Origin of the sequence: Clostridium sp. (assembly GCF_050717635.1) — a bacterium.
Classification (GTDB): Bacteria; Bacillota; Clostridia; order Clostridiales; family Clostridiaceae; genus Clostridium_AD.
The window spans coordinates 173,015-288,357 of record NZ_JBOITO010000030.1 but is presented as its reverse complement, the minus strand read 5'-3'; the positions used below and the strand labels follow the sequence as shown (position 1 = coordinate 288,357).

At 30.7% G+C, this 115,343-nt stretch carries 106 protein-coding genes and 2 pseudogenes (2 of these 108 running past the window's edge); 98 read left to right on the top strand and 10 right to left on the bottom strand.

All coding sequences use genetic code 11. The features are described 5' to 3' along the window. The 41 genes and pseudogenes from infB to ACREWB_RS14455 form a co-directional block, all read left to right on the top strand. Positions 1 to 1,725, top strand: partial view of a translation initiation factor IF-2 gene (gene infB, locus ACREWB_RS14655; protein ID WP_431548193.1) — the 3' portion only. It extends 342 nt beyond the left edge of the window; 1,725 of the gene's 2,067 nt are visible here — the last part of the coding sequence; its start codon lies off the left edge, out of view; its stop codon occupies positions 1,723 to 1,725. Positions 1,726 to 1,746: 21 nt separating this feature from the next. Continuing rightward, positions 1,747 to 2,103: pseudogene (rbfA, locus tag ACREWB_RS14650) on the top strand (30S ribosome-binding factor RbfA); the annotation flags it as partial. A 55-nt stretch (positions 2,104 to 2,158) separates the two neighbouring features. After that, positions 2,159 to 3,121 (top strand): DHH family phosphoesterase, encoded by a 963-nt coding sequence (locus ACREWB_RS14645; RefSeq protein WP_431548192.1) that lies wholly within the window; start codon positions 2,159 to 2,161, stop codon positions 3,119 to 3,121. Continuing rightward, the gene (gene truB, locus ACREWB_RS14640) at positions 3,118 to 3,987 is read left to right on the top strand and encodes a tRNA pseudouridine(55) synthase TruB (protein WP_431548191.1); all 870 of its coding nucleotides are present in this window, start codon (positions 3,118 to 3,120) and stop codon (positions 3,985 to 3,987) included. Before ACREWB_RS14645 ends, truB begins: the two co-directional genes overlap by 4 nt. Positions 3,988 to 4,000: 13 nt before the next feature. Further along, positions 4,001 to 4,918 carry a bifunctional riboflavin kinase/FAD synthetase gene (locus ACREWB_RS14635; protein ID WP_431548190.1) on the top strand — a complete coding sequence of 306 codons (918 nt, stop codon included), beginning with the start codon at positions 4,001 to 4,003 and terminating at the stop codon, positions 4,916 to 4,918. A 136-nt stretch (positions 4,919 to 5,054) separates the two neighbouring features. Then, positions 5,055 to 5,318 carry a 30S ribosomal protein S15 gene (rpsO, locus tag ACREWB_RS14630; RefSeq protein ID WP_431548189.1) on the top strand — a complete coding sequence of 88 codons (264 nt, stop codon included), beginning with the start codon at positions 5,055 to 5,057 and terminating at the stop codon, positions 5,316 to 5,318. Between the two features lie 117 nt (positions 5,319 to 5,435). Then, complete coding sequence (locus tag ACREWB_RS14625) at positions 5,436 to 7,547, top strand: polyribonucleotide nucleotidyltransferase (RefSeq protein ID WP_431548188.1); 2,112 nt, start codon at positions 5,436 to 5,438, stop codon at positions 7,545 to 7,547. A 96-nt stretch (positions 7,548 to 7,643) separates the two neighbouring features. Beyond that, entirely contained in the window at positions 7,644 to 8,918 is a 1,275-nt protein-coding gene (locus tag ACREWB_RS14620) for a M16 family metallopeptidase (protein WP_431548187.1), read from the top strand. Positions 8,919 to 9,004: 86 nt separating this feature from the next. Then, positions 9,005 to 9,280 carry a YlmC/YmxH family sporulation protein gene (locus ACREWB_RS14615; RefSeq protein ID WP_431548186.1) on the top strand — a complete coding sequence of 92 codons (276 nt, stop codon included), beginning with the start codon at positions 9,005 to 9,007 and terminating at the stop codon, positions 9,278 to 9,280. 38 nt (positions 9,281 to 9,318) lie between these two features. Continuing rightward, positions 9,319 to 10,509, top strand: coding sequence for an aspartate kinase (gene dapG, locus ACREWB_RS14610; RefSeq protein WP_431548185.1), 1,191 nt, complete (start codon positions 9,319 to 9,321; stop codon positions 10,507 to 10,509). A 57-nt stretch (positions 10,510 to 10,566) separates the two neighbouring features. Next, positions 10,567 to 11,298: a ClpP family protease gene (locus ACREWB_RS14605; RefSeq protein WP_431548184.1), complete on the top strand. Its 732-nt coding sequence runs from the start codon at positions 10,567 to 10,569 to the stop codon at positions 11,296 to 11,298. Between the two features lie 182 nt (positions 11,299 to 11,480). Continuing rightward, the gene (locus ACREWB_RS14600) at positions 11,481 to 13,787 is read left to right on the top strand and encodes a DNA translocase FtsK (RefSeq protein ID WP_431548183.1); all 2,307 of its coding nucleotides are present in this window, start codon (positions 11,481 to 11,483) and stop codon (positions 13,785 to 13,787) included. Between the two features lie 97 nt (positions 13,788 to 13,884). Then, on the top strand, positions 13,885 to 15,222 hold the full coding sequence (gene rimO / locus ACREWB_RS14595) for a 30S ribosomal protein S12 methylthiotransferase RimO (protein ID WP_431548182.1): 1,338 nt from the start codon (positions 13,885 to 13,887) through the stop codon (positions 15,220 to 15,222). Then, positions 15,206 to 15,760 carry a CDP-diacylglycerol--glycerol-3-phosphate 3-phosphatidyltransferase gene (gene pgsA, locus ACREWB_RS14590; protein WP_431548181.1) on the top strand — a complete coding sequence of 185 codons (555 nt, stop codon included), beginning with the start codon at positions 15,206 to 15,208 and terminating at the stop codon, positions 15,758 to 15,760. The genes rimO and pgsA overlap by 17 nt, the downstream gene beginning before the upstream one ends. A gap of 142 nt (positions 15,761 to 15,902) precedes the next feature. Continuing rightward, positions 15,903 to 16,967: a recombinase RecA gene (recA, locus tag ACREWB_RS14585; protein WP_431548180.1), complete on the top strand. Its 1,065-nt coding sequence runs from the start codon at positions 15,903 to 15,905 to the stop codon at positions 16,965 to 16,967. Positions 16,968 to 17,252: 285 nt separating this feature from the next. Then, on the top strand, positions 17,253 to 18,794 hold the full coding sequence (rny, locus tag ACREWB_RS14580; RefSeq protein ID WP_431548369.1) for a ribonuclease Y: 1,542 nt from the start codon (positions 17,253 to 17,255) through the stop codon (positions 18,792 to 18,794). A gap of 123 nt (positions 18,795 to 18,917) precedes the next feature. Next, positions 18,918 to 19,178 carry a stage V sporulation protein S gene (locus ACREWB_RS14575; protein WP_431548179.1) on the top strand — a complete coding sequence of 87 codons (261 nt, stop codon included), beginning with the start codon at positions 18,918 to 18,920 and terminating at the stop codon, positions 19,176 to 19,178. Positions 19,179 to 19,329: 151 nt separating this feature from the next. Beyond that, positions 19,330 to 20,520: a pyridoxal phosphate-dependent aminotransferase gene (locus tag ACREWB_RS14570; RefSeq protein WP_431548178.1), complete on the top strand. Its 1,191-nt coding sequence runs from the start codon at positions 19,330 to 19,332 to the stop codon at positions 20,518 to 20,520. A gap of 100 nt (positions 20,521 to 20,620) precedes the next feature. Continuing rightward, the gene (locus tag ACREWB_RS14565; RefSeq protein ID WP_431548177.1) at positions 20,621 to 20,881 is read left to right on the top strand and encodes an HPr family phosphocarrier protein; all 261 of its coding nucleotides are present in this window, start codon (positions 20,621 to 20,623) and stop codon (positions 20,879 to 20,881) included. 91 nt (positions 20,882 to 20,972) lie between these two features. After that, positions 20,973 to 21,950 carry a tyrosine-type recombinase/integrase gene (locus ACREWB_RS14560; RefSeq protein ID WP_431548176.1) on the top strand — a complete coding sequence of 326 codons (978 nt, stop codon included), beginning with the start codon at positions 20,973 to 20,975 and terminating at the stop codon, positions 21,948 to 21,950. Positions 21,951 to 22,032: 82 nt separating this feature from the next. Continuing rightward, positions 22,033 to 23,277: a UV DNA damage repair endonuclease UvsE gene (gene uvsE, locus ACREWB_RS14555; RefSeq protein WP_431548175.1), complete on the top strand. Its 1,245-nt coding sequence runs from the start codon at positions 22,033 to 22,035 to the stop codon at positions 23,275 to 23,277. A gap of 22 nt (positions 23,278 to 23,299) precedes the next feature. Continuing rightward, positions 23,300 to 23,935: a HutD/Ves family protein gene (locus tag ACREWB_RS14550; protein WP_431548174.1), complete on the top strand. Its 636-nt coding sequence runs from the start codon at positions 23,300 to 23,302 to the stop codon at positions 23,933 to 23,935. An 87-nt stretch (positions 23,936 to 24,022) separates the two neighbouring features. Then, positions 24,023 to 24,352 carry a single-stranded DNA-binding protein gene (locus tag ACREWB_RS14545; protein WP_431548173.1) on the top strand — a complete coding sequence of 110 codons (330 nt, stop codon included), beginning with the start codon at positions 24,023 to 24,025 and terminating at the stop codon, positions 24,350 to 24,352. A 93-nt stretch (positions 24,353 to 24,445) separates the two neighbouring features. Then, positions 24,446 to 24,925, top strand: a complete 480-nt coding sequence (msrA, locus tag ACREWB_RS14540; RefSeq protein WP_431548172.1) for a peptide-methionine (S)-S-oxide reductase MsrA — start codon at positions 24,446 to 24,448, stop codon at positions 24,923 to 24,925. A gap of 156 nt (positions 24,926 to 25,081) precedes the next feature. Continuing rightward, the gene (locus tag ACREWB_RS14535; protein ID WP_431548171.1) at positions 25,082 to 27,076 is read left to right on the top strand and encodes a sigma-54-dependent Fis family transcriptional regulator; all 1,995 of its coding nucleotides are present in this window, start codon (positions 25,082 to 25,084) and stop codon (positions 27,074 to 27,076) included. A gap of 358 nt (positions 27,077 to 27,434) precedes the next feature. Continuing rightward, positions 27,435 to 27,911 (top strand): Na+/H+ antiporter subunit E, encoded by a 477-nt coding sequence (locus ACREWB_RS14530; RefSeq protein ID WP_431548170.1) that lies wholly within the window; start codon positions 27,435 to 27,437, stop codon positions 27,909 to 27,911. After that, positions 27,904 to 28,173 carry an MrpF/PhaF family protein gene (locus ACREWB_RS14525; RefSeq protein ID WP_431548169.1) on the top strand — a complete coding sequence of 90 codons (270 nt, stop codon included), beginning with the start codon at positions 27,904 to 27,906 and terminating at the stop codon, positions 28,171 to 28,173. The genes ACREWB_RS14530 and ACREWB_RS14525 overlap by 8 nt, the downstream gene beginning before the upstream one ends. Beyond that, the gene (gene mnhG / locus ACREWB_RS14520; RefSeq protein ID WP_431548168.1) at positions 28,170 to 28,490 is read left to right on the top strand and encodes a monovalent cation/H(+) antiporter subunit G; all 321 of its coding nucleotides are present in this window, start codon (positions 28,170 to 28,172) and stop codon (positions 28,488 to 28,490) included. The genes ACREWB_RS14525 and mnhG overlap by 4 nt, the downstream gene beginning before the upstream one ends. After that, positions 28,477 to 28,716 carry a hydrogenase subunit MbhD domain-containing protein gene (locus ACREWB_RS14515; protein WP_431548167.1) on the top strand — a complete coding sequence of 80 codons (240 nt, stop codon included), beginning with the start codon at positions 28,477 to 28,479 and terminating at the stop codon, positions 28,714 to 28,716. Before mnhG ends, ACREWB_RS14515 begins: the two co-directional genes overlap by 14 nt. Further along, on the top strand, positions 28,713 to 29,435 hold the full coding sequence (gene mbhE / locus ACREWB_RS14510; protein WP_431548166.1) for a hydrogen gas-evolving membrane-bound hydrogenase subunit E: 723 nt from the start codon (positions 28,713 to 28,715) through the stop codon (positions 29,433 to 29,435). The genes ACREWB_RS14515 and mbhE overlap by 4 nt, the downstream gene beginning before the upstream one ends. Position 29,436: 1 nt before the next feature. Then, positions 29,437 to 29,799: a sodium:proton antiporter gene (locus ACREWB_RS14505; RefSeq protein WP_431548165.1), complete on the top strand. Its 363-nt coding sequence runs from the start codon at positions 29,437 to 29,439 to the stop codon at positions 29,797 to 29,799. 1 nt (position 29,800) lies between these two features. Further along, positions 29,801 to 31,273 carry a complex I subunit 5 family protein gene (locus ACREWB_RS14500; protein WP_431548164.1) on the top strand — a complete coding sequence of 491 codons (1,473 nt, stop codon included), beginning with the start codon at positions 29,801 to 29,803 and terminating at the stop codon, positions 31,271 to 31,273. Between the two features lie 16 nt (positions 31,274 to 31,289). Next, the gene (locus tag ACREWB_RS14495; RefSeq protein WP_431548163.1) at positions 31,290 to 32,735 is read left to right on the top strand and encodes a proton-conducting transporter transmembrane domain-containing protein; all 1,446 of its coding nucleotides are present in this window, start codon (positions 31,290 to 31,292) and stop codon (positions 32,733 to 32,735) included. Between the two features lie 17 nt (positions 32,736 to 32,752). Then, positions 32,753 to 34,765 (top strand): complex I subunit 5 family protein, encoded by a 2,013-nt coding sequence (locus ACREWB_RS14490; RefSeq protein ID WP_431548162.1) that lies wholly within the window; start codon positions 32,753 to 32,755, stop codon positions 34,763 to 34,765. A gap of 100 nt (positions 34,766 to 34,865) precedes the next feature. Beyond that, positions 34,866 to 35,576: a pseudouridine synthase gene (locus tag ACREWB_RS14485; RefSeq protein WP_431548161.1), complete on the top strand. Its 711-nt coding sequence runs from the start codon at positions 34,866 to 34,868 to the stop codon at positions 35,574 to 35,576. A 192-nt stretch (positions 35,577 to 35,768) separates the two neighbouring features. Next, entirely contained in the window at positions 35,769 to 36,641 is an 873-nt protein-coding gene (locus ACREWB_RS14480) for a MurR/RpiR family transcriptional regulator (protein WP_431548160.1), read from the top strand. Positions 36,642 to 36,847: 206 nt separating this feature from the next. Continuing rightward, positions 36,848 to 38,200, top strand: coding sequence for an NADP-specific glutamate dehydrogenase (gene gdhA, locus ACREWB_RS14475; protein WP_431548159.1), 1,353 nt, complete (start codon positions 36,848 to 36,850; stop codon positions 38,198 to 38,200). 183 nt (positions 38,201 to 38,383) lie between these two features. Next, positions 38,384 to 39,610: a BaiN/RdsA family NAD(P)/FAD-dependent oxidoreductase gene (locus tag ACREWB_RS14470; protein ID WP_431548158.1), complete on the top strand. Its 1,227-nt coding sequence runs from the start codon at positions 38,384 to 38,386 to the stop codon at positions 39,608 to 39,610. Between the two features lie 50 nt (positions 39,611 to 39,660). Continuing rightward, positions 39,661 to 40,320: a (d)CMP kinase gene (gene cmk, locus ACREWB_RS14465; RefSeq protein WP_431548157.1), complete on the top strand. Its 660-nt coding sequence runs from the start codon at positions 39,661 to 39,663 to the stop codon at positions 40,318 to 40,320. Then, positions 40,317 to 41,165: pseudogene (locus ACREWB_RS14460) on the top strand (4-hydroxy-3-methylbut-2-enyl diphosphate reductase); the annotation flags it as partial. The gene cmk and the pseudogene ACREWB_RS14460, both read left to right, overlap by 4 nt. Positions 41,166 to 41,436: 271 nt before the next feature. Beyond that, positions 41,437 to 42,306, top strand: a complete 870-nt coding sequence (locus ACREWB_RS14455) for a GNAT family N-acetyltransferase (RefSeq protein ID WP_431548156.1) — start codon at positions 41,437 to 41,439, stop codon at positions 42,304 to 42,306. A 48-nt stretch (positions 42,307 to 42,354) separates the two neighbouring features. Here ACREWB_RS14455 and ACREWB_RS14450 read toward each other — a convergent pair whose 3' ends face one another. Next, a complete protein-coding gene (locus ACREWB_RS14450; RefSeq protein WP_431548155.1) occupies positions 42,355 to 43,551 on the bottom strand; it encodes a pyridoxal phosphate-dependent aminotransferase in 1,197 nt (398 codons plus the stop codon). Positions 43,552 to 43,745: 194 nt separating this feature from the next. Here ACREWB_RS14450 and miaB point away from each other — a divergent pair, with 194 nt between their 5' ends. The 13 genes from miaB to ACREWB_RS14385 all read left to right on the top strand — a co-directional run bounded on the left by miaB (position 43,746) and on the right by ACREWB_RS14385 (position 61,729). After that, positions 43,746 to 45,071: a tRNA (N6-isopentenyl adenosine(37)-C2)-methylthiotransferase MiaB gene (miaB, locus tag ACREWB_RS14445; RefSeq protein ID WP_431548154.1), complete on the top strand. Its 1,326-nt coding sequence runs from the start codon at positions 43,746 to 43,748 to the stop codon at positions 45,069 to 45,071. A gap of 39 nt (positions 45,072 to 45,110) precedes the next feature. Then, the gene (gene mutS / locus ACREWB_RS14440) at positions 45,111 to 47,756 is read left to right on the top strand and encodes a DNA mismatch repair protein MutS (protein ID WP_431548153.1); all 2,646 of its coding nucleotides are present in this window, start codon (positions 45,111 to 45,113) and stop codon (positions 47,754 to 47,756) included. 24 nt (positions 47,757 to 47,780) lie between these two features. Next, positions 47,781 to 49,658 carry a DNA mismatch repair endonuclease MutL gene (gene mutL / locus ACREWB_RS14435; protein WP_431548152.1) on the top strand — a complete coding sequence of 626 codons (1,878 nt, stop codon included), beginning with the start codon at positions 47,781 to 47,783 and terminating at the stop codon, positions 49,656 to 49,658. 14 nt (positions 49,659 to 49,672) lie between these two features. Further along, complete coding sequence (gene miaA / locus ACREWB_RS14430; RefSeq protein ID WP_431548150.1) at positions 49,673 to 50,611, top strand: tRNA (adenosine(37)-N6)-dimethylallyltransferase MiaA; 939 nt, start codon at positions 49,673 to 49,675, stop codon at positions 50,609 to 50,611. 80 nt (positions 50,612 to 50,691) lie between these two features. Next, the gene (gene hfq / locus ACREWB_RS14425; RefSeq protein WP_431548148.1) at positions 50,692 to 50,955 is read left to right on the top strand and encodes an RNA chaperone Hfq; all 264 of its coding nucleotides are present in this window, start codon (positions 50,692 to 50,694) and stop codon (positions 50,953 to 50,955) included. Between the two features lie 317 nt (positions 50,956 to 51,272). Then, positions 51,273 to 51,932, top strand: coding sequence for a TetR/AcrR family transcriptional regulator (locus ACREWB_RS14420; RefSeq protein ID WP_431548146.1), 660 nt, complete (start codon positions 51,273 to 51,275; stop codon positions 51,930 to 51,932). Positions 51,933 to 51,990: 58 nt separating this feature from the next. Then, a complete protein-coding gene (locus ACREWB_RS14415) occupies positions 51,991 to 53,376 on the top strand; it encodes an MFS transporter (protein ID WP_431548144.1) in 1,386 nt (461 codons plus the stop codon). 67 nt (positions 53,377 to 53,443) lie between these two features. Next, positions 53,444 to 55,240 (top strand): glycoside hydrolase family 36 protein, encoded by a 1,797-nt coding sequence (locus ACREWB_RS14410; RefSeq protein ID WP_431548143.1) that lies wholly within the window; start codon positions 53,444 to 53,446, stop codon positions 55,238 to 55,240. After that, positions 55,241 to 56,689, top strand: a complete 1,449-nt coding sequence (locus tag ACREWB_RS14405) for a DUF6937 domain-containing protein (protein WP_431548141.1) — start codon at positions 55,241 to 55,243, stop codon at positions 56,687 to 56,689. A 210-nt stretch (positions 56,690 to 56,899) separates the two neighbouring features. Continuing rightward, positions 56,900 to 58,330 carry a type I glutamate--ammonia ligase gene (gene glnA, locus ACREWB_RS14400; RefSeq protein WP_431548140.1) on the top strand — a complete coding sequence of 477 codons (1,431 nt, stop codon included), beginning with the start codon at positions 56,900 to 56,902 and terminating at the stop codon, positions 58,328 to 58,330. 51 nt (positions 58,331 to 58,381) lie between these two features. Beyond that, positions 58,382 to 59,278 (top strand): phosphate butyryltransferase, encoded by an 897-nt coding sequence (locus ACREWB_RS14395; protein ID WP_431548139.1) that lies wholly within the window; start codon positions 58,382 to 58,384, stop codon positions 59,276 to 59,278. A gap of 107 nt (positions 59,279 to 59,385) precedes the next feature. Beyond that, positions 59,386 to 61,167, top strand: coding sequence for an indolepyruvate ferredoxin oxidoreductase subunit alpha (gene iorA, locus ACREWB_RS14390; protein ID WP_431548137.1), 1,782 nt, complete (start codon positions 59,386 to 59,388; stop codon positions 61,165 to 61,167). Next, the gene (locus tag ACREWB_RS14385) at positions 61,154 to 61,729 is read left to right on the top strand and encodes an indolepyruvate oxidoreductase subunit beta (protein ID WP_431548136.1); all 576 of its coding nucleotides are present in this window, start codon (positions 61,154 to 61,156) and stop codon (positions 61,727 to 61,729) included. The genes iorA and ACREWB_RS14385 overlap by 14 nt, the downstream gene beginning before the upstream one ends. Positions 61,730 to 61,805: 76 nt before the next feature. Here the strand turns inward: ACREWB_RS14385 and ACREWB_RS14380 are convergent, their stop codons facing one another. Continuing rightward, positions 61,806 to 63,296 carry an aminotransferase class I/II-fold pyridoxal phosphate-dependent enzyme gene (locus ACREWB_RS14380; protein ID WP_431548135.1) on the bottom strand — a complete coding sequence of 497 codons (1,491 nt, stop codon included), beginning with the start codon at positions 63,294 to 63,296 and terminating at the stop codon, positions 61,806 to 61,808. Between the two features lie 315 nt (positions 63,297 to 63,611). Between ACREWB_RS14380 and ACREWB_RS14375 the strand changes: the two genes are divergently transcribed. The 7 genes from ACREWB_RS14375 to ACREWB_RS14345 all read left to right on the top strand — a co-directional run bounded on the left by ACREWB_RS14375 (position 63,612) and on the right by ACREWB_RS14345 (position 71,076). Next, positions 63,612 to 65,345, top strand: a complete 1,734-nt coding sequence (locus ACREWB_RS14375) for a phospho-sugar mutase (protein ID WP_431548134.1) — start codon at positions 63,612 to 63,614, stop codon at positions 65,343 to 65,345. Between the two features lie 131 nt (positions 65,346 to 65,476). Then, a complete protein-coding gene (locus ACREWB_RS14370) occupies positions 65,477 to 66,547 on the top strand; it encodes a tetratricopeptide repeat protein (RefSeq protein WP_431548133.1) in 1,071 nt (356 codons plus the stop codon). Then, the gene (locus tag ACREWB_RS14365) at positions 66,547 to 67,218 is read left to right on the top strand and encodes a YveK family protein (protein WP_431548132.1); all 672 of its coding nucleotides are present in this window, start codon (positions 66,547 to 66,549) and stop codon (positions 67,216 to 67,218) included. The genes ACREWB_RS14370 and ACREWB_RS14365 overlap by 1 nt, the downstream gene beginning before the upstream one ends. A gap of 12 nt (positions 67,219 to 67,230) precedes the next feature. Further along, entirely contained in the window at positions 67,231 to 67,914 is a 684-nt protein-coding gene (locus ACREWB_RS14360) for a CpsD/CapB family tyrosine-protein kinase (RefSeq protein WP_431548131.1), read from the top strand. 21 nt (positions 67,915 to 67,935) lie between these two features. Continuing rightward, positions 67,936 to 68,706 (top strand): tyrosine-protein phosphatase, encoded by a 771-nt coding sequence (locus ACREWB_RS14355; protein WP_431548130.1) that lies wholly within the window; start codon positions 67,936 to 67,938, stop codon positions 68,704 to 68,706. A gap of 50 nt (positions 68,707 to 68,756) precedes the next feature. Beyond that, the gene (gene galU / locus ACREWB_RS14350) at positions 68,757 to 69,668 is read left to right on the top strand and encodes a UTP--glucose-1-phosphate uridylyltransferase GalU (RefSeq protein WP_431548128.1); all 912 of its coding nucleotides are present in this window, start codon (positions 68,757 to 68,759) and stop codon (positions 69,666 to 69,668) included. Between the two features lie 271 nt (positions 69,669 to 69,939). After that, positions 69,940 to 71,076 carry an O-antigen ligase family protein gene (locus ACREWB_RS14345; RefSeq protein WP_431548127.1) on the top strand — a complete coding sequence of 379 codons (1,137 nt, stop codon included), beginning with the start codon at positions 69,940 to 69,942 and terminating at the stop codon, positions 71,074 to 71,076. A 112-nt stretch (positions 71,077 to 71,188) separates the two neighbouring features. Here ACREWB_RS14345 and ACREWB_RS14340 read toward each other — a convergent pair whose 3' ends face one another. After that, a complete protein-coding gene (locus tag ACREWB_RS14340) occupies positions 71,189 to 72,196 on the bottom strand; it encodes a cell wall-binding repeat-containing protein (protein ID WP_431548126.1) in 1,008 nt (335 codons plus the stop codon). A gap of 294 nt (positions 72,197 to 72,490) precedes the next feature. Between ACREWB_RS14340 and ACREWB_RS14335 the strand changes: the two genes are divergently transcribed. The 17 genes from ACREWB_RS14335 (at position 72,491) to spoVAE (ending at position 87,399) form a co-directional block, all read left to right on the top strand. Beyond that, positions 72,491 to 73,210, top strand: coding sequence for a WecB/TagA/CpsF family glycosyltransferase (locus ACREWB_RS14335; RefSeq protein WP_431548125.1), 720 nt, complete (start codon positions 72,491 to 72,493; stop codon positions 73,208 to 73,210). A 20-nt stretch (positions 73,211 to 73,230) separates the two neighbouring features. Next, on the top strand, positions 73,231 to 74,334 hold the full coding sequence (locus tag ACREWB_RS14330; protein ID WP_431548124.1) for a glycosyltransferase: 1,104 nt from the start codon (positions 73,231 to 73,233) through the stop codon (positions 74,332 to 74,334). 52 nt (positions 74,335 to 74,386) lie between these two features. Then, positions 74,387 to 74,935: a nitroreductase family protein gene (locus tag ACREWB_RS14325; RefSeq protein WP_431548123.1), complete on the top strand. Its 549-nt coding sequence runs from the start codon at positions 74,387 to 74,389 to the stop codon at positions 74,933 to 74,935. A gap of 174 nt (positions 74,936 to 75,109) precedes the next feature. Beyond that, positions 75,110 to 75,970, top strand: coding sequence for a DMT family transporter (locus tag ACREWB_RS14320; protein ID WP_431548122.1), 861 nt, complete (start codon positions 75,110 to 75,112; stop codon positions 75,968 to 75,970). 245 nt (positions 75,971 to 76,215) lie between these two features. Continuing rightward, the gene (locus ACREWB_RS14315) at positions 76,216 to 76,851 is read left to right on the top strand and encodes a cyclodeaminase/cyclohydrolase family protein (protein ID WP_431548121.1); all 636 of its coding nucleotides are present in this window, start codon (positions 76,216 to 76,218) and stop codon (positions 76,849 to 76,851) included. A gap of 174 nt (positions 76,852 to 77,025) precedes the next feature. After that, a complete protein-coding gene (locus tag ACREWB_RS14310; RefSeq protein WP_431548368.1) occupies positions 77,026 to 78,780 on the top strand; it encodes an Eco57I restriction-modification methylase domain-containing protein in 1,755 nt (584 codons plus the stop codon). An 89-nt stretch (positions 78,781 to 78,869) separates the two neighbouring features. After that, positions 78,870 to 79,112, top strand: coding sequence for an acyl carrier protein (locus tag ACREWB_RS14305; RefSeq protein ID WP_431548120.1), 243 nt, complete (start codon positions 78,870 to 78,872; stop codon positions 79,110 to 79,112). Next, entirely contained in the window at positions 79,109 to 80,587 is a 1,479-nt protein-coding gene (locus ACREWB_RS14300) for an AMP-binding protein (protein WP_431548119.1), read from the top strand. Before ACREWB_RS14305 ends, ACREWB_RS14300 begins: the two co-directional genes overlap by 4 nt. Positions 80,588 to 80,607: 20 nt before the next feature. After that, positions 80,608 to 81,720: a LuxE/PaaK family acyltransferase gene (locus tag ACREWB_RS14295; RefSeq protein ID WP_431548118.1), complete on the top strand. Its 1,113-nt coding sequence runs from the start codon at positions 80,608 to 80,610 to the stop codon at positions 81,718 to 81,720. Continuing rightward, positions 81,717 to 83,021, top strand: a complete 1,305-nt coding sequence (locus ACREWB_RS14290; protein ID WP_431548117.1) for an acyl-CoA reductase — start codon at positions 81,717 to 81,719, stop codon at positions 83,019 to 83,021. Before ACREWB_RS14295 ends, ACREWB_RS14290 begins: the two co-directional genes overlap by 4 nt. Positions 83,022 to 83,064: 43 nt before the next feature. Beyond that, entirely contained in the window at positions 83,065 to 83,475 is a 411-nt protein-coding gene (locus ACREWB_RS14285; RefSeq protein WP_431548116.1) for a MaoC family dehydratase, read from the top strand. Between the two features lie 402 nt (positions 83,476 to 83,877). After that, positions 83,878 to 84,213, top strand: coding sequence for an anti-sigma F factor antagonist (gene spoIIAA, locus ACREWB_RS14280; protein ID WP_431548115.1), 336 nt, complete (start codon positions 83,878 to 83,880; stop codon positions 84,211 to 84,213). 13 nt (positions 84,214 to 84,226) lie between these two features. Further along, positions 84,227 to 84,655, top strand: a complete 429-nt coding sequence (gene spoIIAB / locus ACREWB_RS14275) for an anti-sigma F factor (RefSeq protein ID WP_431548114.1) — start codon at positions 84,227 to 84,229, stop codon at positions 84,653 to 84,655. A gap of 10 nt (positions 84,656 to 84,665) precedes the next feature. Further along, a complete protein-coding gene (gene sigF / locus ACREWB_RS14270; protein ID WP_431548113.1) occupies positions 84,666 to 85,421 on the top strand; it encodes an RNA polymerase sporulation sigma factor SigF in 756 nt (251 codons plus the stop codon). Positions 85,422 to 85,563: 142 nt separating this feature from the next. Next, positions 85,564 to 86,016, top strand: coding sequence for a stage V sporulation protein AC (spoVAC, locus tag ACREWB_RS14265; RefSeq protein WP_431548112.1), 453 nt, complete (start codon positions 85,564 to 85,566; stop codon positions 86,014 to 86,016). A gap of 6 nt (positions 86,017 to 86,022) precedes the next feature. Then, positions 86,023 to 87,039 (top strand): stage V sporulation protein AD, encoded by a 1,017-nt coding sequence (gene spoVAD / locus ACREWB_RS14260; RefSeq protein WP_431548111.1) that lies wholly within the window; start codon positions 86,023 to 86,025, stop codon positions 87,037 to 87,039. Beyond that, the gene (spoVAE, locus tag ACREWB_RS14255) at positions 87,040 to 87,399 is read left to right on the top strand and encodes a stage V sporulation protein AE (RefSeq protein ID WP_431548110.1); all 360 of its coding nucleotides are present in this window, start codon (positions 87,040 to 87,042) and stop codon (positions 87,397 to 87,399) included. An 86-nt stretch (positions 87,400 to 87,485) separates the two neighbouring features. On the opposite strand, the gene ACREWB_RS14250 is transcribed toward spoVAE, so the two are convergent. Next, positions 87,486 to 89,954, bottom strand: coding sequence for a transglycosylase domain-containing protein (locus ACREWB_RS14250; protein WP_431548109.1), 2,469 nt, complete (start codon positions 89,952 to 89,954; stop codon positions 87,486 to 87,488). 191 nt (positions 89,955 to 90,145) lie between these two features. Between ACREWB_RS14250 and yunB the strand changes: the two genes are divergently transcribed. Further along, positions 90,146 to 90,811, top strand: coding sequence for a sporulation protein YunB (gene yunB, locus ACREWB_RS14245; RefSeq protein WP_431548367.1), 666 nt, complete (start codon positions 90,146 to 90,148; stop codon positions 90,809 to 90,811). A gap of 36 nt (positions 90,812 to 90,847) precedes the next feature. Here the strand turns inward: yunB and hpt are convergent, their stop codons facing one another. Next, positions 90,848 to 91,375 (bottom strand): hypoxanthine phosphoribosyltransferase, encoded by a 528-nt coding sequence (hpt, locus tag ACREWB_RS14240; RefSeq protein ID WP_431548108.1) that lies wholly within the window; start codon positions 91,373 to 91,375, stop codon positions 90,848 to 90,850. A 122-nt stretch (positions 91,376 to 91,497) separates the two neighbouring features. Here hpt and hflX point away from each other — a divergent pair, with 122 nt between their 5' ends. From hflX to ACREWB_RS14160, 16 genes are all read left to right on the top strand, one after another. Next, on the top strand, positions 91,498 to 93,285 hold the full coding sequence (gene hflX, locus ACREWB_RS14235) for a GTPase HflX (RefSeq protein ID WP_431548107.1): 1,788 nt from the start codon (positions 91,498 to 91,500) through the stop codon (positions 93,283 to 93,285). Positions 93,286 to 93,407: 122 nt separating this feature from the next. Further along, entirely contained in the window at positions 93,408 to 93,929 is a 522-nt protein-coding gene (locus tag ACREWB_RS14230; protein ID WP_431548106.1) for a hypothetical protein, read from the top strand. Positions 93,930 to 94,042: 113 nt separating this feature from the next. Next, positions 94,043 to 94,939, top strand: a complete 897-nt coding sequence (locus tag ACREWB_RS14225) for a nucleotidyltransferase domain-containing protein (protein ID WP_431548105.1) — start codon at positions 94,043 to 94,045, stop codon at positions 94,937 to 94,939. A 26-nt stretch (positions 94,940 to 94,965) separates the two neighbouring features. Next, positions 94,966 to 96,390: a MocR-like pyridoxine biosynthesis transcription factor PdxR gene (gene pdxR, locus ACREWB_RS14220; protein ID WP_431548104.1), complete on the top strand. Its 1,425-nt coding sequence runs from the start codon at positions 94,966 to 94,968 to the stop codon at positions 96,388 to 96,390. A gap of 12 nt (positions 96,391 to 96,402) precedes the next feature. Continuing rightward, on the top strand, positions 96,403 to 97,062 hold the full coding sequence (locus ACREWB_RS14215; protein WP_431548103.1) for a HEAT repeat domain-containing protein: 660 nt from the start codon (positions 96,403 to 96,405) through the stop codon (positions 97,060 to 97,062). A gap of 51 nt (positions 97,063 to 97,113) precedes the next feature. Continuing rightward, positions 97,114 to 97,755: a YigZ family protein gene (locus ACREWB_RS14210; protein WP_431548102.1), complete on the top strand. Its 642-nt coding sequence runs from the start codon at positions 97,114 to 97,116 to the stop codon at positions 97,753 to 97,755. Between the two features lie 181 nt (positions 97,756 to 97,936). Next, entirely contained in the window at positions 97,937 to 98,674 is a 738-nt protein-coding gene (locus ACREWB_RS14205) for a YebC/PmpR family DNA-binding transcriptional regulator (RefSeq protein ID WP_431548101.1), read from the top strand. Positions 98,675 to 98,938: 264 nt separating this feature from the next. Continuing rightward, positions 98,939 to 100,456, top strand: coding sequence for a type I restriction-modification system subunit M (locus tag ACREWB_RS14200; protein ID WP_431548100.1), 1,518 nt, complete (start codon positions 98,939 to 98,941; stop codon positions 100,454 to 100,456). Between the two features lie 13 nt (positions 100,457 to 100,469). Then, complete coding sequence (locus ACREWB_RS14195) at positions 100,470 to 101,723, top strand: restriction endonuclease subunit S (protein WP_431548099.1); 1,254 nt, start codon at positions 100,470 to 100,472, stop codon at positions 101,721 to 101,723. Between the two features lie 287 nt (positions 101,724 to 102,010). Further along, positions 102,011 to 105,217 carry a type I restriction endonuclease subunit R gene (locus ACREWB_RS14190; RefSeq protein WP_431548098.1) on the top strand — a complete coding sequence of 1,069 codons (3,207 nt, stop codon included), beginning with the start codon at positions 102,011 to 102,013 and terminating at the stop codon, positions 105,215 to 105,217. Between the two features lie 14 nt (positions 105,218 to 105,231). Then, positions 105,232 to 105,945 (top strand): M48 family metallopeptidase, encoded by a 714-nt coding sequence (locus ACREWB_RS14185; RefSeq protein WP_431548097.1) that lies wholly within the window; start codon positions 105,232 to 105,234, stop codon positions 105,943 to 105,945. A gap of 67 nt (positions 105,946 to 106,012) precedes the next feature. Beyond that, entirely contained in the window at positions 106,013 to 106,192 is a 180-nt protein-coding gene (locus ACREWB_RS14180; RefSeq protein ID WP_431548096.1) for a hypothetical protein, read from the top strand. Between the two features lie 28 nt (positions 106,193 to 106,220). Next, positions 106,221 to 106,370, top strand: a complete 150-nt coding sequence (locus ACREWB_RS14175; RefSeq protein WP_431548095.1) for a nucleotidyltransferase family protein — start codon at positions 106,221 to 106,223, stop codon at positions 106,368 to 106,370. Between the two features lie 60 nt (positions 106,371 to 106,430). Beyond that, complete coding sequence (locus ACREWB_RS14170; protein ID WP_431548094.1) at positions 106,431 to 106,838, top strand: hypothetical protein; 408 nt, start codon at positions 106,431 to 106,433, stop codon at positions 106,836 to 106,838. A gap of 184 nt (positions 106,839 to 107,022) precedes the next feature. Then, a complete protein-coding gene (locus ACREWB_RS14165; protein ID WP_431548093.1) occupies positions 107,023 to 107,442 on the top strand; it encodes a hypothetical protein in 420 nt (139 codons plus the stop codon). After that, complete coding sequence (locus ACREWB_RS14160; RefSeq protein WP_431548092.1) at positions 107,443 to 107,646, top strand: helix-turn-helix transcriptional regulator; 204 nt, start codon at positions 107,443 to 107,445, stop codon at positions 107,644 to 107,646. A gap of 90 nt (positions 107,647 to 107,736) precedes the next feature. On the opposite strand, the gene ACREWB_RS14155 is transcribed toward ACREWB_RS14160, so the two are convergent. The 4 genes from ACREWB_RS14155 to ACREWB_RS14140 form a co-directional block, all read right to left on the bottom strand. After that, a complete protein-coding gene (locus ACREWB_RS14155; RefSeq protein WP_431548091.1) occupies positions 107,737 to 108,036 on the bottom strand; it encodes a hypothetical protein in 300 nt (99 codons plus the stop codon). Positions 108,037 to 108,094: 58 nt separating this feature from the next. Beyond that, complete coding sequence (locus tag ACREWB_RS14150; RefSeq protein WP_431548090.1) at positions 108,095 to 109,201, bottom strand: amidase domain-containing protein; 1,107 nt, start codon at positions 109,199 to 109,201, stop codon at positions 108,095 to 108,097. A gap of 15 nt (positions 109,202 to 109,216) precedes the next feature. Beyond that, on the bottom strand, positions 109,217 to 110,152 hold the full coding sequence (locus ACREWB_RS14145) for a M15 family metallopeptidase (protein WP_431548089.1): 936 nt from the start codon (positions 110,150 to 110,152) through the stop codon (positions 109,217 to 109,219). A gap of 158 nt (positions 110,153 to 110,310) precedes the next feature. Next, positions 110,311 to 111,180, bottom strand: coding sequence for an SDR family oxidoreductase (locus tag ACREWB_RS14140; protein ID WP_431548088.1), 870 nt, complete (start codon positions 111,178 to 111,180; stop codon positions 110,311 to 110,313). A gap of 397 nt (positions 111,181 to 111,577) precedes the next feature. On the opposite strand from ACREWB_RS14140, the gene ACREWB_RS14135 reads away from it, so the two are divergent. Together ACREWB_RS14135 and ACREWB_RS14130 are read left to right on the top strand one after the other, a co-directional pair. Further along, positions 111,578 to 112,849 (top strand): DEAD/DEAH box helicase, encoded by a 1,272-nt coding sequence (locus ACREWB_RS14135; RefSeq protein WP_431548087.1) that lies wholly within the window; start codon positions 111,578 to 111,580, stop codon positions 112,847 to 112,849. A 450-nt stretch (positions 112,850 to 113,299) separates the two neighbouring features. Further along, positions 113,300 to 114,010: a hypothetical protein gene (locus ACREWB_RS14130; RefSeq protein WP_431548086.1), complete on the top strand. Its 711-nt coding sequence runs from the start codon at positions 113,300 to 113,302 to the stop codon at positions 114,008 to 114,010. 101 nt (positions 114,011 to 114,111) lie between these two features. Here the strand turns inward: ACREWB_RS14130 and ACREWB_RS14125 are convergent, their stop codons facing one another. Beyond that, positions 114,112 to 114,372, bottom strand: coding sequence for a glutaredoxin domain-containing protein (locus ACREWB_RS14125; RefSeq protein WP_431548085.1), 261 nt, complete (start codon positions 114,370 to 114,372; stop codon positions 114,112 to 114,114). Positions 114,373 to 114,630: 258 nt separating this feature from the next. Here ACREWB_RS14125 and ACREWB_RS14120 point away from each other — a divergent pair, with 258 nt between their 5' ends. Further along, on the top strand, positions 114,631 to 115,343 hold the 5' portion of the coding sequence (locus tag ACREWB_RS14120; RefSeq protein WP_431548084.1) for a putative RNA methyltransferase. Its footprint extends 157 nt past the window's final position; only the first 713 of its 870 coding nucleotides appear in the window; it begins with the start codon at positions 114,631 to 114,633; its stop codon lies beyond the right edge, outside the window.

Sequence of the window (115,343 nt, the reverse complement as noted above, 5' to 3'; positions counted from 1 at the left end):
ACAGTTAAGGATTTAGCTGATAAGCTAAAGAGGCCATATGTAGAAGTTATAAAACAACTTATTTTCATAGGCGTTATGGCTGGAATGAACCAAGAAATTGATTTTGCTACAGCTGAAAAAGTAATAGAAAAATATGGTGCACTTGCAGTACTCAAAGATGAAGAACTAGGAAAAATCGCTGATGATGAAGATGCTGATTCTGATTTAGGAACGCATAAGAAACCAGCTGTTGTTACAGTTATGGGTCACGTTGACCACGGTAAGACATCATTACTTGATTGCATTAGAAAATCTAAGGTTACTGAAACAGAAGCAGGCGGAATTACACAACATATTGGTGCTTATACTGTGACTATTAATGGAGAAAAAATAACATTTTTAGATACACCTGGTCATGAAGCTTTCACTGCAATGAGAGCAAGAGGTGCTCAAATAACAGATATAGTTATACTTGTTGTAGCTGCAGATGATGGTATTATGCCACAAACTAAAGAAGCTATAAATCACTGTAAGGCTGCTAAAGTACCAATGATAGTAGCTATAAACAAAATAGATAGACCAGGAGCTAACATTGACAAGGTTAAACAAGAATTAGCAGACAATGGTCTTGTATCAGAAGATTGGGGTGGCGAGACAATTTGTGTTCCAGTATCAGCTCATACTAAAGAAGGTTTAGATACACTACTTGAAATGGTATTAATTACAGCGGAAATGCTAGAGCTTAAAGCAAGTCCTGATAGACGTGCAAAAGGAACTGTAATAGAAGGAAAACTTGACAAAGGTAGAGGTCCTCTTGCTACACTACTTATACAGAATGGTACATTAAGCACTGGGGATTCTATAATAGTTGGATCAACTTATGGTAGAATTAGAGCAATGTTTGATGATAAGGGTGAAAAAATAAACAATGCCGGACCTTCTATACCAGTAGAAATACTTGGGTTATCTGAAGTACCAGCAGCTGGAGACAGATTCAATGTAGTTAAAGATGAGAAAACTGCAAGAAACATGGCTGAAGCTAGAAAAGCAAAATCAAGAGAAGAACATTTTAAGGCAAGTAATAGAGTGTCAATGGAAAATCTATATAGTCAAATACAAGAGGGATCTGTTAAAGAACTTGGTGTAATTGTTAAAGCCGATGTTCAAGGGTCTGTAGAGGCTGTAAGACAATCTCTAGAAAAATTATCTACTGAAAATGTTAAAGTAAGAGTTATACATTCTGGAGTTGGAGCTATTACAGAAACAGATGTTACGCTTGCAGCTGCATCAAATGCTATAATCATAGGATTTAATGTAAGACCAGACAATAATGCTGCTTCAATTGGAGAAAAAGAGGGAGTAGAAATTAAAACCTATAGAATAATTTATGATGCTCTTGATGATATAAAAGCTGCAATGCTTGGACTTCTTGATCCTGTATATAAAGAAGTTGTTTTAGGTAGAGTTGAAATAAGACAAATATACAAAGTATCAAGTGTAGGAACAATAGCAGGATCTTATGTACTCAGTGGTAAGATTACTAGAAATAGTAGTGTAAGAGTTCTTAGAAATGGTATAGTAATAACTGAATCAACATTAGCTTCACTAAAGAGATTTAAAGATGATGCAAAAGAAGTTGCAGCTGGATATGAATGTGGGTTAAGTATAGAAAAATTCAATGATATTAAAGAAGGAGACGTTGTTGAAGCATTCATAATGGAAGAAGTAAAACCAAAATTAATATAAGGTTAAGGAGTAGTGGGTTGTATGGTTAATTATAGAAATGGAAGAATAAATGAAGAAATCAAAAAAGAAGTAAGCAATACAATTCAAAACAAAATAAAAGATCCAAGAAAAAGTGCTATGGTAAGTGTAACAAAAGTGGATACAACAAAAGATTTAAGCTATACAAAGATTTACGTTAGTATATTTGGTAGCGAAATTTCTAAAAAAGAAACAATTGAGGCACTTAAAAGTTCAACTGGACTTATGAGAAAAGAAATAGGTGCTCATGTTAAATTAAGACATGTTCCTCAAGTCATAATAGAGGTAGATGAAACCATAGAACGTGCAATACATTTAGAAGGCATTTTTCATCAAATAAAAGAAAAAGAAAAAATTGATGAAGAAAATAGTGAAGCACATATAAGCGGAGAAGATAGCATTGAAGAGGATAGCAATGAAAATTAGTGGTATTCTTAGCAAAATAAAGATGTTTAAAAAAATTGCTATAACTTTTCATACTTCTGCAGATGGCGATTCATTAGGTAGTGCATTAGCACTACTTATTGGACTTAGAAAATTAAACAAGGAAGTATATATAATTTCTAAAGAAATTATCCCACAAAGCTTTATGTTTTTGCCTTGCTCCGATGAAATTACTGGTGAAATAAGTGAACCGGTAAAGGATACAGACTGCGTTATAGTCTTAGATTGTGGTGATTTTAAAAGAATTAATGCGAATTTATCTATGCAAAATAGAAAATTTGAATTAATTAATATAGATCACCATGTATCTAATGATTTGTACGGAGATTTGAACTATATTGATACAGGCGCTTCAGCAGTTGCAGAGATTGTGTATGAAGCGCTTATACTTCTTAAGATTAAAATAGACAGTGAAATCAGTACATGCTTGTATACCTCTTTACTTACAGATACGGGTTCTTTTAGACATTCAAGTACAACAGCAGTAACTCATAGTATCGCAGGAGAACTTATTAATACAGGTATAGATTTTAGTAATATTCATAGAATAGTTTTTGAAAATAGAAAATTTGAACAAATAAAATTCTGTGGAGAAATTATTAGTAATATGACATCAGAACTTAATGGCACAGTGTGTGTTATGTATATACCTAAAAATTTGATAAAAAAATATAATTTAGAATCTTCTGATACAGCGGATGTTGTAACTTTAGGTTCTTCTATAAATACAGTTGAAGTTACTATTGTTATAAGAGAAGCTGAAAATGGTGTTAAAGTCAGTTTAAGATCTAAATCAACAGTTGATGTTAGGAAAATTGCAGAAGGCTTCCACGGTGGTGGTCATATTAGAGCAGCAGGTTTTTTCACTGAAACTGACTTTCACGACACTAAAATTAAGCTTTTAGAAATTTTAGAAAAAGAGTTGATAGAATGAATGGTATAATAAATGTACATAAACCTACAGGAATTACATCTTTTGATGTAGTACGTAAAATCAAAAAAGTAAGCAATATAAAGAAAGTAGGCCACGCTGGTACTTTAGATCCTGAAGCTAGCGGGGTTTTACTTGTTTGTATAGGCAAGGCTACAAAGGCTATAGACTATATAATGGGAGACTTTAAAATTTATGAAGCTGAATTAAAACTCGGCGTTATTACAGACACTTATGATAGAGAAGGAAAGGTCCTTTGTGAAAGTGAAGTTAAAGCCAGTACGGATGAAATTATAAATGTAATTAATTCGTTTGTTGGAAAAATAAAACAAATTCCCCCAATGTACTCAGCACTAAAAGTTAATGGGAAAAAGCTTTATGAATTGGCAAGGGCTGGTATAGAAATAGAGAGGGAAGCAAGAAATATAGAGATTTATAGTATAGATATTATGGATATTAAGTTGCCATATGTAAAGTTTAGGGTGAAATGTTCTAAGGGTACGTATATTAGAAGCCTTTGCTATGATATAGGACAGATGCTAGAATGTGGTGGTATGATGTGGAACTTACAAAGAACTGCTATTGGTGGATTTCCTATTGAAAATTCTATAAATATAGATGATTTAAATGCAGAAAATATAAATGAGCATATTATGCCTGTGGAAAATATTTTTGAAAGCAATATCAAAATTACTATAGAGGATAGATTTATTGTGTTCTTGCTAAATGGTGTTGTAGTAAAGGATAAGGCACTAACTTGTAAGTTTAAAGCGGAAAGTATATATAATATTTATAATAATAAAAATGATTTTATTGGGATTGCAGAAAAAAGTATTGATGGTATTAGGCTAATAAAATCGTTTATATAGGAGAAATTTTAAAATGATGGTTATAGAAGATAATTTTAAAACAAAACTTAAATATCCAACATATATTGCACTAGGAAATTTTGATGGGCTTCATTTAGGGCATATGCATCTTATAAATAAAACTGTAGAACTTGCAAATGAGAATAATACAAAAAGTATGATTTGCACCTTTAAAAATCACCCTTTGTCTGTTATTAACAAAGATATTCGTCCAAAACTACTAATGAATAATGATACTAAAATAAATATATTGGAAAACACAGGCATTGATATTGTTGATTTGTTTAATTTTAATAAGGAGTTTATGAAGATGACACCAGAACAGTTTATAAAAAATATGGTGAATTTTTATAATGCAAAGGGTATAGTTGTTGGTTTTAATTATAGATTTGGATATAAAAATTTAGGTGATGTAGAGATGCTTAAAACATATAGTAATATACTTGGATATGAGCTATGTGTTTGTGAAGCAATTAGTATTAATGATGAAATTGTAAGTAGTTCAAAAATACGTCATCTTATAGCTGAAGGGAATATCACTAGAGCAAATAAGCTTTTAGGAAGAGCGCACGCTATTATTGGCGATGTAATTAAAGGGAAACAACTTGGGAGAACAATTGGATTCCCAACTGTAAACTTAGATTATAATAAGAAATATATTATTCCTAAGGGTGGGGTATACTATACTGTAGTTGATTATAATAATGATCTTCATAAAGCTATTACAAATATAGGGTATAATCCTACTGTAGAAGGTGGCAAACTTTCAGTAGAAACGCATATATTGAACTTTGACGAACAAATCTATGGTGAAGTAGTTAAAATTAATTTTATAAGTAGAATAAGAGATGAGGTTAAATTTAATACCATTGATAAACTAAAGCAGCAGCTTTCAAAGGATAAAGAGTTTGCTTTGGAGCAAAATATATAAATATAAGCTTTAAATTTAAAAATTAATTTACAATTTAATCTTAGTTTGTTATAATTGATTTGAACCTTATGCTAAGTTAATCGAATCGCCAACGGTATACTTGGAATAGGGGAAGAATATTCGGAGGTGTTGTAAAATGGAAAAGGCTAAAAAACAAGAAATAATGGTAAAACACGCAAGACATGAAGGAGATACAGGTTCTCCAGAAGTGCAAATTGCATTACTTACTGCAAGAATCTTAGAATTAAATGAACACTTAAAAGTTCATAAAAAAGATCACCATTCAAGAAGAGGCCTATTAATGATGGTTGGACAAAGAAAAGGAATGTTAGGTTACTTAAAGAATCAAGATATTGAAAGATATCGTGCAATTCTTGTAGAACTTGGACTAAGAAAATAATTTAGAGCGGCCTTGCCGCTCTATTATTTTAAATGTTATTAAAAAAATATACATTTGAGAACAATAAATTTGTATATTAGTTAATTATATTACTTTAAATTTATGGGAGGTAAATATATGAATCATATTATTGAAACTACCGTAGCAGGTAGAGTTCTTAAAGCTGAGTATGGTAAGATTGGAATGTTATCAGACTGTGCAATACTAGTGAGCTACGGTGAAACTGTAGTTCTAGTTAATGCAAATGCATCAGAGAAACCAAGGGATGGTATTGATTTTTTTCCACTAAGTGTAGAATATGAAGAAAAACTCTATGCTGTTGGAAAAATTCCAGGAGGTTTTATAAAGAGAGAAGCAAGACCATCAGAAAGAGCCATACTAACAGCAAGAGGAATTGATAGACCACTAAGACCGTTATTTCCTAAAGGATATAAAAATGATGTGCAAATCGTTTGTACAGTACTTTCAGTTGAACAAGATAATTCACCTGAGATACTTGCTATGAATGCAGCATCAATGGCATTATGTATTTCAAGTATACCTTTTACAGATGTTGTTGCAACTGTTTCTGTTGGTTTAGTTGAGGGTAACTTTATATTAAGTCCTACTGTAGAAGAGAGAAACGCAAGTTCTATGAATCTTACAGTTTGTGCAACAAAAGACAATGTAACAATGATAGAAGCAAATGGACAGGAAATACCTGAAGATGTAATGATAAATGCTATTGATTTTGCTTTTGAGTCATGTAAAAAAATTGTAGCTTTCCAAGAAGAAGCCGTTGCTAAATTTGGAAAGAAAAAAAAGGCTTTTGAATTTCAAGCAATAGATGAAACTCTCCAAAGTGAAGTTAGAGAATTCTCATTTGATTTGACTAGAACTGCAATGTACACAATGGATAAAGATGTGAGAAATGCAATGGTTGATGAAATAAAAGAGAAAATAAAAAATGAATTCAGTGAAAAATATCCTGATAGTAAATCAGATATCGGTGAAATTTTCTATAATATCCAAAAGGAAATAGTTAGAAATATGATGTTAAATGAAGATAGAAGACCAGATGGAAGAGCTTTTGATCAGGTTAGACCAATAAGTTGCGAAGTAGGAATACTTCCAAGAACTCACGGAACAGGTCTTTTTACAAGAGGACTTACTCAAGTAATGGGAGTTGCTACACTTGGAGCGTTAAAAGAAGCTCAAATGTTAGATGGAATAGGTGATGAAGATACTAAAAGGTATATGCATCATTATAATTTCCCTGCTTATAGTGTAGGAGAAACTAAGCCAATGCGTGGACCTGGAAGACGCGAAATTGGTCATGGTGCACTTGCAGAGAAAGCAGTGGAACCACTTTTACCATCTGTAGACGAATTTCCTTATGCTATTCGAGTAGTATCAGAAGTATTAAGTTCTAATGGCTCAACATCTCAAGCTAGTGTAAGTGCAAGCATTTTAGCTCTACTAGATGCAGGTGTTCCAATTAAGAGACCAGCAGCGGGTATAGCAATGGGATTAATTACAAATGCTGACTTATCTAAAGAAAAAATAATAACAGATATTCAAGGTATTGAAGATTTTTTTGGTGATATGGATTTTAAAGTTGCCGGAACGGAGCAAGGTATTACAGCTATACAAGTTGATACAAAGCTTCATGGGTTATCTAAATACTGCATTAAAACCGCAATTATAGATGCAAAAAAAGCCAGACTTCATATATTAGGTAAAATGAATGCATGTATAGACGCACCAAGAAGTGAACTATCAAAATATGCTCCTAGAATGTACATACTAAATGTAGCACCTGACAAGATTAGAGACGTAATAGGAAAAGGCGGAGCAACTATAAAGAAAATTATAGCAGAAACCGGTGTTAAAATAGATACTAATGACGATGGTAAAATTGTAATTATGTCGAGTGACGGTGATAGTGCAAATAAAGCAGTAAAAATTATTGAAGAGCTAACTAAATCAGTTAAAGTAGGCGAAATATATTTAGGGAAAGTAACAAAAATTGCTGCTTTTGGATGTTTTGTTGAAATACTTCCTAATAAAGAAGGTTTAGTGCATATTTCTAAACTTGATTTTGCTAGAGTGAACAAAGTAGAAGATATTGTTTCCGTTGGTGATGAAATATTAGTAAAAGTAATGGAAATAGATAATCAAGGAAGAGTAAATCTTTCAAGAAGAGACGCTATGAAAGATAGTGAAAACGAAAATAAAGATAGTGAATAATGATAGAAGGGCTTAGAGGCCTTTTTATTTTTTTTAAAATAATATTAGCTTAATATGCACATATTAAATACAGATTTTCATTAAGGAGAGGAACATATGTACAATTTATTCAAATTAAATAATGGGTTAAGAGTTGTAGTTGAAAATATTGAATATGTGAATTCTGTAAGCGTAGGCTTATGGGTAGAAAATGGTTCAAGAAATGAAAATGTAATAAACAGTGGAATATCACATTTTATTGAGCATATGTTTTTTAAGGGCACTTCTAGTAGAACCGCAAAGCAGATTTCGGAAGCGGTAGAAGACGTAGGTGGTCAATTAAATGCCTTTACTGGTAAGGAAGCTACATGTTTTTATATAAAGGCATTAGATACACATCTAGAATTATCCTTGGATATTTTGTCAGATATGCTTTTCAATAGCAACTTTTCAGAAGATGAAATCGAAAAAGAAAAGGGTGTTATCGTTGAAGAAATAAAGATGAGCGAAGATTCACCAGAAGATGTTTTGATAGATTTGCATACAAAAGCAATTTGGGATACGGATTCCATTTCATTACCTATTTTAGGGACTAGTGATACAGTGGGATCGTTTAGCAGGAAAACTATTCTAGATTATATAGACGCGCATTATGAACCGGAAAATTTAGTTATATCAATTGCTGGTAAATTCGATATGAAAAACATAGAAAAACTCCTTGAAAAATATTTTGGTGATTGGAATTGTAAAAGTAAAAATATTACTAAATATAGTAGCCCTAAATTATTTAATCAACATTTCTTTAGGAAAAAAGATATTGAGCAGCTTCATATAAGTCTAGGGATGCCGGGTGTAGAAACAGGAAATGACGATACCTATGCACTAATATTACTAAGTAATATATTAGGTGGAGGAGCATCTTCAAAATTATTTCAGAAAGTTCGTGAAGAGTTAGGTGTGTGTTACTCAATTTATTCCTATATTTCAGCCTTTAAAAACACAGGAGTTGTAAGTATTTATGCGGGAGTAAATCCAAATCAAGCAAAAGTTGCAATTGATGCAATACAAGACGAGGTAACTAAATTCTCAAAAATTGGAATTGATAATGAAAGACTTTGCAAAACTAAGGAACAGTTAAAGGGTGGCTATATTCTAGGACTTGAAAGCACAAGTAGCAGGATGTTTAGCAACGGAAAATCTGTTATGTTTTTGAATAAAATAAATACTCCTAAAGATGTACTTAGAAAAATAGACGAAATAGATATGTCAAGAGTTAACAATGTTATGGAGAGTACTTTTAAAAAGGGTATTATAAATTCAGCCTTTGTTGGAAAAGAAAAAGAAGTGCTACAAAATGTTTTCTATGGTAATATTATTTCTATTGAAAAGTAAATTTATTTATAATTATATGGAAATGATGCATAACTCCTTAACATATTCCATAGTATTCTATGAGAATTGTTAAGGAGGATGTGTATATGGAAGACAATGTAAAGTTATATAGTGAAATGGAAAGATATGAAATTATTAATATTAATGATGGTGATAAATATAATAATTTAGGAAATAATGATGTAGTCATTGATGAAAACGGAGTTTTACAATTTTTAATAATCAATGAAGGCAGTTCTAAATTTAGTTTTTTTCATAATACCGATATAATTGAAATACCTTGGGAATATGTTAAAAAGATAGGATCTAGAACCATAATAATTGATGTTGATAACGAATTTTTGAAAAAATCTCGTATTTAACGAAATTTCAGATGATGATTTAACTTTGGAGGACAAAAATGAAGATATTAGTGCAGAAATTTGGAGGGACATCAGTCTCAACCAAAGAAAAGAGAAAGCTTGTAGTATGTAAAGTTCAAAACGCAAAGGCTGAAGGATATTCCCCTGTGGTAGTAGTATCTGCCATGGGGAGAAAAGATGAGCCTTATGCAACAGACACGTTATTATCATTAGTAGACGATAATTTTAAAATAGCAAATCCATTAGCCATAGATTTACTAATGAGTTGTGGTGAAATTATAAGTACTGTAATAATGTGTAATGAATTTAATGATAATAATATTGATGCTGTGCCATTAACCGGGGGACAAGCAGGTTTAATAACGGATTGTAATTATAACAATGCAGCAATAATTAATGTAGATACAAAAAAAATAATGGATATTTTACAAAGTGGAAAAATCCCTGTGGTAGCAGGCTTTCAAGGTGAAGATGAGAAAGGCTATATTACTACTATTGGGAGAGGAGGCAGTGATGTTACAGCTGCAAGACTAGGCGCAGCACTTAATGCAGTAGAGACTCAAATATACACGGATGTGGATGGTATGATGACAGCTGATCCAAGAATAGTTTCCGAGGCTAGCACAATAAAAAAAATAAGTTACGATGAGACTTTTCAATTTGCTGATCAAGGAGCTAAGGTGATACATCCAAGAGCTGTTGAGATTTCTAAAAAATATAATATACCACTAGTAATAAAGAATACTATGAATGATTGTGATGGGACTATAATTAGTAATTTGGGGAGTGAAGATTACCAAAATATAATTACAGGGATAACACATATGAACAATAGGGTTCAAATAAAGATGTGTAAAAATATAGATGTTAGCTACGATGATCTTTTTGATATTTTAGCTGAAAATTTAATTAGCATAGATCTTATAAATGTGTTTCCTAAAGAAAAAATATTTACTATTGATGAAAAAGATTATGTTAAATTTGAGAATTTAATAAAAGGTCTTAATATGGCTTATTCTTTTGTAAAGGATTGTAGTAAACTTTCAATTATAGGATCTAAAATGAGAGGAATACCTGGTGTTATGGCGAGAATACTTAAGGCATTAACTAGAGAAAATATTGAAGTACTACAAACAGCCGACTCTCATATGACTATATGGTGTCTTATAGAAACACCTTATGTTGAAAGAGCAATTAATGCATTGCATAAAGAATTTAAATTAGGATAAAAAATGTATATAGTTTCTCTTAATGCACAAAATATAAATGGATTAGGAGGAATGTATATGCCAAAAACTGAAAAAATCAAAGAACAGAAGAAAAAAGGAAATAGTAAAAATCAAAGTATTGAAAAAGAAGAAGATTCTAAAAAAAATGAAAAGCTTGAAAATATTAAAGAGTTGGGAACAACTAATATTTCAAATCAGGACGAAAAAATTCAGATTTTACCTATAATAGGTCAAATAGAAGGACACATGATGTTGTCTCCTCAAACAAAAGCAACTAAGTATGAACATGTTATTCCCCAATTAATTGCTATGGAAAGGGATGAAAAAGTAAAAGGTATTCTAATAGTTTTAAATACCGTAGGAGGGGACGTGGAAGCAGGCCTTGCAATAGCAGAGATGATTCGTAGTGTAAGTAAGCCAACGGTGTCACTAGTTGTAGGAGGTGGTCATTCAATAGGTATACCTCTAGCAACAGCTGCTAAGTATTCATTTATTTCACCTTCTGCAACTATGATAATTCACCCTATAAGAATGAATGGTTTGATAATAGGAGTTCAACAAACTTTTGAGTATTTTAATAAAATGCAAGAAAGGATAACTGAATTTATTATTAGAACATCTCACATTGATAAGGAAAATGTAAATAGATTAATGACTCAAACGGATGAGCTTTTAAATGACATGGGTACTATACTTATAGGAAAGCAAGCTGTTGACAATGGACTTATAGATGAAGTTGGAGGAATTAGCGAAGCATTAACAAAATTAAATAAAATGATAGATGAATAATATAAATAGATATAAATAGGTTGTTTCAACCTATTTATATCTATTTTTATTTTTGAATGCTATGATTAGTATGAATTTAAAAATCTATCTTATAGAATTAGTTTGAGTTTTAATTGTAAATCTATAGAAAGTTAAAGGAGATTTATAAATTTTGTAGAAATATTAAGAGTGGAGGTGATACTTTGGCTAGAAAAAAAATTAAATCAAAAGCTTTAAAGAGTGTAGACACGGATAATGAAATTTTTGGAATCATTTTAATTACAATGGGAATATTGATTCTATTTAGTATATTTTCTACTATATTTTCAAGTTCTAATTCTATATCAGGTACCATTGGTGGGGGTATTAATCATTTACTTTTTGGATTACTAGGTGTAGGGGCATATCTTTTGCCGTTTTTCATAATATTTACTGGGATTTGTTACATTGTTAAGAAAGGTAAGATTAATTTCAGTAAAAAATTTTATGGAATAATACTTTGTATAATTAATACTTTATTATTTATACAAATGTTAACTTTAAATAAGTATTATGTTAAAGATGAATTTTTGCTAGGGATAAATAAAATATACAATGCTGAAGGAGCAATTCATGGTGGAATTATTAGCTATTCAATAGACGTACCAATGCATACATTATTTGGTGATGTTTCCAGTTATATAATTTTTACTTCTGTTTACTTTATATGTTTAATTCTAATATTAAATATATCGCTCCTTGATACTTTTTATAGTATAAAGAAAAGATTTGTGGTTATAAGAAATGCAAGGAAGAGTGATAGGGATGAGCTATGTGTCGATAATAACGATAAGAAAAAAGAGTCTATAATTTCAGATAAAGGTAAAAATGAATTTATTAAAGATATTAGTAATAAAATTAAAATTTTCGACTTTGTAAAATCAAATGAAATCGATGGCGAATTCAGTGAGACTACTAGTGAGGAAACTGTCAATAATATTAAGGATGATTATGTGAGCATCTCTAAAGAAAAAGGCGTTGATAAATCTATTAATCAAGAATTAGAACAAGAAATTAAGTTAAACAGTGTAAATGTAAAACCAAACTATAAATATGAATATCCAACTGCGGATTTATTAAATGAAAATGTTACATTGAAAATGAATAAAAATGATAAAAAAGAATTGCTTAACAATGCCAATAAATTACAGGAAACACTCAGCAGTTTCGGTGTTGAAGCAAAAGTTATTCAAGTTACAAAAGGCCCCTCAGTAACAAGGTTTGAGCTTCAACCAAATCCTGGTGTTAAGGTTAGCAAAATTGTTAACTTAGCAGATGATATTGCACTTAATTTAGCATCTTCTGGTGTGAGAATTGAGGCTCCGATACCTGGTAAAGCAGCAGTTGGAATTGAGGTTCCTAACAAAGAGTTAAGTGCAGTATACTTAAGAGAGGTAATAGAATCTAATGAATTTTTATCTTCAAATAAAAACTTGTCTTTTAGTTTAGGCAAAGATATAGGTGGTAATTGCGTTGTCTCAGATTTAACAAAAATGCCCCATTTATTAGTGGCAGGTGCCACAGGTTCTGGAAAGAGTGTTTGCATAAATTCATTAATAATAAGTTTGCTATATAAATATTCACCAGAGGAAGTTAAGCTATTATTAATTGACCCTAAGGTAGTTGAATTAAATATGTATAATGGCATACCTCATTTATTGATACCAGTAGTAACAGACCCGAAAAAATCTGCAGGTGCACTAAATTGGGCTGTAAATGAAATGTCAAGACGGTACAAAACCTTTGCCGACAATAATGTAAGAAGTATAGAAGGATATAATGAATTAGTTAATAAAGGTACTGCTGAAAATAAATTGCCATGCATTGTAATTATAATTGATGAGCTTGCAGACCTTATGATGGTTTGTGCTAATGATGTAGAAGAGTACATTGGGAGACTGGCACAAATGGCAAGAGCAGCGGGTATGCATTTAGTAATTGCAACGCAAAGACCATCTGTTGATGTTATTACAGGCGTTATAAAGGCAAATATACCTTCGAGAATATCTTTTGCAGTTTCAAGTCAAATAGATTCAAGAACAATACTAGATTCTGCTGGTGCGGAAAAACTATTAGGTAAAGGAGATATGCTTTTTTACCCAGTTGGAGAGGCTAAACCAATTAGAATACAAGGAGCTTTTGTATCGCAAGAAGAAGTTGAACGAGTGGTTGCATTTATAAAAGATCAGAAGACAGAGGTAAACTATGAAAAGGAAATAATTGATGAGATAGAAGGTAATTTAAATAATAAAGATGAGGACTTGGATATCGATGAATTATTAAACGAAGCAATCAGAATAGTAGTTGAAAATGGTCAAGCCTCCACTTCGTTGTTGCAACGTAAGCTGAAAATAGGGTATAATAGGGCAGCAAGAATTATAGAACAAATGGAAGACCGCAGTATTATTTCAGGTAGAAATGGAAGCAAACCTAGAGAAGTATTACTAAGTGATAGTGAATTAAAGGATTAATGCAATAAGTTTCTGTAAGAAATATTGTAAATACACTTGTTTAATTTGTAAATCACATTTACAATAATTTATATGTAGAAATGTAGGAGGATGACCCGTGGAAAAATTGAAAGTTGGAGTTATAAATTTAGGTTGCGATAAAAACAGAATTGATAGTGAGATTATACTAGGTAGTTTAAGTGAAAAATACGATATTACAAATGATCCTAAACAAGCAGATATAATTTTGGTGAATACTTGTGGATTCATAGAATCATCTAAACAAGAATCAATAGATACTATTTTAGAAATGTCAGAATACAAAGAAAAATATAAATGCTCGGTGTTAATTGCAACAGGTTGTCTTACTCAGCGTTATGGGAAAGAACTGCTAGAACTTATGCCAGAGCTTGATATAATGCTGGGTGTTAATGATTATGATAAGTTATTAAGTAGTATAGAAGAGGTACGAGGCAAAAATACTAAAGTCCAATATTGCAGTTATAGTGATGAAAATATTAATGAAGGACAAAGAGTATTAACTACGGAAAATTATTCTGCTTATGTGAGAATATCAGAAGGGTGCGATAATGCTTGTGCGTATTGTGCAATACCAAAGATTAGAGGTAAATATAGAAGCAGAAAAATAGAGAATATTATACAAGAAGCTAAGGGCTTAATTGAACATGGTTGTAAAGAAATTATTTTAGTTGCTCAAGATACCACTAGATATGGAATTGACTTATATGGTGAGAAAAACTTACATAAACTAATAAAGGAAATTTCTAAAATAGATGGAGTCAAGTGGATTAGAGTGCTTTACTGTTATGCAGAAGAAATGACGGATGAAATTATTAAAGAAATATCTTCCAACGATAAAGTTTGTAAATATGTAGATATACCAATGCAACATATAAGTGATGAGATTCTTAAATCTATGAGAAGAAAAGGAAGAAAGAATATCATAATAGAAAACATAAAGAAGATAAGAATGAGTATTTCTGGTGTAATTCTTAGAACTACATTAATTGTTGGTTTTCCAGGAGAAACAGAAAAAAACTTTGAAGAATTAAAACAGTATGTGAGGGAAACTAAATTTGATAAATTAGGGGTGTTTAAATACTCCATGGAAGATGGAACTGTAGCTGCAGAAATGGAAAATCAAATTCCAGAAGAAATAAAAGTGAAACGTGAGCAAGAACTAATGATACTACAGCAAACTATATCAAAAGGACTAAATAGTGAAAAAGTAGGTAAAGTTTATGAAGTTTTAGTAGAAGGGTTTGATGGTGAAGTTTACTTTGGTAGAAATTATGAAATGGCACCAGAAGTTGATGGGACTATTTTCTTTGAGTCTGATAGTGTTTATAATAAGGGTGAGTTTGTTTACGTTAAAGTTATAAAAGCTTTAGAATATGATCTAATAGGAGTGGTGTACCATGAATCTCGCAAATAAACTTACAATGCTTAGGATTTTTCTAGTGCCTATATTTTTAATATTTATGGTAGTGAAAATACCTTATGGGAAAGAATTAGCTACGCTTATTTTTATAATAGCTTCTCTTACCGACAAATTGGACGGTTATATAGCAAGAAGCAGAAATGAAATAACTAATTTTGGTAAATTCATGGATCCTTTAGCGGATAAACTTTTAGTAACGGCTGCACTTGTTTCATTGGTAGAGCTTAAGATTGTACCTAGTTGGGTAGCTATGATTATAATTGCAAGAGAATTTGCAGTTTCAGGCCTTAGAACAATAGCTGCTTCGGAAGGAAAAGTAATTGCTGCTAGCTGGTGGGGAAAAATAAAAACAGTTATGCAAATAGTAGCTATAATTACAGCATTATTAAATTTATCTTATGTAAATCCAGTAATAAACCCAATTCTAAATATTTTAACTGATATTTTTATGGCTGCTGCAGTGATTATTACAATAATATCAGGCGTAGATTATTTTGTTAAAAATAAAGATACTATTAGAATTGATAAGTGATTAGAATATTATAATTTGTTAATAATACAAATAAAAGTGAAAACTCTTTGTTTTGTATGTTGACCATACAAAACAAATGATGTATACTTAAATTAGAACAAACGTTCGATAAAAAAGGATGGTGAACCCTAAGGGGAAATTTATGAATAATGATAAGTTAAAAGCCCTAGAAGCGGCTATGAGTCAAATAGAAAAGCAATTTGGAAAAGGTTCTATAATGAAACTTGGAGATAATAGTACTTTAAATTTAGATGCTATATCTACTGGTTGTTTAGGACTCGACATAGGCCTTGGCATAGGTGGTGTGCCAAGAGGAAGAATGATTGAAATCTTTGGACCAGAATCTTCAGGTAAAACTACGGTTGCACTACATATAGTTGCAGAGGCACAGAAAGAAGGCGGCACAGCTGCGTTTATAGATGTAGAACATGCTTTAGATCCGATATATGCTAAATCTCTAGGAATTGATATAGATGATTTAATAGTATCTCAACCAGATACTGGTGAGCAGGCTTTAGAGATTACAGAGGCATTAGTTCGTTCAGGGGCTATTGATGTTATTGTTGTGGACTCAGTTGCTGCCTTGGTACCTAAAGCTGAAATTGAAGGCGAAATGGGAGACTCTCATGTAGGACTTCAAGCAAGACTTATGTCTCAAGCTTTACGAAAACTTGCCGGTTCTATAAATAAATCAAAATGTGTTCTTGTGTTTATAAATCAATTAAGAGAAAAAGTTGGTATAATGTTTGGAAATCCAGAAGTAACTCCTGGTGGTAGAGCGTTAAAATTTTACGCATCCGTTAGATTGGATATTAGAAGAATAGATACCATCAAACAAGGTGATCAATTTATGGGTAATAGAACAAGAATAAAAATAGTTAAAAATAAAGTAGCGCCTCCTTTTAAACAAGCTGAATTTGATATTATGTATGGTTTTGGAATATCTCGAGAGGGAGATATTTTAGATATAGGAGTTAAAGAAGAAATTGTACAAAAAAGTGGTGCATGGTTCGCTTATGGAGATGCACGTCTTGGACAGGGAAGAGAAAATGCAAAACAATATTTTAAAGATAATCCACTGGTTATGTTAGAGATAGAAAATAAAATTAGAGATAAATATTCGTTACCATTAGCTAAAGGCCCAGTAATTGATAAAAAAGAGCTGAAAGAAGCGAAAGAAATAAAAGATACAAAATCAGTAAAATAAAGAAAAAAGCAAGTTTATACTTGCTTTTTTCTTTATTTATGTAAGTTTTTGCTATGCAATAGGCTAATGTTTAAATGGTTATTAAATAATATTATTATAAAATTAACATTTTAGATGTTATAATCTTGACATTAGTATAAAAGTAATATAAAATAAATACAAATACTGGTTTAGTATATTAAAATTATTACAAATTGAATAAATATAACACCTTTTCTAGCTTTCGTATTTACTCTTAAATAGATTCGAAAATAAGTTAAGGAGGTGTTGATAATTATGGACAATATGGGAATGATCTTAGTAGTTTGTGCTATTGTGATTGTTATTCTTGTAAGTATTTTTGTTGCGATTTATTCTAGAAAAAATATATCTGAGGCAAATATATCTGAGGCTAAAAAAGAAGCTAAAAAAATTATTGACGAAAGTGAAAAAGAAGCTGAAACTAAAAACAAAGAAGCTGTTTTAGAAGCCAAAGATGAAGTTCACAGACTTAGAACTGATTTAGAGAAAGAATTAAGAGAAAGACGTAATGAAGTTCAAAGGTTAGAAAGAAGAAATATCCAAAGAGAAGAATCTTTAGATAAAAAAAGTGATGTGTTAGAGAGAAAAGAAGATAATCTTAACAAAAAACAACAAGATGTTGAAATGTTAGAAGCTAGTATTAAAGATTTACACACAAAGCAAAGAGAAGAATTAGAAAGATTATCAGGTTTAACATCTGATGAAGCAAAACAAGTTTTATTAGATGAAATTAAAAAAGAAATTAAACATGATGCTGCAGTTATGATTAAAGAAATTGAAACTAAAGCAAAAGAAGAAGCAGATAAGAAAGCAAGGGAAATTATTACTTATGCTATTCAAAGATGTGCTGCTGACCATGTTGCAGAAACAACAGTTCATGTGGTTTCGCTTCCTAATGATGAGATGAAAGGAAGAATAATAGGTAGAGAGGGTAGAAATATTCGGACTCTAGAAACACTTACAGGAGTGGATCTTATAATAGATGATACACCTGAAGCAGTAATTCTTTCAGCATTTGATCCTATAAGGCGTGAAGTTGCGAGAATTGCACTTGAGAAGTTAATAGTGGATGGGAGAATTCATCCAGCAAGAATTGAGGAAATGGTAGAAAAAGCTAAAAAAGAAGTTGATAGTGATATTAAAGAAGAAGGAGAACAAGCAACTTTTGAAACAGGAGTGCATGGTCTTCATTCAGAAATTGTTAGGCTACTTGGAAGACTTAAATACAGAACTAGTTATGGTCAAAATGTATTAAAGCATTCTATAGAAGTTTCATATTTAGCAGGACTTATGGCCTCTGAACTTGGAATTGATCCAACACTTGCTAAAAGATGTGGATTACTGCACGATATAGGTAAAGCTGTGGATCATGAAGTTGAAGGACCACATGCACTTATAGGTGCTGAAATAGCCAAAAAACATCATGAATCAGCTAGTGTTGTGAATGCTATTGCTGCACATCATGGTGATGTTGAACTACAATCTCTTGAAGCAATACTAGTTCAAGCAGCAGATGCTATATCAGCTGCAAGACCAGGTGCAAGAAGAGAGACTTTAGAAGCTTACATTAAAAGGTTAGAAAAATTAGAAGAAATTGCAAACTCATATGAAGGTGTTGAAAAATCATATGCTATTCAAGCTGGAAGAGAAGTTAGAATTATGATTAAACCAGATATAATTGATGATGCAGGAGCGGTTGAAATGGCTAGAAATCTAGTTAAGAGAATTGAAAATGAATTAGAATATCCAGGCCAAATTAAAGTTAATGTAATTAGAGAAACAAGGGCTATTGATTATGCAAAATAAACTAACATAATATAAAATCCTCTTAAATTTTAGGAAACTTCCAAAATTTAAGAGGATTTTTTCTATATTTGTAGAATAGTATAAATATAGCATTTAATGTACTAATAGGAGGAATATTATATTATGGAAGTATTAAAAGTATCAGCAAAGTCAAGTCCAAATTCAGTAGCAGGAGCTCTAGCAGGTGTTATTAGAGAAAAGGGAACAGCAGAGTTACAAGCAATAGGTGCTGGAGCAATTAACCAAGCGGTAAAGGCAATTGCTATAGCAAGAGGGTTTGTTGCACCAAGTGGTGTTGATCTAGTTTGTATCCCAGCTTTTACAGATGTTATAATAGAAGGGGAAGAAAGAACGGCAATTAAGTTAATAATTCAATCTAGATAATAAGTATAAAGGGGACTTGTGGGACAGGTCCTCTATATTTTTTTTATTAAATTAGAGACTGGAATAAATCCATTCTATTTACATTATAAAAAAAAGATGATATATTGATAATATATCAAATAAAAAATATGCATGCATCGGGGGTAAAAAAATGGTATTATCTAGAAAAGCTAAAGGCATATCGCCATCTTTAACATTAGATATAACTGCAAAAGCGAAAAAAATGAAGGCTGATGGTATAGATGTCATAGGATTTGGTGCTGGTGAACCTGATTTTAATACGCCCCAAAATATAGGAGAAGCAGCTATAAAGGCAATTCATGGGGGGATGACAAAGTATACAGCTACATCAGGTATTATAGAACTTAAGAATGCAATAATTCATAAATTTAAAATAGAAAACAACTTAACTTACGAAACAGCTCAAATTATAGTTTCAACTGGTGCAAAGCAATGCTTAGCTAATGTTTTTGGAGCTATTTTAAATCCGGGGGATGAGGTTTTAATAGGAGTTCCATATTGGGTTAGTTACCCGGAATTAGTTAAATTAGCAGATGGAGTACCTGTTTATGTAGAAACGGAGGAAACTAATAATTTTAAATTAACAATCGAAAATCTTAGTAAAGTAATAACATCTAAATCTAAAGTATTATTATTAAATAGTCCAAATAATCCTACTGGAACAGTCTATTCAAAGGCAGAACTTATGGAAATTGCTAATTTTGCAAAGATAAATGATTTAATTATAATATCAGATGAAATTTATGAAAAATTAATTTATGGAACAAATGAACATATTAGTGTAGCTAGTCTTTCTGAAGATGCTTATGATAGAACAATTGTAATTAATGGTGTATCTAAGGCTTATGCTATGACGGGATGGAGAATAGGTTATGCTGCAGGTAGCGCAGAAATAATAGCATTAATGACTAATATTCAAAGCCATACTACTTCTAATCCCAATTCAATTGCTCAATGTGCGTCAGTTGAAGCACTAAACGGTAAGCAGGAAGATATAATAAAAATGGTTGAACAATTTAGAGTAAGAAGAGATTATATGGTAGAAAAAATTAATAGTATGGATAATTTATCTTGCGTAAAACCAGAAGGTGCTTTCTATGTTATGGTCAATATATCAAATGTTTTAAATAAATTAGCCTACGGAAAAGTTATAAGCAATTCAATCCAGTTTTCAGATCTTTTGCTGGAGAAAGAGAAAGTTGCTGTTATACCAGGGATAGCATTTGGTGTTGATAATTTTGTTAGGATATCTTACGCGACTTCAATGGAAAATATAGAAAATGGACTCCGCAGAATAGCAAGGTTTGTTCATAATATTTAAAATTGATTTACATAATTTTTAATGATATTATTATAGTATGAATTAATACAAGCTGTTATATATTAGTTCATGCTATTATAAAAGATTGAGGTGATTAGAATTGGTGACAAAAGAAGTTATGGTTAGTAATCCTAAGGGACTGCATGCAAGACCAGCTACATTATTAGTAAGAAAAGCTTCTTCTTTTAAATCAGATGTAAGTATAGAATATATGGGTAAAAGAGCTAATATTAAGAGCTTAATAGGTATTCTATCTTTAGGAGTTGGTCCTAATAATATTGTAAACGTTATAACTAATGGTGTTGACGAACAATTAGCACTAGAAGAAATAATAAACCTGATTAGAGGATTAGAGGAATAATTATGGCCTGTACATTTTAAAAAGCTGCTAACTTATTGTTTGCAGCTTTTTAAAATGTATATGTAGTAGCAGTAACTAAAGGAGAAGATATATGTTAAATAAACTAATAGAACTTAATCGTAATTCAGATGTAATTTTAGATAATAAAAATTTTATACGGTATTTTCTTGAGATTAAAGCCAGAAAAAGTATTTACACTTCCAAGAGTTATGAGCGTGATATAAAAGATTTCTTCTGCGCTGAGTCTATTTGTGATATAACAATGGAAGATATTAAGAAAGTGTCATTAATACATACACAGAATTTTATAATAGAATTAATAGACAAAAATATGTCATCGGCTACTATAAATAGAAAAATATCATCACTTAGTGCGTTGTATAAGTGGATATTAAAATATCAAGACAATTCTACAGGTGTTTTTATAATTAAATATAATCCCTTTGGAAACCTGAAGGAAGAAAGACCGGTTATAAATAATGTGGAAACAGAGTTTTTAACAAAAGAGGAGTGTAAAATTTTATTAAATAGTATAGATACATCCACAATATTAGGACATAGGAATAAAACTATATTAGTACTGGCTTTAACCACTGCACTAAGAAAATCTGAGATTATAAATATTAAAATAAAACATATTACATCGCATACGGGTTATGATGTAGTAAAAGTAATTAGAAAAGGCGGCAAAGAGGATATAGTCAAACTTCAAAAAAATATTCTTGCTATGATTAATGAATATATTCTAATTACTAAAAGGAATAAGATATCTAACGCTGAGGAGTATTTATTCATAGGTCACTCAACTAATGGAAAAAATAAAGAAAAATTAGATGCAAGTACGTTAAATTACATGATAAAAAAAGTATGTAGGAATGCGGGTATACAAAAAAAATTACGAGTTCATTCTACTAGACATACAGCAATTACACTAGCAATTTTAGCAGGGGCTACGGTAGAGAAAGTTAGAGATTTTGCTGCACATAAGAATTTAGCTACAACGAATAGATATATTCACTCCATAGATAAGTTGAAAAATAATGCTGGAGACTTGATTGAGTTATTTTAAATAGGAATAAATTATGGTTTAATGTTGAATAGTATTGGTTTTAGAAGTAGACTTAACCTAAAGAAAAACATAGGAGGAAAAGATGAAAATAGGATATGCGTGTATACCACTTACTACTAATGCGAGAACAAATAGAAGATTAATGTTAAAAAACTTTTCTGAAATGATGTTTTTAGAGGTGTTAGAGCAGAATTTAATAGACCTTAGAGAAATATTAGAAAATAATGAGAAGTTCAATATAAAGTTATTTAGAATAAGTTCGGATATAGTACCGCTCGGAAGCCATAGTATTAATGAAATTCCATGGCATACGGTTTTTAAAAATGAATTGTGTGAAATAGGAGAATACATAAAAAAATGTGGCATGAGGGTGTCTATGCATCCAGGCCAGTATACAGTACTTAATGCAGAAAAAGAAGATATTGTAGCAAAAGCAATTAGAGATTTGGAATATCATGCTAGATTTCTAGACTCCCTAGGTGTGGATGGGAGCAATAAGATAATACTCCATATTGGTGGCGGTTATGGGGATAAGGATGCTGCTATGGACAGATTTATTAAGAATTTTAAAAGATTATCTGCATCGGTAAAAAATAGACTTGTAATTGAAAATGATGATAGGATATTCAATATTGACGATCTGCTATTTGTAAGTAGTAAAATCAATATTCCGGTGATATTTGATAATCTTCACCATGAGTGTAATCATAAAACAGATATGCCTATAAAAGAAATAATGAAGATGGTAGCTGAAACATGGAGTGAAAATGATGGTGATATAAAAGTCCATTATAGTCAACAAGATTTACATAAACATTTAGGGGCTCACTCAAGTACTATAACATGTAAAAAATTTCTCGAATACTATGAGGAAGTTAAAGAATTTAATCTTGATATTATGCTAGAAGTAAAGGATAAAGATATATCGGCAATAAAATGTAACATTTTAATTAGTGACATGAAAAGCAAATTAAAACATGTAATTATAGAAAAGCAGTGGGCAAAATATAAATACCTATTAATGGAAAGAAATTATAAATATTATAAAGAATGTAGCCGCATTGTAAAAGAAAATTGTAGCATTCAAGAATTTTATGAGTATACAGATGAAATAATGAATCTTGATGTAGAGGATGGAAGTTTTATTAATACCTCAGAACATGTTTGGGGATATGTAAAAAATAATGCATCAGAAAAAGAACAAATGCATTTTAAGAAAATAATTTCTGATATGGACCATAAAGAAAAGGTTAAGATTTATTTGAAAAAATTATGTGACAAGTATAATGCTGTATACATGATTGACTCTTATTACTTTTACTATTAATACTAGGAAGGGGGATTTACAAATGCCTTACAATATAGAAATAATTAAAAAAGCTCAATATAAAACTAGTAAATGGTCCGGTGGAACAACAACTGAACTATATATTTATCCGAAAGGTTCAATATATAGTGCTCGTGATTTTAAATGGAGACTTAGTTCCGCAGTGGTTGAAGTAGAACACTCTATATTTACGCCTCTGAAAGGAATATCTAGGCTTATTATGATTATCAAAGGGGAACTGCGTCTTTGCCATGAAGGTCATCATAAGGCTGATCTAAAAGCATATGAGCAGGATAGTTTTAATGGAGATTGGACAACAACGAGTTTTGGTAAAGTTACAGATTTCAATTTAATGCTTGCTAGTGGTTGTAGTGGAAGATTAGAATACATTTTTTTAAATAAAGACGAATTCAAAAATATAATATTACACAATAATGAGAAGTTTGATGAAAAAAGATTAAAAATTACAGAAGCATTTTATCTAGTCAAAGGTGATGTAGAAATTGCTGTAGGAGCAAAGAGGAAAATAAAGTTTAATCAAGGTGATTTAGCATTAGTAACTAAAACAGACAGTGATAAAACTTCTGAAATTATGATTTCTAATAACAGTGAAGAAGAATCTAAAATTATAAGAGCTACAATATTTTATAAAGAATAATAAGCAAAAGACTCCATATTTATTTGTATAAATTCTACTTTTGTTGTCAATAATTTAAAAAGTTATTAAACAAAAAGGAGAGATATTATGAATAATGTATCATTAATAGGAAGAATAACAAAAGATTTAGAACTTAAAGAGTATAACGAAGGTAAAGGGTTTTATACTAGATTCACATTGGCAATTGATAGAACACCACGTAAGGATTCGAAGCCAGAAGCAGATTTTATAAGTATTATGGTGTGGAATGCATTAGCTGAAACAATGTGCAAATATTTAGGTAAAGGAAGGCAAATTGCTATTACTGGTAGACTTTGCAGCAGCAGCTATATAGATAAAGATGGAAATAAAAAATATAGTATGGAAGTTGTAGCTGAAGATTTTAAATTTTTAGATAAAAAGAAAGAAGTAGTATAATACACGTAAATTATTTTTTAGGATTAGATAAAAGTGAATGCATTTGTAGTAATATATATATATGAACTAATTTATATAATATGGAGGTGCATTATGAAGAATATTGTTGTAGCTGGAGGATGTTTTTGGGGTGTGGAAGCTTACATGACAAGAATAAATGGTATTATTAAAACAGTGGTTGGATATGCTAATGGTAAAGTCGAGGATCCCACATATAGTGAAGTTTGTGATGGAAACACAGGTCATGCAGAAGCTTGTTTAATAAGTTATGATGAAGGAATAGTATCATTAGAAAAAATATTGAATAAATTTTGGGGAATTATAGATCCTACCGTTTCTAATAGACAAGGTCCGGATATAGGTAGTCAATATAGAAGTGGTATTTATTATATTGATAATTTGGATTTAGACATTATATTAAAAACTAAAGATGAAGTCCAAAGCAGGTATAATAAGACAATAGTTACAGAAATAGAGCCTCTATTATGTTTTTATAATGCTGAAGATTATCATCAAAAGTATCTACAAAAAAATCCTGGAGGCTATTGTCACATTAATTTAAATGATGATTAAGAGTTAAATTAAAATAAAAATTTAACAAATTGACTTAAAAAACTCCTTGGTTATCCAAGGAGTTTTTTAAGTCAATTTAAACTATTAGACAAAGTAAAAAGTAGTAGGTATAATTAAATACAATTACATTATAATTCTGTGAAGGGGAGGATTTATTTGCCGACTAAAAGATTGCTTAATAATGATGAAGAAATTATAAAAAAATGGAAATTGTTTGTTTCTGAAGGCATATTAAACAAAAGTGGACTTCGAGACATTATTTTAAAATCTTGGGAGAGAAGTAAATTATATGGTATAGATCCCTATGAAAAAAAAATTTCTATTGACATTACTGAAGATGATTTAAAAAAGAAGTATAAGGAATTCTTACCCCTACTAGAGACGGCAAAACCATTAATGCAAACACTGTATAACTTGATTCAAAATTCGGATTTTATGATTAGATTAACAGATAGAGATGGATATGTATTAGAACATATAGGAGAGGATAGCTTAATACGTCACCATAATATTTTGGTACTACAAGATGGATACAATATAAGAGAAGAAGTAATAGGAACTAATGCTATTGGACTTTCGTTAATAACGGGTGAGCCAATTCAAGTGCTTGGTGGCGAGCATTATTTACATAAGTATCATAATTGGACTTCGTCTGCATGTCCTATAAAGGACGAAGAGAACAGAATTTTAGGCGTGTTAAGTATTACAGGTAACTTTGAATTTGTACATCCACATACTTTAGGTATGGTAGTAGCTGCAGCAAAAGCCATAGAGAAAGAAATGAAGCTTGAGAATTCCAATAAAAAATTAAAAATAGTAAATGAACAATTTTATCAAATTACGGAATCAATATCAGAGGGTATTATTAGAATAGATAATCAAGGCGAAATAACCAGTATGAATAGATTTGCAAGAAAACTATTGGGATATAGTGCAAAAAATATACACAATATACACATAAGTGATGTTTTATCTGCTAATTGTAAAAAAGATATTCTAGGCGCTGTAAATAAGGGGAAAGGATATCAAGAGGAAGAAATTGATTTCACTACAAAATCAGGTGCAAATAAAACGTGTATAGTTAATGTCACGCCCATAAGGCTTTTTAGTTCTTCAGACTTAGGTGGGGGGGTAATTGCTTTTAAAGAAAATAAAGCCGTTCTAAGTATGATTAATAAAATTGTTGGAGCGAATGCAAGATTTACATTTGATGATATATTTGGAAAAAGTGAAAATATAGCTCATTCAATTAAAATTGCAACAATAGCGTCTAAGACTGACGCTACTATACTACTTCAAGGTGAGAGCGGAACAGGAAAAGAAATGTTTGCACAAGCTATTCATAATGCTAGTAGAAGAAAAGATAGACCTTTTGTATTTTTAAATTGTGGCGCTATTCCTCGCGATTTAGTTTCTAGCGAACTGTTTGGTTATGTGGAAGGTGCGTTTACGGGAGCTAAAAGAGGTGGTCATCCAGGGAAATTTGAGCTTGCAGATGGAGGAACAATATTTCTTGATGAAATAGGAGATATGCCACTAGATGTTCAGGTAAGTTTACTTAGAGTCTTAGAAGAACGTAATGTAGTAAGAGTTGGAGGACATGATGTTATACCGATAAATGTTAGAGTTATAGCAGCCTCAAATAAAGATTTAAAAAAAGAAGTTGCCCTAGGAAAATTTCGAAGTGATTTCTTTTATAGAATAAATGTTATGCCTATCTATATAAATTCTCTTAGGGAAAGAAAAGAGGATATTAAGATATTTATTGATTATTTTTATGAAAAATTCTGTGAGTCAAACGATAAAAATATAAAAAAAATTCATGAAAGCTTTTATGAAGGTATGATTAATTATAATTGGCCAGGTAATGTTCGGGAATTACAAAATGTTATGCAACTTGTTTTAAATATAGCTGAAAATAACAATGCACTTACAGGCACCAACTTACCAAGTTATATAAGGGAAAAAGAAAATGTTGGAGAAACAAGTGGCATAAAACAACTACTTACATTAGAACAAATCGAAAAAAATACTATTATGCAGACATTAATGGATGTAAATGATAATATGGCAGCAGCTTCTAGAATATTAGGTATAGGTAGAAGCACGCTATACAGGAAAATGGAAAAATACAAATTAGTTAATAGATAAATAATTTTTGATTTAAGTAACAGTTAACGTAAAACAAAGTATGTAATACTGCTTTATGCAATTACGATATCTGTGTCGACATGATACATATGTATCAAGATGGAACATAAATTCATTGGTGATGCTGGCTTAGTGTGCCATTTTGATACGAATCCGTATAAGTAGTTATATTCTATTACAATTCATTATTTATAAAAACAATAAAAAAGGTTACAAATCGTTGAAAATCAATGATTTGTAACCTTTTTTTATAGAGACAAGGAATTATGGCATGGTTATTGCTATTTAAGTATTCAAGAATATAATTATAAAAAAAACGAAGAAAAGTAAGTTGAAAATATATAGGAGGATTTCTAACATGTATTATGGGATTGTATATTTATATCTATTATTTTGGATAGTTATATCAGAAAATACAAAAATAGAAACTATTTGTATTGGGATAATAATAAGTTTGTTAGTTGCAACTTTAAATAAGGATTTAATGTGTATTAATAGAAAATTAAATTTTAGGAAAAATAGTATGTTGTGGATTTCTTACACATTCTTGATGTTAAAAGAAATATTAGTTTCCAATATTAATGTAGCAAAGATAGTTCTGAGTCCTAAAATGATTATATCCCCACAGATGGTAACAATTAGAACAAAAATAAAATCTGATTTTCATAAAGCCATGTTTGCAAACACAATAACTCTAACTCCAGGAACATTAACTATTTCCATTGATGGGGATAAAACATTAGTGCATTGCTTAAAATATGAATATTCAAAGGAATTAAATAATTCAGCTTTTGAAAAATTAATTTTGAAAGTCGAGGCAAATAGTTATGAGTAAATTATTAGTTTTTTCTATATTATTCTTATCAGTTACAATTTTTATATGTATGTTTAGAGCAATCAAAGGACCAACTGCGGCAGATAGACTTATTGCTATTAATGTAATAGGGACAAAAACAATTGTACTTATTCTCATAGTTTCATTTTTGCTTCATGAAACTTATTTTGTGGATGTAGCTATAGTATATGCACTAATCAGTTTTTTATCGTCTATTGTAATAGCGAAAGTTATTGAAAATTCAGGAGGAAAAAATATATGAAAGATATTATTGTTACAATATTTCTCTTTGGGGGCTTGTTCTTTTTCATGGTTGGAACCTTAGGAATCATAAGATTTCCAGATGTGTTTACAAGAGCTCATAGTGCTTCAAAATGTGATACTTTAGGGGCTGTATTATGCCTGTCGTCATTAGTAGTACTTGAAGGGTTAAATATGGTTAGCTTTAAATTTATATTAATTCTTGTATTTGTGTGGATCGCCAACCCCACAGCTACACACTTAATTGCTAAGGCTGAATACACAAGGCAGGAGAACCTTGCAAAAAAAAATGAGGTGAAAAAGAATGAAAATATTTAGTGTTATAATGCTGGCGTTTTTAATTGGATCTGCTGTAGCCGTTTCAACTATAAAAAGCTTACTTGGTGCAATAATAGTATTTATGGTTTATAGCCTTATAATGACGATTCTATGGCAACAGTTAAATGCTCCAGATTTAGCAATAACTGAAGCGGCAGTAGGGGCGGGTATTACTACAATTTTATTTGTGCTTACACTAAAGCGAATTAAAGGAGTAACAAAATGAAAAAAAATTTATCTATAATAATTACTATAAGTTTAATTATGATTTTACTTTTGGGGGTTAATGAGCTTCCCGAATTTGGTCAATATGAAAATCCGGCAAATAATGAAGTTGCACATTATTACATTGAGAACACAACAAGAGAAACTGGTGCAATGAATATTGTTACAGGAATTATTTTAGATTATCGTGCCTTTGACACTTTTGTTGAGTCCAGTGTGCTATTTACTGCTTCGATAATAGTGCTATTAGTTTTAAAAAGGGAAAGAATATCGGAAGATACAGAAAGTAATGTGACGATAATAGAAAGTACTATTTTAAAAGGGGTCAGTAAAGTGCTAATACCTTGTATTCAGATTTTTGGAATCTATATAATTTTTTATGGTCATCTAAGTCCAGGTGGAGGGTTTGCAGGTGGAACAATTATAGGTACAAGTTTGATCTTATATAGAATTATCTATGGTAAAGAATTTACTGATAAAAAAATTCCGTTTTCAAAATTAATAACCTATATTTGCGGAGCGATTACGCTTTATGGATTACTAAAAGGGTATAGTTTTATAACTGGTGGAAATCATATGAACCTTCCACAACCAGGGATTGGAACTCCTGGTAATATACTTAGTGGTGGTTTTTTATTGCCATTAAATATATTGGTAGGACTTATTGTGGCAATCACTATATACTTTTTTTTCACTTTATTTGACGGAGGAGAAATTTAATATGGAAGGCTTAATAAGCAATTATTATGAAACTGGCGCGATTATCTTGTTTGGAATTGGATTTTCCATACTATTATTACACAATAATTTAATAAAAAAAATTATTGGCATGAATATAATGGATACAGCAATTTTCTTGTTTTTTATAGCGAAAGGATATGTTTTAGGCCTAGATGCCCCTATTATTATAGGGGCACATAAAGGAGTTCAAGGTTATATCAATCCTGTTCCTTCTGCACTAATGCTTACTGGTATAGTTGTAGCAGTTAGTACAACAGCCTTTGCCCTTGCGCTAACAATAAAACTCTATGAAGGATACGGTAGTATTGAATTAGATGAAATTATGAAGATGAGGAGTGAATAAAATGAGCTTAATTGAAAGTTTTCCGCTTACTATTATATTGATTTTGTTTATTACGGCGTTTATAATGCCACTTATTAAAAAGAAAAAGATTGTCAATATGCTTAGCTTAGTATCAATGACAATAGTTATGATTTTAGCAATGTTAAATTTGAGATTTGTTATTAAAAACGGAGAGTATTTGTATAGAATTGGACATTTTAATGCTCCCTATGGAATTGAATTTCGAATTGGAATCATTGAGGCAATGATGGGGCTGCTTTTTACCTTTGTTGCACTTATGATAATTTGGTATTCAACCTATAGTATAGAAAAAGAAATTAAACAGTCAAAGATAGGTTTATATTATTTGCTTATAAACATTTTAATAGGTTCCCTCCTTGGAGTAGTATATTCTAATGATTTGTTTAACTGTTTTGTATTTATAGAAGTAGGAACACTTGCATCTTGTGGAACTATTATTGTTAAAGACAAAAAAGAGAATATAAAAGCAACATTAAAATACTTAATTATGAGCTGTCTCGGATCTGGACTTGTACTTATGGGAATTGCTTATTTGTATTCAATGACTGGACATTTAAATATTAACTACATTCATGAAGAATTAATAAAATCCTATTTAAATTATCCAAATGCAGTATTAATATCTATAGTTTTATTTATTATTGGTCTTGGGGTTAAGAGTGCCATGTTCCCGCTGCACAATTGGCTTCCAGATGCACATTCAAACGCACCATCATCCTCGAGTGCAATTCTATCTTCACTAGTTTTAAAGGCTTTTGTCTTACTTTTGATTAAGATATTATATAGACTTTATGGAATGGAGATACTACACCATTATTCAGTTCTAAATATTATTTTAATACTAGGTAGTTTAGGAATGATAATGGGTTCGGTCTTTGCTATCTTTCAAAAGAATATAAAAAGAGTTATAGCATATTCTACCGTAGCACAAATGGGGTATATATTTTTAGGTATTGGGCTAGGAACAGATATAGGGGTTTCCATTGCTATATTTCATATTATTGGTCATGCCTTAACTAAATCAGCACTGTTTTTATTAGTTGGAGCAATGATAGAAAAAACAGGGCATAAGAGCTTGGAACATCTAAAGGGAATAGGTAAAGAAATGCCATTAACATTGGGGTTATTTTCCTTAGCTTCACTATCTATGATAGGAATTCCAGTACTTCCTGGGTTTATAACAAAGTGGCATTTATCACTAGCCGCTATTGCGGATGGAGAAACAATTTTAATTGTAGTTATCTTGATTAGTAGTTTACTTAATGCAGTTTATTATTCTCCAATTGTTATAAATGGATTTTTCGGAGAAGAAAATATGAAAGGTAAAGTATATAAATCCAAAAGTAAACCACTAAAAGAAATGATGCCTGTAATTTTATTAATGGGTTCAATGGTTTACGTGGGAATAGCATCTAGAGGAATTATAAATTTAATTACTCTAGGACTTAAATAGAGGAGGTAATTATAAATTGAATAGTATCATAATAATACTTCCCATTATATTTCCATTTATATTAGCAATAATTATTGCAACTTTAAAATTTAATGAGAAGAAAAGGAATATTTTTGTAAGTACAGGTGTAATATTAAATTTAATTTTTCTAATTACTATATTTTATAATTTTGGGGAAAGCAGTGTTCATCTATTCAAATTGAATGAACTTCTAGATGTTTATTTTAGAATAGATAAGTTAAGCATACTTTTTTCACTATTAGTTTCGATTTTATGGGTTTTTACTGCTTTTTATGCAATGCAATATATGAAGCATGAAGGAAAAGAAAGAAAGTTTTTTGTTTTTTTTCTTGCAACCCTTGGGGTAACCATTGGAATTGCTTTTTCAGGAAATCTTATAACTCTTTATGCTTTTTATGAGTTTCTAACCCTGTCAACTTTTCCTCTTGTAATACATACAGATTCAAAACAGGCTCTAAAAAGTGGAAAGAAATATTTGATATATTCTTTTTCGGGAGCAACACTAGTTTTACTTGGAATGATTTTATTATTTAGTATTACGAGTGATATAACATTTACTTCCCATGGTATTTTGTCACCATTAACAAATGATAATAGAAACCTATATATAGTAAGCTATGTAGCTATGTTTTTAGGTTTTGGAGTTAAAGCAGCCCTTGTACCATTCCATTCATGGCTACCTGCTGCAATGGTTGCGCCAACACCAGTTAGTGCACTTCTTCATGCGGTTGCAGTTGTGAAATCGGGGATTTTTGCTATTATTCGAATGACATATTTTATCTTTGGAGCAGAAATTGTTAAGGCACTTCATGTAAATATATTTTTGAGCATTCTTATAGTACTTTCAATTTTGATGGGCTCATTCTTAGCGCTTCATCAGGAAAATTTAAAGAAGAGATTAGCATATTCAACTATTAGTCAACTGGGATATGTTTTACTGGGAATAGTTCTTCTAAATGAAGATGCCTTTGTTGGAAGCCTCCTTCATTTAATTAATCATGCAGTAATTAAGATTGTTCTTTTTTTCTGTGTTGGATCGATAATGTACATTACTGGAAAAACGGATATTAGTCAGATTAGAGGTATTGGAAAACAAATGCCAATAACTATGGGCTGTTTTGCTATAGCGTCTATATCATTAATAGGAATTCCTCCAACAAATGGATTTGTTAGTAAATGGTATCTGGCCCAAGGCGGACTTGCAGCTGGAAAAATGATTTTTCCAGCGATACTCCTTATTAGTGCACTATTAACTGCACTATACCTTCTTCCAGTTATAACTGAAGCCTTTTTTAAAAAAGGGGATGACGCTTTGGTTAAAGAGGCACCAATGAAAATGTTAATCCCTATTGTTATGATAACTATAATAGTTGTTTTACTTGGATTATTTCCTAATATGATTATTACATTTATACAAAAAATTGCCAGTGAGGTACTTTAAGAAAGGAGAATATTATATTGAAATCTACTATGTATTTACTATTTATTTTGTTGTTTCCATTTGTTTCTTCTTTTATAGGTTACGCGATAGGCAGAAAGAATGAAAAATATAGGGACATTTTTAATATTATAATGACAGCCATTGTACTTTTGGTTACCACTATGCTATATAAATATGTTGTAATACATCCTATAGAATTATCTGTTCCACATATTATGGGTACAGGTCTTCATTTAAAATTAGATATGTTTAGATATGTTTTTGTTTGGCTTACAGCTATGATATGGTTTTTAACTACGCTGTATTCATCGCATTATTTAATGAACCATAGAAATAGAAATAGATATTATTTGTTTTTTATGCTAACCCTAGCAAGCACTATTGGAATTTTCATTTCAGAAAACTTTTTAAATTTGTTTACTTTTTTTGAAATTATGTCATTTACATCTTATGCATTAATAATTAATGATGAGGATGATTATGCTCACGAAGCGGGAAATACCTATATTATAATGGCAGTTACTGGTGGCCTTATTCTGCTTATGGGATTATTTTTACTATATAATTATACCCAGACATTAGATATAAGTGAGCTTAGTACTGCTGTAAGTGGTCTTGGAAATGTAAAGTATCTTATTGTAGCATTAATCATTATAGGTTTTGGCGTAAAAGCGGGAATGGTGCCATTACACATATGGCTTCCTAAGGTATATCCTGCAGCACCAACACCTGCAACTATTGTTTTATCGGCAGTTTTAGCTAAAACTGGTATATTTGGAATTATTTTAACTATTGAAGTAATAATGAGTGGAGATTTTGTTATTTCTATTATCATTCTAGTGATAGGCTTTCTAAATATGTTCATTGGAGGGTTCCTAGCCATAATGCAGAGAAACATTAAAAGAATTCTGGCATATAGTAGCATGAGTCAAATTGGCTATATTCTTGTTGGAATAGGGCTCATAGGAATTTTGAAAGAGCATAGGACTATAGCTATTTACGGTACATTGTATCATGTTATAAATCATGGGATTTTTAAAGCTTTACTATTTATGGGGACTGGAACTATATATATGTTTTTGAATAAGGTTAGCATAAATAAAATTGGAGGTTTTGGAATCAAAAAATATTTGTTGAAAATAATATTTTTCATAGGTGTCTTATCAGTTATAGGAATGCCTGGCTTTAATGGTTTTACTAGCAAAACTATGTTGCATGAGGCGCTTATCTCCGCTCAGCATATGTATGGGGGAGTATTCTTTAACATATGTGAAATTGTATTTGTAATAAGTAGTAGTTTTACTGTAGCCTATTTATTAAAAATATTTGTGGCTGTATTTATAGAAAAAAGTAATCATGAAATTGAAAAAGTGAAGGCAAAACTAAGTAAAAGAGTACTTCTACCCATGATTACATTGTGTTTAATGAGTATTTATATTGGGCTTAATCCAAATGCAATTCTACACGTTTTGGATAAAGCACTGAAACCCTTTGGAAATGCAGAGCCGCTAGCAGTGAGTTTATACACTTTTACTAATATTAAAAGTTCTATTATAATAATAGTAATTGGTATCATAGTCTATATGGGATTTGTAAGAAAAGTGTTAAAAAAAGGTGAAGGTGCTAATTGGTATTATGTGAACCCGACTTTAAGTTGGATAAGCTTAGAGAAACATATATATAAGCCACTAGCAAAATGTATTATTCTTGTTAGTATGTTTATTTTTAACATCATTGACCGAGCGGTAGTTAATAGTGTTACTTTTATAGGTGCTAGTATTGACTCAATTACTAAAATTGAAATTGATAATGTGAAATTAATTATAAGAGGAGTTGGGAGTAAATTTAACAATTTGTTTGTTTCTAAAGATATTAATAAATATAAAATTGATACTGAAAGAGAAAAATCAGAAATAGTAAATATTAAAGGGAAAATACAGGAAATAGGATATAATATGAATAGTTTAACTTACTCATTATTTATTTTTGGAATTGTGCTTATAATGTGTTTATTATTTTTAATGTCCTAAAAAAGTGAAAAAAATTGATTTTTTAGCTATATACTTATATAATTTAGCATGAAGGTTATATATAAGTGTTAGAAATAAAATTTTAATTAGGAGTGGTATAGTGGAAGAACGGTTGCAAAAATTCATGGCAAGATGTGGAGTTGCTTCACGAAGGAAATGTGAGGAAATTATTGTTAGTGGAAGAGTAAAAGTCAATGATAATTTAATTGTAGAACTTGGTCAGAAGGTTAATCCTGACATAGATGTGGTGCACGTAGATAATGTAATTATCAAATTAGAAGAAAATAAGGTATATATTGCGTTAAATAAACCCGAAGGTGTAGTATCCACAGTGAATGATGAAAAAGGTAGAAAAACTATTATAGATTTAATAGAAGTAAAAGAAAGGATATATCCCATAGGACGTTTAGATTATGATACATCAGGACTTATTATACTAACAAATGATGGGGATATATATAATAAGGTAATACATCCAAGACAAGCAATTAATAAAGTTTATATGGCTTTATTAGAGTGTTACCCAACGGAGGAAGAAATTTATAAGTTTTGTAATGGGGTAGATATTGATGGATACATAACAGCAAAGGCAGATTTTGAGGTGTTAAATAAGTTCGGAGTAAACTGTAATGTTAAAATTACTATACATGAGGGGAAAAACCGTCAAATAAGAAAAATGTGTGAGGCTATAGATCATCCGGTTATTAACCTAAAAAGAGTTTCTGTTGGTAAAATATCTTTAGGAGAACTTAAAAAAGGGGAATGGAGAAATCTATCTAGCAGTGAAGTAGAATATTTGAAGAATTTATAACAAGGATTATTCACATTCTATTTTATTAATAGGAGGAATAACACACCTATGTTGTTAATAATTAAAAAAATGAATAAATCATTGAAAATTTCTTCAATAAATGGTAAAATGAAATATATATTTCACTTTACCATTTATTGAATTTTTTTAATTCATTTATCTTAAATTAACATAGGAAGGATTGAGTTTATTATGGAGAATAACAAACAAGATTTAATGAGGTCTATTCAGGTTAAGTTCCCACGTTTAAGTAAAGGTCAAAAACTAATAGCAGAATTTATTTTAAAACATTATGACAAGGCTGCGTTTATGACAGCAGCAAAATTAGGAGTTAGTGTAGGAGTGAGCGAATCTACAGTTGTAAGATTTGCTAATGAGTTAGGCTTTACTGGATATCCCAAACTCCAGAAAGCTCTTCAAGAATTAATTAAAAATAAATTGACTACTGTACAAAGGATTGAGTTATCTAATGATTTCATTACTCAAGAAAATGCACTGAAAGGTGTACTAAAAGCTGATATGGAAAATATTAGGGCTACTCTTGAAAAAATTAACCATAAGACTTTTGAGGATGTAGTAAATTCACTATTTAGAGCTAAAAAAATATATATAATAGGTCTTCGAAGTTCATCTGCATTAGCAGAATTTGCAGGATTCTATTTAAATCTTATTTTAGATAATGTTAAAGTTGTTGCCTATGGTGTTAGTGATATATTTGAGCAAATGATTAATCTTTCTGAAGATGATGTGGTAATTGGAATAGGATTTCCACGATATGCTAAAAGAACAATTGAAGCACTAGCTTTTGCTAAAAGCAGGAATGCCGATGTTATAGCTATTACAGATAGTTTATTATCTCCACTTGCAGCTAGAGCCGACTACACACTAATAGCTCAGAGCAATATGGCATCTTTTGTTGATTCTTTAGTAGCACCACTTAGTGTAATAAATGCATTAATAATTGCTGTAGGACTTCGGGAAAAAGAAAAAATTTCCAACACCTTTGCAACCTTAGAGAATATATGGGAAGAATATCAAGTCTATTCTTATAAAGATAAAGATTAAAGAGTATTAGTTTATAACAAGGGTATGTAAATGTTTACTTTTTATTATGAAAACAATAAATTCTTTTGAAATAAAGAAGGAATATTGTAAAGTATATAGAATATACTATGTATAGTGCATATAGAATAATCTATATGTAAAGAAATTTAATATGCATGTGCATTTTAAATTGAAATAAAACATTCATTTTTAGGAGGGATTAAGTTATGGATACAAAAGCTTATATTCAACAAGTACTGGAAAATGTCAACAAGAGAAATTCTAACGAACCTGAATTTTTACAAACAGTAGAAGAGGTGTTAGGATCTTTAGGGCCAGTTCTAGATAAGCACCCAGAATATATTGAAGCAAACCTTTTAGAAAAATTCTGTGAACCAGAAAGACAAATTATGTTCAGAGTGCCATGGATTGATGATGCAGGCGTTACACATGTTAATCGTGGTATAAAAGTACAATTTAATGGATCTATAGGACCTTATAAAGGCGGTTTAAGGTTTCATCCAACAGTTAATACCTCTATAATTAAATTTTTAGCATTTGAACAAACACTTAAGAACTCATTAACTGGACTTCCAATGGGTGGAGGTAAAGGTGGTTCTGATTTTGATCCAAGAGGAAAATCAGATAATGAAATAATGAGATTTTGCCAAAGCTTTATGACTGAACTTTACAGATACATAGGACCAGATGTTGGAGTTCCAGCTGGAGATCTTGGTGTTAGTGGCAGAGAAATTGGTTATTTATTTGGACAATATAGAAGAATTAAAGGTACTTTCCAAAACGGAGTTATTACAGGAAAAGGTTTATCCTATGGTGGAAGTTTAGGAAGGCCAAGTGCTACAGGTTTCGGAATAGCGTATTTCTGTGAAGAAATGCTTAAACATGAAGGAACAGATTTCAAGGGTAAAACAGTAGCTGCTTCAGGATTTGGTAATGTTTGTTGGGGTCTTTGTACAAAAGTTGCTGAGCTTGGTGGTAAAGTAGTAACACTTTCTGGACCAGATGGATATATATATGATCCCGAAGGAGTAACAGGAGAAAAAATAGATTATATGGTTGAAATGTTAAAAGTAAACAAAGGCTCAAGAGTTAAAGATTATGCTGACAAGTTTGGTTGTGAATTCTATGCAGGAGAAAAACCATGGAATGTAAAAGTTGATATAGTAATACCATCTGCAACACAAAATGATATTCATATTGAGCATGCTAAACAAATAGTAGCAAATGGAATAAAATTTGTTTGTGAAGGTGCTAATATGCCTTGTACTAACGAAGCAGTGGATTATTTCTTAGAGAAGGGACTTTTTGTAGGACCATCTAAGGCTGCAAACGCAGGCGGAGTTGCTACATCAGGACTTGAAATGAGTCAAAATAGTATGAGATTATCATGGACAGCAGAGGAAGTTGATGTAAAATTACATGCGATTATGTTGAATATTTACAAAAATTGTAGAGATTCTGCAGAGGAATATGGATTTGGTTATAATCTAGTTAAAGGTGCTAACATTGCAGGATTTGTTAAAGTTGCAGATGCTATGTTCTCACAAGGAAGTTATTAATACACAAAGAAAAATGAAAGAGAATCCTTTTATTAGGATTCTCTTTCATTTTTTGTGCTTTTTAATGAATAATAAGGTTATAATTATATTAATATTTAATAAATAAGGTTGAATAAATCAATCTATTATATTAAATTATAATAGTATGTATTATAATAGTATGTATTATAAGGGAGTGATTTGGTGTCAAAAATAATTATTATTGGAGGCGGACCAGCAGGTATGATGGCAGCTATTACAGCTTCATCAAAACATGATGTGGTCGTCATTGAAAAAAATGAAAAATTAGGGAGAAAACTTTATATAACGGGAAAAGGTAGATGTAATATTACAAATGCCAAGGATATTGGTGATTTTTTTGAGCATATACCATGTAATCCTCATTTTTTATATAGTTCACTATATTCCTTTACCAATGAAGATACAATGAATTTCTTCAGTGAACTAGGAGTAAACCTAAAGGTAGAAAGGGGAGATAGAGTATTTCCTGAATCAGATAAGTCGTCAGATATTATAAAAGCTTTTAACATTGCGTTAAAAGACAAAAAGGTTAAAGTGATGTTAAACTCAAAAGTGAAAAGTCTAACTAGAGATAATCAGAAGATTACTTCAGTTGAACTTTCAGATGGGACCAATATATATGGAGATTATTTTATATTATGTACAGGTGGATTATCATATCCGCAAACAGGTTCATCTGGTGAAGGGTTAACTTTTAGTCGCTTTTTAGGACATAATATAATAAAACCTAAAGCCTCACTCGTACCAATTGAGGTTGATGAAACATGGGTTTCAGATTTACAGGGTCTTTCATTAAAAAATGTGGAACTAAAAATTACTGATATTAAGAATAAGAGTTTATATAAGGAATTTGGGGAAATGCTTTTTACCCATTATGGTATTTCTGGGCCCATTGTTTTAAGTGCCAGCAGTTTTATTAAACAAGGGAAAAAATTTAAGGCTATAATTAATTTAAAACCAGCACTAAGTGAAATAGAGCTTGACAAACGAGTTCAAAATGATTTTTTGAAATATGCAAACAAAGATTTTAAAAATTCATTAGATGATTTGCTCCCTAGAAAATTAATTAATACAATAATTAAGTTATCTAATATTGATGAAAATAAAAAGGTGAATTCTGTTACTAAAGAAGAGAGAAAAACTGTAGTTAACTTACTTCAAAATTTGACGTTTAGTATTAAGGGGCTTCGTCCAATAGAAGAGGCAATAATAACTAGTGGAGGAGTAGACACTTTAGAAATAGATGCATCTACTATGAAATCAAAAATAGTTGATAATCTTTATTTTGCAGGTGAAATGATAGATGTAGATGCATATACAGGTGGTTATAATCTTCAAATAGCATTATCCACAGGATATTTAGCTGGAAGTAATGTGGGAGTAGATTAATACTATATATATGATATAAATAGTAGTTATACAAAGGAAGGATGAAGATAATGGGATTTTCCGTTGCCATAGATGGGCCAGCAGGTGCAGGCAAGAGTACAATAGCTAAAATAATAGGTGAAAAATTAGGCCTTATGTATATTAACACAGGAGCAATGTATAGAGCAGTTACGCTTAGGGCTATGGATGCAAATATCTCAGAAGATAATGTGGATGACCTGGTTAAAATGGTAGAATCACTTGAAATGCATTTTGAAAAGGAACGTTTATTTGTGGGTAATGAAGATTTAACAGATATGATAAATATGCCTGTTATAAGCAACAATGTTTCTAGGTATGCAGCTGTTCTTGAAATTAGAGAAATTCTTGTTAGGTTACAACAAAATATAGCTAAAAAATTTGATGTAATTATGGATGGAAGAGATATTGGTACAGTAGTACTTACCGATGCTACTTTCAAATTTTACTTAACTGCTAGCAGCGAAGAAAGAGCAAAAAGAAGATATGATGAGTTAATGTCTAAGGATATAGAAGTCCATTATAACGTTATTTTAGAGGAGATTATAAAGAGGGATTATAGTGATACCCATAGAGAGTTTAGCCCGCTTACAAAAGCAAAGGATGCTATTGAAATTGATTCTTCTGCGTTAAACATTAATGGGGTAGTTGAAACAATAGTAGAATATATTAATGGAAATATTAAATCATGAAAACTATAACGCTTGCAGATTCAGCTGGTTTTTGTTTTGGGGTTAAAAGAGCTGTAGATAAGGCCTTAAATATTGTGGAAAAGTACAATTGCAAAATCTATACATTAGGGCCACTTATTCACAATAATGATGTTGTAGATTACTTGAAAGAAAATTTAATTTTTCCAATCGAACTTCATAGTATATCTAGCTTAAAAGAAAATGATACGATAATTATTAGATCGCATGGAATATCTGAAGAAACATTAAATACATTAAAGAAAAACAAACTTAATATAATAGATGCAACATGTCCTTACGTAGAAAGCATTCACAAGAAGGTGAAAAATAACTACGATTTAGGATATAGTATCATTATCGTAGGAGATAAAAATCATCCTGAAGTCATTGGCATTAATGGATGGTGTAATAATTCAGCCATGATAGTTAAAAGCGGGCGAGAACTTCAAAAAATACCTAATAAAGTATGCGTTGTAGCTCAGACGACTGAAATGCAAGCTACTTGGGAAGATGTGTTAACTTTGATTGTAAAGCACTGCAAGGAAATAGTTGCATTTAATACTATTTGTAGTGCAACAGAAGTGCGTCAAAAATCTGCAGAAGAACTTTCAAGAAAAGTTGATGCTATGATTGTTATAGGTGGATTTAATAGTTCAAATACTACAAAACTTTATGAAATATGCAAAAAAAATTGTAAAAACACAATACACATAGAAAATATTTTAGGTGTTACAGATGATTTTTTAGAAGATAAAAACATTAAAAGAATAGGGGTTACAGCTGGAGCTTCGACACCAGACTTTATTATTAGTGAAGCAATTTCAAATATTAAGGATAATTTTTCTTAGTGTGGCTGTTACTATTATATATAAAACGTGTTGCATAAAATTAATTTATGCATATACGTTTTTTTATATATTTAGAGTTACGAGTTTTTTTTGTGAATTATTGAATACTTAATAAAAGTAGTTAATATAATTTAGAAGAATATATTTAAATTATAATAAACTTGTTGTAAATCTATTGTAATAATATATTTAAAATTTTATAATTGTTAATAGCTTTAATTTTTTAAAAAAAATTTGTTAAAAATAAAAATTAATGGAGCAAAGATGAATGGATAAGTTAATAAATCTAACTTTAAAAAACATTAATAATTTCAGGGAAATGAATAAACACAATACTAAATTTAGTTTATCAAACAAAGATTTCTTTGTGGAGTATGATAGTAGTAATATTTTCAGAAAAATATTTTTAAGGAAAAATGTGAGTTTATTAGTAGAAGAAAATACGTATATAGGGTATATATGGTTTGAAAGACATAATAAAAACTATAGTTCAATTAATTCAATAAATGTAGTAAGGGAGAATAATTTAAAACACTACAAAGCCTTAATTAACCCACTTATGGATAATAGTTTAATAACTTATGAATCTGAAGACAATGAAACGAATATGGAAATATTAAGTAGACTAGGATTCAAAAGGGATAAGGGGTTTGTAGAACTAGAAAAAAAGTGTACAGAGCAATATAATATCACTGAGCCAAATAATATTAGCTTTGCTATAGTAGAAAAGGATAAAGATGAAAAGGCACGTTGTTTATTACAAAATGAAATATTCAAAAATAATGATAGGATTCCAATAAATATAGAAGATATATATTATGATGAAGCGCAGGATTATTACTTCCAAAATGGAGCAATATTTATTGAACTTGACAATATCCCTATTGGATATGGTCAAATTATAGTTGAAGACAATATGGCAATATTGGTGAATTTCGGAATTTTAGAAAAATTTAGAAAAGGGGGATATGGGAAGTTGTTTTTAAACTATTTGATTAATATAGTTATTGATAATAATTTTTCTAGTGTCTCGCTGAAAGTAGATTCTAATAATGAGAGTGCTCTTAAATTATATCACGCTGAAGGATTTAACACTAAAAGAACATTATATACTTGGCAAAGAACTAAATTATTGTAAAATAAAAGGAGAAGAGGCATCCTTCTCCTTTTATTTGTATTTATTTATTTATTTAACTAATTTAATATATTGGGTAAGAGCTATTTCTAAAATTTCCATAGCATCTATTAATGCAGTTGTATTTAAACAATAGGATAATCTTATTTCGTTTTTACCTAGACCCGGAGTTCCATAGAAACCTTCAGCAGGAGCGATCATTACTGTCTTATTGTTATAATTAAAATCAGTTAATAACCATTTAGCAAAAGCTTCACTATTTTCCAATGGAAGCTTGGCTATTACATAAAACGCACCTGTTGGTTTTTCACAAACCACGCCTGGTATTTTTGATAAGTACTTAAATAAAATATTTCTTCTGTTTTCATATTCTTCCCTAACTTCTGAAAAATATGATTTGGGAGTGTTAATTAAATTGGCTGCACCTAATTGTTCTATAGTAGATACACAAAGTCTTGCTTGTGCTAATTTGAGGATTTCATTCATAAGCTCCTTATTTTTTGATGCTACTAAACCAATTCTAGCACCACAGGCACTATAACGTTTAGATATACTATCAATTAATATTACTTTATCTAAAATATCCTTCATATACAAAGCAGAAGTGTATTTTAAATCATCATAAACGAATTCCCTATATACTTCATCAGCAATTAAGAATAAATCATTTTCGGATACTATATCTGAAAGCAATCTTATTTCAGCTTCGGTATATACAACACCTGTTGGATTTCCAGGGTTTGATATCATTATAGCTCTAGTTTTATTTGTGATTTTGCTTGTGATATCTTCTTTAGAAGGTAAATGAAAGCCATCTTCAGCCTTTGTAATAAATGGAACAACTTTAACGGAGGAAACATCAGCAAATCCATTGTAGTTTGTATAAAATGGTTCAGGAACTATAATTTCGTCACCTGGGTCACAAATAGCCATAAGAGCGAACATTATAGCCTCTGAACCGCCATTAGTTATTATGATTTCATCTTTTTCAAAATCTATGTCCCATTCTTTGTAATACTTTATAAAACTTTCAATTAATGAATCTATTCCTTGAGAATTAGTGTATTTAAGTACTTTTTCACTATAATTTTCAATGCCTTCAATGAATTTATCAGGGGTGTAGACATCTGGTTGACCTATATTTAGATGATATACACTAACACCTCTTTTTTTAGCTGCATCAGAGAATGGAACTAGTTTGCGAATTGGTGAAAATTGCATTGCTTTAATTCTGTTAGATAATTTCATAATATTATTCCCCCATCCTTAAGTTGAAAATTCTAAATATTTATAACTCTTATAATCTACTATAAACATATTTACCATTAAAATCAATTTTTTTTTAAGAAATAAATTCAATTAGTAAAAATGACTTTAAAAAACTACTAAAATTATATATAATAGAAGGTAGTAATACTTTTTTATGAAGGAGAAATGCTCAAATGAATGAAATATACAAATATTATATAAAAACATGGGGATGTCAGATGAATGAAGAAGATTCTGAAAAACTATCTGGCATTTTAAAACCTATGGGATATAAAAAAACTGATGATAAGGAAAATGCTGACATAATTATATTCAATACTTGTTGTGTTAGAGAGAACGCAGAACAAAAGGTTGATGGGAATATAGGAGCTTTAAAGACTATGAAAAAGCAAAACCCAAACCTAATAATAGCGGTGACGGGTTGTATGATGCAACAAGCGGGTATGGCTAAACATATAATCACCAAATTTCCATTTGTAGATATTATTATTGGAACATATAATGCATATAAATTTCCAGAATACCTAAAAAGAATACAAGGTGGAGAATCTGCTATTGTTGAGATTTGGGACAAAGAAGAAAATATCATAGAAGGAATTCCAATAGATAGGCAAAGTAAGATAAAAGGCTTTGTTACTATTATGTATGGTTGTAATAATTTTTGCACTTATTGTATAGTACCGTATGTAAGAGGAAGAGAGAGAAGTAGAAAACCAGAAGATATTATAAATGAAATAAAAGATATGGTTGTGCAAGGTTACAAAGAAATAACTGTGCTTGGTCAAAATGTTAATTCTTATGGCATGGGGCTTGAACCTGAAATAAATTTTGCAGAGCTTCTTAGAAGAATTAACAAAATTGAGAATTTAGAGAGAGTAAGATTTATGACATCTCATCCAAAGGATTTATCTCAAGAGGTAATAGAAGTGATTTCTAAAGCGGACAAGCTCTGTGAACAAGTACATTTGCCAGCACAATCTGGTTCTAGTGTTCTTCTGAAAAAAATGAATAGACATTATGATAGGCAGCAATACATGGGTTTAGTTAAGAGTATTAGAGAGGCAATGCCAAATGTAGGATTAAGTACAGATATTATAGTTGGTTTTCCAGGAGAAACAGATGAGGATTTCGAAGAGACCTTAAGTTTAATGGAAGAAGTAAAATATGATTCAGCGTATATGTATCTTTATTCTAAAAGAAAAGGAACTCCAGCAGATGAAATGATTGACCAAATACCAGATAAAGTTAAGCATGAAAGATTTAATAGGTTAATGGAAGTTGTAAATAGAACTTCTAAAGAAAAAAATAGTGAATATGAAGGAAAAATTGTAGAAGTGTTAGTTGAAGGTTATAGCAAAAATGATGAGAGTAAATTAATGGGAAGAACTAGAACTGGAAAATTAGTGAACTTTGAAGGTGATTACAGATCCATTGGAGAATTGGTATCAGTTCAAATAACGCAGGCGCATTCTTTTTCACTGATAGGTGAAGAAATATAGGAGATGTCCATTTTCGACGGAGGTAAGGGGGTAATACAATTGGCGTTAACTCCAATGATGATACAATATTTTGAAATAAAAGATACATGCAAGGACTGCATTTTGTTTTTTAGACTAGGTGATTTTTATGAAATGTTTTTTACAGATGCAGAGCTTGCAGCAAAAGAATTAGAGCTAGTACTTACAGGCCGTGATTGTGGACTAGAGAAAAGAGCACCTATGTGTGGAATTCCATACCATGCTGCAAATACATATATAGGAAGATTAATTGATAAAGGCTTTAAGGTGGCTATATGTGAGCAAGTGGAAGATCCGGCACTAGCAAAGGGAATAGTTAAAAGAGCTATTATTAAAATAGTTACACCAGGAACTTACACTGATTCTAATTTTTTAGAAGAAAGTAAAAATAATTATATTATGAGCATTTATGTTGATAAAGAGACTGATTTTTGTGGTCTTTGTTTTTGTGATGTATCAACTGGTGAGTTCGGTTGTACTGATACTAAACTTAGTATTGTTACCATATTAGATGAAATTTCAAAATTTAATCCAAAAGAAATTATAGTATCAGAAGATGTAACAGAGGAGATGCTTTTATTATTAAAAGAAAAATTTAGTGTATCTTATTCATCTTTCCCAAATAATTACTTTATTACAGAGGACTATACACTAATAAATAATCAGTTTCATAATTTTTGTGAGGATACACTATCTGGAACGTTACTTAATAGTATTTCAGGACTCTTAACGTATATTATAGATACACAAAAGAATTCGCTGTCTCATATAGACACTATTGAATATTATGATATTTTAGATTATGTGTGTTTAGATGAAAATTCTAGGAGAAACTTAGAGCTAACGGAAACTTTAAGAGATAAAACAAAGAAAGGCTCACTGCTTTGGGTCCTAGATAGAACAAATACTGCCATGGGAGCAAGAAGGCTTCGCAAATGGTTAGATCAACCACTAATAAATAAAAAGTCCATAGAAGAAAGATTAGAGGCTGTAGAGGAACTTAAAGATAATGTTTCCTTCCATGAAGATTTAAAAGATGTACTAGTGGATATTTATGATGTAGAAAGACTTGTAGGAAAAATTTCATCTAAAAATGTTAATGCCAAGGAAATGATTTCTCTTAAAAATTCCATAGAGAAAATACCAAAAGTAAAATCTATTTTAGCAATATTAAATAGCAAACTAATGAAAAAAATATATAGTGGTTTAGATGACTTACAAGATATATATAATATCTTAGATAAGTCAATTATTGAAAGCCCAGCTATTTCTATTAAAGACGGAAATATTATCAAAGACGGCTATAATAGTGAAATAGATGAATTAAGGCTTGCTAAGACTCACGGCAAAGAGTGGATTGCTACCTTAGAAAACGATGAGAGAAAAGTAACTGGAATTAAATCCTTAAAAGTAGGCTATAACAGAGTATTTGGTTATTATATTGAAATTACAAAATCAAATATTGCAGCCATTCCTGAAGGTAGGTATATTAGAAAACAAACACTGTCTAATGCGGAGAGGTACATTACTCCTGAACTAAAGGACATGGAAGAAAAGATTTTAGGTGCACAAGAAAAATTAGTGCAAATTGAGTACGATATATTTACTGGCATAAGAGAAGATATTGAAAAGCATATAGAAAGAATGAAAGCTACTGCAAAGCAAATATCAGAAATAGATTGTTTAAGCTCTTTAAGCACAGTTGCTCTTGAAAATAATTATAATAGGCCTAAAATAAATACTAAAGGCACATTTAATATTAAAGGGGGAAGGCACCCTGTAGTTGAGAAAATGATGCCTACAAATACTTTTATTGAAAATGATACATATATGGATACTGTGGATAATCAATTATTGTTAATAACAGGTCCTAATATGGCGGGTAAATCCACCTATATGCGGCAAGTTGCCCTAATAACTATTATGGCTCAAATAGGAAGTTTTGTTCCAAGTGCCTCTGCAGATATATCTATATGTGATAAGATTTTTACCAGAATAGGTGCGTCAGATGATCTTGCAGCAGGCAAAAGTACCTTTATGGTAGAGATGTGGGAAGTGTCTAATATATTAGCCAATGCAACAAATAAAAGTCTAGTTTTACTTGATGAGGTAGGTAGAGGTACTAGCACTTACGATGGACTCAGTATTGCTTGGTCTGTAATTGAGTATATTTGTAAGAAATCGAGTTTAAGGAGCAAAACCTTATTTGCTACTCATTATCATGAGTTAACAAAACTTGGGGGTATAATTAAAGGTATTAAAAATTATTCTGTAGATGTTAAGAAAATCGATAATGAAATAGTATTCTTAAGAAAAATTGTACCTGGTGGAGCTGATAAATCCTATGGAATAGAGGTTGCAAAGCTGGCAGGACTACCAAAGGATGTAATAAATAGGGCAAATGAAATATTAGAGGAGCTAGAGACTTTTAATAATACTACTGAACTTGACTTAATGAGTGAGAAGTCGGCTAATTATACAAAGTCTGAAGTGGCTATAACAAATGAGTATAGAGTAGCGGAAGATGAAGTAACTCAAATTAGTTTTACAGACATTGAAGTGAATAATATGTTAAAGGAAATTAAAAACATAGATGTGCTTAATCTAACTCCTATGGATGGTTTTAATAAGTTATATGAGCTAGTTAAAAGAGCCAAGCTTCTATAAAAATGGCAGAGGATGTGACTTGTCGTGAGAATTAATATATTAGAAGTTGAAACTTCCAATAAAATTGCTGCAGGCGAGGTAGTAGAAAGGCCTTCTTCAGTTGTAAAGGAGTTAGTAGAAAATAGCATAGATGCTGGTTCTAAAAATATTATAATAGAGATTTCTGAAGGTGGTCAAAAGAGCATTAAGGTAATAGACGATGGAGATGGAATACATTTAGATGATATAGAAAAAGCTTTTATGCCCCATGCTACCAGTAAAATAAAAAATGTTGAAGACATTTATAAAATACACACATTAGGATTTAGAGGAGAGGCGCTTCCAAGTATTGCTTCAGTTTCTAAAACTACACTAAGCAGTAGAACAAGTGAAGCTTCATTTGGTAAAGAAATATCACAATCACCAGGGGAAATACTGTATGTTAAAGAAATAGGATGTAATGTTGGTACAACAATAGAAGTTGTGGATCTTTTTTTTAATGTGCCTGCAAGGCTGAAGTTTTTAAAAACTCCTCAAAGAGAGGCTGCACTAATATCAGATATTATAAGTAGACTAGCACTGGCAAATAATGAAATTTCTTTTAAGCTACTCAATAATGATAAAAAGGTTTTGGCAACGTATAGCTCTACAAATAAATGTGATACTATCAGATATGTTTATGGTAAAGAAGTTGTAAATAACATTACAAGTTTTGAAAATTACAACGATATAATGTCTGTGCATGGGTTTATTGGTAATGCAGAAATAAGTAGAGGAAGTAGAAACAGGCAAAGTATTTTTGTTAATAAAAGATATATTAAAAGTGCTCTAATTACGGCAGCAGTTGAAAATGCATTTAAATCATTTTTAACTGTTCACAAATTTCCTTTCTTTGTTATATTTTTAGATATTTTTCCTGAGTATATAGATATAAATGTTCACCCACAAAAAACTGAAATTAAATTTCAGCAGGATAAACTAGTGTTCAAGCTTGTTTTTGATGCAGTTCATACTGCAATTGCTGATAGCTTAAGAGGTGATTTTGATATACCACAAGATCACACTGAAAAAGGTAGCGGAGAAGAAATTAGAACAAACACGATAAGAAGTGACATTTATGATTTCAACAGAATAGTTATAGATGAAAAAGATAAAGAAGAACTAGAAAAGAGAGTTCAAATTCCCATAGATTTTAATTATAAAGAGATGAGAAGTGAAAGAGATGGTTACAGTGAAACTACTAATATATTACCAAATGATAATGTAACGGAAAATGTCAAAGAAAACTATGAGAACAATTATAATAAAGTTATATTATCAGATGAAATATCTAAAATTTCAAAGTTCCCAGAGCTTAGGCTTATAGGGCAATTTAATAAAACTTATATCATAGGGGAAGCCTATAATGAACTTTATTTAATTGACCAACATGCAGCACATGAAAAGGTACTATTTGAAAAATATAAAAGGGATATTATAAATGCACAGGTGTTATCACAAATATTACTTATACCACTAGTAATAGAGCTTAAACATGAGGACTATGCATACTATATTGAAAATGAGGCAGTTTTCAAAAATACGGGGTTTGATATTATAGAATTTGGAGAAAATACAATAAGTATAAGAGAAGTTCCTATAATACTTGGTAAACCAGACATTAAATATCTTTTTAATGACATATTGGATAATTTAAAGAATATGGGTACAGGTGGAACTGCAGAAATTAAATACAATAAGATAGCATCCCTTGCATGCAAAGCTGCTGTAAAAGCAAATAATCAATTATCTGAATTAGAAATGACTAAATTGATTAATGATTTAAGATATATTGAGGAGCCTTTTACTTGTCCTCATGGCAGACCTACAATAATTAAGATGACACTTAATGACTTAGAAAAAAGATTTAAAAGAATACAATAGAAAAAGGTGAAAATATGAAAGATCTATTTATTTTAGCAGGTCCCACAGCTGTAGGCAAAACGGGAATTTCTATTAAACTTGCAGGCATCCTAAATGGAGAAATTATATCAGCTGATTCAATGCAAATATACAAGGGCATGAATGTTGGCTCAGCTAAAATTACAAAAGGTGAGATGCAAGGAGTTCCTCATCATCTAGTAGATATAATAGATCCAAGTGTAGACTTTAGTGTGGCAGAATTTAAAGAGAGAGCTGAAAGTGCTATTAAAGAGATAGCGTGTAAAAACAAGCTCCCAATGTTAGTTGGTGGAACTGGATTCTACATAAACTCACTAATATATAATTATAGCTTTGCGGACACTAATAAAGATGAAGGGTATAGAGAATATCTTACAAAAATTGCAGAAGCTGAAGGTAATGAATATGTACATAGTTTACTTAAAGATATTGATTCGCATTCTTACAATAAACTATATCCTAATGATTTAAAAAGAGTTATTAGAGCTTTAGAAGTATATAAAGTAAGTGGTAAACCCATGAGTGAATTTGCAAAGGAACAAGACACCTTAGATATTCCTTATAACGTACATTATTTTGTGTTAAATATGGAACGACAAAAATTATATAATAGAATAAACCGCCGCGTAGATATAATGATGAAAAATAATTTGATACATGAAGTTATAAAACTAAAAGAAATGGGCTATAATTCTAGTATGCAATCAATGAAGGGCATAGGATATAAAGAGATATTATACTATTTGAACAATGAAATATCATTAGTTGAAGCTATAGAAATGATTAAAAAAGGTAGTAGGAATTATGCTAAAAGGCAACTTACTTGGTTTAGAAAAGACCCAAGAGTAAATTGGATTAATAGTGATGATTTTAAAGATGATGATGAAATTGTAGAATATATTGTAGGCCTTCTATCCTCTACCCAAAAATTATAAATTACAGTATTTTCATATATTAAAAGGTTTTTGTGAATATTTATAGAATATTCTAATAACAGGTCTTATGGAGGTGTATTATGAATAAATCTACTAACAATTTACAAGATATAATTTTGAATGGTGCAAGAAAAAATAAAATACCAATTATTTTATATTTGACAAATGGGTTTCAGTTAAAGGGTAATGTAACAGGATTTGATAGTTTTACAGTAGTATTAAACTGCGACGGAAAACAAATGATGATATACAAGCATGCTATAGCTACCATAACTCCGTTAAAAACAATATTTACTAATGAAATTACAGAAGAAGGTCCTTCACTTTTACAATCAGGAGTTTAGGTGCCACCCACGTGGCAAGTGGCATGTGGAGTATTGTTGGATATTAAAAGGAAAAATAGAGGTGCGATAATTAAAAAAAACAGCTAAAACCTTGGTAATGAGGTTTTAGCTGTTTTTTTTGTTAGGGGTGATTTAAAAATTGAAATGTTATGCAGAAAAAAATAAATATTTTAAACGTTTTCATTGCATATTCTATAATATATGATAGAATATATATTATAGTGATAGTTAAACTATCACTATAATATAATAGCTTATTTAACCACATAGCTTGATAATTAATTTTCATATGTATACTAAAAAGGAGGGATTATACAATGAATTTAAAACTCAAAAGAAAATTAGAAATGGATAACCAAAAGGAAAAAAGAAAAGAAGAAGTTGTTATAGCCGCAATCCAAGTTTTTAAAGAGAAGGGAATAGACAACTCTAAAATGACAGATATAGCTAAAAGGGCTGAAATAGGAGTTGCAACAGTATATAGGTACTTTAATACAAAAACTGAGATAGTAATAGCTGCAGCTGCTATTTTGTGGGAAGAAAAAATTAGTATATTGTATGATAAATTTTCGGAAGTCGACTTCATGGGAATTAATGGCGCAGATAGAGTTAAAGTAATATTAAATTTATTTATAGATGTATACCAAAAGTATCCTGAGTTTTTAAGTTTTTTAGAGCACTTTGACAATTTTATAGTAAAAGAATCTATTCCATTAGAAACTTTGGGGAGTTATGAGGAAATAATAATTGATACAAAAACGGCTATTTTTGATGCAATAGATCAGGGGAAAAAAGATGGGTCTATTAAAAGTAGTATTGATAACGATTCCTTTTATATCACAATTACCCATTCATTAATGAGTTTGTGTCAAAAATTGATTTTAAGAGGCACCATACTAAAAAGTGACAAAGATATTCAAGGAGAAACACAGTTAAAAATACTTATAGATATGGCTATGTTATATATAGTAAGTTAAGAAGAAGCCTTTGGTTTCTGAATATATTATTAAATATTTAATATTAAGGGGGAAAAGCATGAAAGAAAAATTACCATTATCAAAACAAATCGCTTATGCATTAGGTCAATTTGGTTGGTCCTTATTATCGGGAATCGTAGGATCGTATTTAATTTTCTATTATATACCAACTAAAGAATCAGGTATTATGACAGTAATTCCACAGGTAGCATTCCTGGGGTTTTTAACAATAATCGGACTAATAACAATGCTTGGAAGATTTTTTGATGCTGTAACGGATCCATGGATTGCAACATTAAGTGACAGAAGTAAATCTAAAAAAGGTAGAAGGATTTCCTTTATGAAAAAGGCTTCTATTCCCTTTGCTGTAAGTACAGTTTTGGTATTTTGGTCTCCAATAAAAGGAGAGAGTCCAGTTAATGCAGTTTTTCTTACGGTTGTACTACTTTTATTTTATTTATTCTTAACTATGTACGTAACGCCTTTTTTCGCTCTTTTATCAGAACTTGGACATACTCCTGAGGAAAGGTTAAATCTTTCTACTTTTATATCCGTTACTTGGTTTTTAGGAGCAGCTGTTGCATCTCAAGCACCACAATTATGGAACATATTTTTAAAAATGGGTTATAGCATGGAAACTTCAATGAGAATTTCACTTTCCATACTTGCTTTCATAGGACTTATTTTTCTTTTAGTGCCTGTATTTGCAATTGATGAAAAAAGATATTGTGAATCAGTTCCTTCAGAGCTGAAAATGATAGATTCAATTAAAGCTACTTTTAGAAATAGAGAATTTACAGTATTTGTTCTTTCGGATTTAGTATATTGGATTGCTATTACCACATTTCAAGCTTCACTATTATATTATGTAACTGTATTACTAAAACTTCCTGATACTATGTTTGGAACCTTATTTATACTTCTTGGTGTAGGTTCATTCCTATTCTATGTTCCAATTAATATAATAGCTAAAAAATTCGGAAAGAAAAAATTATTAATTGTTGCCTTTTGTATGTTTATTGTTGTGTATATATATGGAGCCTTCCTTGGAAAACTTCCTGTATCAAATCAAATACAAGCTTATTTATTAGTAGTTTTAGCAGCAATACCAATGGCTATTTTTGGTATACTTCCAAATGTAGTTATTGCAGATATAGCAGAATATGATGCGAGAAAAACAGGGATAAGACGAGAAGGGATGTTCTTTGGCACTCGTACATTTATGTCAAAAGTAGGACAGACGCTTTCAATGCTTATATTAAGTGCATTGCTTCTTTTAAAGAGAAATGGTAGCAATGAAATAGGAATACGTTTAACTGGAGTTTTTGCTGCTGGATTCTGTATTGTGGGACTTGTACTTCTTCTTATGTACAACGAAGAAAAGATATTAAGTGGAATTTCATCAGAGGTTAAAGTCCAAAAATTAAAGAATAAGAATATGTAATTTCATAAAAAAATTATAAATTCCCCTGCCTTGTTTGGTGGGGGAATTTAATGAAAGAGGTGATATCATGTTTGAAAATAAAGAAATTAGTTTTAGTTATTATATAGATAAGAAGAAGAATAGTGTAACTTTCAATGAAAAATTCTCAAATGATGACTTTAAAGCTACTGTTGATTTTGAAAAATATAACAACTATAAAAAAATAAAAGTTTCAATATTTCCTAGTAGAGAACTAGAAATTGAAAAACTTTGTATAAGTACAAATTATTCTTTCAAAGCGAGTGATAGGATATTTGTTAATGGTTATCAATCCTGGACGGATAGTAGAGAGTTTTTTATAGATGAAAAAATGAAGACAATATCAAAGCTTGCAGCACCAATTATAAAAAAATATCAGTTTGACAAGTATGGCGATTACACTTTTAAAAAATATTCAAAAAAGTCTGGAGAATTTCATGGTTATACCTATTCATATATAAGAAATGGGGAAAATTTTAATTTCATTGGTTCATTAACTGAAAAAAATGGATATACAATAATCCAGCAATTTGTAAAAGATAATAAAATAATTATAGATAAAGAGTGCAAAGGACATAGGATTAATTCTGAATATGTACCCTTTGAACTTGTATCTATAGAAGGTAGTGAAAATAATGTTTTTGATTTATATTTTGATTTAATGAATATAAAGAGAGCAAAAGCTAAATCTATGACAGGTTGGACAAGCTGGTACAATTATTATCAAAATATAAATGAAGATATAATTCTTGAAAATCTCAATCATTTTAAAGACTTTGATAAAAATATAGAAATATTTCAGATAGATGATGGTTATCAGACTTATGTGGGAGATTGGCTGGACACAGATTTCAGTAAATTTCCAAAGGGTATGCGCTATATTGCAGATGCTATAAAAACAAAGGGATATAAGGCGGGTATATGGCTTGCTCCCTTTGTTTGTGAAACAAATTCTAAAATTTTCAAAGAAAAAAAACACTGGATTTTAAAAGATAGCCATGGTGAACTTGTCCTCGGTGGAAGCAATTGGAGCAGATTTTACGCACTTGATATATATAACCCAGAGGTAAGAGAGTATATTAAGAGTGTATTTTCAGTTGTACTTGATGAATGGGGATATGATATGGTAAAACTTGATTTCTTGTATGCGGTTTGTCTTGTTCCAAATAAAACTAAAACAAGGGGTCAAATTATGACGGAGGCCATGGAGTTTCTTCGTGAATGTGTAGGGGATAAACTTATACTTGGTTGTGGTGTACCGCTTGGACCTTCCTTTGGATTAGTAGATTATTGTAGAATTGGTTGCGATGTAGGTCTTGATTGGGATGACAAAGTTTTTATGAGATTACTTCACAGAGAACGAGTATCTACAATAAATGCTATAGGGAATGCCATAGGCAGAAGACAACTTAATGGAAGAGCCTTTTTGAATGATCCTGATGTATTTTTACTTAGAGAGGATAATATTATTCTTACGGAAACACAAAGACAGACACTTTCTACTGTAAACCATATTTTTGGTAGTTTGCTTTTTACATCAGATAATATAATAAAATATGATAATAAGAAGCATTTGATGTTTGATAATATAATGGACTTAAAAGAGAAGGAAATACATAGCGTAGAGTCATTTAGAAATGGAATTGTTGAAGTTATGTATTCACAAGAAAAAAGCAGATATTTAGCAATTATAAATTTAAAAAACAAAAATATTAGTTATAATAATAAATTTAGTGAAATTAAAGAGCACTATTTTGACAAGGAAGATCAAGATATACGAACAGAAAAGACATTAGTGTTAAAACCTTATGAGAGTAGAGTATTTGTTATAAAGGAGGATTTATAAATGGAAAGATCAAAGAGTATTTTCGGAAATGAAATTTCTGATAAAGTTTACAATAAAGCGTTAAAAGCAAAAATGAAACACATTAAAAAATTTGGAGATGATTCAAACAGTGTATACCATTTGAGTGTTAAAGATAATGCAACCTTATCACCTTTTATTGGCATAAAAAATATTGTAACTACAGATGGTACTGAAAGTATTAATACTGATAAAGGGATAATTATTGGTAATATCAGAATGGGTTTTGGACATTATAGAATATCCATGGCAATAGCTTCTGCTGCCTATTCGATGGGGTATACACCTTATTGGTTTGATTTGAATTCATACAGCGAAACTACAGGAGGAAAGGTAATTGCACACCTTAACTCCCTGTATTCTATGGGATCTAGATGGTCACAAAAATATCCTCTTTTTAATAAATTTTATTGGGAACCGCTTAACTCAGAGGGCTTTAGGAAATTATCTTACAATGCTATGGATCAAAAGGTTTCCGAACTAATGACCCCGATTTTCAAAGAACTTCCAAAGAATATGCCTTTTATAGCAACTCATGTCTGGCCTGCACAAGCGGCTATACATGCTGGCATGAAAAAGGTTGTAAATGTAATTCCGGACAATTGGCCTATGGCACTTCATCTTGCGGAAGGTTCAATTCATACAGTTCAGACTCCCTCAGCTTTTTTAGGATATAAAACACTTAAGGGAATGGATGGTAAAAAGATACTTAAATCAATACCGGATAATAAGCTTTATGAAGTAGGTCATTATATTGATCATGAATTAGTAGTGAATTTAGATGGTGATTGCGAAAAGAGACTTGACCGAATTAAAAATAACGAAACTAAGAGAGTTCTTCTTACGGTTGGTGGTGCAGGAGCACAAAAGGAGATTTTTGCAAAAATAATACAAAATTTAATGCCACGTATAAAAGAGAATAAAGTGGCTCTTTATATTAATGTAGGAGACCACAAAGACGTGTTAGAGGGACTATGTGAAGAAATCCCAGAGCTTGCATCAATGTGTCAGAACTATTTTAACGATTGGAATAAAACCTGTGATTTTGCCAAAATAGCTCTTGATAATGAGATAAGCGGGATACATGCTTTTTATAATGAAGACATATTTGCAGCAGTGTATAGTTCGAATCTTCTTATGAGATCTTGTGATATTCTTGTAACAAAACCAAGTGAACTTGCTTTCTACCCAGTACCTAAGCTACTTATAAAAAGAGTGGGGGGGCATGAAGCGTGGGGTGCTGTAAGATCGGCAGAAGTAGGAGATGGTACAGTAGAATGTGAAACAGCTTCTAGAACATTACAAATGCTTGATTTAATGTTAAATAGTGATGAAATACTTACAATGCTTTGCAATAATATAATAAAAGCAAACAAAATAGGTCTTTACAGCGGAGCATATAAGGCTGTAGAACTGGTTACTAAAAAATAGAGAAGATTTGCAATCCAATATAGTTTGTTCCCTCAGATATTAATTTGAGGGAATTTTGTACGTCTGGTATTTTTTTGACCCTATAGGGTGATGGAAGCTGGAGTATTCACCCCAGTCGCTTTAGCAGGTTGAATTGACAAAAAAAATTCATGTATTATACTGAAATCAGAAGATTAAAAAAATGTCATAAAGAAGCGGAGGCTTTTAAAAATGTTTAATACTATTGATGAGGTTCAAGAATTTATAGTGAAAAATAATATTAAATTTGTAGACTTTAAAATTATAACGTTACAAGGTAAATGGAATCATTTAACCATACCAACTGAAAGGTTGTCAGAGAAGACATTTTCTGAAGGAATAGGATTTGATGGATCAAGCTATGGATATTCATCCATAGAGGACTCAGATATGAGGTTTGTTCCTGATATGACTACAGCTTTTGTTGATCCGTATTGCAAAATACCAACTTTAAGTATGATTGCCAATATGTATACCCTTGGCAAAAATGAGGGAAGATTTTCAGGGGACCCAAGATTTATAGCTGAAAAAGCAGAAAAATACATGAGACAATTGGGAATAGCAGATGAATATGAAATAGGCCCTGAATTTGAGTTTTATATATTTGACCATATAAATTATGAGGTTACAAATAATCATCAAGAGGTTTTCATAGATTCAAATCAAGCACCATGGAATACCAATAATAAAGAGCAGAACTTTGGGTACAAAGCACCATTTCAAAATAGTTATCATTTAGGACTGCCTTATGATCTTAATAATGATTTAAGAAGTGAGATGTGTATAAAACTTGAGGAAATGGGTATACCTGTGAAATATCATCATCATGAAGTTGGATCCGCTGGTCAACTTGAAATAGAAGTTGAATTAGGTAAGATGACAAAAATGGCTGATGCAACAATGATGGCAAAGTACCTAATTAAAAATGAAGCAGTGGCAAACGGAAAAACAGCTACTTTTATGCCTAAACCACTATTTGGGGAAGCAGGAAGTGGAATGCATGTTCATATGCTACTTAAAAAACATGGGAAAAATCTTTTCTTTGATGAAAATGGATACTCACAGATGAGTAAAACTGCACTATATTTTATTGGTGGAATATTAAAGCATTCTAAAGCATTACTTGCATTTACTAACCCATCAACTAATTCTTATAAGCGATTAGTGCCAGGGTTTGAAGCACCTGTGTCAATTTGCTTTGCTACAGGAAATAGAAGCGCAGTAATAAGAATTCCAGGCTATATTAGAGATCCAGAAACTAGAAGATTTGAATTTAGACCTTCAGATGCGTCGGCAAATCCATATCTTGCATACTCTGCACTACTTATGGCAGGTATTGATGGTATAGAAAACAGAATTGATCCCATGGTAGAAGGTTATGGACCATACGATGTAAACGTTTTTGATTTGCCAGAGGAAGAAAGAGATAAAATTGAAGCCTTACCAAGATCTTTAGATGAGGCCCTTGAAGAACTAAAAAAAGATTGTGGATTCTTATTAAAAGGTAACGTATTTGATGAACATTTTATTAATGCTTGGATTAAATTTAAAATTGAAAAAGAAATTAAAGAAGTAATACCTGTTCCATCACCAATAGAATTTCAATTATACTATGACATATAATTTTAAATAATTAACTATTATTATGAATGTTATGAGAAAGGGAGTTAGACAATGGTTAAAAGACTTGATGAGTTAATAGAACTTGCCACTAAAAAAGATAAAAAAACATTAGCAGTAGCAGTAGCACAAGATAATGTTGTTTTAAAGGCAGTAGTAGAAGCAGTAAGACTACAAATTGTTGATGCAATATTAGTTGGTGATGAGAAAAAAATAGTAGAAATTGCACTTAGTGAAAAATTATCTCTCCAAAACATTAGGATTATAAATGAAGAAAACATATTAGCGGCAGCGGCAAAGGCAGTAGAACTTGTATCTAATGGCGATGCTCATTTTATTATGAAAGGGATGCTCGGTACTTCTGATTTGTTAAAAGCAGTCCTATGTAAAGAAGCTGGATTAAGAGGCATAGGACTTTTATCACACGTAATGATTTATGATGTACCTACTTACCATAAATTATTATTTTTAACTGATGGAGGAATGGTTACGTGCCCTGAGCTTAAAGAAAAAATTGAGATAATTAATAATGCAGTGGTAGTAGCACATGCTCTGCAAATAGATATTCCAAAGGTTGCCCCAATTTGTGCAGTGGAAGTTGTAAGTCTTTCAATGCAAGCGACGATAGATGCTGCAGCACTAACACAAATGAATAAAAGAGGACAAATAAAAGGGTGCATAATAGATGGACCACTTGGACTGGATAATGCAATTTCAAAGGAGGCTGCTGAGCATAAGGGGATTGTAAGTGATGTAGCTGGTGATAGTGATATATTGCTTGTACCAAATATAGAGGCTGGAAACTTTTTAGGTAAGTCACTTACATACTTTTCTAAAGCAGAAAGTGCAGGTATTATAGTAGGAGCAAAATGCCCTGTAGTATTGGTTTCTAGGGCTGATAGTGCAAAATCTAAATTATATTCTATAGCTCTTGGAGCGGTGGTAGTTTAAAAAACATTAAATACAATAATTATTTAGTGTTTATGCGAAATAGATACGAGGAGGCATAACAATTAATAATTGTTATGTACCCATAAGGAATACAGGAGGGTTAATATATGAAAAGTGTAATAATGTCAGGTAATGAGGCTATTGCAAGAGGTGCTTACGAGGCTGGATGTCATATAGCATCAGCTTATCCAGGAACACCAAGTACAGAAATACTTGAAAATTTCGCCAAATATGAGGGCGTTTATGCAGAATGGGCACCTAATGAAAAAGTAGGGTTTGAAGTTGCAGCTGGTGCAGCCATTGGTGGAGCAAGGGCGCTTACTACCATGAAGCATGTAGGATTAAATGTAGCTGCTGATCCATTATTTACAATTGCTTATGAAGGGATTAATGGAGGGCTTGTTGTTGTAAGCGCAGATGACCCTGGAATGCATTCGTCGCAGAATGAGCAAGATAATAGATACTATGCACCACATGCTAAAGTAGCTATGCTAGAACCATCTGATTCACAGGAATGCGTTGACTATATGAAAGCTGCGTATGAGATTAGTGAAAAATTTGATACTCTTGTTTTGTTTAGAGTTACTACAAGAATATGTCATTCGAAATCTATAATAGAGCTTGGAGAGAGAGAAATAGTCGCAGTAAGGCCATATGAAAAGAATGTTAAAAAGTATATTATGACACCAGCAAATTCAAAAACTAAACATTATGAAGTAGAAGAAAGATTAGAATCACTAAGAAAGTTTTCTAACATTACTCCACTAAATAGAATAGAAATGGGCAATAATGAAATAGGAATAATAACAAGTGGTGTTTCTTATGAGTATGCAAAAGAAGTTTTAGGGGATGATGCTTCTTATTTAAAAATAGGTATGAGTTACCCTCTCCCAGACGAAATGATTAAAGAGTTTGCGTCTAAGGTGAAAAAACTTTATATAATAGAAGAAAATGACCCTTATTTGGAAACAGCAATTAAGGCAATGGGAATAGAATGCATAGGAAAAGAAATAATTCCTATTTGTGATGAATTAAACCCAGATATCGTTCGTAAGGCTATTTTAGGTGAAGTTAATCAGGTTAATTATACAACAGAGGTACAATCGCCTTCAAGACCACCAGTACTGTGCCCAGGTTGCCCACATAGAGGTATTTTCTATGAAGTATCTAAGTATAAAGATGTAATAGCTTCTGGTGATATAGGTTGCTATACACTGGGCATGGTAGATCCTCTTAATGTAACGGATACAGTTATATGTATGGGAGCTTCAATTTCAGCAGGAACAGGTATTGAACGAGCAAATATGGTTGCAAATAGAGATGATAAAAAAGTTTTTGCTTTCATTGGAGATTCAACTTTCTTTCATTCAGGAATAACAGGGCTTATAAATACAGTTTATAATAATACTCCAATAGTTACTTGTATTTTGGATAATAGAATTACTGGTATGACAGGACATCAAGAAAATCCTGGTACAGGAAAAACCCTTCAGGGTACTCCGGCACCAATGATTGATATAGAAAAGTTAGTTCTTGCCTGTGGTATTAAAGAAGAAAATATAAGAGTTGTAGATCCATACAAACTAGGTGAAACTAAGATTGCTGTGAAAGAAGCACATGATAGTATAGAGCCATTTGTAATAATTACAAAACAACCTTGCGCATTAATTAAGGATGTATTTAAAGCTAGAGCAAAAATTAAATGTGTTATTGATCAAGACAAATGTAGGAAATGTAAAGCTTGTCTAAAAACGGGATGTCCAGCATTGAAATTTGAAAATGGGATTGTAAGTATAGATGTTAATATGTGTAATGGATGTGGAGTATGTAAGCAGGTATGCCCATTTGAGGCAATAGAAAAGGTTGGTGAATTACATGAGACAAACTAAAAGTGTATTGTTTGTAGGTGTAGGAGGACAAGGAACTATTTTAGCATCTAAAATTTTGACAGAAGGACTTATAAAAAGTGGATATGATGTAAAAATGTCAGAAGTTCATGGTATGGCTCAAAGGGGTGGAAGTGTTACAACTCAAGTAAGATTTGGTGATAAGGTGTATTCACCACTAATAGAAAAGGGTAAAGTAGATGTAATAGTATCCTTCGAAAAAAGTGAAGCAGCTAGATATTTAACTTTTTTAAAAAAAGATGGTCATATTGTAGTTAATGATTATGAAATACGTTCATTACCAGTATTAATGGGGAAAGAAATGTATCCTGAAAATGTAAATGAAAGATTGACTGACGCTGTTTATAACACAATAATTATAAATGCAGCAGAAATTGCGCAAAATCTAGGAAATATTAGAGCTCAAAATGTAGTCTTACTGGGAGCTTTAATCAAAGTACTTAAACTAGAAAATATAAATTGGGATGAAGTTATAAGCACAATAGTACCTTCAAAGGCTATAGATATCAATAAAAAGGCTTTTAAAGCAGGTATGGATATTTAGTTTTTAATAATGATTTTAGAGTAAAATTAAATAGAAGTAAAAAGAACTCCTAATAAATTGGGAGTTCTTTTTACTTCTATTCAACAGTTATATAAACTGCATCTTCTTCGCGAACAACTTTTATATATTCAACTTCAGGGTCTTCAGTTCCTTGAACGTATAGTCCAGTGCTTTTTAATTTTTCAACATAATCTATAATCTCTTGGGTTATTCGCTCACCAGGGCAAAGTATTGGAATACCAGGTGGATAAGCCATTAAAAATTCTCCACTTATCATGCCAGCACTCTTTTTAATTTCTACAGCAGTATTTACACTGTTGAAAGCCTCACGAGGAATTTGAACTTGCTCTGGAATGCTAGGTATATCAATAAAATCAGCTTTTTTTATGCCTTTACCATAGTAATCATTACTTACTTCTCTTAAAGCCGTAAGCAGCTTCTCCATGCCGTCTTCTGTATCTCCAAAAGAACCAACTGCTAATATGTTATAAAGATCAGATAACTCCATTTGTATATGATATTTATTAGAAAGAATCATATCTAAGTCATAACCTGTTATACCTAAATCTCTACAAGTTATTGTGATTTTAGTTGGATCAAAAGCGTAAGCACCAAAACCATCTAAAACCTCTTCGCCAAAACAATAAAGCCCTGGGATTTTATTTACTTCATTTCTTACATAATTACATAAATCAATAGTTTTTTCTAGAAGCTCTGTGCCCTCTAATGCAATTTGTCGCCTTGCGCAATCCAGGGATGCCATTAGTATGTAGGAAGGTGACGTTGTGTGCATTAGGTTTATTAGTTGCTTAACTCTAGCAGGATTAATACGCCTTGAATTAACATGTAGCATAGACCCTTGAGTTAATGCGCCTATAATTTTATGAGTGCTTTGACAACAGATATCTGCACCTGCTTCCATTGCAGACATTGGGAGTCTATTATTAAAATTAAGATGAGGTCCATGAGCTTCATCAACTATAAAAGGAATGTCATATTCATGGACAATATCTGAAATTCTCTTAATGTCAGTAGAGACCCCATAATAAGTAGGGTTAATTATAAGTACAGCTTTTGCATCGGGATTTTCCTTTAAAGTTGCCTCAACTACTTCTGGTGACACTCCATGAGCAACACCTATTTTTTTATCTAATTCAGGCTGCATATAAACTGGGATAGCACCTGATAATATAATACCACCGGTTATTGATTTATGAACATTTCTTGGTACAATAATTTTATCACCAGCACCAACTACAGACATAATCATAGCTTGAATAGCACCAGAAGTTCCATGAACTGAGAAAAATGATGCATCAGCACCGTAAGCATCTGCTGCTAATTCTTGTGCTTTTTTGATAGCTCCAGTTGGGTGATGAAAACTATCAACAAGTTTGAAAACTGTAACATCAATTTTGAAAGGGTTTTCCCCCATAAAATTTCTAAATTGTTCATCAGCACCTATTCCTTTTTTATGTCCTGGTACGTGAAAAGGTAGTGTTTCTCTGTCTACATATTCCATTAAAACATCAAATAACGGAGTTTCATTTTGATTTAATCTATACAATTTATACACCCCTTTCAAAAGAATTTATATTGTGGTATTTTGAAATAATAATTATGCAATACGCTAGTATATTCTTTTTTAGATGTCCAATTATTAAATAAGTTACTTAGAGTATATTCGTTCAACCAATTAATAATTATAGAGTATAAGATATACAATTGCAATAATAATTTGAGATTTTCAATTATATCTTGGTAAGTTTGGAAACCATAATGGAGAATAAACAAAAATGTCTTTTATTTGCATTGGTTTGAGAGTATAATATGGTAGACTAAAGGTAGCTTTAAGATCATCGCAAGGGGGATATGTATATTTATGACATATAAAGTTAAATATAAAAGTTGGATTACGTCTAATTCAATAAATTTGGAATTAAAGCGCGAACTTATGCAGTTAACAGATGAAAGTGAAATTGAAGATAGATTCTATAAGGATTTGGAGTTTGGTACAGGTGGGCTAAGAGGTGTAATTGGTGCTGGAACAAACAGAATGAATATACATACTATAGGTAAGGCTACTCAAGGGTTAGCAGACTATTTAAATTCTAAGTATAATGAAGATATATCAGTTAGTATAGCATACGATTCAAGAAACATGTCGAAGGAATTTGCAGAGGCTACTGCAGAAACTCTTTGCGGTAATGGGATTACTGTTAATTTATTTGAAGAATTAGCACCAACCCCAGTTTTATCTTATGCTGTCCGTGAGCTAAATAGTAAAGCGGGTATTGTTATTACTGCATCACACAATCCAAAGCAGTATAATGGATATAAGGTTTATGGTGAAGATGGTGGACAGGTTACTGACGAAGCTGCAAAAGAAATTATTACCTGTGCAGGGAGCATAGTGGATTTTTCTAAAGTGAAAACTATGGAGCTTTCTAAAGCAAAAAAAAATGGGATGTTAAAAATTATTGGAGAAAACATTTATTTATCATATATGGATAAGACTAAAAGGCTAACTTTGAGAAAAGAGTTAGTTAAAGAAAATGCCAAGGATTTAAAAATAATTTATACCCCCATTCATGGCTCCGGGAATATACCTGTGAGAAGAGTATTACGTGAACTCGGATATGACAATGTATTTGTTGTAAAAGAACAAGAAAAGCCCAATGGAAACTTTCCAACAGCTCCGTACCCTAATCCAGAAGACCCAAAGGTCTTTGCATTGGCCCTTGAAATGGCAAAAGATATTAACCCAGACATTATTTTTGGTACAGACCCAGACTGTGATAGGATTGGTGTAGTAGTAAAAGACAAAGAAGGAGAGTATAAGGTTCTTACAGGGAACCAGACAGGCGTTTTGCTCTGTAATTATATCTTGAAATCATTGTTTGAAACGAAGAGACTTTCTAAAAATGCTGTAGTAATAAAAACAATTGTTACTACGGATATGGTAGAAGGTATTGCAAAGAAATATAATGTTTGCGTGTTAGATGTACTTACTGGGTTTAAATATATTGGAGAAAAAATCAAGGAATTTGAACAGGGTGGTAAAAGAGAATTTGTATTTGGTTTTGAAGAAAGTTTTGGATATTTAGCAGGAAATTTTGTAAGGGATAAAGATGCAGTTATAGCAGCAATGTTAATCTGTGAAATGACACTTTATTATAAAAATAAAGGAATGAGTCTTTATGATGCATTAATGGATGTTTATAAAGAACATGGATATTATAAAGAATCACTAGTTTCCATAGAACTTAATGGGAAAGATGGTGCTGAAAAAATAGCTAATATAATAGAAGGTTTAAGGTGCTCACTAAAAGGATTAGTAGGAAATAAAAAAATTATTAAAAAAATGGATTATAGGGCGGGAACAGAAGAGGATTTAATAAAAAACAAGAAAAGAACAATGGAACTTCCAAAATCAAATGTATTAAAGTTTATTTTAGATGATGGTTGTTGGTTTGTCGTTAGGCCTTCTGGCACAGAACCAAAAATGAAGATTTATTTATCAGTAAAAGGGATTTCACTTAAAGAAGCATCTAAGAAGTTAATTGATCTAGAAGAAAGTGTTATGTCAATATTGGATAAAGCAGGCATAAAGTGAAAATTATATGTTGATAATAAATTATATTCTTAGAAAGAAAATTTTGTGTGGTTTACAAAATATCTTTAATATACTATTATTAATAGTATATTAAAGATATATACATTTAACACTAGTAGGAAGGGGCATGCATGGATATTAAAACATATTTTTCAGAGAAATTATCAGAACTTCTTTTTTTAGAAATAAAAAAGAATAGCAAAATTAATGATTATGTAATCTTGGAGGACATATACTTCCCAGTGAGAACTAATGAGGTAATTCAAAAAGTAAAACAAAAGGAAGATTTTGATAATATACCAGTTAATTTATTTATTGAAGGGATGTTCTATGTTTTAGGAGCAGATGAACAGTTTAGATACAACCCACAGTATAAAAAAATTATAAATGCTACTTCAAATTCAATAGGATTTATAAAGGGTGTTATCTTTAAAGAAATTCAAAATGAAAATTATGAAGAAGCGTATATTATATTAAAAGGACTATTAGTTATAGAACATAGCAAGGAAAATTATGATAAGATATTCCTATTAGTGGATAAATTAAGATCCACTATTATTATGTTCAAGGATGAACAGCTATTACTTGTAGAAGAGGCTAAAAAAATAAATCATTATAGTACCCCTTATTTATATGAATCACTAGTCCTTAATGATGAAAGTAAATTTGAAGAAGCGTTAATAGCTTTAAACGATTATTTCACAAATGGTGGGGAGAAGTCAGCAGAAGTTATGGAACTTAAAAACACTTTGGAAAACATAACAAATTATCAAAAGGCTAAGGAGTTGGTTCCTAATAATCCTACAGCAGCACTTCGGATTTTAATCCCTTTGATGGAACAATTAGGAGACAAACCAGAAATATATTATCATAGTGCTGTAGCATACAGGTTACTCCAAAATTATGAAAAGGCTATATACTATTTAAATGAAGCATCAGCAATTGATGTGGATTTAATTGAGGTAGTAAATGAGTTTGGCATTAACTATGCTCATCTTGAAAACTACGAGATGGCTATTATGTATTTTAGAAAAGCGTTCCAGGTTACAAAGTCCATAGAGATATGTACTAACCTTGTTATGTGTTATATTAACCTTAAAAATTTTGATGAAGCAAGGATGCATTTAGACATTGCTAAAAAAATAGATCCAAAGGATGAGATTGTAATTAAGTTAGAAAATATATTGACGGAGGGTAATTAATGGAACTTATGGAGTACTTTACTATTATAAAAAAAAGGATGCTATTAGTGATTTTAATCACAGTAGGATTAACGGTGTTTAGTGGAATTTTAAGTTATTTTGTTATTACACCTACATATAAAAGTGATATATCGGTAATAATTGGTAAAATAGAAAGTAAATCTGAACCATCACAAGATAATTACAATGATGTAATTATGTACCAAAAATTAGTTAAAACTTACAGTGAGTTTACTAAATCAAGAAGGGTTTCAGAACATGTTATTGAAGCGCTTAAGTTAAAAATAGAACCAGGTCAGCTTCAACAGATGGTAACAGTAGCACCTAAAGGAGATACTGAATTTTTAACTATAACAGTTAAATCTAAGGACCCTAAAGAAGCTATGGACATTGCAAATCAGTTAGCTAAGTCATTAAAAGTTATAAGTACTGATGTAAAAAAAGTAGATAATGTACAGCTCTTAGATGATGCAATACTGCCTACTTCACCTGATAATCCCAATCCAAAATTAAATATGGCTATTGCATTTTTTATTGGACTTATGATTTCAATGGGCATTGCATTTTTACTAGAATATTTAGATAATACAGTAAAAAATCAAGAAGAAATAGAAAAGTTAACTGGAGTACCAGTTATAGGAATTATTCCGTTAAATTCAGATAAACAATAGGAGGGTGAGAATATGTTAAGAAATTTAGTAACATCAAAAAATCCAAAATCTAGATCGGCAGAAGCTTTTAGGACACTAAGAACTAATATTCAATTCTCTTCCTTAGATAAAGAGATTAGATCTATCGTAGTTACTTCCTCAGGTCCTGGTGAAGGTAAATCTACAGTTATGGCAAACTTAGCTCTAACTATGGCTGAAAGTGGTAAAAAAGTTATTCTTTTAGATTGCGATTTAAGAAAACCTACAATACATAAGAAAATAGGAATTACGAATACTACAGGACTTACAAATATATTGGTTCAAAATGTAAAAAAACAAGAATGTATATTTAAAACAACTATAGATAATCTTTATGTGTTAACCAGTGGTCCTATACCACCCAATCCAGCGGAGTTACTAGGAACTAAAAAAATGAGAGATTTTATCGAAGAACTAAAAGGTGAATTTGATTTAGTTTTAATTGATGCACCTCCAGTTCTTGCCGTAACTGATGCACAAATTTTATCTACAATAGCAGATGGGGTAATTTTTGTAGCTTCTTATGGTGAAGCCCAAAAAAATGCTGTTATAGATGCAAAATTATCGATTGACAAGGTTGGTGGAAAGGTACTGGGAATAGTATTTAACAAGGTACCTGAAGCAGCAAGTGGTTATTATGCAAAATATTATAAGGGCTATTATGGAAATGAAAAATAAAAGTTTAGAAGGTGTAAGTTTATGATAGATTTTCACAGTCATATAATTTATGGAGTTGACGATGGTGCAAAAACCTTGGACATGTCTCTTCAAATGTTGAAAAATGCAGAGAGTGAAGGTGTAGAATATATATGTGCAACACCTCATTTTATAACGGAAGAATTTGAAATTAGTTGTGAAAAATATATTAAAAAACTAGAAGAACTTGTTTTAGAAACTAGAGAAGAAAATTTAAGTATAAAAATTTTATCTGGGCTGGAAATTTACATGCATCCCAGTTTACCGAAGCTGTATAAGGAAAAAAAAATTTGGGGAATTAATGATACAGAGTATTTATTAATTGAACTTCCTATGGGACAATTTCCTATGTATACTGAAGATATATTTTATGAATTAATGTTACTTGGAGCTAAACCTATTTTAGCTCATCCAGAGAGAAATTATAAGATTATGCAAAATCATGATTTGGCTACTAATTTGATAAAACAAGGTGTACTTATGCAAACAAATGTTGGAAGTTTATTAGGAGATTATGGTAAAGAAGTGAAAAAGACTGCGCAAGACTTTGTAAAAGGGAATATGATACATATTTTGGGCAGTGATGGACATAATATTACAAGCAGAAAGACAAGACTAAAGGATGGTTACGAACTAATAAAGAAAAGTAATGAAGAGTTATATAACTGGATTTTACAAAATGAAACTAATATTATTAACAATGTTTCAATTATGGACTTTTTAGAGCTAAACCTTAAAAAACGAAAATTTTCGCTTTTTAATATGTTCAAATAAGTTGAAATGAGATTTAATCTAGAATTATGCTATTTGAGGGGAGAATAACTATGAGAGTAAAAAAAGCTATAATACCAGCAGCAGGACTTGGTACAAGATTTTTACCAGCTACAAAGTCTCAACCTAAAGAGATGTTACCAATTGTTGATAAACCAACAATACAGTATATTATTGAAGAAGCAGTTGCATCTGGAATTGAGGAAATATTAATTATTACAGGAAGAAATAAAAGGGCAATAGAAGACCATTTTGATAAGTCCATTGAACTTGAATTACAATTAGAGCAAACTGGTAAGGACGAAGTCTTAAAAATGGTTAGAGATATATCTAATATGGCAAATATTTATTACATAAGGCAGAAAGAACCTAAAGGGCTAGGCCATGCTATAAACTGTGCTAAAACTTTTGTTGGTAATGAACCTTTTGCTGTAATGTTAGGTGATGATGTAGTAGATAGTGAAGTGCCTTGCCTAAAACAACTTATGGATTGTTACGAAGAACATCAAACTTCAATTTTAGGAGTTCAAAAAGTTCCATTAGACCAAGTTTCTAAATACGGTATAGTAGATGGAACACATATAGCAGATAGAGTTTATAAAGTTAATAATGTTATAGAAAAGCCTAAGCAGAGCGAATCACCATCCAATGTTGCTATTTTGGGTAGATATATAATAACACCTAGAATATTTGATATTTTAGAAAATACTAAGCCTGGTAAGGGTGGAGAAATACAACTTACGGATGCTTTAAAGACCCTTATATCAGAGGAAGATATGTACGCTTATAATTTTGAGGGTAGAAGATATGATGTAGGAGATAAAGAAGGTTTTTTAGAAGCAACTGTGGAATATGCACTTAAAAGGGATGATCTAAAAGAAGCTTTTATGAAATACCTTTTAACTATTAAGGATAATGATATGTTTAAAGAGATTTATAATAAGTGCGATAAAGATAAAGGTTAGAATTGCTATGATAGATAAAAAGGCTTAACAATTATTAATTGTTGAGCCTTTTTTAATTATACAAATATTAAGATTTAGGATATAATAATATGGTTACATATGGTAGCTATACGTTGTAAAAATAAGAATGCCATATATTGACTATTATTTGAAATGGGGTGCGCAAGTGGTTTTTTATCGAAATATATTATTTTTATTAACATGTATTTATATTATGTTATTACCTTTGATTCCACAAAGAATAGCGTTTAAAGGAGTACCGTATACTGATTTGATTTTAGTATTAATAATTTTTGTTTACTTAATTAATTTAGTAGTGTCAAAGAAAGTTAGAGAAAATTTTATTAATGGAATTATAGATTTCTTCACAGAAAAACTTAGTATATTTCTGGTGATATTATTTGCTATGATGCTTGTATCTACTATTTATGCATTAGATAAAAAATTAGCATTAACAGAAAGTGCTAGATTTCTAACTTACATATTTATGTATTTTATTATAAAATATGAGCTGAATAATAAGAAAAAAATAAATATCTTGCTTAAATGTTATGTAGTTACTTCTTTTGTTTTATGCTCTATAGGCATTGTGCAGTATTTCACTGGGTTTGCATTGGAGGGACAATTTTTAACAGCATATGAATCTGGTAAAAGTGTAAGGATAGCTGCTACACTTTATAACCCCAATGCTTACGGTGCTTATTTAATATTAATAATTTTTCCTGTAATTATGTTAGGAGTTTATGAAAAAAATAAGTATAAGAAAATAATTTATATATTACTCTCATTATTAATACTTACAAATATACTTATGACATATTCAAGAAATGCAGAACTAGGTTTTGTACTTGGATTATTAGTACTTACGGTAATTTATAGCTATAAGTTGATTTTTGCTCTTGGCGGCTTTGGTGTTATAATTTGCTTTATTCCTTCTGTTTTTCAAAGAATTAAAAGCATTACAGATATGTCGGGAAATGTAATAAGAATTAAGCTTTGGAAAACAGCTTTAATGATGATAAAGGAACATCCGATTTTAGGTGTTGGTAACGGAAATTTCGTTACCAGGTATAATGAATATATATTTAAGTATAAGGAACTTAGATATTATTCATATCGGAATTTTCCAGCTCATAATTCATATTTAAAAGTACAAAGTGAGCTGGGTATAATCGGAATAGCTTCTTTTTTAGGTGTAGTAATAGCGGCACTTCTTAGAATTAGAAAATTGTATATAAAAACGAAAGATACGTTCCATAAACCATTTTATATGGGTGTAATGGCAAGTTTGATTGCTTTTCTATTTATGAATTTATCAGATAATTTATTTTTTGTGCCTAAAGCAACAACATATTTTTGGTTTCTACTAGCTACTGCAGAAGCACTATTAAACCCTCGTACAAGGTGATATATGAGAGAAACATTATTTGATGAATATCATAATTATAATACGATATTTAATAAGTTTAAAAACACAAAACAAGAGGGTATATCTAAGATATACCCTCTTGTGAATTTTATTAATCAATTGATAATACCTTTAAAGGTACTGGTTTTAATTCTTCGATATTAGCTGCTGCTGTTTGTGAGACTGTTCCACCAAGTAAAACTTCTGTGCTGCTCATACCTACATTTTCTTTTATAACATCTTTTAAAGTTGGGATAATTGTACTGTTTTTATCAACCAAGACTATGGGATTGTTGCCTAAAGCAGCAAGGGCTGAACCTGCAAGTGCATCTACTAGATTAGTGTTTGTACCTTTTGCAATGTAAACCTTACTATAATCTTGTGGAAACTGTTTAAGTATTGCTGCGTTTGTTTCATAACGGTTATCTCCTGATATTCTAGTAGCATTTGCTGTGCTAACAATTGATTCGCTTAGAACTCCAGTTCCGCCAACTGCATAAACTGTTGTGTTTGCAATGTAGTTCTTTTGAATTTTTGATAATTCACTTCTGTTATTAACAAGTAGTATTGGCATTCCCTTTTGAGCTGCTATTGAGGAAATTGAAAGAGCATCTGCATAAGATAAACCATTTGTAATAACTACTTCTACGGGTTTTATTCCGAATGCTTCCTTTGCTATTTCTAAAGAAGTTTCAAATCTATTTACTCCTGATATGCGTTTAACAGTTGGAACCTTACTTTTCAGTTCATTTTCTACAGCTTGTGAAACAACTCCAGTACCTCCGACAATATAAACATTTTCAACTCCTAATCTCACAAGTTCTTCCGAAATTCCTGCGGTTAGTTTGCTTTTTTCTGTTAATAGTATAGGTGCTTTTTCCTTTTGGTATGCTAAAGGCGCGGCAGCAAGAGCATCTGCATATGCCATTCCTGAAGCGATAACTACATTTTTGGCTGTACCTGCTGCCCAACCATCCTTTACAATTTCTAGAGCGGTAGCATACCTGTTATCTCCTCCTAATACTGTCACTGCTGAGGCTGTACTTCTATATACTACAGTTGTAAGTAGCATAGCAAATGTTAAGCTTAGTGCAAATAAACCTTTTGTTTTTTTATTCATAATTCTAATTGCCCCTTTCCATTTTTTACAAAGCGCCATGGCAGTTACTTTGTATATTTAACTTAAAGTAAGATTGAAACTTTAATGATTTTTTTCCAATAAACAATCCTATTGATAAGTATTCTACTTAATATATATAAATCCTTTAAATTAATACAAATAATATATGTAGTATTTGTGTTGACTTAACCATTGGTGCTAGGGTTATTGTGATAGGTAATAAAATATGATATTATTATTGCATAAACAGGGATAAAAAGCATCTACAAAGTGTAGATTACGTGGAGGGGTTTTATGACAACCAGAATATTTCAGTACCAGATTTTTAATGGCGATATAGAAGAATTACTTAAAAGTATAGATGATTTTGAAAAAGTACATATTGTTTCAGGAAATCCAGAAGTGCTCCTTAATGGACTGCAAAATAATGTATTATTAGATAATTTCACTAGTAAAAATTCAATAATCATTCCAGACGGAATTAGCACAGTAATATGTTCAAGAATTGTAGACGAACCAGTGAAAGAAAAAATTGCTGGGATAGAACTTATGGATCGGATTGTGAAAAAATGCGAAAAAGAAAACCAAGGGATATATTTGTTAGGAGCTACAAAAGAAACTGTTGATATGTGTAATATTAATTTGAGAACCAAATATAGAAAATTAGATATTTTAGGTAGTCATGATGGATATTTTGAAATGGACAATTGTGAGGATATATTAAAGGAAATAGAAGAAGTTAATCCGAAAGTGCTGTTTGTTGCAATGGGATGTCCTAGACAAGAAATGTTTATAGCTAAATATATGAATAGACTTCCTTGTAGCGTATTTATGGGAGTTGGAGGAAGTTTTGATATTATAGCTGGTAATCTCAAACGTGCACCTAAGTGGATGATAAATATAGGGATGGAATGGCTATATAGAGTTGCAAAGGAACCATATAGGATTAAAAGACTGTCATCTATACCTAAATTTATCACAATGGTTATAAAAGATAAGCATAAAGCTAAATAAGAGATTTTCAGAAGGAGGAGATGCATATTAAAGTTTTGCATATCATATCTGGTAATGATAATGGTGGTGGTGGAAATCACGTATTAAACATATGCAGCAAATCTAATAAAAACTTTGAGAATATAATTGGTTGTTTGGGAGAAGGACCGCTTTACTCAAAAGTTAAAGCTATGGATGTTAGCTTTGAACTATTTAGTAGAAAATTAAATAACATGGACTTAGTTCGTTTTATAAGAAATAACTCAATAAGTATAGTGAGTTTCCATGGAGCAAAACCCTTCCTAATGCATTTAATTTTGAAAAGAAAAATAAGTATACCAACGGTAGCTGTAGTTCACAGTGATTTTAGGTATGATTTTCTTAACAATAAGATGAAATATATTTTTTTTACACCTTTGAGTATTCTAGGTTTAAAGAGTTTTGATAATTATATTTGTGTATCAAATAACTTAAAGCATTTATTGGAAGAAAAAAAAATTACTGGAGGTAAATCAGTTGTAAATAATGGATTAGAGATAACAGGCTTTAGCATAGTGATTAACCCAGAGAATATACGAGATAGTTTGAATTTAAACCAGCAGGATTTTGTATATGTTATGGTAGCAAGGTTCCATCCTATAAAAAATCATAAGGAAGTCATACTAGCCTTTAAAAAATTATCACATGAGTTCCATGATGTAAAATTGCTTTTAGTTGGTGATGGTGATTTGCGAAATGAGTTGGAAAAGTTAGTAGTAGAATTAAAACTAGAAAAAAAAGTTATTATGGTTGGAAATGTGACCAATCCAATAGATTATATAAACTCCGCAAATGTAAGTGTTTTGGCATCTTTAAGTGAAGGTGGAGCGCCACCTTTAACGGTTTTAGAATCGGGAATTGTAAAAAAATCCTTGATATATACTGAAGTGGGAGATTTAGAGTGTATATTGGATGAAAATAGTGGATATAAAATAAAACACAAAAATAGTGAAAATATTTATGAAACTATGAAAAAAGTGTATATAGATAGAAATAATTTAAAAGTAAAAGGTGAAAATTTATATAACATTGTTATGAAAAAATTTACTATAGATAAATTTCAAAAAAAATATTTTAAAATATATAATGATATACTAAAAAAATAACTACATTATTTATTAATAATTACACATACTAAAATTAAAGGAGTGTGATTATATGGATTTTTATGATGTAGTCAAAACAAGAAAAAGTATTAAAAAATTTAAAAATACCCCCATAAATACAGATAAATTAGATAGAATGATCAACGCAGCTATGATGTCGCCTTCATGGAAGAATAATACTTCTTACAAATTTATTCTAGTAAATGATAAAACAAAACTAGAACAAATATCTAGAGCAATAATGAATAAGGATAATTCAGCAGCTCAGTCAATAATAGAAGCACCAATAACTGCAATTATAGTGGCAAACCCAGAATCTTCTGGAGAAGTAGAAGACAAAGAGTACTATCTAGTGGATAGTGCTATAGCTATGGAGCATTTTATATTATCGGCAACCAATGAGGGCTATGGAACATGTTGGATTGCGGCGCTTGATGAAGATATTATTAAAAACACATTGTCCATACCACAAAATTACAAAGTTGTTGCATTAACCCCTGTAGGAGAGATAGCTGAGAGCAAGGAACATAATGAAAAAAAAGATGTAAGAGAATTTGTGTTTTTGAATGCTTGGAATGATGCTTATACTAAGGATAAATAAGAAAATTTGTTATAGATAAAACAAAACACCTATATTAATTTATAGGTGTTTTGTTTTATAAGGTTAAATATATATTTAATTAAATTTATAGATGAAAATTTTATATAAAAATGGTACAATTTTAGTAGTTATTAAAGCTAGATTTTTATTTGTATTTAAACAAGGGGGATTTGTATGGAAAAAATAAAAGGAATTCTATATATTGTTTTATCTACTGTTGCTTTTGGAATCATGCCAATACTTGCAAAATTATCCTATAGAGGAGGCGCAAATACTTATACTACATTATTTCTAAGATTCTTTTTTGCAGCAATTATGGTTTTTCTTTATTTAAGATCTAAGGGTATATCGTTTAAATTAACTAAAAAACAATTATTTTTAGTCCTTACAATAGGAGTGTTAGGATATACACTTACGTCTACTACCCTATTTATGTCCTATAATTATATAAGTATTGGTATGGCAACCATGATTTTATATACATATCCTGTTATTGTTACTCTACTTTCTTATGTGGTTTATAAAGAAAAGATGTACCCTAGAAAAATACTTTCTTTGGTTATGTCTTCAATAGGTATTTTTATTTTAATTGATAAGGGAAGCCAAAGTTTTAATCTAAAAGGACTAATACTCGCAGGTATGGCAGCAATACTATTTTCATTATATGTGCTAGGCTCATCTCTAAAGGAAATTAAGGTTATTAATAGCTATGTTTTAACTTTTTACATCTCATGTGCATCTGCTACTGTGATGTTTGCTGCTGCAATAACTACTAACAATTTAAATATGCATATTCATTTTTATGCGCTTGTGGCAATTTTATTATTAGCATTTATTTCAACAGTGGTGGCGTTAACAGCATTTTTAGAAGGGGTTAGAATAATAGGTCCATCCAAAGCTTCGATTTTTAGTACTCTTGAACCAATTGTTGCTCTTCTACTAGGAATACTAATTTTAGGGGAGCCTGTTTCAGCTAGAATTATAATTGGTAGTATAACCATAGTAGCTTCAATAGTTATATTAACCAAAGCTTAGTTAGATTAAAGTTTCAGCAGTTCACCTTAGTAATTCATTAACGAATTAATAATATTAATACTATTATGAACTGATTTTAAAGAGGATTATTGCAAGGTTATAAAGAATAATAATATTAATAAGAAAATACGTAGCGTAGGGAGGAGAACTTATGACAATTATACAAATTAAGGGGAAAATGACATGATTTCATATTTAAGTGAGAATAAACTTGCAAAAATAAAATTTCGAAAGGAGATCACATTATGTTAGACCAAAAAACTGTTAGAGAATTTATTAAAGAACTTGGTTCAAATTCACCTGCGCCAGGAGGAGGAAGTGTAGCGGCCTTAGGATCATCTTTAGCTAGTGCATTATGTTCAATGGTGTTTAATTTAACTGTAGATAAAAAGGTATACAACGCATACAGTGAGGAAGATAAAATGATTGTGGACAAAAATTTAGAGCAATGTCTTAATCATAAGGAAGAATTTTTAGATTTAATGAATAGGGATGCAGAGGTTTTTTTAACTTTGATGTCAGCATTTAAACTTCCTAAACAAAGTGATGACGAAAAGAGAATAAGAAGTAAAAAGATCCAAGAAGGATATAAAGCAGCTTTAGAAATTCCTTTGAAAGTTGCAGAAAAGTCATATGAAATATATATACATGTAAAAGTAGCTGCCGAGCTCGGAAACAAGAACGCGCTATCTGATGCTGGAGTGGCAGCTTTAATGCTTCAAGCATCTATTGAAAGTGCTGTTTTAAATGTTAAAATAAATCTTTCTAGTATTAAAGATGAAAAATATAAAGGAGAGATTGCTTCAAAATGTGAAAAATTAGTGGAATGTGGAAGAAATAAGCGAGATGAAGTATTAGCAATTGTTAATGAGAGTATATAAAAGATTTTTATGAAATAAGATACATAGCGAATTAAAGTTCAACATATTAAGCATTTATGATATAATTTTAATATAGGCTACATATTAACTATGCATAGTTTATATGTAGCCTATATTATATATGCGTACAACAAAGCATGCACAAGCTATAGTTAAATAGGTGGGAGATAATTGATGTTAGATGAGTTTAAACAAAGAATATGTGAATTATATAATATTATTCTAAGTCCTATAGACAATATGTTTAAAATAGTAGCCTTAGGAAATTATAAAAATGAAATTGAAGCATCACATAAAAAGTGCTTTGGTGAAGTTTATTATGAGTTTATCAAAAACAATAAAGAAAAAGGTACAGTGTACACTCCAGAACCTATAGCCTCTTATATGATTGAGAACACAATAATGGCGCAGCAAATAATAGACAATCCATATATAAAAGTTGTGGATCCATCTTGTGGTACAGGCAATTTACTAATTCCTTGTTTCAAATTTCTTAGAAATGTATATGTAGAAAATTTAACTGCAATCAACGAAAAAAATAGCTTAAATATAAAGTTTAAATGCATTAATGAACATATAATAAAACATAATCTATATGGATTTGATATTGATGATATAGCCATAAAAATACTTGTTATAGATTTATTTGATTTAAGCCATGGTGATATATGTAGCAATATTTTTAATGAAGATTTTTTATTATATGAGAAGGAGAATAAATATGATATCTTTATAGGTAATCCACCTTATGTGGGTAAAAAATCTATAGATAAGGAATATGCATCACACTTAAAAATTAGGTATAGTGAAGTGTATAGAGATAAAAGTGATTTATCATATTGCTTTTTTAAAAAGGCACTAGAAGACCTTAGTAAGATGGGAAAGCTTACGTTTATAACTTCAAGATATTTTTTAGAGTCACCAAGTGGAGAAGATTTACGGAAAGTCCTAAAAGAAATATGTACCATTGACAGAATCATTGATTTTTATGGTATAAGACCATTTAAAAACGTTGGAATAGACCCTGTAATTATGTTTATAACAAATGAGCAAAAAGAGCAAAATGAAATTGAGATTATAAAACCAATAAACATAAGGGGTAAAAATAACAGCAAGTTTTACAACAGTTTGTTTTTAAAGATGGGAAATGAGTTTAATAAATTTTATATTAATAAAAATGAACTAAACAACAAGGGTTGGATTTTAAGGGACGAAAAACAGAGGAATATAATAAATAAAATAGAACAAAGGAGTTTTACCCATCTAAGTAATATATGTAATAGTTATCAAGGGGTAATAACTGGCTGTGATAAAGCTTTTGTTCTGACAGATGATATTTCTAAAAGAGAATATGTAGAAAAAAACATAATAAAACCTTGGATTAAGAGTAGTTACATAGGGGAAAATGTAGTCCAAAGAAAAGATAGTTACATAATATATTCTGATTTAATACATAACTCAAAAGAGTATCCAAGTGCCATAGCATATATTGCAAAACATAAAGAAAAGCTATTAAAAAGAAGAGAATGCGTCAAAGGTATTAGAAAATGGTATGAACTTCAATGGGGTAGAAAACAAAACATATTCGAAGGTGAAAAGATAGTTTTTCCATTCAAAGCTAGCAGTAATAGATTCGCCCTTGATAGGGGTAGTTACTTTAGTGCAGATGTGTATGCACTAGTATTAAAAGAAAATGTACCGTTTACTTATGATTTCTTATTATATTTATTAAATAGTAAAATATATGAATTTTACTTTAAGACTTTTGCAAAAAAACTAGGTGAAGATGCTTATGAATATTATCCAAACAATTTAATGAAATTATGTATGCCAACGATGATAGATATTGATTACGAAGATGATAATTATCTTTATGATTATTTTAAGTTTGATGAAGAAGAGAAAAATATTATACTTGGAGAAGTATAATATTTTTTATACGAAAGTTGGCACACATTTTGCTACATATGAAATAAAGATAGTGATTACACTATCATTACTATTTAGGAGGAATTATTATGAATAATAAGGAAAAACTAAACAAGGTATTATGTGATGTGTTTGATTTAAAAAATGCGGAGGATATAAGTGATGATTTAGGACCAGATGATATAGATTCTTGGGATTCTTTAGGGCATGTTGATCTTGTAACAAGTTTAGAAGAAATTTTTGATATATCATTGGAGGTAGTTGATATTTCTAGAATGTATACTGTAGGAGGTATTAAGAAGATAGTTGAAAAATATGGCGTTAAAATATGACCTTTACTGATTATGTTTTCGAGTTTTCATCAAAGCACAACAAAACATCCGTAATATTTAATAATGAAATAAGTTTTAAAGAGATTTTTAAAAATGTAAATAAGAGAGCTACTTTTATAAAAACCAAGGGGCTCTCTAAAAAGGATGCTGTACTTTTGGTTTCAGCAAATTCTGCTTTTTTTATTGAGAATTATTTTGCAATAATTAAAAGTGGGGCTATTTGTGTTCCTATAAATCCGGATTTAAATAGTAATCAAATAAAGTATATTATTGATTCTCTTAGTATTAAGTTAATTTTTACTCAAAAAAAATTTGCTTTTAAAATAGAACAATTGGTTTGTGATGATGTTGATATTTATACAGAACATAGTGAGTATAATTTTACTTCTGAGGAGGAAAGTAATTATAATGTGGATATAAATATAGAAGAAGATGTTGCTGTAATACTGTTTACTTCTGGGTCCACAGGAAATCCTAAGGGAGTAATGCTTACTCATTTTAATCTCATGTGTAACACAAACTCTATAATAGAATATCTTAGTCTTACAAAGCATGATAGAGTGGAAATGGTACTTCCATTTTATTATTGCTACGGTACGTCTATTTTACATACTCACTTTAGGGTAGGTGGAAGTATAGTTATTAATAATAAATTTATGTTTCCACAAACAGTTATTGAAGATATAAATAAGTATAATTGTACAGGCTTTTCAGGTGTTCCCAGCAATTATCAAATACTGCTTAGGATGACCGATATAAAAAGCTCAAAGCTACCTTCACTAAGATACATAACCCAAGCTGGAGGAAAGCTGCCAGAGGTTTTTATAAAAGAGCTTATAGAAATTTTAAAAGGAGTAGATATTTTCATAATGTATGGTCAAACTGAAGCTACATCAAGATTATCTTATTTACCACCACATTTAATAAATAAAAAGATGAATTCCATAGGAAAAGGAATTAGTGGAACTGAACTAGTGGTTTTAAATGGTGAAGGAAAGATAGTAAAACCTGGGGAAATAGGTGAGATTGCTGCGCGGGGTGGTAATATAATGAAAGGTTATTTTAATGATATTAGCGAAACTGCGAAAGTTATAAAAAATGGATACTTATATACAGGAGATCTAGCAAAAGTAGATGATGAGGGGTATATATATATAGTTTCAAGAGAAAAAAATATTATAAAAAGTGGTGGCAATAGAATAAGTCCTAAGGAAATAGAGAATATAATATCGCAAATTCCTCAGGTTGTGGAATGTGCAGTTATTGGAGTTTACGATGATATTTTAGGAGAAGCAGTAAAGGCTTTTGTAGTATTAATAGAAAACAAATTTAATATAGATTATAAATATATATCAAATTTTTGTAAAAAGCAGTTGCCATCGTATAAAGTTCCAAGATATATAGAATTCATAAAGGAACTTCCTAAAAATTCCTCAGGGAAGGTATTATTAAAAAAGCTTAAAGATATTAAGTGAAAGTGAGGAGAGTGAACTAGATGGAGGAATTAGAATTAATAGATGAGCTAGTGTTAGGGGAACAGTTTAATATGAAGCAGCAAAAGAAAGAAAAGCTACTTCTAAACATTATATTGACTCAATTAGAACGCAATATGGAAAATCCAAACATAAAAGCTATGTATGATAAATTAGGTATAGATATTAATAGTATCAAAACATTAGAGCAAGTTCCATATATACCAGTAAATATGTTTAAATATTTTGATCTTAGAATATGTGAGATGGATCAGGTGGTAAGAGTGTTAAATTCTAGTGCCACTACTGCGGGAATTCCCAGCAAAATATATTTAGATAAAAGGACTTCAATAAGACAAACACAGGGGTTAATAAGTACACTTCAAAGTTATTTAGGAGGCACTAGAAGACCTATGCTTATCATAGACTGTGCAGACAGCAATAAAAAGGGAGATATTATAACTGCACGTGGTGCGGCAATAAGAGGGGTAAGCACCTTTGGTAATAAGATTATTTATGTTATGGATAGTGAAAATGGAGAGCTTAAATTAAATATAGATAGACTTCGTGACTTTGAAACAATGTATAAAGACGAAGAAATTTTAGTTTATGGATTTACATATATAGTATGGTCCAAATTTTTAAAAGAGTTAAAACAAGAAGGGGTAAAGTTAGATATGCCCAAATTAAAGTTGTTACATAGTGGTGGGTGGAAAAAACTTATTTCTGAAAAGGTAGAAAAAAAAGTATTTATAGAGACTGCAGCGGAAATATTTAACACAAATCCATCTAATATTATAGACTTTTATGGAATGGTGGAACAGGTAGGGGTAGTTTTTGTTGATTGTGAGTGTGGACATAAACATGTAGCAAATTTTGCAGATGTAATTATAAGGAATATACAGACGTTAGAAGAGGTGAAGGTTGGTGAATCAGGGCTTATAGAGGTTATGAGTATTTTAGGCTCTAGTTATCCATCACAAGCTATTTTAACTGAGGATATTGGTCAATATTTAGGTGTAGATGATTGTCCTTGTGGTAGAAGTGGTAAATATTTTAGATTTGAATCTAGAGTGGACAAGGCTGAAATTAGAGGATGTGGAGATACCTTTGCGGAAAGGGAGGTAGGAAGATGATAAATTGTTATGGACTAAATGGACAATTCTTTGATAATGGAATAGAATTGGAAGACTTTCATAAAATAGAAACATGCTTAAAAAGTGGTATTACTGAGCTTTATGAATTTCCTATAGAAGTTATATTACTTATTATAAATGAATATAGCAAGAAAATTTCAAAAAATAGACAAGTGTTAGTGATGGAAGGTGTTCCATTTTTATGCTTTTATTTGAAAAAAGTAAATATGGAAAAACAGCTAAAGTTTAACTTAGGAAATATTGAATACCTAAATAATTTTGTACAGGTAGAGGATGGGAAATATATCAAAGCACAGCCCAAGGGCATAGTTTGTCATTGGATGGCTAGTAATGTAGCTACACTGGGAATTTATTCTGTGCTTCAGAGTATATTATGTAAGAATGGAAATATTATTCGTGTGTCTAAGGGAAGCATTAGTGAAGTATATGAATTATTAAAGCTTTTAGATGATATTGTTATTAAATATGATGGAAATACTTATTCTTCTAAGGTTATATTGAAAAATATTGCCCTTATTTATTTTAATAGTAAAGACGTGTATTACAATTCTGAAATGTCTTTAAAAGCTGATGCAAGAATAGTTTGGGGTGGAAAAACAGCTGTAGATGCTATTTCTGTTTTACCTAAAAAAGCTACTTGTAAGGATTTAATCTTTGGACCTAAGTATTCTTTTGCAGTTTTTGATAGGTCAGCTATTGAAAGTGATAATATGGAAGAATACTTAGAAAATTTGATTACAGATATAATCTCGTTTGATCAAAAGGCATGTTCTTCTCCACAAGTATTATTTTTAGAGAAAAGCAAGTTACCCGTAGAAAAGATAGCACAGATATTAAGCCGCAAATTTGAAAAAATAATTAAAAGATATACTGATATAGAATTAGAAGAGGCTGTAGCTGCAAAAATAATTAATAAAAGAGGCGAATATTTACTAAATTTAGATAAGATGATTTATATGAGTAAGGGACTCCAATATACAATACTAATTGATAGTGAATTAAAGCTGGAAGAGCCTATTACAGGACGAACTATATATTTGAAAGAGATAGAGGACATATTTGAAGTATTCCCTTTGATAACTAAAAGCATACAAACTATTGGGATAGCATCAAAAAATATTAAAAAAACTTTGGAGTTTACAGATAGTGTAACAGCCTTAGGAGTAGATAGGGTTGTTAAAATTGGATATATGAATTTGTATGATTCTCCTTGGGATGGAAGACTAATAATGAGTGAATTAGTTAGATGGTGTTCACTTAATATAAATGGAATGATTTAATTGTATTATTAGAATGCTATATTTTTTATAATGGAGGAATAAAATGCCAGATATTAAAAGTTTTTATATAGGTCAAAGTGAAGAGCATGTAAAGAAATTTACAGAAGGTGACGTGGAGCTTTATGCACAAATTACAGGAGACTATAATTATATGCATATGGATGAGGAAAAAGCTAAAAAATCTTTTTTTAAAGGTAGAATAGTTCATGGGCAATTAGTTGGGGGATTAATATCAGCTTTGCTTGGAACAAAGTTACCTGGAGGAGGTAATATATACTTAGAACAGAGCTTTGAGTTTTTAAAACCAGTAAGAATTGGTGAAACCATTAGAGCAAAGGTTATTATAACTGAAATAATTGATAAAAAGAAAATTTTAGTACTTGATACATTTTGTATAAATGAACAAAAGGAAGTAGTTTTAAAGGGAATAGCTAAGGTTTTAGTATTAAAATAAAAAACATATGAATAATTAGATAAATAACTGTTGTAAAAGAGAAACACGTTGCATAAATGCAAAAAATATAAATGTATTGTAAAAAATATATATATTGTGCCAACGTTAACATCTTTTAGTAAATTATATTTATAACATTTGTTGCTTTTATGCAACAAATGTTATTTTTTTAAAAAATAACTTATTAGCTTTTACTTTTTATTGTTATTTATTAAATCTTCTACAAACTTATCACAATAAGTACTTATAATGTATCAAAAAACATGAAAATGGGTATAATATAAAAAAATGAATAAATATTACAAAAAAAAGAAGGGAAATTATGTAATATGTAGAATATAGAAAATAGGAATAATATTTATTGAGAATTATTTTAATTTCAAATTATGTGGGGGGAAGAAAATGCATTTAAATTTTGAAAATAACCAAGATAAATTGATAGTTTATATGTCAGGAGAACTAGATCATCATAGTGCTGAAGAAGTGAGAAATATCATTGACGATCGTTTAGACAGGGATAGATTCAACAAGCTAATTATGGATTTTAATGGTGTGTCCTTCATGGACAGTTCAGGTATTGGAGTAGTTATTGGAAGATACAGAAAGTTACATATGAGAAACGGAGAAGTATGTGTAACTAATATTAAATCTTCAGTTAAAAGAGTGTTTGAGTTGTCAGGAATGTTTAAGATTATAATGTCATATGATGACGTTGAACAAGCTGTAAAGAATATTTAGTGGGGGGATTAAAATGTGTCACAATAAAATAAAAATTGAATTTTTAAGTAAATCGCAAAATGAAGGATTTGCAAGAGTCGCAGTAGCAGCATTTGCTACCCAATTAGATCCTACAATTGAAGAGATTAACGATGTTAAAACAGCGGTATCAGAAGCAGTTACAAATGCAATTATTCATGGATATGATAGCGAAGAGGAAATGATAACTATCGAAGCCACTATTGATGAAAATGAATTAACAGTGATAGTAAGCGACTTAGGAAAAGGAATAGATAATTTAGAGGAAGCTCTTCAACCACTCTACACATCACGCCCAGATTTAGAAAGATCAGGTATGGGGTTTACTGTGATGGATACTTTTATGGATAGCTTAGAAGTGAAGTCTGAAAAAGGTAGGGGAACAAGTATAATTATGAAAAAACTATTTACTCCTTTAAGTTAGGTGGAATATTATGGATCAAAAAATAGTGAGAAAAAATAATTATAATTATGATGACAATGTGCATCTTATTGAAATGGCTAAAATAGGAGAACCTGGTGCACTAGATAGGTTAGTAGAAATGAATTTACCCTTAGCTGCTTCAATTAGTAAAAAGTTTCTAAATAGAGGTTATGAGTATGATGATATTTTTCAAATTGGGTGTATTGGGCTTGTAAAAGCAATTAAAAATTTTGATACTAAATATAATGTAAAATTTTCTACATACGCCGTGCCTATGATAATAGGAGAAATTAAAAGATTTCTTAGGGATGATGGAATTATAAAAGTAAGTAGAAGTGTTAAAAATACTGCGCGAAAATTACATTATGATAAAGATACTCTAACAAAAGAATTGGGTAGAGACCCAACTATTGAAGAACTATCGGTATTCTCAGGAGTATCAAAAGAAGATATAGTATATGCACTAGAATCTGCTAGTAATATGCAGTATTTATTTGATACTATACACCAAGAGGATGGTGCACCGGTTTTACTAATAGATAAATTAAGTGAAAAATACGAAGAGGATAATGAGGTTTTAGACAAAATAGCTCTTAAAGAAGCACTTAGAAAACTTGATGCAAAATCAAGGCAAATAATTATGCTTAGATATTTTAAAGATAATACACAAATTCAAGTGGCAAAAATGATGGGGATTAGCCAAGTACAGGTATCAAGAATAGAAAAGAAAGTTTTGAAAATAATGAAAGAAAAATTGAGTGGATAAGATGAAAATTAGATAAACAACTTCAATAGGCAAATTTGAAGTTGTTTATTTATAAATTCATCTTATTTTTTTTGACTAAAAATAATATTAATGTAAACAATAACAAAGAGACTACTTTATTCAACTATAAGGAGGCCATTTTGTGGAAGTAGATGAAAAAATAATAAGAAAAAAATTTGACAGCCTTAATTCTAATAATAATCCTAAACCTAATTTAGTTATGCATTGTTTTAATGCTTTTTGGGTTGGAGGAACGATATGTGTAATTGGTCAATTTGTCAGCGATATTTTCGCCAGTATGGGGGTTCCTAAAGATGAACTAGGGACTTACGTTTCCATAGTTATGATATTTTTAGGAGCTATACTTACTGGCATAGGTATATATGACAAACTAGGCGATTTTGCAGGAGCAGGTTCTGTTGTTCCAATTACTGGCTTTGCAAACTCCATTGTTGCACCGGCTATGGAATTTAAAAAAGAGGGTTTTGTTTTTGGAGTAGCAGCTAAAATGTTTATTATTGCAGGCCCGGTTTTGGTTTATGGTATTGGTTCATCAGTAATTGTTGGAATTTTATATTATTTTTTTAGGTGGTGACTTTAAATGGGTAGAAGAATCGGTGATCAGACGGTAGAAATTGAGAGTAAACCTAGAATTATTAGTACTTATAATATAGTTGGTCCCAAGGAAGGGCAGGGACCACTTTCAAAGTATTTTGATAGAATTTTAGAAGACGATCTTAACGGTACAGAAAGTTTTGAAAAAGCTGAAACAAGTCTTATGTATACTGCGATATCAGAGAGTATAAAAAAAGCAAAATTAAAAGAAACTGATATAAATTATTTATTAGCAGGGGATTTATTAAACCAGTTATTCTCTTCAACTTTTGCAGCTAGAGATTTAAACATACCATTCTTAGGACTTTATGGAGCGTGTTCAACCATGGCAGAGTCATTAAGTGTGGGGGCAATGATAATGGAAGGTGGATTTGCTAATTACATTGTAGCAGCTACCTCATCGCATTTCTCCGCTGCTGAAAGACAATATAGATTGCCACTTGAAATGGGAAGCCAGAGAGCTCCAACAGCGCAATGGACAGTTACAGGTTCAGGAGCAATGGTTTTGGGCAAAAGAGGTAACTTCCCATGTGTTACTCATGTTACAATTGGAAAGGTTAAAGACTACGGAATAACAGATGTAAACAATATGGGAGTTTCTATGGCACCAGCAGCTGTAGATACCATTAAACAACACTTTATGGACATGGGTAGAAAACCTTCGGATTATGATATTATTGCCACAGGGGATTTGGGCATGGTAGGAAGACAATTTACAGAAGAATTGCTTTTAGAATATAATTACGATATGAAAGGTCGTTATATTGACTGTGGTGAGCAAATTTTTGATGCACAAAAACAAGGAACTAATGCTGGCGGTAGTGGTTGTGGATGTTCTGCGGTGGTGGCAACAGGTTACTTATACAAAAACATGCTAAAGGGCAAGTTTAAAAGGATATTGTTAGTTTCTACAGGAGCCCTTCTCAGTACAACTTCTGCTTTACAGGGAGAAACAATACCAGGCGTAGCTCATGCTGTTTCAATAGAGTTTGGAGGCGAGTGAATGAACAATTATATTATGTCCTTTATAGTTGGGGGTATAATTTGTGTAATAGGTCAAATACTTATGGACACTACTAAATTAACTCCAGCGCGTATATTAGTTTTATTTGTAACTGCTGGAGTAGTATTAGGTGCATTAAATGTATATGATGTAGTGATAGAATATGGCAAGGCTGGAGCAAGTATACCGCTTCCAGGGTTTGGATTTAGTTTGGCTAAAAGTGTAATGAAGGAAGTGGATGAAGCTGGCCTTGTAGGAGCGTTTACCGGCGGGATAAAGGGCACTGCTGGTGGCATTACTGCTGCAATTTTTTTTGGTTATGTTATGGCTTTAATATTCACTTCTAAATCTAAAGGGTAAAAAAAACTGCTATCAAATACAATTTGTATTTAATAGCAGTTTTTATTTATATTAAGGCGTAGTAGTATCTGTCTTTTATCTTTACCTTAATTGTCAATAGGAGGATCAACCACTGGAGGGTCATCCACTGGAGGATCAATCACTGGAGGGTCAACCACAGGAGGGTCAACCACTGGTGGTTCAATTACTGGAGGTTCAACCACAGGAGGAATTTCCTTTGAAAAAGTATCAACGGCGGTTGGTAATACATAATCAGCATCTTCTAACTTTACCTTAGGTTTATAGTCTCTCCTTATAAAAACTCTTGTTTCAACCTTATCTGGTGGCGAAAATTCTGATGCTAGGACGTATTTGCCACTAGTAGGATCTTTTATAACTTGAGCCTGAACATGAATGGAATCAATTGTTTTTGGTTGAGTTCCATTAATAAATAGTTCGGAGTAAATTCTGTTTCCTCTTGGGTCTTTATTAGTTAAATCTGAAGGTATATTTCCTGAATCCTTTGATACCATATAGGATGATATACCAGAAGGTCTTTCTATATTTTTAACTGGAAGTGAGGTATGTGCACTTTTCATAATTTTTGACCATACCGCAGCTGCGCCGTTACTACCAATGCCTGTAATTGAATCAAATCCATTATCCGTTCCAATCCAAACTGCTGCAGAGTAATATGGAGTTAAGCCAACAAACCATAAGTTTTTTGAATCGGAAGATGTACCAGTTTTACCTCTAACAGGCATATCACTAAATCCAGCATTTGTTCCAGTACCACCAGAAGTTACAGGACCTTTTAATAAATCGTACATTATATAAGCACTTTGTGGGGATAAAACAGGTTTTGGATCATATGTTGTTTGGAGTAATACTTTGCCAGTTCTATCAATTACCTCGGTGTATAACCTTGGAGCAGAACGCATTCCGTTGTTACCAAAGACACCATAGGCTGATGCCATAGTGAGCGGATTTGTTCCGTGTAATTCTCCAAGGGCTATGGCAGAAATGCTGCCTGTATCAGCTTTATTTAGCTCAAGTCCGAATTTTTCACCATAAGCTATACTAGTTTTCATACCAATATTGTGCACTATTTTTGCTGCTGCTATATTAATAGAATATTTCAAACAATCTCTTAGAGTAGTATATCCTCTATATTTATTTGGAGAATTTTTAAGGTCCCATGGACCGTTGTTACCACCAAGCTCTTTCGCAAGCGCATCTGAGAAAGGTGAATCTTCAATAACGGTAGAAGCTGTAGCGAGCTTTGTATCAATCGCTGGCCCATATACAGTTAGAGGCTTAATCGTTGACCCAGGAGCCTTTAAGAAACTATTAGATGCTGCTCTATTGTGGGTCATAGGGCCTTGGCCGCTACGTCCTCCTATAATTGTTTTAACTTCACCTGTATGATAATCTATGATAACAGTAGAGGCTTGTAGTTCTGGATTTTTTGTTTTTGTTTTATTCGATTTTATTGCTTCATCAATTAGCTTCTGTGATGCATTTTGCATCGTAGTATTCATAGTTGAATGAATTTGTAATCCATCATACATAAGTCTTGATTGTGCTTCTGCTTTGCTAATACTATATTTTTTCATTAAATCTTCAGTAACTTGAGTAATTACAGGTCTAGAAAAATACTCATAGTTCATTTTATTTGCATCTGTTGTTGGAAAACTAAACTTTAATTCTTCTGCAATAGCTAAGTCTAACTGTTTCTTATCAATTTTTCCGTACTTGAACATGTTCGCTAGAACAGCGTTTGTTCTAGCTGAAACAAACACTTTTTTAGCCTTATAGGCTTTATTAGTCAAAGCATATGAATTGGTAGGATTTTGTGCAGCACTAGCTATAAAAGCATATTGTTTTAAGGACAAATCGTTAATGGATTTACCAAAATATTGCTGTGAAGCAGCTTCTATACCGTGTGCTCTTCCTCCTAGGAAAATAGTATTTAAATAAGTCTCTAAAATTTGCTCTTTACTCAAAACTTTCTCAAGCTGAAGGGATAGTGTCATTTCTTGGATTTTTCGCTTTATACTAGTTCGGTTATTCATAGAATCTTCTAAAAACATTCTGTATTTTACCAATTGTTGAGTAATGGTTGATGCCCCTTGGAGACTAGCATCACTACCCGTTACTTTTATTTTTATATCATTAAATATAGCACCACCTAGTCTTTTTACGTCAATACCAGGGTGGGATTCAAATCTAAAATCTTCGATACTTATAAAGGCATATTTAAGATTGTCTGGTACATTCTTAATAGATATATTAACTCTTCTTTCTGATGTGATGTATTCATCAACTTTTTTATCAGCGTCATCAAGTATTATTGAAGGCTCATCTAATTTTAAAAATTCATTAATATCTAAGCTAGGAGCTGTTTTTACCATAGCCAGGACTACTCCACCCACAGCTACACTAATTATTAGCGTTATAAAAAACACAGTAAAAACAATGGTTCTAAAAATTTTCCACCCACTTACCTTTTTTTTCTTCTTAGTAGTTTTATTAGTCTTATTAGTTTTATTACTACTATTATTATTATTATCCATTAAGTATCCTCCTTATATGTTCCTGAAGTAGATGATATTTATTAATAGTTATCTTTAAGTATATAAATTCACATTATTTAACTATGATAGCTTTTAATATTATAACATATAAAATAATTAATTTGGTATTGTATTTAATTCTTTACAATAAAAGTGTTACATATAATAAAGTATAACATTACATGGAAGTGATAATTATTAAAAATAAAAATAAAACTAAATCTAAGCTATTATTAATTATATTCGTAATAATGATAAATTTTACTGTTTTCATATATATTTTTGATAAAACTGTGATGCCAACAGTTATGGTAGTAGCGGATGCAGAAATGAGATCAAAAGCTACAGAGATTGTTAATAGAGCAATTATTAATGAATATTCCAAACAATTTAACTATGACGAGATTATAAGGGTGGATAAAGATTCGCAGGGGAATATTGTGATGCTAAAGGCAGATACTTTAAAAATGAATAAAATAGCAAGTGATGTGGCTTTAGAGTCTCAAAAACAATTGAAGGAATTAGGTGTGGTAGGTATAAAGCTTCCAGTAGGTTATGTAACAAGAAATAATATTCTATCTTATTATGGACCTAATATAACCGTAAAAATGCAGCCTATAGGATATGTCGAAACTAAATATTCTTCCGAATTTGAAAGTGCAGGTATTAATCAAACACGGCATAAAATATATGTTAAAGTAAAAACTACTATTAGGGTAATTATTCCATTAAGGAGCAACAATATTGAAGTAGTTCACGAAATACCAATTGCTGAAACTATTATAGTGGGAAAAATACCCAGTACTGCAATTCAGTTAGATTTAAAGGGTACAGGGTTTAATTCAGGTAACGATTAAAATAAAAATAAAGTACGCGAATAGCGTACTTTATTTTTATTTTTCTTCCCAATTAAATACATAGGGAATATTTCTATAATAGTCTCCGTAATTTAAACCATATCCAACTACAAAAAGATCTGGAATTTCAAAACAACAATAATCAGGGGTTATATTAATTTTTCGTCGTAGAGGTTTATTTAAAAGAACACAAGATTTAACTGAAGCAGCTCCTAAAGAACGTACCCGTGACATAACACAATCCATAGTTATTCCAGTATCGACGATATCATCCACCACTAACACATCAAAACCCTCTATGTTATCAGGAATATCATTTACAACGTTTATTGATCCGCAAGATTCCTCACCATTACCATAACTTGAAGTTGTCATAAAGCCAATTTTTGTAGGCACGGTGATTTGACGTACAAGGTCCGCAGTATATATAAAACTACCTCTTAATAATGATAAAACATATAATTTTTTACCATGATAATCTTTTGAAAGCTCTGCACCAAGTTGCTGGATTCGCTCATCAATTTGCTCTTTAGATATAAGAATATTTATTTTTTTATCATCCAATGTTAATCCCACCCTCTATATATATTTACAATATTGCTTTAATGGTATAAAATTATATGATAGTTGTCAAGTATAAGAATAGGAAAAAATATTTAAATATTACTAGAATGGAGTGATTTAAGATGATATATGGAAATATTGATGGAGTTAAGAACTCAATTTTAAACAAATTAGAAGCTGCTTCTGAGATAAGACTTTCTAAAGATTGTATCTTATCTGAAGAGTTAGTAGATATATTAGTCCAGGTAACGAAAGCTTTAGATAGAGAAGTCAGTGCAGCAATTGATAGAAAGGGAAACATAATAAGCCTTGCTATTGGTGACAGTAGTACAGTGGAACTTCCTATAATTGATATAAAAGAAAGTAGATTATCTGGGGTCAAAATAATACATACTCACCCAAATGGTAATTCTAGATTATCAGCACTAGATATGTCTGCACTTTTAAAATTAAAGTTAGATTGTATTGTGGCTATTGGAATAAAAGATAAAGAGATCTTAAAATATAACGTAGGTTTTTGTGGAATAGAAAATAATATTTTAATAGAAGAGGAAATAGGACCTCTAAATATAAACGAAATAATGGAATATGATATAGCGGATAAAATTAAACATACGGAAAAATTGATGAAAACACATGAAATTCTTGAAGATGATGCAGAAAGAGCTGTTTTAGTAGGAATTGAAAGTGAAGAGGATTTAATAGAACTTAGAGAACTTGCAAAGGCTTGTAATGTGGAAACTGTAGATGCAATACTTCAAAAGAAGCACAAAATAGACCCAGCTTTATACATAGGCAGCGGTAAAGCAGAAGAAATCGGCATTATAAGGCAAGCGCTAAGAGCAAATTTAGTTATTTTTGATGATGAATTATCAGGTTCACAAGTTAGAAATTTGGAAGAGGTACTTGGTTGTAAAGTAATAGATAGAACAACACTAATACTAGAGATATTTGCGAGAAGAGCTAAGACTAGGGAGGCAAAAATTCAAGTTGAACTTGCACAATTAAAATATAGATTGCCACGTTTAACTGGGTTTTCAACAATGTTATCACGAACTGGTGCGGGAATTGGAACAAAGGGTCCTGGAGAGAAAAAATTAGAAATTGACAAAAGACGAATAAGAGATGGTATTTTTGAATTAAATAAAGAACTGGAAAAAATAAGAAACATTAGAGGGGTTCAAAGGGAAAAAAGAAGTAGGGAAAGTATTTCAAAAGTTTCTTTAGTAGGGTATACTAATTCTGGAAAATCCACACTTAGAAACACATTATGTGAGTTGGCAGCACTTAAAAGTGTTGTACAAAAGGATAAAGTGTTTGAAGCAGATATGCTTTTTGCAACCTTAGACGTAACAACAAGAGCATTATTATTACCTGATAATAGAGTGGCAGCAGTAACAGATACAGTAGGATTTATAAGGAAACTTCCCCATGACTTAGTGGAAGCTTTTAAATCAACACTTGAAGAAGTGGTACATTCAGATTTGTTAATGCATGTAGTAGATGTATCTTCTAGTAATGCTGAGCTACAGATAGAGGCTGTACATGAAGTTTTAACAGAATTAAATGCATTTGATAAGCCAATGATACTTCTTTTAAATAAAATTGATAAGGCCTCACAAGAGAATATTTTAATGATTAAAGAAAAATATAAAAATATTAAATCTATTGAAATATCAGCTAAATTTGGGACTAACCTAGAGGAGTTATTATTAGAAGCTTGCAAAGACCTTCCATATACGCTTAAGAGTTTTAAGGTGCTAATCCCTTATACCGATCAAGCAATGGTGGCTTATTTACATAGGGGATCAAAGGTGGAATCGGAAGAATATAATGAAGAGGGAACAGTTATGTCAGTCCAAGGAGACTCGGAAGTTTACAATAAGTGTGAAAAATATATTTTAGTGTAGCTTGAACTGCTATTAATAATTAAAAAATAATCATATGTGTAATAAAAGACACTAAATGATTATATAATTATATAAGATGTTCAGTAAATCTATAGTACTTATCTTAGGATTTAGGAGTAGATATGAAAGAGGAAAAACCAAATTCAGGTAATGGCAACAAAGTAGATAAAAAATCAGCACAAGATGATGTGAATAATTACAGTGAAAAAAGAATCCTAGATATTATTTATGAGCAATTAAAGAACCTCCCGCTAGGTTCTTCTGTAAATGAGACAATATCTGGCGCTGCTGGAGTAACTGGTTCCACTGATGATTGTAGTATTAATTCATTGGCAGATAAAGTTTTAAATATGAATATTTTAAGATTTGAATTAGATAGATTACAACTAGATTTTAGAGAAAGGGCATATTTTGAAAATGATGTGAGACCATTAATAGACACTTTAACTGTTCTATCATTTGCATCTAATAATTTTTCGAACACTGCAAGTAATATTGCAAGTACGAATTTTGGCCATACATCAAACATAAAACAGGCGCTAGATTTAACGGATAGTATTGATGATATAGCCGGAGATTTAATTAAAGTATTAAAATGTAAAATCGATAACTTGATTAAACTAGCAAAGTGTGATTGCAAATAGTAACATAATAATAAAGAGAACAGGTTTATTTTAACTTGATTCTCTTTATTTTATAATCTAAAGAATTATGGTATAATCGTGGATAAAGAAATAAAAATCTGGGGGGGATTGAAATGACTAAAACTATTTTACAATATCAAAAAGCCTTTAATAGTGTAGTAGATAGGATAAAAATTGATGAGTCCGTTCTATCGGTGATGGTTTTTGGAAGTATGGTAACAGGTGACTTATGGGAAGAATCAGATATTGATCTTTTCGTAATTGTTAAGCAAAAAACTGATGAAATTAGGAATATACATACTGAAGAAAAAGGTGTTCCTGTACATATTAAACTTATGGGTAAGGAGGAATTCATACAAATTTATTCTGATAATTTAAAAGGCGGATATATGCATAGAATTTTCTCATCTTCAAAGTTAGTATTTTCAAAAGATATGGATATAACAGTAAGGTATGACGGTGGTAGATTTTTCCCAGATGTTGATCGTGAACGATGGGGGATGTATTTTTTAGGCAAACTCTTAAAAGATATGGGAGTGTGTAAAAAATATTTATCCAGCAATGGTATATATACTGCCTATAGTACTGCTATAAGATGTATTGAAAAGTATTCAAGACTATATATTAATTCAGCAGGATATATGATTAGTAAGGATGTTATGGCAATGGCTTTAAACTTAAATGATGAGTTTAAACAATGTGTTGATAAATTGTTTTTTGAAAAATCAAATATAGAAGAGACAATTCAGGAAACAATGACATTTTTAGAGCAAAGCATAAACATAAATTTAAAAAGTAATTGTAACTTGCTTTTAAACTATATGAGAGAAAAAGATAAATTTTTAAGTTCCGAAGAAATTATGGCTGAAGACTTATTTGTGGATTTTGATATAGATATGGAAGAACTTCTTAGCAAACTCTGGGAAAGACATATTATTAAAAAGGAAACTAGAGATTTCAAGATGGACAATGATAAAATCTTGTTTAAACAAAATGTTTATTTTATATAATATTTTTCAGATAAACAGGGGGCAATATGCAAAAGTATGAACTTGAATTTAACCCGGAATTTTCTAAATACATAGAAATATCAAAGCATATAAAAAAGATGATTGATGAGAATAACGTGGAGGATGGTGAAAAATTACCGTCCATTAGGAAATTAGCAAAAATGCTCATGGTTAATGAGGTTACCATAGTAAACGCTTATAAAAAGCTTGAAGCAGAAGGGTATGCATATCAAAAGATGGGCAGTGGAACTTACGCAAAAAAAAGAGAAACTAATTTAAGGTTTAGAAAAGAATATTCGAATACATTAAAAAAAATATCTGGAGAACAACTTGAAAAATATGTAGATTTTACTGGCGAAATCACCAGCAGTGAATTTTTTCCTGTAACAGTATTTAAAGATGTATTAAATGAAGTGTTAGATAGAGATGGTGCACAGGCGTTTGCCTACAAGGAATCTCTAGGATACGAGGGACTAAGAAATAGTATAAGTAAATTTTTTTGGGATGGTAAGGTAAGTAATGAAGATATATTAATAATTTCAGGTGCACAGCAAGGCATTGATATAGTGTCAAAATCTATAATAAATGTTCATGATAATGTAATTGTAGAAAAGCCCACTTATAGCGGTGCTCTAACGGTTTTTAAGTGGAGAAGGGCTAATATATTTGAAGTTGATATCCTTGAGGATGGTATAGATTTACATGGGTTTGAAGAAATACTAAAAAAGAATAGGATAAAATGTTTTTATGCCATGAGCTATTTTCAAAATCCTACAGGAGCAACTTATAGCCTTGCAAAAAAACTTAAAATATTAGATCTTGCAGAGCAATATAACTTTTATATTGTTGAAGATGACTATTTATCTGAATTAATATATGATGACAAGGAATATAAGAGTTTTAAGAGTTTAGATGTAAATGATAGAGTTATTTATATAAAAAGTTTTTCAAAACTATTTCTTCCAGGAATAAGACTAGGATATATGATATCACCAGAGATACACAAGGAGCAAATTCAGAATTCAAAAATCAACTCCGATATATCAACTTCAAGTCTTATGCAGAGAGCTCTAGATTTGTATATAAATAAGGATCTTTGGAGAGAGCACATGAACTATCTTAATGTGGCCTATAAAAATAAATATGAATTTATGCTGAATTGCATTGAAGTGTATTTCCGTAATATAGTTACTTATTATACTCCTGAAGGAGGGATTTATTTTTACTTTAAAATTGCTGATAATTTGAAGATGAATTCCATGGAACTATTTTATAGCTGCAAAAACAGGAATGTTTTAATTACTCCAGGGGTATTATTTTATAAAAAGGCGGAAGAGGGTAATAATTATTTTAGGCTCAGTTTTTCAGAAATAAGTAAACCTAAAATAGAAGAAGGCATTAAAATTGTCTCAGAGATATTACGTGGAAATCAAAAAAAAGTTACAAGGTAGGGTGAGAGACTTTTGAAAAAGGGATTGATTAACATTGACTGGCAGTGTATTAGTAACTATTCTGAGGGTGAAATATCTTATTTTTTGTTTTTAGAAGGTAAAAGTATGGAATCTATATGTAAAATAAGAAATTTGGATAATTCTATTGTGCAAAAACACATAATTGATGGTAAGATAAAATATAGATTTTTAGCTAAGAGTAATGACCCTTCAGAACTTTTTATGAGTATTGCTAAAGCTGGGAAAGAAGATAAAATTTATTTCTTGAATTCACTCCTAGAGGATAATAAGAATAAACTAGTGGAGTTAATAAAAACTAGTTATACCGATATGATGCCAAAAGACAAAGAAGCGGCAGTTTGGATTTTAGGTGAATTAAAAGAAATATCTTGTATAGATATTTTAATTAAAGCATCTGTTTATAAATTCATAAATGTACGAAGGATGGCAGTTTCAGCCATGGGGAAAATTGGAGACATTAGAGCTGAAGGTGCACTGCTTAGAGCTCTTGGGGATGAGAATCCACAAGTGATAAGTTATGCGATAAAATCTTTAGGTAAAATAAAAAGTGAAAAAGCTATTATAAAAATAAAGTATATTCATGATAACACTGATAAAAAATACATAATTGATGCTGCAGAGAAGTTTTTATTATTAATGGATGAGCTATAGGGCTATATAGAAATTTGAGTGGAACATTTAGTGATAGATTGGAGAATTAGAATGAGTTATTTTACAATAAAAGATGAAGCAACTGCTGAATTTAAAGAGAAAAAATCTGTTTTTATTGGGCATGGTAAAAGAGTTGAAAATGAAGATGAAGCTAAGGAGTTTGTGCAAGAAGTTAAAAACAAACACAAACAAGCGAGGCATAATGTTTATGCTTATATAATTGGTGAAAATAGAAATATACAAAGATATAGTGATGATGGGGAACCACAAGGTACAGGGGGTATTCCTATGTTAGAAGTTTTAAAAAAGAATGATATTACAGATGTAGCAGTAGTAGTTACAAGGTATTTTGGAGGGATTCTTCTTGGAACTGGGGGTCTGGCAAGAGCATATTCTAAAGGCACATCTCTAGCTATAAAAGAGGCTGGAATAGTGGAAAAGGTTAAAGGTGTTTGTATAAAAATCGTTATCCAGTATGATTTACTTGGCAAAATGCAACACGTATGCGCGGAAAATAATACTCATATAGAACACATAGATTATACTGATACAGTGAAAATCAAAATATACTGTGAGTTTAGTAATTTAGATGAATTAAAATCTAAAATAACTGGAATCAGCTCGGGAAAAGCAATTTTTGAAGAAGACGAAGCTAAAATGTATTTTAAATTAGAACACAGATTGTACCAGTAGTAGAGGGATTTAGTGTCTTTAAGAAAAGTTATAAATACTTTATTTTCTATTTGAAAAGTGCCTTATTCGATGATATAATGGGAATGTAATGTACTTATAACTAATTCATGAAGTATTGCTATATATTAGGCTCGGTTAGGAATATTTAAAACATCAAATAGTAAGCTAGGAGGAATTTTAAATGTCGGGACACTCAAAATGGAAGAACATACAAGCTAGAAAGGGTAAAATTGATTCTAAAAGAGGTAAAATATTTACAAAAATAGGTAAAGAATTAATAATGGCAGCTAAAGGCGGAGCTAGCTTGGAGCTTAATGCTAAACTTAGAGATGTAGTTGCAAAAGCTAAATATAGTAATATGCCTGCAGATACAATAACTAGGGCAATAAAAAAAGGTTCTGGGGAACTTAATGACATAAACTACGAAGAAATAGTTTATGAAGGTTATGCCGCAGAAGGTGTTGCTGTAGTAGTTAACACATTAACAGATAAAAAAAATAGAAGTGTAGCAACTGTAAGACATGCTTTCGATAGGCACGGTGGAAATATGGGGGCAAACGGATGTGTACACTGGATGTTTGCTAAAAAAGGACAAATCATCATAGAGAGAACAGCAGATATGGACGAAGATGAAATTATGATGTTAGCTCTAGAAGCAGGTGCAGAAGATTTTAACGCAGAGGAAGAAATGTTTGAAATCATTACAACTGTAGAAAACTTTGGAGCAGTAAGAGAAACGTTAGAAACAGCGGGTTTTGAATTCGTTTCTTCAGCGATTACAATGATACCAGATAATATGACACCTGTTAGCATGGAAGGTGCAGCTAAAGTGCAAGCACTTATAGATATGCTTGAAGATGATGACGATGTGCAAGATGTGTATCATAATGCAGAATTCCCAGAGGAATTTGAGGGATAAAGGATGTCAACGGTTTCACAGTTTTTAGGAAATGAGAATTGTAATGATATACGTGGTTTCACTGATTCTTGATTATAAATAGCACTTTCAAATGTATGTGAGAATTATATACATTTGGAGGTGCTTTTGTTGAAATTAAACGATATTATTATAAATGTTATAATAAAACTGAAATAGTTGAAAAATTATATATTTAAAAAGGTTATTATTTAAAAAAATAGAATATTAAAAGTATAGGAAAATACAGATTAGAGGAGCATACAAATGGAAAAACTAACATTACAGAAATTGGAGAATGTATTATGGTCAGCCGCAGATATATTAAGAGGCGAATTAGACGCAAGTCAATACAAAGACTACATATTCGGACTACTATTTTTAAAAAGATTAAATGATGAATTTGAGGAAGAAAGAGAAGATAGAAAAAAAGAATTTATAGAGCAAGGGATGGAAGTTGAAGAGGTCAATATTATTATTGAGGACCCATCAGTCTATGAGACATTTTTTGTGCCAGAACAGGCGAGATGGGAAAAATTAAAGAATCTAAATTTAAATATAGGACCAGAACTTGATAAGGCATTTAAATCTCTTGAGGATGAACCTAAAAATTCAGAACTTATAGGGGTACTTACTACAGCTAATTATAATGATAAAGAACGTGTGCCTGATAAGAAACTTTCGCAGCTATTATTGCTGTTAGACGATATTTGCTTGGCTGATAGCAATCTAGTAAGCCAAGATATTTTGGGTGATGCTTATCAATATCTAATAAAAACATTTGCAGATGAAGGCGGAAAAAAGGGTGGAGAATTTTACACTCCTACCCAAATAGTAAATATTATGGTAAATGTGCTAAAACCACAAGAAGGAGATAGAGTCTACGACCCAACATCAGGATCTGGTGGTATGCTGATTCAATCAATAAAATACATAAAAGAACATAATGGAAATACTAAAAATATATCCCTATTCGGACAAGAAATAAACCTTTCAACGTGGGCCATCTGTAAAATGAATATGTTATTTCATAATGCTACAGGAGCAGATATTAAGAAGGGCGATACAATCAGAACACCAATGCATACTGAAGGTGGGGCTTTAAAGACATTTGATAAGGTTTTAGCTAATCCACCATTTAGTTTGAGTAATTGGGGTTTAGAGGAAGCAAATGCTGACCAATACCATAGATTTCCTTATGGAATACCACCGAAATCCTATGGAGACTTAGCATTTGTATCTCATATGGTAGCAAGTTTAAATTCTAAAGGTAAAATGGCAAGTGTTGTACCTCATGGAGTTTTGTTTAGAAGTGGAGCTGAAGGAAAGATAAGAGAAGGATTTTTAAAAGATGATTTAATTGAAGCGGTTATTGGTTTACCTTCTAATATATTTTATGGAACAAGTATTCCGGCAGCAATTTTAGTAATTAATAAGAATAAGCCCATTGATAGAAAAGAGACAGTTTTATTTATAGATAGTAGTCAAGGGTTTGTTAAGGATGGTAATAAGAATAGATTAAGAGACGAAGATATAGATAAAATAGTTAAGGTTTTTGATGAATATACAGATGTAGAAAAGTATGCCAATGTAGTAAGTATTTCTACTATTAAAGAAAATGAGTATAACCTCAATATAAGCAGATATGTAGATAGAAGTGAAGCGGAAGTTGAAATTGATATTGAAGCTGTGATTGAAGAGATAAAAGAATTAAAAGAGAAAAGTGATGAAACTGAAAAAAGGCTTAATGAGTATTTAGTTGAATTGGGCTTTGAAGGGATATAGGTAGGTGATGAATATGAGAGAAGGATATAAGATAACAGAATTGGGTGAGATACCTGTTGAGTGGGAAATAAATAGTTTGCAGGATATTTCTTGGAAAATCGGTGATGGGTTACATGGTACACCTAAATACAGTGAAAGTGGTGATTACTATTTTATAAATGGCAATAACTTGTCTAATGGAAATATTATATTTTCAAATGAAACGAAAAAAGTAGATATGGAACAGTTTTTAAAATATAAAAAAGAACTAACAAATAGTACCGTATTCATATCTTTAAATGGAACGATAGGTAATTTAGCATACTATAATTCCGAAAAAATTGTATTGGGAAAGAGTTGTGGATACGCTAAATTGAAGAGTATAGTAAACAAAAATTATATTTTTCATACATTAAATAATAAAAAAGTTCAGCAATATTTTTATAAGGAATTAACTGGATCAACTATTAAAAATCTTTCATTGGAAACATTAAGAAAAACACCTATTGCTATTCCTCCTATTTATGAACAACAAAAAATAGCAGATATTCTTTCAACAGTTGACAGTCGAATTGAACAAACAGTAAGTTTAATAGAAAAGACAAAAAAGCTTAAAAAAGGACTTATGCTGAGTCTTCTTACAAAAGGAATTGGTCATACAGAGTTTAAGGAAACTGAAGTAGGGGTAATTCCTATGAAGTGGGAAGTGAAGCAGTTAAAGGATTTATCAAATATAAAAAGAGGAGCTTCGCCACGGCCAATAAAGGATACAAAATGGTTTAGTCAAGATAAAAATGTTGGATGGATTAGGATTTCTGATGTATCCAGAACCAAAAAATATTTATCAGAAACACAACAGTATTTGTCAAACGATGGTATTGAAAAAAGTAGATTAGTTAAAAAGGATGACTTGATTATGAGTATATGTGCAACAGTCGGTAAACCAATTATTCTTAAAATGGAGGCATGTATACACGATGGATTTGTTCATTTTTCTGAATTAAATAATGAAAGACTAAATGTAGAATTTTTGTATTATTTTTTAGTTAATCATGAAGATAGTTTTAAAAGGAAAGGTCAAACTGGGACACAAGCTAATATAAATACTAGTATTGTTGGGTTAACAGAGATACCACTACCAAACATATCTGAACAAAAACGTATAGCTGTGATTTTAGCTTCTGTAGATGAAAAGATAGACGAATACGAATTAAAAAAAGAAAAAATTCAACAACTAAAACAAGGACTTATGCAGAAACTTTTAACCGGAAAGATAAGGACGATTTAACGATTGAAAGTTAGGGTAAACCAATAGATGGGGTTTTTATAAGTCATAGTAGTAAGAATAGTAAATATGCAAAATGTTTGATTAAGCTATTGTTCAATATTGGGTAAGAAGAAATAAAATATTTTGGTCTTCGGCTCCCAGGTATAAAATATAATTGGGAGAAAATTTTATGGATTAGATTAAAGAAAAATTAAATAATGAATTTAAAATAAGAAAAATAGAGTTTGATGGATCTCAAATAGAAACTATGATGTGGAAAAGTATTATTTAGTATGGGGGTGAGATAGATGGGCAATTTGGGGAATGAAGAAACATTAGTAGAAGAACCTGCTGTAAAATATATTATTGAAAAATTAAACTATAAATTTGTTCATGGTAAGGAACTTACTTCAGACTTAGGAGAAAGAGATTCTTTGACTGAAGTTATTTTGAATAAACGTCTTGAAAAGTCATTAAAAAGACTTAATCCGTGGATAGATGACCTTAATATTAATAAGGCAGTTCGGTTCTTGACAAGACCAGAGAATTTAGGGGCGTCATTATTAGAAGTAAATGAAAAGATTTATGACGCATTAGTTAGTCTTGAGTTTACAGTTGATCAAGACATTTATGGAAATGGGAAGAAAAAGCCACAGACGGTGAAATTTATTGATTGGGATAATGCTTATAACAATGATTTTCTAGTAACAAGGCAGTTTCAAATTAAAACACTAACAGGAAGATCTGTATTTCCGGATATAATAATATTTGTTAATGGTATTCCTGTAGTGGTATTAGAATGTAAATCTCCTTTTTTAGAGAAAAAAGCTAATGAGAAAGTTGGAAAGAAAGAAGCATATGAGCAACTTCGTAGGTATATGAATGAAAGAGATCCTAATATTGTTGAGGGAACTCCAAGACTATTCTATACAAATTTTTTCACTGGGATATCTAATAAATATCATGCTTATCTCGGCACAATAAGCTCAAAATACAATCATTATTTAGAATGGAAAGATCCGTATCCATTTAAAAAACAGGATATTGAGGACATCGAAAATAATGGACAAAACTTATTTTTACAGGGAATATTAGAGAAGAATAATTTATTAGATATTATGAGGAATTTTATACTTTATGAAGTTGAAGATTCTATTACTATAAAGAAGATTTGCCGTTATCAGCAATTTAGAGCTGTTAATAAAAGTTTATATAGAATAACAAGTGGTAAGGATGAATTGAGCCGTGGGGGCGTTATTTTCCATACTCAAGGTAGTGGTAAAAGCCTTACCATGGTAATGTTAGCTAGAAAGATAAGAAGAATATCAGAATTAGCAGACGCTACAATAGTTGTTGTTACAGATAGAATAGATTTGGACAAACAAATATATCAAACCTTTTTGAGGACCCTTTCAAAAATAACAACACCTATAAGAGCCGAAAGTGTTGTTCAAATGAAAGATCTTCTTTCAAAGGCACAACCACAGATAATAATGACTACAATACAAAAATTTGCAGGGGAACTTGAAGATAAAGAAGTTTTTGAGGACGATAAACAAGAAACAGCTCTTTACTTTGAGAAGGAATTTCCGGTGCTTACATTGAAGACAAATGTAATTGTTTTGGCTGATGAAGCCCACCGCTCACAGTACAAGGGAACTGCTAAAAATATGAGAGACGCTTTACCAAATGCTGTTTTCATTGGATTTACAGGTACGCCAATAGACAAAGAAGATAAGTCTACTAAAAGAACCTTTGGCAGTTACATAGACAAATATGGTATTAAAGAATCTGTAAATGACGGTGCAACTGTTAAAATTGTGTATGAGGGTAGAAAACCAGAACTTCAGATTAAAGGGGATAATTTAGAAGAATTATTTGATGAGGCATTTGAAGGTAGGAGTGAGGATGAACGAGAAGCAATCAAGAAAAGGTATGCAAGTAAAAGATTAATTATAGAATCAACTGAACGTATAGAGGATATTGCAAAGGATATACTACAACATTATAAGGAACAGATATACCCTAATGGGTTTAAGGCACAAGTAGTTTGTATTAGTAGAGAAGCTTGTGTAAAGTATTATAATGCCTTAACTAAATACATGAAAGATTATTTTGATGAACCGTTAGAAGCAAAAGTTATTTTTTCAGGTTCTCTAAATGAACCAACACATTTAAAAAAGCATTTCACTACTAAATTGCAGCAAGAAGAGATTATAAAAAAATTCAAACAACCTATTAGTGAGAAAAATAAGTTGTGTTTTATTATAGTAAAATCAATGCTTTTAACTGGTTTTGACGCTCCAATTGAGCAGGTAATGTATTTGGATATTCCATTAAAAGAACATAATTTATTACAGGCTATTGCAAGGGTAAATCGAACTAATGTAAGGGAAATACAACATGAAGATGTGAATGGAATTATTATAACCTCCACCATTGTAAAGCAGTGTGGATATGTGGTTGACTATTTTGGGATTTCTAACTTTTTACAAGAGGCACTAGAGATTTTTGATAAGGAAGATTTAGGACAACCTTTTGAATCTATGGATGAATTATACAAACAAATGCTTTCATTAAGAGAGAATGCCATGAATATGTTTAAAGGTAAGGATAAAAGCAATTTGGATGAAATTGTAAAGGTTATAGAACCGGAAGATAAAAGGGCAGAATTTGAAATGAGTTTTAAAAGATTCAGTGGCGTAGTTGAGGCTTTATTACCAAGTCATGTTTCGATAGATATTATTAATGATGTGAAATGGTTATCTTATATTAAGGCGGGAGCTAAAGCAAGGTTTACACCAGAGTCTGAATTTGATATTTCTGATTGCGGAGAAAAAGTTCGTAAGATAGTTGAGGAACATTTGGTGTCTTTAGGGGTTCAGTCTTGGATACAGCCCATTACATTATTTGATAAAGATTTTGAAAAGAAGGTTAATAGTTTAAACTCGGATGAGGCAGTTGCTTCAGCTATGGAACATGCTGTTAAGAATACTATCCATGTGAAAATTGATGATAATCCTGTTTATTATACAAGCTTATTGGAAAAACTACAGAAAATACTTGATGAAACTAAAAATAACTGGATTGAAAGAAAGAAGCAGTTAGAGAGTTTTATAAAGAATGATGTGCAGCAAGGAGAGATGAACCAAGCACAAGCTTTAGGTTTAAATAAAAAAGAGTATGCATTTTTTGAGATTGTAAAGAAATATCTTTTAGAAGGTGGAGAAAAAGTTGAAAAGGGTATTGTAGCTGAAGAAGAAGTTAATTATATCAGTTCTGATATTATAGAATTGTCTAAATCTATTGCGATGGATATAGATTATATAGTAAAAGACAATTACGTTAATGAATGGAGTATTAATTCTACAAAAACTGGAGACATAGAGAGAGCAATATTTCTAACTTTGACCAAAAAATATTTTAAACTAATTAAAATGGACACTAGAAAGCAGATGGTTCAACCATTGTTAAATTTAGCTAAAAAACATTATGCAGTTATAGACGTAGAATAAGAGGCGGTACGACAATGAAATTAGGATTTCAGTATGGAACAAAATATGTAGAATTTGAAGTAGAATACAAAAACAGAAAAACTCTCCAAATAAGTGTAGAGCCACCAGATAAAATTACTGTTGTGGCTCCTTTAGAAACTCCAGAAGATATTATTATAAGGAAAGTTAAGAGTAAAGCAAAGTGGATTATAGAACAATTATATTCATTTAAAAATATGAATTATCAAAAAAATTATAGGGAATATGTCAATGGCGAGAGCTTCATGTATCTAGGTAGAAATTATTCTTTGCAAATTGTAGTTGATGAAAAAGTTAAGAAGCCACAAGTGAAACTTTACCATAGCAAGTTCTATGTTACGGTACCGAGTAAGAATAGTGAAATTATTGAAAAGGCTATGGAGCATTGGTATCGCATGAAAACTAAAGAAAAAGTAGAAGAAAGAATTAAGTACTATCAACCATTTTTCAATAAGAAACCTATAGCTATTAAGATTAAGGAACAACGGAAGCGGTGGGGAAGCTGCACTTCTAAAAATGTGCTACTCTTTAATTGGCGGTGTTCTATGGCAAGGTCTAATGTGTTAGATTATATAGTAGTCCATGAGATGTGCCATATGTATCATAAGAACCATTCAAAAGAATTTTGGGAACTTTTATATTCCGTTATGCCTGATTATGAAAATAGGAAAGAGTGGTTAAAGAATTATGGAGTTAAAATGGATTTGTAAGGTTATTAGATAAGAGATGGTTTTATTATGCAGGCTGTCGAGTCAATAGTAAAAGGGGAAATAAATTATGAAGAAAGATAGAGTTATAATTAAAAAGTATAAGGTTATAGTTGGTAGTGATGAATTTGAATGTGAGTTTTATAATATACATCCTACATGTGTTGAATTTTGGGGATGTGGAGATGAAAATTACACTAAAATTATTCCTACAAATGTAGTATTTTTTATATATCCGACGAAAAATTAATTGATAAAATTAAAGGAGAAATTAGGCTATGGAAGAAAGCATACTTGAAAATATAATAAACTATTTAAAGGAACAATATAACTGTCATTCAATAATATTGTATGGCTCCTTTGCTAATGATACTTATACAGATGAAAGCGATATAGATATTATATGTTTTTGTGATAAGGTGCTTTAAAAAAATGATACTACTACAATTAATGGAAGTCAACTTGATGCATGGATTTATGATACAAATATGATGCCCAAAGAAGAGGAGTTACTCCATATTAAAGGTGGGAAAATTCTTTTAGATGAAAAAGACTTATGTACCAAATTATTAGCGAATATAGATAAACACTTTAATGAAGGCACAAAAAAACTTACGTTAGAAGAAATAAGTTTTCTTAAAAGTTGGTTAATGAAAATGCTAAAGAGATCTCAAAAGGGTGATATTGAAGGTGATTTTAGATATCATTGGATGTTAGTAGATAGTCTGAAAATATATTTTGATATAAAAGGATTATGGTATCTAGGTCCTAAAAAATCTTTATATTGGCTTAAAGAGAATGATGAAATTGCCTATAAATTATTTAATGATGCATTAAATATTAATTCATCATTTAAAAAAACAGAGAACTTAATTTCTTTTATTGTTAATTCATAATATTCATGATGTGAGACATCAAGAGCATTTATAAGGCAACCCATATTATTATGCAAAAGCTGAAATAATCTTATAGCAAATTTCTGTGAAGGAATGTTAAATTTTTATATTGACAAAACCTTCCTAAAGTTATATATTTATAACATACAAGTTATAAATATATAACTTTGAGGGGGCTTCTTTTATGAATGTTAAATCAAAGCTTGTTATACAAGTAGTAGTAGTATCATATTTATTAATTGTTACATTACTTTTTAAACTAAATTTAATTAATCTTGGCAATTTTATTACCATTGTTATTTTACAATTAATTGAGAGTGTTATGTGGTACATACTTTGGTTGAATGAAAAAAGATTAAGTGGTATAACCGATGAATTAGTTATTAGTATATTAGCTAAAGTAAATAAGATTGGTATGAATTTTTTAGTAATTACAATTGCTATATTTAGCTTGATACTTACAGCTCCAATTTATACACGTTATAAGGAGTTTGTTATTTCAAAGGTTGCAATTGGAATCGGTTTAATGTTTATCATATTTATATTCACTGTAATAAGATTATTATCCTTTATATATTATGATAGAAAGGGGATTTGCAAATAAGTGTCAGTTCTAAATACAAACATTAAAGAGTATAGAGAGAAAGCATTAATGAAGCAATCTGAACTTGCAAAATTAGTGGAGGTTAGACGAGAAACTATAGTACATTTAGAAAATGGGAGATATAATCCATCCTTAAAATTAGCTATGGATATAGCCAAGGTATTTAATACGACAGTTGAAGAATTATTTAAATTTGTTGATTAATGTATCTAATTTTATTAAATAAAATTTATAAAAAAGAAAAAGCTCATGGAATTATATGAGCTTTTTTTTTCACTAAAAGATGTACTAAAGTTATAAATTTTCAAATTCATTTAATGTTTTTAATTTGTTCTCAACCTTCATTTTTTCCATTCTTATATTATCTAATTGTTGCATTGTTTTTTTGTTTTCCACTTTTATTGTTCTACTTGCATTACGTGGAAGACCAGACTCGGCAAGTTCTAAACTGTATTGTATTTCTTGTTCAAGCTTACTTTTATAAGTTTCTTCAAATTCTTTTTCTACCTGTGTTAACTCTTCGTTTAAAGTTGTTTTCATACTATCAATAACCTGCCTAGACACTTCTGATTTAATTTGTTCTTCAGTTTTCATAAAGTTTTATCTCCTTTAGAATACATATTTTATGTTCTACAAATAGGAATAGCCATTGTTAATAATGAACTCTAATTAACCAGAATTTAATACTTTTATTGCTAAAGCCTAGATCCCATGGTACTTTGCTTCTGTCGGAATTATGGCAACTAACCAAAGAATATCCTCTTGAATCAGCTCCGGTCACAACAGAAATATGGGTTATGTCATTTTTCTTTTCATATGCAACAAAATCTCCTGGCAGCAGTTTATAACTAGCCTTATATACTTTATCGTAGCTTCCATATGCAATTACTGATGCTCTACCGCTATATACCATATATCTTTTGAACCCGTCTGCATTGAGCCAAGATCTTGTTGCCCCATTTTTGTCATAGCTCCAAGCTCCATTTTTTTTGAATTTTCCACCTTCAAAAAGAATTTGTGATGCAAAATTAGCGCAGTCACCGCCCTTAGGGTTATAGTCTCTGTAATTTTTATTATACTTATACTCGTATTCTGATGTGCTTGCAGCTCCACAATATTTATTAGCATATTCCACAGCTTTAGTTCTTCGCTCATCTAATATAGACAAATCTCTTGGGTTTTGAGATAGTATAAATTCTTTTATAGAATCTGCCTTAATATTATCTAAATTTAGCGAATCTCCAAAAGGATCCTTATACCATTCTTTAGAAACTATGAAAGAGTCATCTTTACTAGTAAGCTGCAAAACGTGATAGGTACCAATTCTTGATGTATTCTCTATTCCAGGTTGATTTTCATATACGTACTTGTATTCTGTTGAACATAATAGGTAAATGGAGAAATTAGAATCACCACCCTTGATTTTTTTTATAATTACTGTTGGTTTAATGTCTATGAATTTAATGCCTTGCTTTTGTGCCCAAATGTTTACATAATTCATTTTTCTTTTTTCATATTCAAAAGCCCAAGTTCCATATTTTGTGTCCATATTATAAATTGATTTTATTAATTCTAAATCACCACTTAGTATTGCCTTATTTCTTTTTTGAAAAATTTGTTGGATATAGATAGTGACTTCTTTTTTTTCATCATCGGTAGCAGCGTTTGTAAAGCAAGGATGTATAAATAAAAGAAGTATAGTAAATATGAATAATCTAATTATATAATTAGGTAATTGTTTTTTATCAAAAATTCTCATAATATAATACTCCTATTACTTAATAGATTTATTTATTTTATCTAGGATTATTTTTGTATTTGGATCATCTAATGATACGCCTTCATACCATGGTTTGTTTAAATCTAAAATCCCAGAGAAAAAACGAGCCTTTGAAATAATTTCAGGTCTATACTCAAAATGTAGGATATCAAAATGTGACCATTTTCCTCCCCAAACAAATCCATTTTTCTCGAAAAGTTGAACAAGTTCACTGGGATATGAGGCTAAGCGTTCCCCGCCCTGGGATTTAGAAGCCCACTTCCAATAATCTCTTTTATCACTAGCAAGATCTATAGCTATTCCATAAGCATGAGGACTTAATCTACTTGTTCCTGAAATTACTCTATAATTAAAAGTACCACTGCATGGTAAAATGCATCTTCTTACATTTTCATTTTTTTCTGAAAGGGGAATTAATTCACTCATTACAGATTGTAATGAACTTGCAGCACTATTATTCTTATTAAATTGGTATTTCTTATAACCAACTTTAACTACTGTAAGATTAGATTCTAAAGCATGTTTTGAACTGCCATACATTTCGGATAACAAACCATAACACCTTGCACGACCAGGGTCAAAATTTGGACGCATAATACTTTTAATAGGTGTTAATGGATATATTTGTTCCAATGTATCTTGAAGGTCTGGATTTGTTAATTTTTGATCAAAACTTTTTTTTGCTTTATCATCGTATATAAGTTTTTTGCCAGACTTTAATACTAAATAGACATAACCATTATTTTCTTCAATATTTGTAATAAAATCAGGATAAGCTATCATTAGGCAAAGCAGATCTCTCTTCACTGTTAAATTATAGATATCGGTATCTTGATTAGTAAAAATAATATTTGAAGCTGTGGCTGTTTTTAGATTTTCAAAATTACAAAATAAATTAATAACAATTATTAAAGCTAGAATTTTTTTCATCACGTATCTCCCTACTGGGTTGTGAAATATTTAGTAGTAAAAATCTCTTGTTAATACTTCTTATATATATAATTTCCTATGAGAGAGCAATATATGTGTGGATAAACATGCCAGATGCTATCAAAGTTGCAAGATTAACCACGTGGGTGGCACCAGTTTTAACCGTTGATAATAGCTCCACCATTTACATGAATAGTTTCACCACTGATATATGATGCACCGTCTGAAGCTAAAAATACATAAGTTTCGGCCAGTTCTACAGGTTGACCTGGTCTTCCCATAGGAGTATTTTTACCGAATTCACCAACCTCACTGGCACTGAAGGAAGAGGGTATAAGAGGCGTCCAAATAGGACCTGGAGCCACAGCATTAACTCGTATTTTTCGGCTTGCAAGTGAAAGAGCTAAAGAACGAGTAAAGGTAACTATTGCACCTTTAGTTGAAGAGTAATCAATTAGTGTCTCATGGCCTTTGTAGGCTGTAACAGAGGAGGTATTTATAATTGTAGCACCTTCTTTTAAATGGGGTAATGAAGCTTTTACCATATAAAACATAGCAAAAATATTGGTCCTAAAGGTTTTCTCTAGTTGCTGCGTTGTAATGTCTTCGATACTGTTTTGAGGATGTTGTTCAGCAGCATTGTTTACAAGAATATCTATTTTACCCAATTCTTTTATTGTTTTGCTTACAGCGTCACTGCAAAAGGTATCGTCGCCTATATCTCCAGGGATTAAAATACACTTTCTACCTTTTGCTAGGATAAGCTTTTTTGTTTGTTCTGCATCTTCATGCTCATCCAGATATGATATTGCTATATCAGCACCTTCTCTTGCATAGGAGAGAGCGACTGCTTTTCCAATACCACTATCACCACCTGTAATTAAGGCAACTTTATTCATTAATTTTCCAGAACCTATAGAATTAGGATCTTCAGAAATAGGTTTTGGGTTCATAGGCGACTCTAAACCTGGCTGTTTATCTTGCTTTTGCTGGGGTACGCTAGTAGGAAAATTTAAATTTTCATTCATAAAAATCCTCTCCTTAATTTGATAAAATATTTTTGGTAGCTATAGTTTATGGCGAATTAGAATTTATATTCACATATTTGAAGAATAGCAAGAACCGTCGAAATATGTTATAATTAAAAAATATGAGTACAATTAATAACTAATATAAAAAAATAAAAAAAATTAAAGTTGATATAAGAGAAACATTTATTTATACATAAGAGACCTATAATCCTTAGCTAAATGAAGACAAATCAGCCTAAATATGCTCATATCACTAATAAAAAGGGTGGGTTCTTAGATGCAACATAATCATGCATGAAAGTTGTTGTTTCCAATTTTCAAGAAAATTCATAACAGGATATCTGTGATTTGCGACATTTAAAGTTAAAGACGGCCACTAGCAAAGGAGAAAAAAATGTTATTCGAAAATTTAAATCTTATTACCCCAATAAAAAAGGCTTTGATAACTGAAGGTTATGTGGAGGCTACACCAATACAGGAAGCTGCAATTCCTACTATATTAAATGGAAAAGACTTTTTAGGCTGTGCTCAGACAGGTACTGGAAAGACAGCAGCATTTGCTATCCCAATACTTCAAATTCTTTGTGGAAAACAAAAAGTTATAAAGGGACATAAAAATATAAAAGCATTAATACTGGCACCTACTAGGGAACTAGCAATTCAAATTGGAGAAAGCTTTGATGCCTATGGTGCACATATGAATCTTACTAGCACTGTTATTTTTGGAGGAGTATCACAAAAGCGTCAAACTGATGCACTAAAAGGTGGGGTAGATATTTTAATTGCAACCACTGGTAGACTGCTTGACTTAATGCAACAAAGATTTATTAATATACACCATGTGGAAATGTTTGTACTGGATGAGGCAGATCGTATGCTTGATATGGGATTTTTGCGTGATGTAAAAAAAATAATAGCGCAACTGCCTAAAATAAGACAGACAATGCTATTTTCAGCAACTATGCCAAATGAAATTTCAAAGCTTGTAGATTCTATTCTTGTAGACCCTGTAAAGGTAGCAGTTACACCTGTTTCTTCTACTATTGAGCTTATTGATCAATCAGTATATTTTGTGGATAAAAAGGATAAAAAGCCATTACTTATCCATTTGTTAAAAGATAAGTCCATAGTTTCTGCTTTGGTATTCTCAAGAACCAAACATGGTGCAAATAAAATCACTAAAGATCTAAATAATTCAGGCATAGAGGCTCAAGCTATTCATGGAAATAAATCTCAAAGCGCAAGGCAACTTGCCTTAAATAATTTTAAGCAAGGGATAACAAGAGTTCTAGTTGCAACAGATATAGCAGCAAGAGGTATAGACGTTGAGGAATTATCACATGTAATCAATTTTGATTTGCCTAATATACCAGAGACATATGTTCATAGAATAGGAAGAACTGGAAGAGCGGGTCTTGGTGGAGTTGCAATTTCCTTTTGCGATATAGAAGAAAAACCTTTTCTTAAGGATATTCAAAAGGTTATATCAAAGTCAATTCCAATAATAGAAGATCATCCTTATCCTGCAAGTAATGAACCAGTAATAGCTAGTAAAGTCGTAAAAAAAGCCACAACTGGAAAGCCTTCTTCTGCTGGTTATGCTAGAAGAAATGGGCGAAACCAATCTGGGAGACAACAAACCAGAAATTCTAAAACAACAAGGTAAGTCGTTAAATCATCATCATCATCATCATCATCATCATCATCATCGATGATGAAATGTCGTTAAAAGTATAAAGCCAATGATTATATAACATAATCATTGGCTTTATTACTCCATATTAAATATATGGATTTACAATCCGCACTTTAAATTTCATGCGGACCAACTTTGTAATCTCCGTTCTTAGCACTAGCAATACTGCCTACGCTGAAAACTACAGGTAATCTACCTATTAACATAACTAACATCTCCCTTTATAAGATTAATGTTGGCTAGTTGACTACAAAAATAGTATATCCTGATTGCAAAATTTATATACATGAAATAGTAGTAAGTTTTTTTTTATGTTCTTAGGGTGATAAAAGGACTTAGTAGCTTTGCAGGATATGCACAAATATGGTAAAGTATATTTATAAATTATTTGATTGAGGATGAAAAGAGGTGGCGTGGCACATGCTAGAATATAATGAAGTATACAATTCCATAATAAAAGAATTTAAGCTATGCGATTCTAGTTTAATACAAACCAGCGGGACAACTGAAGATTTAACTAAAGCTAGAATAGAGATATGTAAACTTTTAAAGATGACGGAGTACAACTCTGAAACTTTATATGAAATTGAAAAACGGTTTATTGCGAAAATAGATATAAATAAATTGAATATAATAGATTGTAAAAAAAATCAAATAGCACTAAAAGATGAAATTATTATTAAAAAAAAGGAAATTAAGAATATTAAAATCCATATAAATAAATTAGAGCACAAGCTAACGCAAGCAAAGCAAGAAAGTAGAAAATTTAGGGAAGCTCTTCACATTTTTCTTAGCAGAGAGAAATTTAAAATAATAAAAAGGCTTATCATCAAAAGATATAGAAAAGTTTTTTTGAAATATTCCAGTGATGTATGTATAAAAAATGAAATTATTGAATGCAATAGCAGAAAAGAAAAAATTAGAGGAGAAAAACAAGACTTTAATAATACTATGGAAATATGTAATAAGAAAATAATTATGATAAAGAAAGTCTTAGCAGAAACCAGAAAAAAAATTATTAACACTCAAAAAGCGAATAAAACTATTTTATTAAAGCTTCAAAAACTAGAGGATTATAAAAGAAATGAAAAGAAATTCAGGCTGGAAGTTCAAAAATGTGAAGACAACTAGATGTTTATAAAGATCAATTATAAAATTCAAAGAATGTATGATGTTCTACTATTAGAACATCATACACCCTTTGAATTTTAAGATTGTTTTTAAAATATATTTCATTTTAATGCTTTTTCAAATACTCCATTAACAATATTTTTAGAGGCTACACCTTCATGAACCTTAACTCCATCTACATAGTAGGTAGGTACATAATAGTAAGTATATTGTTTCGCTAAATCCGGGTGGAGTTCTTCATCAATTATTTTAATATCTATATCGGCATATTGTGGATTTTGTTTTTTTATTACATCCATCCATGCAAGTGCTTTTTTACAATAAGGACACCATTCAGTTACAAACATAATTACTGGCTTCACTATAATATCACCAAACTTTCTTATCAATTCATCAGTATATAGTATACACTATTATTCTTATTTTTAATGCATTATAGGAAATATTAAAATAAGTAAATTTAAAAATGTTAATTATAGAAAAATTAATTAGTAAACAATATAGTTAGGTAATAATTTATTTGTTATAATAGTTATTATGAAAATTAATTATTCAAGTAAATTATTTGTAAAAAAATACATAAGCTACTTTAGTGTAGCGTTAAAGAAGGCAGTGATTTTGTGGCAATAGAAAATATGGAATCTATATTAAAATGTCCTGTATGCAATTTGTGTTTAGAAAGACAAGAAAAACAGTACATATGTTTAAACAACCATAGTTACGATATAGCTAGCAAAGGATATATTAATCTTCTTTTGGCTAATCAAAAGAATACAAAAGAACCAGGAGACAGTAAAAAAATGATGGAAGGACGAAGAGACTTTTTAAATAAAGGGTACTATCATGCTTTTTCTGAAAGGTTAAACAAAGTGATAATATCAAATATAAGTGGAAACAATATAAATATATTGGACGCTGGCTGTGGAGAAGGATATTTTCTATGGAGATTAAAAGAAGCCATCCAAATGGAACAATCTAACAGTATGCAAAAGAGTGAATTTAAATTTTTCGGTGTAGATATTTCAAAAGCAGCGGTTACTTATGCCACAAATAGAGATAAAAAAATAAAATTTGTAGTAGGTAGTAATTTTAACATACCTATAATGACCAATACCATAGATATAATTATAAGAAATTTTGCGCCTTCTGATGAGGCAGAACTTAATAGAGTTCTAAAGGATAAAGGTAAGTTAGTTGTAGTAACTCCTGGAGTACAACATTTATATGGGTTAAAAGAAATATTATATGAAAAGGCTAGAAAACATGAAGAAAAACAAACAACTTTTGAAGGGTTTAAATTAATTAATACAACAGAAGTTAAGTATAATATTAG

What these genes read in the sequence shown, in the direction of transcription:
- ACREWB_RS14570 (WP_431548178.1), top strand. Translation starts at nt 19,330, where the DNA reads ATGGTATTATCTAGAAAAGCTAAAGGCATATCGCCATCTTTAACATTA.
- ACREWB_RS14180 (WP_431548096.1), top strand. Translation starts at nt 106,013, where the DNA reads ATGAAGAAAGATAGAGTTATAATTAAAAAGTATAAGGTTATAGTTGGT.
- ACREWB_RS14375 (WP_431548134.1), top strand. Translation starts at nt 63,612, where the DNA reads ATGACATATAAAGTTAAATATAAAAGTTGGATTACGTCTAATTCAATA.
- ACREWB_RS14330 (WP_431548124.1), top strand. Translation starts at nt 73,231, where the DNA reads ATGCATATTAAAGTTTTGCATATCATATCTGGTAATGATAATGGTGGT.
- ACREWB_RS14450 (WP_431548155.1), bottom strand. Translation starts at nt 43,551, where the DNA reads ATGAAATTATCTAACAGAATTAAAGCAATGCAATTTTCACCAATTCGC.
- ACREWB_RS14230 (WP_431548106.1), top strand. Translation starts at nt 93,408, where the DNA reads ATGAAAGAGGAAAAACCAAATTCAGGTAATGGCAACAAAGTAGATAAA.
- galU (WP_431548128.1), top strand. Translation starts at nt 68,757, where the DNA reads ATGAGAGTAAAAAAAGCTATAATACCAGCAGCAGGACTTGGTACAAGA.
- ACREWB_RS14615 (WP_431548186.1), top strand. Translation starts at nt 9,005, where the DNA reads ATGGAAGACAATGTAAAGTTATATAGTGAAATGGAAAGATATGAAATT.
- ACREWB_RS14285 (WP_431548116.1), top strand. Translation starts at nt 83,065, where the DNA reads ATGCCAGATATTAAAAGTTTTTATATAGGTCAAAGTGAAGAGCATGTA.
- ACREWB_RS14250 (WP_431548109.1), bottom strand. Translation starts at nt 89,954, where the DNA reads ATGGATAATAATAATAATAGTAGTAATAAAACTAATAAGACTAATAAA.
- mnhG (WP_431548168.1), top strand. Translation starts at nt 28,170, where the DNA reads ATGAAAGATATTATTGTTACAATATTTCTCTTTGGGGGCTTGTTCTTT.
- uvsE (WP_431548175.1), top strand. Translation starts at nt 22,033, where the DNA reads ATGAAAATAGGATATGCGTGTATACCACTTACTACTAATGCGAGAACA.
- rpsO (WP_431548189.1), top strand. Translation starts at nt 5,055, where the DNA reads ATGGAAAAGGCTAAAAAACAAGAAATAATGGTAAAACACGCAAGACAT.
- pdxR (WP_431548104.1), top strand. Translation starts at nt 94,966, where the DNA reads ATGCAAAAGTATGAACTTGAATTTAACCCGGAATTTTCTAAATACATA.
- ACREWB_RS14480 (WP_431548160.1), top strand. Translation starts at nt 35,769, where the DNA reads ATGGAGAATAACAAACAAGATTTAATGAGGTCTATTCAGGTTAAGTTC.
- hfq (WP_431548148.1), top strand. Translation starts at nt 50,692, where the DNA reads ATGAATAAATCTACTAACAATTTACAAGATATAATTTTGAATGGTGCA.
- glnA (WP_431548140.1), top strand. Translation starts at nt 56,900, where the DNA reads ATGTTTAATACTATTGATGAGGTTCAAGAATTTATAGTGAAAAATAAT.
- mbhE (WP_431548166.1), top strand. Translation starts at nt 28,713, where the DNA reads ATGAAAAAAAATTTATCTATAATAATTACTATAAGTTTAATTATGATT.
- ACREWB_RS14340 (WP_431548126.1), bottom strand. Translation starts at nt 72,196, where the DNA reads ATGAATAAAAAAACAAAAGGTTTATTTGCACTAAGCTTAACATTTGCT.
- ACREWB_RS14335 (WP_431548125.1), top strand. Translation starts at nt 72,491, where the DNA reads ATGACAACCAGAATATTTCAGTACCAGATTTTTAATGGCGATATAGAA.
- ACREWB_RS14385 (WP_431548136.1), top strand. Translation starts at nt 61,154, where the DNA reads ATGAGACAAACTAAAAGTGTATTGTTTGTAGGTGTAGGAGGACAAGGA.
- iorA (WP_431548137.1), top strand. Translation starts at nt 59,386, where the DNA reads ATGAAAAGTGTAATAATGTCAGGTAATGAGGCTATTGCAAGAGGTGCT.
- recA (WP_431548180.1), top strand. Translation starts at nt 15,903, where the DNA reads ATGAATAATGATAAGTTAAAAGCCCTAGAAGCGGCTATGAGTCAAATA.
- ACREWB_RS14355 (WP_431548130.1), top strand. Translation starts at nt 67,936, where the DNA reads ATGATAGATTTTCACAGTCATATAATTTATGGAGTTGACGATGGTGCA.
- ACREWB_RS14635 (WP_431548190.1), top strand. Translation starts at nt 4,001, where the DNA reads ATGATGGTTATAGAAGATAATTTTAAAACAAAACTTAAATATCCAACA.
- ACREWB_RS14205 (WP_431548101.1), top strand. Translation starts at nt 97,937, where the DNA reads ATGTCGGGACACTCAAAATGGAAGAACATACAAGCTAGAAAGGGTAAA.
- ACREWB_RS14545 (WP_431548173.1), top strand. Translation starts at nt 24,023, where the DNA reads ATGAATAATGTATCATTAATAGGAAGAATAACAAAAGATTTAGAACTT.
- ACREWB_RS14315 (WP_431548121.1), top strand. Translation starts at nt 76,216, where the DNA reads ATGTTAGACCAAAAAACTGTTAGAGAATTTATTAAAGAACTTGGTTCA.
- ACREWB_RS14505 (WP_431548165.1), top strand. Translation starts at nt 29,437, where the DNA reads ATGGAAGGCTTAATAAGCAATTATTATGAAACTGGCGCGATTATCTTG.
- miaA (WP_431548150.1), top strand. Translation starts at nt 49,673, where the DNA reads ATGAAAGATCTATTTATTTTAGCAGGTCCCACAGCTGTAGGCAAAACG.
- ACREWB_RS14420 (WP_431548146.1), top strand. Translation starts at nt 51,273, where the DNA reads ATGAATTTAAAACTCAAAAGAAAATTAGAAATGGATAACCAAAAGGAA.
- ACREWB_RS14145 (WP_431548089.1), bottom strand. Translation starts at nt 110,152, where the DNA reads ATGAAAAAAATTCTAGCTTTAATAATTGTTATTAATTTATTTTGTAAT.
- ACREWB_RS14415 (WP_431548144.1), top strand. Translation starts at nt 51,991, where the DNA reads ATGAAAGAAAAATTACCATTATCAAAACAAATCGCTTATGCATTAGGT.
- miaB (WP_431548154.1), top strand. Translation starts at nt 43,746, where the DNA reads ATGAATGAAATATACAAATATTATATAAAAACATGGGGATGTCAGATG.
- ACREWB_RS14550 (WP_431548174.1), top strand. Translation starts at nt 23,300, where the DNA reads ATGCCTTACAATATAGAAATAATTAAAAAAGCTCAATATAAAACTAGT.
- ACREWB_RS14530 (WP_431548170.1), top strand. Translation starts at nt 27,435, where the DNA reads ATGTATTATGGGATTGTATATTTATATCTATTATTTTGGATAGTTATA.
- truB (WP_431548191.1), top strand. Translation starts at nt 3,118, where the DNA reads ATGAATGGTATAATAAATGTACATAAACCTACAGGAATTACATCTTTT.
- ACREWB_RS14560 (WP_431548176.1), top strand. Translation starts at nt 20,973, where the DNA reads ATGTTAAATAAACTAATAGAACTTAATCGTAATTCAGATGTAATTTTA.
- ACREWB_RS14210 (WP_431548102.1), top strand. Translation starts at nt 97,114, where the DNA reads ATGAGTTATTTTACAATAAAAGATGAAGCAACTGCTGAATTTAAAGAG.
- ACREWB_RS14405 (WP_431548141.1), top strand. Translation starts at nt 55,241, where the DNA reads ATGGAAAGATCAAAGAGTATTTTCGGAAATGAAATTTCTGATAAAGTT.
- dapG (WP_431548185.1), top strand. Translation starts at nt 9,319, where the DNA reads ATGAAGATATTAGTGCAGAAATTTGGAGGGACATCAGTCTCAACCAAA.
- spoIIAA (WP_431548115.1), top strand. Translation starts at nt 83,878, where the DNA reads ATGCATTTAAATTTTGAAAATAACCAAGATAAATTGATAGTTTATATG.
- ACREWB_RS14605 (WP_431548184.1), top strand. Translation starts at nt 10,567, where the DNA reads ATGCCAAAAACTGAAAAAATCAAAGAACAGAAGAAAAAAGGAAATAGT.
- ACREWB_RS14410 (WP_431548143.1), top strand. Translation starts at nt 53,444, where the DNA reads ATGTTTGAAAATAAAGAAATTAGTTTTAGTTATTATATAGATAAGAAG.
- ACREWB_RS14140 (WP_431548088.1), bottom strand. Translation starts at nt 111,180, where the DNA reads ATGAATGAAAATTTAAATTTTCCTACTAGCGTACCCCAGCAAAAGCAA.
- cmk (WP_431548157.1), top strand. Translation starts at nt 39,661, where the DNA reads ATGGGATTTTCCGTTGCCATAGATGGGCCAGCAGGTGCAGGCAAGAGT.
- ACREWB_RS14200 (WP_431548100.1), top strand. Translation starts at nt 98,939, where the DNA reads ATGGAAAAACTAACATTACAGAAATTGGAGAATGTATTATGGTCAGCC.
- sigF (WP_431548113.1), top strand. Translation starts at nt 84,666, where the DNA reads ATGGATCAAAAAATAGTGAGAAAAAATAATTATAATTATGATGACAAT.
- ACREWB_RS14290 (WP_431548117.1), top strand. Translation starts at nt 81,717, where the DNA reads ATGATAAATTGTTATGGACTAAATGGACAATTCTTTGATAATGGAATA.
- ACREWB_RS14365 (WP_431548132.1), top strand. Translation starts at nt 66,547, where the DNA reads ATGGAACTTATGGAGTACTTTACTATTATAAAAAAAAGGATGCTATTA.
- ACREWB_RS14150 (WP_431548090.1), bottom strand. Translation starts at nt 109,201, where the DNA reads ATGAGAATTTTTGATAAAAAACAATTACCTAATTATATAATTAGATTA.
- ACREWB_RS14525 (WP_431548169.1), top strand. Translation starts at nt 27,904, where the DNA reads ATGAGTAAATTATTAGTTTTTTCTATATTATTCTTATCAGTTACAATT.
- ACREWB_RS14300 (WP_431548119.1), top strand. Translation starts at nt 79,109, where the DNA reads ATGACCTTTACTGATTATGTTTTCGAGTTTTCATCAAAGCACAACAAA.
- ACREWB_RS14175 (WP_431548095.1), top strand. Translation starts at nt 106,221, where the DNA reads ATGGAAGAAAGCATACTTGAAAATATAATAAACTATTTAAAGGAACAA.
- ACREWB_RS14155 (WP_431548091.1), bottom strand. Translation starts at nt 108,036, where the DNA reads ATGAAAACTGAAGAACAAATTAAATCAGAAGTGTCTAGGCAGGTTATT.
- ACREWB_RS14620 (WP_431548187.1), top strand. Translation starts at nt 7,644, where the DNA reads ATGTACAATTTATTCAAATTAAATAATGGGTTAAGAGTTGTAGTTGAA.
- msrA (WP_431548172.1), top strand. Translation starts at nt 24,446, where the DNA reads ATGAAGAATATTGTTGTAGCTGGAGGATGTTTTTGGGGTGTGGAAGCT.
- spoIIAB (WP_431548114.1), top strand. Translation starts at nt 84,227, where the DNA reads ATGTGTCACAATAAAATAAAAATTGAATTTTTAAGTAAATCGCAAAAT.
- ACREWB_RS14395 (WP_431548139.1), top strand. Translation starts at nt 58,382, where the DNA reads ATGGTTAAAAGACTTGATGAGTTAATAGAACTTGCCACTAAAAAAGAT.
- spoVAD (WP_431548111.1), top strand. Translation starts at nt 86,023, where the DNA reads ATGGGTAGAAGAATCGGTGATCAGACGGTAGAAATTGAGAGTAAACCT.
- ACREWB_RS14225 (WP_431548105.1), top strand. Translation starts at nt 94,043, where the DNA reads ATGACTAAAACTATTTTACAATATCAAAAAGCCTTTAATAGTGTAGTA.
- ACREWB_RS14185 (WP_431548097.1), top strand. Translation starts at nt 105,232, where the DNA reads ATGAAATTAGGATTTCAGTATGGAACAAAATATGTAGAATTTGAAGTA.
- ACREWB_RS14135 (WP_431548087.1), top strand. Translation starts at nt 111,578, where the DNA reads ATGTTATTCGAAAATTTAAATCTTATTACCCCAATAAAAAAGGCTTTG.
- ACREWB_RS14500 (WP_431548164.1), top strand. Translation starts at nt 29,801, where the DNA reads ATGAGCTTAATTGAAAGTTTTCCGCTTACTATTATATTGATTTTGTTT.
- ACREWB_RS14305 (WP_431548120.1), top strand. Translation starts at nt 78,870, where the DNA reads ATGAATAATAAGGAAAAACTAAACAAGGTATTATGTGATGTGTTTGAT.
- hflX (WP_431548107.1), top strand. Translation starts at nt 91,498, where the DNA reads ATGATATATGGAAATATTGATGGAGTTAAGAACTCAATTTTAAACAAA.
- ACREWB_RS14195 (WP_431548099.1), top strand. Translation starts at nt 100,470, where the DNA reads ATGAGAGAAGGATATAAGATAACAGAATTGGGTGAGATACCTGTTGAG.
- ACREWB_RS14575 (WP_431548179.1), top strand. Translation starts at nt 18,918, where the DNA reads ATGGAAGTATTAAAAGTATCAGCAAAGTCAAGTCCAAATTCAGTAGCA.
- spoVAE (WP_431548110.1), top strand. Translation starts at nt 87,040, where the DNA reads ATGAACAATTATATTATGTCCTTTATAGTTGGGGGTATAATTTGTGTA.
- ACREWB_RS14325 (WP_431548123.1), top strand. Translation starts at nt 74,387, where the DNA reads ATGGATTTTTATGATGTAGTCAAAACAAGAAAAAGTATTAAAAAATTT.
- ACREWB_RS14370 (WP_431548133.1), top strand. Translation starts at nt 65,477, where the DNA reads ATGGATATTAAAACATATTTTTCAGAGAAATTATCAGAACTTCTTTTT.
- ACREWB_RS14320 (WP_431548122.1), top strand. Translation starts at nt 75,110, where the DNA reads ATGGAAAAAATAAAAGGAATTCTATATATTGTTTTATCTACTGTTGCT.
- ACREWB_RS14170 (WP_431548094.1), top strand. Translation starts at nt 106,431, where the DNA reads ATGATGCCCAAAGAAGAGGAGTTACTCCATATTAAAGGTGGGAAAATT.
- gdhA (WP_431548159.1), top strand. Translation starts at nt 36,848, where the DNA reads ATGGATACAAAAGCTTATATTCAACAAGTACTGGAAAATGTCAACAAG.
- ACREWB_RS14360 (WP_431548131.1), top strand. Translation starts at nt 67,231, where the DNA reads ATGTTAAGAAATTTAGTAACATCAAAAAATCCAAAATCTAGATCGGCA.
- ACREWB_RS14455 (WP_431548156.1), top strand. Translation starts at nt 41,437, where the DNA reads ATGGATAAGTTAATAAATCTAACTTTAAAAAACATTAATAATTTCAGG.
- ACREWB_RS14295 (WP_431548118.1), top strand. Translation starts at nt 80,608, where the DNA reads ATGGAGGAATTAGAATTAATAGATGAGCTAGTGTTAGGGGAACAGTTT.
- ACREWB_RS14645 (WP_431548192.1), top strand. Translation starts at nt 2,159, where the DNA reads ATGAAAATTAGTGGTATTCTTAGCAAAATAAAGATGTTTAAAAAAATT.
- rny (WP_431548369.1), top strand. Translation starts at nt 17,253, where the DNA reads ATGGGAATGATCTTAGTAGTTTGTGCTATTGTGATTGTTATTCTTGTA.
- ACREWB_RS14190 (WP_431548098.1), top strand. Translation starts at nt 102,011, where the DNA reads ATGGGCAATTTGGGGAATGAAGAAACATTAGTAGAAGAACCTGCTGTA.
- ACREWB_RS14625 (WP_431548188.1), top strand. Translation starts at nt 5,436, where the DNA reads ATGAATCATATTATTGAAACTACCGTAGCAGGTAGAGTTCTTAAAGCT.
- ACREWB_RS14515 (WP_431548167.1), top strand. Translation starts at nt 28,477, where the DNA reads ATGAAAATATTTAGTGTTATAATGCTGGCGTTTTTAATTGGATCTGCT.
- ACREWB_RS14130 (WP_431548086.1), top strand. Translation starts at nt 113,300, where the DNA reads ATGCTAGAATATAATGAAGTATACAATTCCATAATAAAAGAATTTAAG.
- ACREWB_RS14310 (WP_431548368.1), top strand. Translation starts at nt 77,026, where the DNA reads ATGTTAGATGAGTTTAAACAAAGAATATGTGAATTATATAATATTATT.
- pgsA (WP_431548181.1), top strand. Translation starts at nt 15,206, where the DNA reads ATGAATCTCGCAAATAAACTTACAATGCTTAGGATTTTTCTAGTGCCT.
- ACREWB_RS14165 (WP_431548093.1), top strand. Translation starts at nt 107,023, where the DNA reads ATGAATGTTAAATCAAAGCTTGTTATACAAGTAGTAGTAGTATCATAT.